The 115,343-nt window shown below is 66.8% G+C and carries 101 protein-coding genes, 2 tRNA genes, 1 other RNA gene and 1 riboswitch (1 of these 105 running past the window's edge); of the genes, 45 read left to right on the top strand and 59 right to left on the bottom strand.

Annotation, left to right across the window (positions count from 1 at the left end; all coding sequences use genetic code 11):
- From J2W68_RS06140 to J2W68_RS06125, 4 genes are all read left to right on the top strand, one after another.
- On the top strand, window positions 1-2,009 hold the 3' portion of the coding sequence (locus J2W68_RS06140) for a methyl-accepting chemotaxis protein (RefSeq protein ID WP_310233671.1). It extends 250 nt beyond the left edge of the window; only the last 2,009 of its 2,259 coding nucleotides appear in the window; the start codon falls outside the window, past its left edge; its stop codon occupies window positions 2,007-2,009.
- 90 nt (window positions 2,010-2,099) lie between these two features.
- Window positions 2,100-2,972, top strand: coding sequence for a CheR family methyltransferase (locus J2W68_RS06135; protein ID WP_310233670.1), 873 nt, complete (start codon window positions 2,100-2,102; stop codon window positions 2,970-2,972).
- A complete protein-coding gene (gene cheD, locus J2W68_RS06130) occupies window positions 2,969-3,568 on the top strand; it encodes a chemoreceptor glutamine deamidase CheD (protein ID WP_310233669.1) in 600 nt (199 codons plus the stop codon). Before J2W68_RS06135 ends, cheD begins: the two co-directional genes overlap by 4 nt.
- Window positions 3,565-4,626 carry a protein-glutamate methylesterase/protein-glutamine glutaminase gene (locus tag J2W68_RS06125; RefSeq protein ID WP_310233667.1) on the top strand — a complete coding sequence of 354 codons (1,062 nt, stop codon included), beginning with the start codon at window positions 3,565-3,567 and terminating at the stop codon, window positions 4,624-4,626. The genes cheD and J2W68_RS06125 overlap by 4 nt, the downstream gene beginning before the upstream one ends.
- 150 nt (window positions 4,627-4,776) lie before the next feature.
- Here the strand turns inward: J2W68_RS06125 and acnB are convergent, their stop codons facing one another.
- From acnB to J2W68_RS06110, 3 genes are read right to left on the bottom strand one after another with little or no spacing between them, the layout of a single operon-like run.
- Window positions 4,777-7,368, bottom strand: coding sequence for a bifunctional aconitate hydratase 2/2-methylisocitrate dehydratase (acnB, locus tag J2W68_RS06120; protein ID WP_310233666.1), 2,592 nt, complete (start codon window positions 7,366-7,368; stop codon window positions 4,777-4,779).
- Window positions 7,369-7,415: 47 nt separating this feature from the next.
- Window positions 7,416-7,817 carry a type II toxin-antitoxin system VapC family toxin gene (locus J2W68_RS06115; protein WP_310149344.1) on the bottom strand — a complete coding sequence of 134 codons (402 nt, stop codon included), beginning with the start codon at window positions 7,815-7,817 and terminating at the stop codon, window positions 7,416-7,418.
- Window positions 7,814-8,086 (bottom strand): AbrB/MazE/SpoVT family DNA-binding domain-containing protein, encoded by a 273-nt coding sequence (locus tag J2W68_RS06110; RefSeq protein WP_310233664.1) that lies wholly within the window; start codon window positions 8,084-8,086, stop codon window positions 7,814-7,816. The genes J2W68_RS06115 and J2W68_RS06110 overlap by 4 nt, the downstream gene beginning before the upstream one ends.
- Window positions 8,087-8,406: 320 nt before the next feature.
- Here J2W68_RS06110 and acnA point away from each other — a divergent pair, with 320 nt between their 5' ends.
- Window positions 8,407-11,172: an aconitate hydratase AcnA gene (acnA, locus tag J2W68_RS06105; RefSeq protein WP_310233662.1), complete on the top strand. Its 2,766-nt coding sequence runs from the start codon at window positions 8,407-8,409 to the stop codon at window positions 11,170-11,172.
- Between the two features lie 285 nt (window positions 11,173-11,457).
- Here the strand turns inward: acnA and J2W68_RS06100 are convergent, their stop codons facing one another.
- The 11 genes from J2W68_RS06100 to ndk all read right to left on the bottom strand — a co-directional run bounded on the left by J2W68_RS06100 (window position 11,458) and on the right by ndk (window position 22,642).
- Entirely contained in the window at window positions 11,458-12,495 is a 1,038-nt protein-coding gene (locus tag J2W68_RS06100; protein ID WP_310233661.1) for a DUF2272 domain-containing protein, read from the bottom strand.
- 82 nt (window positions 12,496-12,577) lie between these two features.
- Window positions 12,578-13,708 carry a molybdopterin-synthase adenylyltransferase MoeB gene (gene moeB, locus J2W68_RS06095; RefSeq protein ID WP_310233660.1) on the bottom strand — a complete coding sequence of 377 codons (1,131 nt, stop codon included), beginning with the start codon at window positions 13,706-13,708 and terminating at the stop codon, window positions 12,578-12,580.
- Window positions 13,709-14,118: 410 nt separating this feature from the next.
- Window positions 14,119-15,351 carry a molybdopterin molybdotransferase MoeA gene (locus J2W68_RS06090; RefSeq protein ID WP_310233658.1) on the bottom strand — a complete coding sequence of 411 codons (1,233 nt, stop codon included), beginning with the start codon at window positions 15,349-15,351 and terminating at the stop codon, window positions 14,119-14,121.
- The gene (gene mobA, locus J2W68_RS06085) at window positions 15,344-15,931 is read right to left on the bottom strand and encodes a molybdenum cofactor guanylyltransferase (RefSeq protein ID WP_310233657.1); all 588 of its coding nucleotides are present in this window, start codon (window positions 15,929-15,931) and stop codon (window positions 15,344-15,346) included. The genes J2W68_RS06090 and mobA overlap by 8 nt, the downstream gene beginning before the upstream one ends.
- Window positions 15,928-17,340 (bottom strand): ribosome biogenesis GTPase Der, encoded by a 1,413-nt coding sequence (der, locus tag J2W68_RS06080; protein ID WP_310233656.1) that lies wholly within the window; start codon window positions 17,338-17,340, stop codon window positions 15,928-15,930. The genes mobA and der overlap by 4 nt, the downstream gene beginning before the upstream one ends.
- Window positions 17,341-17,451: 111 nt before the next feature.
- Window positions 17,452-18,672, bottom strand: coding sequence for an outer membrane protein assembly factor BamB (gene bamB / locus J2W68_RS06075; RefSeq protein ID WP_310233654.1), 1,221 nt, complete (start codon window positions 18,670-18,672; stop codon window positions 17,452-17,454).
- A complete protein-coding gene (locus J2W68_RS06070; RefSeq protein WP_310233653.1) occupies window positions 18,672-19,304 on the bottom strand; it encodes a YfgM family protein in 633 nt (210 codons plus the stop codon). Before J2W68_RS06070 ends, bamB begins: the two co-directional genes overlap by 1 nt.
- A 105-nt stretch (window positions 19,305-19,409) precedes the next feature.
- A complete protein-coding gene (locus J2W68_RS06065; protein WP_430539678.1) occupies window positions 19,410-20,216 on the bottom strand; it encodes a helix-turn-helix domain-containing protein in 807 nt (268 codons plus the stop codon).
- Window positions 20,217-20,233: 17 nt separating this feature from the next.
- The gene (gene pilW, locus J2W68_RS06060; protein ID WP_310233647.1) at window positions 20,234-21,046 is read right to left on the bottom strand and encodes a type IV pilus biogenesis/stability protein PilW; all 813 of its coding nucleotides are present in this window, start codon (window positions 21,044-21,046) and stop codon (window positions 20,234-20,236) included.
- Entirely contained in the window at window positions 21,033-22,139 is a 1,107-nt protein-coding gene (rlmN, locus tag J2W68_RS06055; protein WP_310233897.1) for a 23S rRNA (adenine(2503)-C(2))-methyltransferase RlmN, read from the bottom strand. Before rlmN ends, pilW begins: the two co-directional genes overlap by 14 nt.
- Window positions 22,140-22,216: 77 nt before the next feature.
- Window positions 22,217-22,642, bottom strand: coding sequence for a nucleoside-diphosphate kinase (gene ndk / locus J2W68_RS06050; protein ID WP_133392641.1), 426 nt, complete (start codon window positions 22,640-22,642; stop codon window positions 22,217-22,219).
- 218 nt (window positions 22,643-22,860) lie between these two features.
- Here ndk and J2W68_RS06045 point away from each other — a divergent pair, with 218 nt between their 5' ends.
- The 3 genes from J2W68_RS06045 (at window position 22,861) to J2W68_RS06035 (ending at window position 27,270) form a co-directional block, all read left to right on the top strand.
- Window positions 22,861-23,481: a TetR/AcrR family transcriptional regulator gene (locus J2W68_RS06045; RefSeq protein WP_310233645.1), complete on the top strand. Its 621-nt coding sequence runs from the start codon at window positions 22,861-22,863 to the stop codon at window positions 23,479-23,481.
- Window positions 23,482-23,532: 51 nt separating this feature from the next.
- Window positions 23,533-25,905 carry a 3-hydroxyacyl-CoA dehydrogenase/enoyl-CoA hydratase family protein gene (locus J2W68_RS06040; RefSeq protein ID WP_310233642.1) on the top strand — a complete coding sequence of 791 codons (2,373 nt, stop codon included), beginning with the start codon at window positions 23,533-23,535 and terminating at the stop codon, window positions 25,903-25,905.
- Between the two features lie 159 nt (window positions 25,906-26,064).
- On the top strand, window positions 26,065-27,270 hold the full coding sequence (locus J2W68_RS06035; RefSeq protein ID WP_310233639.1) for an acetyl-CoA C-acyltransferase: 1,206 nt from the start codon (window positions 26,065-26,067) through the stop codon (window positions 27,268-27,270).
- Window positions 27,271-27,421: 151 nt separating this feature from the next.
- Here the strand turns inward: J2W68_RS06035 and J2W68_RS06030 are convergent, their stop codons facing one another.
- The 3 genes from J2W68_RS06030 to J2W68_RS06020 form a co-directional block, all read right to left on the bottom strand.
- Window positions 27,422-28,099 (bottom strand): OmpA family protein, encoded by a 678-nt coding sequence (locus J2W68_RS06030; RefSeq protein ID WP_310233637.1) that lies wholly within the window; start codon window positions 28,097-28,099, stop codon window positions 27,422-27,424.
- A gap of 146 nt (window positions 28,100-28,245) precedes the next feature.
- Window positions 28,246-29,724 carry a WS/DGAT/MGAT family O-acyltransferase gene (locus J2W68_RS06025; protein WP_310233635.1) on the bottom strand — a complete coding sequence of 493 codons (1,479 nt, stop codon included), beginning with the start codon at window positions 29,722-29,724 and terminating at the stop codon, window positions 28,246-28,248.
- A gap of 197 nt (window positions 29,725-29,921) precedes the next feature.
- On the bottom strand, window positions 29,922-31,337 hold the full coding sequence (locus J2W68_RS06020) for a cryptochrome/photolyase family protein (protein ID WP_310233634.1): 1,416 nt from the start codon (window positions 31,335-31,337) through the stop codon (window positions 29,922-29,924).
- Window positions 31,338-31,534: 197 nt separating this feature from the next.
- Here J2W68_RS06020 and J2W68_RS06015 point away from each other — a divergent pair, with 197 nt between their 5' ends.
- Window positions 31,535-31,975, top strand: coding sequence for a SufE family protein (locus tag J2W68_RS06015; RefSeq protein ID WP_310233632.1), 441 nt, complete (start codon window positions 31,535-31,537; stop codon window positions 31,973-31,975).
- Window positions 31,972-33,240: an MFS transporter gene (locus J2W68_RS06010; RefSeq protein ID WP_310233630.1), complete on the top strand. Its 1,269-nt coding sequence runs from the start codon at window positions 31,972-31,974 to the stop codon at window positions 33,238-33,240. The genes J2W68_RS06015 and J2W68_RS06010 overlap by 4 nt, the downstream gene beginning before the upstream one ends.
- A 172-nt stretch (window positions 33,241-33,412) precedes the next feature.
- Here the strand turns inward: J2W68_RS06010 and dksA are convergent, their stop codons facing one another.
- Window positions 33,413-34,402, bottom strand: coding sequence for an RNA polymerase-binding protein DksA (dksA, locus tag J2W68_RS06005; protein ID WP_310233628.1), 990 nt, complete (start codon window positions 34,400-34,402; stop codon window positions 33,413-33,415).
- Window positions 34,403-34,514: 112 nt separating this feature from the next.
- Here dksA and yidD point away from each other — a divergent pair, with 112 nt between their 5' ends.
- The 5 genes from yidD to J2W68_RS05980 all read left to right on the top strand — a co-directional run bounded on the left by yidD (window position 34,515) and on the right by J2W68_RS05980 (window position 40,941).
- A complete protein-coding gene (gene yidD, locus J2W68_RS06000) occupies window positions 34,515-34,751 on the top strand; it encodes a membrane protein insertion efficiency factor YidD (RefSeq protein ID WP_310233627.1) in 237 nt (78 codons plus the stop codon).
- A complete protein-coding gene (locus tag J2W68_RS05995) occupies window positions 34,748-36,097 on the top strand; it encodes a dihydroorotase (protein WP_310233626.1) in 1,350 nt (449 codons plus the stop codon). Before yidD ends, J2W68_RS05995 begins: the two co-directional genes overlap by 4 nt.
- Before the next feature lie 78 nt (window positions 36,098-36,175).
- A complete protein-coding gene (locus tag J2W68_RS05990; protein WP_310233623.1) occupies window positions 36,176-37,009 on the top strand; it encodes a M23 family metallopeptidase in 834 nt (277 codons plus the stop codon).
- 1 nt (window position 37,010) lies between these two features.
- A complete protein-coding gene (locus J2W68_RS05985) occupies window positions 37,011-37,424 on the top strand; it encodes a hypothetical protein (RefSeq protein WP_310233621.1) in 414 nt (137 codons plus the stop codon).
- Between the two features lie 166 nt (window positions 37,425-37,590).
- Entirely contained in the window at window positions 37,591-40,941 is a 3,351-nt protein-coding gene (locus tag J2W68_RS05980; protein WP_310233619.1) for an autotransporter domain-containing protein, read from the top strand.
- A gap of 209 nt (window positions 40,942-41,150) precedes the next feature.
- Here the strand turns inward: J2W68_RS05980 and folE2 are convergent, their stop codons facing one another.
- The 7 genes from folE2 to efp all read right to left on the bottom strand — a co-directional run bounded on the left by folE2 (window position 41,151) and on the right by efp (window position 47,103).
- The gene (gene folE2, locus J2W68_RS05975) at window positions 41,151-42,065 is read right to left on the bottom strand and encodes a GTP cyclohydrolase FolE2 (protein ID WP_310233617.1); all 915 of its coding nucleotides are present in this window, start codon (window positions 42,063-42,065) and stop codon (window positions 41,151-41,153) included.
- A 138-nt stretch (window positions 42,066-42,203) separates the two neighbouring features.
- Complete coding sequence (locus J2W68_RS05970; protein WP_310233614.1) at window positions 42,204-42,878, bottom strand: hypothetical protein; 675 nt, start codon at window positions 42,876-42,878, stop codon at window positions 42,204-42,206.
- Window positions 42,875-43,561 carry a phosphoglycolate phosphatase gene (locus J2W68_RS05965; protein WP_310233612.1) on the bottom strand — a complete coding sequence of 229 codons (687 nt, stop codon included), beginning with the start codon at window positions 43,559-43,561 and terminating at the stop codon, window positions 42,875-42,877. The genes J2W68_RS05970 and J2W68_RS05965 overlap by 4 nt, the downstream gene beginning before the upstream one ends.
- Window positions 43,558-44,268, bottom strand: coding sequence for a bifunctional 2-polyprenyl-6-hydroxyphenol methylase/3-demethylubiquinol 3-O-methyltransferase UbiG (gene ubiG / locus J2W68_RS05960; protein ID WP_310233611.1), 711 nt, complete (start codon window positions 44,266-44,268; stop codon window positions 43,558-43,560). The genes J2W68_RS05965 and ubiG overlap by 4 nt, the downstream gene beginning before the upstream one ends.
- Before the next feature lie 10 nt (window positions 44,269-44,278).
- Window positions 44,279-45,622, bottom strand: coding sequence for a TRZ/ATZ family hydrolase (locus J2W68_RS05955; RefSeq protein WP_310233610.1), 1,344 nt, complete (start codon window positions 45,620-45,622; stop codon window positions 44,279-44,281).
- 2 nt (window positions 45,623-45,624) lie between these two features.
- The gene (locus J2W68_RS05950) at window positions 45,625-46,374 is read right to left on the bottom strand and encodes a hypothetical protein (RefSeq protein ID WP_310233608.1); all 750 of its coding nucleotides are present in this window, start codon (window positions 46,372-46,374) and stop codon (window positions 45,625-45,627) included.
- Between the two features lie 162 nt (window positions 46,375-46,536).
- Window positions 46,537-47,103 (bottom strand): elongation factor P, encoded by a 567-nt coding sequence (gene efp, locus J2W68_RS05945; protein WP_310233606.1) that lies wholly within the window; start codon window positions 47,101-47,103, stop codon window positions 46,537-46,539.
- 93 nt (window positions 47,104-47,196) lie between these two features.
- On the opposite strand from efp, the gene epmB reads away from it, so the two are divergent.
- Window positions 47,197-48,240, top strand: a complete 1,044-nt coding sequence (gene epmB / locus J2W68_RS05940) for an EF-P beta-lysylation protein EpmB (RefSeq protein ID WP_310233604.1) — start codon at window positions 47,197-47,199, stop codon at window positions 48,238-48,240.
- Between the two features lie 23 nt (window positions 48,241-48,263).
- On the top strand, window positions 48,264-50,345 hold the full coding sequence (locus tag J2W68_RS05935) for an EAL domain-containing response regulator (RefSeq protein WP_310233602.1): 2,082 nt from the start codon (window positions 48,264-48,266) through the stop codon (window positions 50,343-50,345).
- Window positions 50,346-50,371: 26 nt separating this feature from the next.
- Here the strand turns inward: J2W68_RS05935 and J2W68_RS05930 are convergent, their stop codons facing one another.
- Window positions 50,372-50,782, bottom strand: coding sequence for a nuclear transport factor 2 family protein (locus tag J2W68_RS05930; protein WP_310233600.1), 411 nt, complete (start codon window positions 50,780-50,782; stop codon window positions 50,372-50,374).
- A gap of 227 nt (window positions 50,783-51,009) precedes the next feature.
- On the opposite strand from J2W68_RS05930, the gene J2W68_RS05925 reads away from it, so the two are divergent.
- Window positions 51,010-52,689 (top strand): long-chain fatty acid--CoA ligase, encoded by a 1,680-nt coding sequence (locus J2W68_RS05925; RefSeq protein ID WP_310233598.1) that lies wholly within the window; start codon window positions 51,010-51,012, stop codon window positions 52,687-52,689.
- 169 nt (window positions 52,690-52,858) lie between these two features.
- Window positions 52,859-53,773 carry a crotonase/enoyl-CoA hydratase family protein gene (locus tag J2W68_RS05920; RefSeq protein WP_310233597.1) on the top strand — a complete coding sequence of 305 codons (915 nt, stop codon included), beginning with the start codon at window positions 52,859-52,861 and terminating at the stop codon, window positions 53,771-53,773.
- A gap of 21 nt (window positions 53,774-53,794) precedes the next feature.
- Here the strand turns inward: J2W68_RS05920 and J2W68_RS05915 are convergent, their stop codons facing one another.
- The 4 genes from J2W68_RS05915 to prfB all read right to left on the bottom strand — a co-directional run bounded on the left by J2W68_RS05915 (window position 53,795) and on the right by prfB (window position 59,930).
- Window positions 53,795-55,960 carry an ATP-binding protein gene (locus tag J2W68_RS05915; RefSeq protein ID WP_310233595.1) on the bottom strand — a complete coding sequence of 722 codons (2,166 nt, stop codon included), beginning with the start codon at window positions 55,958-55,960 and terminating at the stop codon, window positions 53,795-53,797.
- Window positions 55,961-55,970: 10 nt separating this feature from the next.
- Complete coding sequence (locus J2W68_RS05910; protein WP_310233592.1) at window positions 55,971-57,026, bottom strand: two-component system response regulator; 1,056 nt, start codon at window positions 57,024-57,026, stop codon at window positions 55,971-55,973.
- Window positions 57,027-57,188: 162 nt separating this feature from the next.
- Complete coding sequence (gene lysS / locus J2W68_RS05905; RefSeq protein ID WP_310233590.1) at window positions 57,189-58,709, bottom strand: lysine--tRNA ligase; 1,521 nt, start codon at window positions 58,707-58,709, stop codon at window positions 57,189-57,191.
- 92 nt (window positions 58,710-58,801) lie between these two features.
- Window positions 58,802-59,930 (bottom strand): peptide chain release factor 2 gene (gene prfB, locus J2W68_RS05900; protein ID WP_310233588.1). Its coding sequence is split into 2 segments (ribosomal slippage): window positions 58,802-59,854 and window positions 59,856-59,930, totalling 1,128 coding nucleotides; the frame shifts between segments, so codons are not numbered across the junction.
- A 461-nt stretch (window positions 59,931-60,391) separates the two neighbouring features.
- On the opposite strand from prfB, the gene J2W68_RS05895 reads away from it, so the two are divergent.
- Window positions 60,392-62,023 carry a diguanylate cyclase gene (locus tag J2W68_RS05895; RefSeq protein ID WP_310233585.1) on the top strand — a complete coding sequence of 544 codons (1,632 nt, stop codon included), beginning with the start codon at window positions 60,392-60,394 and terminating at the stop codon, window positions 62,021-62,023.
- 76 nt (window positions 62,024-62,099) lie between these two features.
- On the opposite strand, the gene J2W68_RS05890 is transcribed toward J2W68_RS05895, so the two are convergent.
- From J2W68_RS05890 to dapB, 8 genes are all read right to left on the bottom strand, one after another.
- Window positions 62,100-63,440 carry a hypothetical protein gene (locus J2W68_RS05890; protein ID WP_310233584.1) on the bottom strand — a complete coding sequence of 447 codons (1,341 nt, stop codon included), beginning with the start codon at window positions 63,438-63,440 and terminating at the stop codon, window positions 62,100-62,102.
- Window positions 63,441-63,558: 118 nt separating this feature from the next.
- Window positions 63,559-65,289, bottom strand: coding sequence for a single-stranded-DNA-specific exonuclease RecJ (gene recJ / locus J2W68_RS05885; RefSeq protein ID WP_310233583.1), 1,731 nt, complete (start codon window positions 65,287-65,289; stop codon window positions 63,559-63,561).
- Window positions 65,286-66,245, bottom strand: a complete 960-nt coding sequence (locus tag J2W68_RS05880; RefSeq protein WP_310233581.1) for a phosphoglycerate mutase — start codon at window positions 66,243-66,245, stop codon at window positions 65,286-65,288. The genes recJ and J2W68_RS05880 overlap by 4 nt, the downstream gene beginning before the upstream one ends.
- Window positions 66,246-66,249: 4 nt before the next feature.
- Window positions 66,250-66,714 carry a transcription elongation factor GreA gene (gene greA / locus J2W68_RS05875; RefSeq protein ID WP_310233895.1) on the bottom strand — a complete coding sequence of 155 codons (465 nt, stop codon included), beginning with the start codon at window positions 66,712-66,714 and terminating at the stop codon, window positions 66,250-66,252.
- A 25-nt stretch (window positions 66,715-66,739) separates the two neighbouring features.
- The gene (carB, locus tag J2W68_RS05870) at window positions 66,740-70,009 is read right to left on the bottom strand and encodes a carbamoyl-phosphate synthase large subunit (RefSeq protein WP_310233579.1); all 3,270 of its coding nucleotides are present in this window, start codon (window positions 70,007-70,009) and stop codon (window positions 66,740-66,742) included.
- A 132-nt stretch (window positions 70,010-70,141) separates the two neighbouring features.
- Window positions 70,142-70,846 carry a hypothetical protein gene (locus J2W68_RS05865; RefSeq protein WP_310233578.1) on the bottom strand — a complete coding sequence of 235 codons (705 nt, stop codon included), beginning with the start codon at window positions 70,844-70,846 and terminating at the stop codon, window positions 70,142-70,144.
- Window positions 70,843-71,967, bottom strand: a complete 1,125-nt coding sequence (gene carA, locus J2W68_RS05860) for a glutamine-hydrolyzing carbamoyl-phosphate synthase small subunit (RefSeq protein ID WP_310233577.1) — start codon at window positions 71,965-71,967, stop codon at window positions 70,843-70,845. Before carA ends, J2W68_RS05865 begins: the two co-directional genes overlap by 4 nt.
- 150 nt (window positions 71,968-72,117) lie before the next feature.
- On the bottom strand, window positions 72,118-72,843 hold the full coding sequence (dapB, locus tag J2W68_RS05855; RefSeq protein WP_310233576.1) for a 4-hydroxy-tetrahydrodipicolinate reductase: 726 nt from the start codon (window positions 72,841-72,843) through the stop codon (window positions 72,118-72,120).
- Between the two features lie 172 nt (window positions 72,844-73,015).
- Here dapB and J2W68_RS05850 point away from each other — a divergent pair, with 172 nt between their 5' ends.
- Window positions 73,016-73,777, top strand: coding sequence for a 3-oxoacyl-ACP reductase (locus J2W68_RS05850; protein ID WP_310233574.1), 762 nt, complete (start codon window positions 73,016-73,018; stop codon window positions 73,775-73,777).
- A gap of 1,218 nt (window positions 73,778-74,995) precedes the next feature.
- On the opposite strand, the gene dnaJ is transcribed toward J2W68_RS05850, so the two are convergent.
- From dnaJ to hrcA, 4 genes are all read right to left on the bottom strand, one after another.
- Entirely contained in the window at window positions 74,996-76,132 is a 1,137-nt protein-coding gene (gene dnaJ / locus J2W68_RS05845) for a molecular chaperone DnaJ (protein ID WP_310233571.1), read from the bottom strand.
- A gap of 121 nt (window positions 76,133-76,253) precedes the next feature.
- Window positions 76,254-78,170 (bottom strand): molecular chaperone DnaK, encoded by a 1,917-nt coding sequence (dnaK, locus tag J2W68_RS05840; RefSeq protein WP_310233570.1) that lies wholly within the window; start codon window positions 78,168-78,170, stop codon window positions 76,254-76,256.
- Between the two features lie 134 nt (window positions 78,171-78,304).
- Window positions 78,305-78,835, bottom strand: coding sequence for a nucleotide exchange factor GrpE (grpE, locus tag J2W68_RS05835; protein WP_310233568.1), 531 nt, complete (start codon window positions 78,833-78,835; stop codon window positions 78,305-78,307).
- A 64-nt stretch (window positions 78,836-78,899) separates the two neighbouring features.
- Entirely contained in the window at window positions 78,900-79,940 is a 1,041-nt protein-coding gene (hrcA, locus tag J2W68_RS05830; protein ID WP_310233566.1) for a heat-inducible transcriptional repressor HrcA, read from the bottom strand.
- 146 nt (window positions 79,941-80,086) lie between these two features.
- Here hrcA and recN point away from each other — a divergent pair, with 146 nt between their 5' ends.
- Window positions 80,087-81,754 carry a DNA repair protein RecN gene (gene recN / locus J2W68_RS05825; protein ID WP_310233564.1) on the top strand — a complete coding sequence of 556 codons (1,668 nt, stop codon included), beginning with the start codon at window positions 80,087-80,089 and terminating at the stop codon, window positions 81,752-81,754.
- A gap of 397 nt (window positions 81,755-82,151) precedes the next feature.
- Here recN and fur read toward each other — a convergent pair whose 3' ends face one another.
- Complete coding sequence (gene fur / locus J2W68_RS05820; protein WP_310233562.1) at window positions 82,152-82,556, bottom strand: ferric iron uptake transcriptional regulator; 405 nt, start codon at window positions 82,554-82,556, stop codon at window positions 82,152-82,154.
- A gap of 119 nt (window positions 82,557-82,675) precedes the next feature.
- Between fur and J2W68_RS05815 the strand changes: the two genes are divergently transcribed.
- On the top strand, window positions 82,676-83,062 hold the full coding sequence (locus J2W68_RS05815; protein ID WP_310233561.1) for an outer membrane protein assembly factor BamE: 387 nt from the start codon (window positions 82,676-82,678) through the stop codon (window positions 83,060-83,062).
- A gap of 21 nt (window positions 83,063-83,083) precedes the next feature.
- On the opposite strand, the gene J2W68_RS05810 is transcribed toward J2W68_RS05815, so the two are convergent.
- On the bottom strand, window positions 83,084-83,362 hold the full coding sequence (locus tag J2W68_RS05810) for an RnfH family protein (RefSeq protein WP_310233560.1): 279 nt from the start codon (window positions 83,360-83,362) through the stop codon (window positions 83,084-83,086).
- Window positions 83,359-83,793 (bottom strand): type II toxin-antitoxin system RatA family toxin, encoded by a 435-nt coding sequence (locus J2W68_RS05805; RefSeq protein WP_310233559.1) that lies wholly within the window; start codon window positions 83,791-83,793, stop codon window positions 83,359-83,361. Before J2W68_RS05805 ends, J2W68_RS05810 begins: the two co-directional genes overlap by 4 nt.
- 38 nt (window positions 83,794-83,831) lie before the next feature.
- Between J2W68_RS05805 and smpB the strand changes: the two genes are divergently transcribed.
- Window positions 83,832-84,332, top strand: a complete 501-nt coding sequence (smpB, locus tag J2W68_RS05800; protein ID WP_232135454.1) for an SsrA-binding protein SmpB — start codon at window positions 83,832-83,834, stop codon at window positions 84,330-84,332.
- 48 nt (window positions 84,333-84,380) lie between these two features.
- On the opposite strand, the gene J2W68_RS05795 is transcribed toward smpB, so the two are convergent.
- Window positions 84,381-86,585, bottom strand: a complete 2,205-nt coding sequence (locus J2W68_RS05795) for a CHASE domain-containing protein (protein WP_310233556.1) — start codon at window positions 86,583-86,585, stop codon at window positions 84,381-84,383.
- A gap of 69 nt (window positions 86,586-86,654) precedes the next feature.
- Window positions 86,655-87,008: a transfer-messenger RNA gene (gene ssrA, locus J2W68_RS05790) on the bottom strand.
- Between the two features lie 214 nt (window positions 87,009-87,222).
- Window positions 87,223-87,387: riboswitch (yybP-ykoY riboswitch) on the top strand.
- Between the two features lie 17 nt (window positions 87,388-87,404).
- On the opposite strand from ssrA, the gene mntP reads away from it, so the two are divergent.
- A complete protein-coding gene (gene mntP, locus J2W68_RS05785) occupies window positions 87,405-88,004 on the top strand; it encodes a manganese efflux pump MntP (RefSeq protein ID WP_310233553.1) in 600 nt (199 codons plus the stop codon).
- 74 nt (window positions 88,005-88,078) lie between these two features.
- Window positions 88,079-88,576 (top strand): hypothetical protein, encoded by a 498-nt coding sequence (locus J2W68_RS05780; RefSeq protein WP_310233552.1) that lies wholly within the window; start codon window positions 88,079-88,081, stop codon window positions 88,574-88,576.
- Between the two features lie 70 nt (window positions 88,577-88,646).
- Here the strand turns inward: J2W68_RS05780 and J2W68_RS05775 are convergent, their stop codons facing one another.
- From J2W68_RS05775 to serS, 5 genes are all read right to left on the bottom strand, one after another.
- Complete coding sequence (locus J2W68_RS05775; RefSeq protein ID WP_310233550.1) at window positions 88,647-88,895, bottom strand: hypothetical protein; 249 nt, start codon at window positions 88,893-88,895, stop codon at window positions 88,647-88,649.
- A 49-nt stretch (window positions 88,896-88,944) separates the two neighbouring features.
- Complete coding sequence (locus J2W68_RS05770) at window positions 88,945-89,178, bottom strand: hypothetical protein (protein WP_310233548.1); 234 nt, start codon at window positions 89,176-89,178, stop codon at window positions 88,945-88,947.
- Window positions 89,179-89,363: 185 nt separating this feature from the next.
- A tRNA-Ser gene (locus J2W68_RS05765) sits at window positions 89,364-89,453 on the bottom strand.
- A 93-nt stretch (window positions 89,454-89,546) separates the two neighbouring features.
- Window positions 89,547-90,548: a LysR family transcriptional regulator gene (locus J2W68_RS05760; protein WP_310233546.1), complete on the bottom strand. Its 1,002-nt coding sequence runs from the start codon at window positions 90,546-90,548 to the stop codon at window positions 89,547-89,549.
- Window positions 90,549-90,665: 117 nt separating this feature from the next.
- Complete coding sequence (serS, locus tag J2W68_RS05755) at window positions 90,666-91,943, bottom strand: serine--tRNA ligase (protein WP_310233542.1); 1,278 nt, start codon at window positions 91,941-91,943, stop codon at window positions 90,666-90,668.
- Between the two features lie 137 nt (window positions 91,944-92,080).
- Between serS and J2W68_RS05750 the strand changes: the two genes are divergently transcribed.
- On the top strand, window positions 92,081-92,755 hold the full coding sequence (locus J2W68_RS05750) for an energy transducer TonB (RefSeq protein ID WP_310233540.1): 675 nt from the start codon (window positions 92,081-92,083) through the stop codon (window positions 92,753-92,755).
- Between the two features lie 80 nt (window positions 92,756-92,835).
- Window positions 92,836-93,387 carry an energy transducer TonB gene (locus tag J2W68_RS05745; protein WP_310233538.1) on the top strand — a complete coding sequence of 184 codons (552 nt, stop codon included), beginning with the start codon at window positions 92,836-92,838 and terminating at the stop codon, window positions 93,385-93,387.
- Window positions 93,388-93,531: 144 nt separating this feature from the next.
- Here the strand turns inward: J2W68_RS05745 and aroA are convergent, their stop codons facing one another.
- Genes aroA through serC form a run of 3 tightly spaced genes read right to left on the bottom strand, consistent with a single transcriptional unit; the run spans window position 93,532 to window position 97,113 of the window.
- A complete protein-coding gene (gene aroA, locus J2W68_RS05740) occupies window positions 93,532-94,845 on the bottom strand; it encodes a 3-phosphoshikimate 1-carboxyvinyltransferase (RefSeq protein WP_310233537.1) in 1,314 nt (437 codons plus the stop codon).
- The gene (pheA, locus tag J2W68_RS05735) at window positions 94,842-96,020 is read right to left on the bottom strand and encodes a prephenate dehydratase (protein ID WP_310233536.1); all 1,179 of its coding nucleotides are present in this window, start codon (window positions 96,018-96,020) and stop codon (window positions 94,842-94,844) included. The genes aroA and pheA overlap by 4 nt, the downstream gene beginning before the upstream one ends.
- Window positions 96,013-97,113 carry a phosphoserine transaminase gene (serC, locus tag J2W68_RS05730; protein ID WP_310233535.1) on the bottom strand — a complete coding sequence of 367 codons (1,101 nt, stop codon included), beginning with the start codon at window positions 97,111-97,113 and terminating at the stop codon, window positions 96,013-96,015. The genes pheA and serC overlap by 8 nt, the downstream gene beginning before the upstream one ends.
- Window positions 97,114-97,245: 132 nt before the next feature.
- Between serC and msrP the strand changes: the two genes are divergently transcribed.
- On the top strand, window positions 97,246-98,214 hold the full coding sequence (msrP, locus tag J2W68_RS05725; protein WP_310233532.1) for a protein-methionine-sulfoxide reductase catalytic subunit MsrP: 969 nt from the start codon (window positions 97,246-97,248) through the stop codon (window positions 98,212-98,214).
- On the top strand, window positions 98,211-98,903 hold the full coding sequence (locus J2W68_RS05720) for a sulfite oxidase heme-binding subunit YedZ (protein WP_310233893.1): 693 nt from the start codon (window positions 98,211-98,213) through the stop codon (window positions 98,901-98,903). The genes msrP and J2W68_RS05720 overlap by 4 nt, the downstream gene beginning before the upstream one ends.
- Before the next feature lie 174 nt (window positions 98,904-99,077).
- Here the strand turns inward: J2W68_RS05720 and J2W68_RS05715 are convergent, their stop codons facing one another.
- Entirely contained in the window at window positions 99,078-99,881 is an 804-nt protein-coding gene (locus J2W68_RS05715) for an FHA domain-containing protein (protein ID WP_310233530.1), read from the bottom strand.
- A 104-nt stretch (window positions 99,882-99,985) separates the two neighbouring features.
- Between J2W68_RS05715 and J2W68_RS05710 the strand changes: the two genes are divergently transcribed.
- A complete protein-coding gene (locus tag J2W68_RS05710; RefSeq protein WP_310233528.1) occupies window positions 99,986-100,258 on the top strand; it encodes a polyhydroxyalkanoic acid system family protein in 273 nt (90 codons plus the stop codon).
- A 1-nt stretch (window position 100,259) separates the two neighbouring features.
- Here J2W68_RS05710 and J2W68_RS05705 read toward each other — a convergent pair whose 3' ends face one another.
- Window positions 100,260-100,979, bottom strand: a complete 720-nt coding sequence (locus J2W68_RS05705) for an FFLEELY motif protein (protein ID WP_310233527.1) — start codon at window positions 100,977-100,979, stop codon at window positions 100,260-100,262.
- Window positions 100,980-101,066: 87 nt separating this feature from the next.
- Here J2W68_RS05705 and J2W68_RS05700 point away from each other — a divergent pair, with 87 nt between their 5' ends.
- The 3 genes from J2W68_RS05700 to J2W68_RS05690 all read left to right on the top strand — a co-directional run bounded on the left by J2W68_RS05700 (window position 101,067) and on the right by J2W68_RS05690 (window position 104,077).
- Window positions 101,067-102,296 (top strand): patatin-like phospholipase family protein, encoded by a 1,230-nt coding sequence (locus J2W68_RS05700; protein ID WP_310233526.1) that lies wholly within the window; start codon window positions 101,067-101,069, stop codon window positions 102,294-102,296.
- 71 nt (window positions 102,297-102,367) lie between these two features.
- Window positions 102,368-102,955: a phasin family protein gene (locus J2W68_RS05695; protein ID WP_310233523.1), complete on the top strand. Its 588-nt coding sequence runs from the start codon at window positions 102,368-102,370 to the stop codon at window positions 102,953-102,955.
- Between the two features lie 204 nt (window positions 102,956-103,159).
- Window positions 103,160-104,077 carry a restriction endonuclease gene (locus J2W68_RS05690; RefSeq protein ID WP_310233522.1) on the top strand — a complete coding sequence of 306 codons (918 nt, stop codon included), beginning with the start codon at window positions 103,160-103,162 and terminating at the stop codon, window positions 104,075-104,077.
- Window positions 104,078-104,113: 36 nt separating this feature from the next.
- On the opposite strand, the gene J2W68_RS05685 is transcribed toward J2W68_RS05690, so the two are convergent.
- On the bottom strand, window positions 104,114-106,102 hold the full coding sequence (locus J2W68_RS05685; RefSeq protein ID WP_310233520.1) for an SDR family oxidoreductase: 1,989 nt from the start codon (window positions 106,100-106,102) through the stop codon (window positions 104,114-104,116).
- 141 nt (window positions 106,103-106,243) lie between these two features.
- Between J2W68_RS05685 and J2W68_RS05680 the strand changes: the two genes are divergently transcribed.
- From J2W68_RS05680 to J2W68_RS05645, 8 genes are all read left to right on the top strand, one after another.
- Entirely contained in the window at window positions 106,244-106,501 is a 258-nt protein-coding gene (locus J2W68_RS05680) for an acyl-CoA-binding protein (RefSeq protein WP_310233518.1), read from the top strand.
- Between the two features lie 11 nt (window positions 106,502-106,512).
- Window positions 106,513-107,139: a TetR/AcrR family transcriptional regulator gene (locus J2W68_RS05675; RefSeq protein WP_310233516.1), complete on the top strand. Its 627-nt coding sequence runs from the start codon at window positions 106,513-106,515 to the stop codon at window positions 107,137-107,139.
- Between the two features lie 31 nt (window positions 107,140-107,170).
- Window positions 107,171-108,022: a hypothetical protein gene (locus tag J2W68_RS05670; protein WP_310233514.1), complete on the top strand. Its 852-nt coding sequence runs from the start codon at window positions 107,171-107,173 to the stop codon at window positions 108,020-108,022.
- A gap of 372 nt (window positions 108,023-108,394) precedes the next feature.
- Window positions 108,395-108,469: transfer RNA gene (locus J2W68_RS05665), tRNA-Val, on the top strand.
- Window positions 108,470-108,674: 205 nt separating this feature from the next.
- Window positions 108,675-109,505 (top strand): transglutaminase family protein, encoded by an 831-nt coding sequence (locus tag J2W68_RS05660; RefSeq protein ID WP_310233511.1) that lies wholly within the window; start codon window positions 108,675-108,677, stop codon window positions 109,503-109,505.
- Window positions 109,506-109,523: 18 nt separating this feature from the next.
- Window positions 109,524-110,621, top strand: coding sequence for a zinc-binding metallopeptidase family protein (locus J2W68_RS05655; protein WP_310149124.1), 1,098 nt, complete (start codon window positions 109,524-109,526; stop codon window positions 110,619-110,621).
- 154 nt (window positions 110,622-110,775) lie between these two features.
- Window positions 110,776-111,426 (top strand): TenA family protein, encoded by a 651-nt coding sequence (locus tag J2W68_RS05650; RefSeq protein WP_310233509.1) that lies wholly within the window; start codon window positions 110,776-110,778, stop codon window positions 111,424-111,426.
- Window positions 111,426-112,100 carry a TenA family protein gene (locus tag J2W68_RS05645; protein WP_310233507.1) on the top strand — a complete coding sequence of 225 codons (675 nt, stop codon included), beginning with the start codon at window positions 111,426-111,428 and terminating at the stop codon, window positions 112,098-112,100. Before J2W68_RS05650 ends, J2W68_RS05645 begins: the two co-directional genes overlap by 1 nt.
- A gap of 332 nt (window positions 112,101-112,432) precedes the next feature.
- On the opposite strand, the gene J2W68_RS05640 is transcribed toward J2W68_RS05645, so the two are convergent.
- On the bottom strand, window positions 112,433-112,906 hold the full coding sequence (locus J2W68_RS05640) for an FKBP-type peptidyl-prolyl cis-trans isomerase (protein WP_310233504.1): 474 nt from the start codon (window positions 112,904-112,906) through the stop codon (window positions 112,433-112,435).
- Between the two features lie 214 nt (window positions 112,907-113,120).
- On the opposite strand from J2W68_RS05640, the gene J2W68_RS05635 reads away from it, so the two are divergent.
- From J2W68_RS05635 to J2W68_RS05625, 3 genes are all read left to right on the top strand, one after another.
- Window positions 113,121-113,609, top strand: coding sequence for a YaiI/YqxD family protein (locus tag J2W68_RS05635; protein WP_310233891.1), 489 nt, complete (start codon window positions 113,121-113,123; stop codon window positions 113,607-113,609).
- A gap of 103 nt (window positions 113,610-113,712) precedes the next feature.
- Entirely contained in the window at window positions 113,713-114,696 is a 984-nt protein-coding gene (rlmF, locus tag J2W68_RS05630; protein ID WP_310233502.1) for a 23S rRNA (adenine(1618)-N(6))-methyltransferase RlmF, read from the top strand.
- Between the two features lie 138 nt (window positions 114,697-114,834).
- On the top strand, window positions 114,835-115,179 hold the full coding sequence (locus J2W68_RS05625) for a hypothetical protein (RefSeq protein WP_310233498.1): 345 nt from the start codon (window positions 114,835-114,837) through the stop codon (window positions 115,177-115,179).
- Window positions 115,180-115,343 lie beyond the last annotated feature (164 nt).

Raw genomic sequence — 115,343 nt, 5'->3', positions numbered from 1 at the left:
AGCAAGCACTGTCCACCATCCGCGATGGCCGCCAGCGTTACCAGGACGCACGCGAGGGGCTCGAGGCCTATCCGGCCGACGATGCGGCGCGCAAGCTCCGCGCCGCGATCGACGGCCATCGTGAAACGGCGCGTGAAATCAACGACCAAGTCATAGCGCTTGCAGGCGAGAATAGAAACGAAGAGGCGCAGGCACTTCTCACCGAACGCGCCCGTCCGGCCATGCAGACCTGGCAACACGAGATCCAGGAGAACGTGGCGCTGCAGACGCAGCAGACCGAACAGTCCTATGTCCAGGCCACCCAGGCAATGAACCGCGGCCGGACCCTGTTTCTGGTGGTCGGTGCGTTGTCCGTAATCATCGGCATCCTGCTGGCCTTCGCCATCACGCGCAGCCTTACCCTGCCGCTGGCCCGCGCCACCCGCGTGGCCGAGGCCATCGCCGAGGGGCGTCTGGACAGCGACGTGCGTACCGTTGCACGCGACGAAACGGGTCGCCTGCTGAACGCGATGCAGCAGATGCAGACACAGCTGCAGCGTTTCTCCACGGAAACCTCGCAGATGATCGTGCTGCATGCCGACAAGGACATGACCCACCGCATGCCCGAGGATTTCCCCGGCGTGTACGGCGAGCTGAGCAAGGGCGTCAACACCATGATGTTCGAGCATCTGGACGCCATCGTCGATGCGATCGCGGTGCTCAACGAGTACGCCAACGGCGACCTGCGCCGCGATGCCCGGCGCTTGCCCGGCAGCCGCGCGGTCCTGCACCAATCGATGGATGCGGCCAAGTCCAGCCTGATGTCCATCAATACCGAGATCAAGCGTCTGGCAACGGCCGCCGCCGCAGGCGACTTCAGTGTGCGTGGCGACGAGCAACGCTTCCAGTACGACTTCCGTGTGATGGTCGAAGGCCTCAACCAGTTGATGACCACTGCCGATGGCAGCCTGCAATCGCTGTCCGTGGTGCTCAAGGCCATTGCCGAGGGCGATCTGACCGTCGGCATGGATGGCGACTTCCAGGGTGTATTCGCCCGGATGCGCGACGACGCCAACGCCACCGTCGCCCAGCTGCGGGACATCGTGGGCACCATCAAGAACGCCTCCGGCGCGATCAGCACGGCGTCGTCGGAGATCTCCTCCGGCAACAACGACCTGTCGCAGCGCACCGAGCAGCAGGCCGCGAACCTCGAAGAGACCGCAGCCTCGATGGAGGAACTCACTTCCACCGTGCGCCAGAACGCCGACCACGCGCGTCAGGCCAACCAGCTCGCCATCGGCGCGGCTTCTGTCGCCTCGCAAGGTGGCGAGGTGGTGAGCCAGGTCGTGACGACAATGGCCGACATCGAGCAATCCTCGCGCAAGATCGGCGACATCATTTCGGTCATCGACGGCATCGCTTTCCAGACCAACATCCTGGCGCTCAATGCCGCAGTCGAAGCGGCGCGCGCCGGTGAGCAGGGTCGCGGCTTCGCGGTCGTCGCCTCCGAAGTGCGCACGCTGGCCCAACGCAGCGCTGCAGCCGCCAAGGAGATCAAGGGCCTGATCGACGATTCCACCAGCAAGGTCTCAAGCGGCGCGTCGCTGGCCGGCCAGGCCGGCAAGACCATGGCCGAAATCGTGTCCTCGGTGCAGCGTGTCACCGACATCATGTCGGAGATCGCCGCGGCCTCGCAGGAACAGGCCTCGGGCATCGAGCAGGTCAACCAGACCATCACCCAGATGGACGAGACCACGCAGCAGAACGCCGCGCTGGTGGAGGAAGCCTCGGCTGCGGCGCGCTCGATGGAAGAACAGGCTGCGGCGCTGACCCAGACCGTCTCGGTGTTCCGCATCGACGCCACTCAGGCAGCCGTCCGCGCGGTTGCACCGCGCCCGCTCGCGGCAGTCAGCAAGTCGTCGCCGCCCGCTGCGGCCCCGGTCCGTCGCGCAACGGCATCGGCGCCGGCTCGCGTCACCGCATCGAAGCCGGCGCTCGCGGTCGCCGAGGCCGACTGGGCCGAGTTCTGAGCCCACTCGCGTCATCGCGCACCCGGACGGTCAATTTCCGGCCGTCCGGGTCGATAACTCAGTAGATCCCTTGTTCGAGACCCAGGTGACATGGCTGCCAACCTTCTGCCCCACTCGCCTGTCGGCAATCGCGATTTCGTGTTTTCGGAGCGCGATTTCCGCCGTGTCTGCCAACTGATCCACGACCGCGCCGGTATTGCCCTGGTCGACAGCAAGCGCGACATGGTCTACGGCCGTCTGTCGCGGCGCCTGCGCGCGCTCGGTCTGACCGAGTTCGGCACCTATCTCGACCAGCTCGAGCGCAACGTCGACGGCGAGGAGTGGCAGGCGTTCACCAACGCGCTGACCACCAACCTCACGGCGTTCTTCCGCGAGCCGCACCATTTCGAACATCTCCACGAACAGCTGGCCGCGTCCGGCGCATCGCCGCGCACACCGCTGGCGTTGTGGTCGTGCGCAGCCTCCACGGGCGAGGAGCCCTACTCCATCGCCATCACCGCCTGCGAGGCCTTCGGCACGATGACGCCGCCGGTGCGCATCCTTGCGACCGACATCGACACCCAGGTTCTGGCGACCGCGCAGCGCGGCGTGTATCCGGTCGAGCGCGTTGCCGGGCTGGATGCGGAACGTCGCCGCCGGTTCTTCCAGCGCGGCACCGGTCCCAACGAGGGTCACTGCCGGGTGCATCCTGCCCTTCAAGCGCTCATCGATTACCGCCCGCTCAACCTGCTAGCGCCGCGTTACGACATCAGCGGGCCGTTCGCGGCGGTGTTCTGTCGCAACGTGATGATCTATTTCGACAAACCCACCCAGCGCGGCATCCTGTCGCGCCTGGTGACCCACATGGACGCCAACAGCCTGCTGTACACCGGTCACTCGGAAAACTACCTGCATGCGGCCGACCTGATCCGACCCTGCGGCCGCACCCTGTACCGCCGGAACTTTGGAACGGAGGCGGCATGAGTCGCGCCGCGCTGCACGCGGACGATGTGCTGCGATACCGGGACCCGCAATTCAAAGTGCCGGCGGCCAAGCTGCTGCCCACGCAATACCTCGTGGTCGATGACGGCACCGCGCTGGTGACCGTGCTCGGCTCCTGCATCGCCGCCTGCGTCCGCGATCCGCTGCTGCAGCTGGGGGGCATGAACCACTTCATGCTGCCCGACGGCAACGTCGGCGACGGCGCGCCTGCACGCTACGGCAGCTATGCAATGGAATTGCTGATTAACGAACTGCTCAAGCGCGGCGCCAGTCGCCGTCGCCTGGAGGCCAAGGTGTTCGGTGGCGCGAATGTGCTCAAGGGATTCACCTCGAATCCGGTCGGCACGCGCAATGCCGAGTTCGTGCTCGCCTATCTCCAGGCCGAGCAGATCCCGGTGGTGGCCGAGGACCTGCGCGGCATCCATCCGCGCAAGGTCTGGTTCTTCCCCGACACCGGCAAGGTGATGGTCAACAAGCTGCCGCACGCACACGAGGCCGAGGTGGTCGCCGCCGAAACTGCCGTGCGTGCGCGCCTGTCGAAGACGCCGGTCAGTGGCGGCGTGGAGCTGTTCGAATGAGCCGTTGCCGCGTCCTTGTGGTCGACGATTCCGCCGTCGTCCGCCAGCTGCTCACCGAAATTCTGGACCAGGATCCGGATATCGAGGTCGTCGGCAGCGCCGCCGATCCGTTGCTCGCACGCGAGAAGATCAAGCGGCTCAACCCCGACGTGCTGACGCTGGACGTCGAAATGCCGCGCATGGATGGGCTGGCGTTCCTCGAACACCTGATGCGGCTGCGACCGATGCCCGTGGTGATGGTGTCCTCGCTGACCGAGCGCGGTGCCGACATCACCCTGCAGGCGCTGGCGCTGGGCGCTGTGGATTTCGTCACCAAACCCAAGCTCGACCTCGCCAACGGCCTGACCGAGTACGCCGAAGAGATCACCACCAAGGTCAAGGCCGCGGCGCGTGCGCGCGTGCGCCCGGCTGCAGCTGCGGCGGCGCCCCAGATCGTGCGCGCCGAGGCGCCACGCATCGTGGCTCCGGTGGCCACGCGCTACCGCACCACCGACAGGTTGATCGCGATCGGCGCATCCGCCGGCGGCACCGAAGCGATCCGCGTCGTGCTGGAACAGATGCCCGCCGATGCACCGGCGATCGTGCTGACCCAGCACATTCCCGCGAGTTTCAGCCGTCCGTTCACCGAGCGGCTGAACAAGCACTCGGCGATGCTGGTCCGCGAAGCGCGCGACGACGAGATGATCCTGCCCGGTCACGCCTACCTGCCACCCGGCGACCACCATCTGCGGGTCGTCCGTGATGGCGCCCGCTGGCGCTGCAAGCTGGACCCGGGCCCGCCGGTGAACCGTCATCGGCCCGCGGTCGACGTGCTGTTCCGCTCGGTCGCGCAGAACGCGGGTAGCAACGCCGTTGCCGCAATCCTGACCGGCATGGGCGACGACGGTGCGCGGGGTCTGCTGGAACTGCGTCAGGCCGGCGCTGCCACGCTGGTGCAGGACGAGGCCACCAGCGTGGTGTGGGGCATGCCGGGCGCCGCGGCGCGCCTGGGCGCGGCGCAGGAGATCCTGCCACTCGACGCCATCGCGGCCCGCCTGCTGGCGCTCGCTCGCGAGTAGCGCGTCGGCGGCGGATCGGCGCACCAGATCTGACGACGCGGCCATGGCGCGGAGCGCGCGTCCCACCATCCCGCAGGCACGCATCACCAAAGCGCAGATACGAAAAACCCGGCACACGGCCGGGTTTTTCGTGTCCGCAAACCGCTGCCGTCAGGCGGCGGTCTTTTCGCCCGCGTCCACGTACTCCGAAATCTGGTCGAAGTTCATGTAGCGGTAGATCTCGGTCGCCGACGCATCCAGCACGCCCACGTCGGCCATGTACTCGGCCTTGGTCGGAATGCGCCCCAGACGCGAGCAGATCGCGGCGAGTTCCGCCGAGCCCAGATACACGTTCGAGTTGCGGCCCAGGCGGTTCGGGAAGTTGCGGGTGGACGTGGAGAACACCGTCGCGCCTTCGCGCACCTGCGCTTGGTTGCCCATGCACAGCGAACAGCCCGGCATTTCCATGCGCGCACCGGCGGCGCCGAAGGTGCCGTAGTGGCCTTCCTTGGTCAGTTCGGCGGCGTCCATCTTGGTCGGCGGCGCGACCCAGAGCTTGGTCGGGATGTCGCGCTTGCCTTCGAGCAGCTTGGACGCTGCGCGGAAGTGACCGATGTTGGTCATGCACGAGCCGATGAAGACTTCGTCGATGACCGCGCCGGAGACTTCGGAGAGCGTCTTGACGTCATCCGGATCGTTCGGGCACGCGACGATCGGCTCGTGCACGTCGGCCAGGTCGATCTCGATGACCGCGGCGTAATCGGCATCGGCGTCGCCCTTGAGCAGCTGCGGATCGGCGAGCCAAGCCTCCATCTTTTCGATGCGGCGCTGGATCGACCGGGCGTCGGCGTAGCCTTCGCTGATCATCCACTTCAGCATCACGATGTTCGACGTGATGTATTCGATGATCGGCGCCTTGTCGAGATGCACCGTGCAGCCGGCCGCGGAACGCTCCGCCGAGGCGTCGGACAGTTCGAATGCCTGCTCGACCTTCAGATCCGGCAGGCCTTCGATCTCGAGGATGCGGCCGGAGAAGATGTTCTTCTTGCCCTGCTTGGCGACGGTCAGCAGACCGGCCTTGATCGCGTACAGCGGAATCGCGTTGACCAGATCGCGCAGGGTCACGCCGGGCTGCATCTTGCCCTTGAAGCGGACCAGCACCGACTCCGGCATGTCGAGCGGCATCACGCCGGTCGCGGCCGCGAACGCGACCAGGCCAGAGCCCGCCGGGAACGAGATGCCGATCGGGAAGCGCGTGTGCGAGTCGCCACCGGTGCCGACGGTGTCGGGCAGCAGCATGCGGTTGAGCCAGCTGTGGATGATGCCGTCACCCGGACGCAGCGAGATGCCGCCGCGCGTGGAGATGAACTCCGGCAGCGTGTGATGCGTCTTGACGTCGACCGGCTTCGGATACGCAGCGGTGTGGCAGAACGACTGCATCACGAGATCGGCGCTGAAGCCGAGGCAGGCGAGGTCCTTGAGTTCGTCGCGCGTCATCGGACCGGTCGTGTCCTGCGACCCCACCGAGGTCATGCGCGGCTCGCAATAGGTGCCCGGACGTACGCCCTGGCCTTCCGGCAGACCGATCGCACGGCCAACCATCTTCTGCGCCAGCGAAAAGCCCTTGCCGGTATTGACCGGCTGCTGCGGCAGGCGGAACAGTTCCAGCGTCGGCAGGCCCAGCGACTCACGCGCCTTGGCCGTCAGGCCACGGCCGACGATCAGCGGAATGCGGCCACCGGCGCGCACTTCGTCGAACAGCACTTCGGACTTGACCTGGAATTCGGCGATCACAGTGCCGTCCTTCAGCGCCTTGCCGTCGTAGGGACGCAGTTCGATCACGTCGCCCTGCTCCATCTGCGACACGTCGAGTTCGATCGGCAGCGCGCCGGCATCTTCCATCGTGTTGTAGAAGATCGGCGCGATCTTCGATCCCAGGCAGACGCCACCAAAGCGCTTGTTCGGAATGAACGGAATGTCCTCGCCGGTCCACCACAGCACGCTGTTGGTCGCCGACTTACGGCTCGATCCGGTACCGACCACGTCACCGACGTAGGCGACCAGATGGCCCTTGTCCTTGAGATCGCGGATGGCCTGGATCGGACCGCGCTTGCCGTCTTCTTCGGGTTCGAACGCTGCACCGTCGCGCGTGTTCTTCAGCATCGCCAGCGCGTGCAGCGGGATGTCCGGGCGCGTGGTCGCGTCGGGCGCCGGCGACAGGTCGTCGGTATTGGTCTCGCCCGGCACCTTGAACACCGTGAGCGTCATCGACTGCGGCACTTCCGGCTTGCTGGTGAACCACTCGGCATCGGCCCAGCTCTGAATCACGGCCTTGGCATTCGCGTTGCCGGCCTTGGACTTCTCCTCGACATCGTGGAACGCATCGAACACCAGCAGCGTGTGCTTGAGGGCTTCGGCGGCGATCGCGCCGACGTCCGCGTCGTCGAGCAGATCGACCAGCGGCTGCACGTTGTAGCCACCGAGCATCGTGCCCAGCAGCTCGGTGGCGCGCGCGCGGGTGATCAGCGCACTGCGTTCGGTGCCGAACGCGATCGCGGCCAGATACGAGGCCTTGACCTTGGCGGCGTCGTCGACGCCCGCGGGCACGCGGTGGGTCAGCAGGTCGAGCAGGAAGGCCTCTTCACCGGCCGGCGGATGCTTCAGCAGTTCGATGACGTCGGCGGTCTGCTGGGCGTCGAGCGGCAGCGGCGGGATGCCCAGCGCTTCGCGCTCGGCAACGTGGTGGCGGTAGGCTTCCAACATGCGGGCAACTCCAAAGTCTTGTTCGTGTAGTACCGGGAAAACCGGTCTCAGGCCGACGGTACGATCAGCTTGAGACCCTTGAAATATGTGCGGAAGAACGCGTCGTCGCGGGTGATCAGCCCATTGCACTGCAGCAGCGCATGCGCACCCACCAGGAAATCGCGCGAGGGGCGGCCGGCGATATCGCCGCGCTGCCAGGAACGTCGCTGCATCTCGCCGGCGCGCAATGCCGACTTGGCTTCGATCGCCGAAAAACGCACGCCCATGTCCTCGAGCACCGCCATCGTCTCTGCGCCGTCGTGCAGCGCGCCACAGATCTCGGCCAATGCGACATCGCAGACGACGACCGGGCCCGCGCTCAAGTGCTGACGCAGGCAGGCCTCGGCGGCGTCGGCTTGCGGGCCGTCGGCCAGTAGATCCACCAGCACGGGCGCGTCGACGGCGATCACCGGTCGGCGTCTCCATCCGCCGCGACATCGGTCTCGACGTCAGCAGCCGGCTGGCCACGCACCGCGCGCATCGCCGCGTCGGTGTCGTCGAAGCCTTCCAGTTTGAAACGGCCGCGGGCGCGCGAGACGGCGTCGTCGACGCTCTTGCGCAGCACGATGCGGCTGCCTTCCAGTTCAACCTTCAGGATCGTACCCTTGCTCAGGCCCAGCGCATCGCGCACGGCCTTGGGCAGGGTGATCTGGCCACGCTCGGCGACGGTGGCTTCCATGGCGGATTCCGGTTCGGTATGCGCAGATTATACATACCTGACTGCGCATACCCAAGCCGGGTACTAGGGATGGCACTCGCGCCGATGCGGTAGTGAAGCCGCGCGTGACGCCTGCCGTGCCGGCTCCTGCCGCACTCCCAGAACACGATGCATCCCGGCGCGAGCACAAATCCGCCACGTGGATCGGCCTACACTGCGCGGATCGATCCGCAGGCCGCCGATTCGTTCCGCCAATCGGCAGCCGTCGCATCGAACCCGTCCCCGCACGCTGTGACCGCCACGCGCCGTCATCGCCAGCACCCCGCGACAGGAGCCCACGAATGACCGATTCCTTTTCCACCCACGCCGAACTCGAAGTTGGCGGGCGCCGGCTGAAGTACGCCAGCCTGCCGGCGCTGGGCAAGCAGTTCGACATTGCCCGTCTGCCTTACTCGATGAAGATCCTGCTCGAGAACCTGCTGCGCCACGAGGACGGCGAGACCGTCGCCGCGCACCACATCGAGGCGGTGGCGAAGTGGGATCCGAAGGCCGAACCGGACACCGAGATCGCCTTCATGCCCGCGCGCGTGGTGCTGCAGGATTTCACCGGTGTGCCCTGCGTCGTCGATCTCGCCGCGATGCGTGACGCGGTCGTGCGTCTGGGTGGTCGCCCGGAACAGATCAATCCGCTGATCCCGTCGGAGCTGGTGATCGACCATTCGGTGCAGGTCGATGTGTTCGGTCGCCCGGATGCGCTGGATCTCAACGGCAAGATCGAGTTCCAGCGCAACAAGGAACGCTACGGCTTTCTGCGCTGGGGCCAGAAGGCGTTCGACAACTTCAAGGTGGTGCCGCCCAACACCGGCATCGTCCACCAGGTGAACCTCGAGCATCTCGCCCGCGTGGTGATGACCGCCGAGCGTGAGGACGGCTCGACCTGGGCATACCCGGACACGGTGTTCGGCACCGACTCGCATACCACGATGATCAACGGCATCGGTGTGCTCGGCTGGGGCGTGGGCGGTATCGAGGCCGAAGCCGCGATGCTCGGCCAGCCCTCGTCGATGCTGATTCCGCAGGTCGTCGGCTTCAAGCTCAAGGGCCGCATGCCGGAAGGCGCGACCGCGACCGATCTTGTGCTGACGGTCACCGAGACGCTGCGCAAGCACGGCGTGGTCGGCAAGTTCGTCGAGTTCTTCGGCGAGGGCCTGCAGCATTTGCCGCTGGCTGACCGCGCGACGATCGGCAACATGGCGCCCGAATACGGCGCGACCTGCGGCATCTTCCCGATCGACCAGGAATCGCTGAACTACCTGCGCCTGTCGGGCCGTAGCGAAGAGCAGATCGCGCTGGTCGAGGCATACGCGAAGGCGCAGCAGCTGTGGCACGAACCCGGCGCGCCCGAAGCCGAGTACAGCAGCGTGCTGGAACTCGACATGGGCGACGTGCGTCCGTCGCTGGCCGGCCCGAAGCGTCCGCAGGATCGCGTGCTGCTGGAAAATGTGCAGCAGAACTTCCGCGACAACGTCGGCCCGCTGATCGCCAAGCGCAGCAAGGCCAGCAGCGAAGACCCGCAGGTCGACCGCTTCGAGAAGGAAGGCGGTGGGCAGCCGCAGGCCGAGCGCCTCGCCGCGCGTCCGGTGTCGCGCATCACGCTCGATGATGGCGAACACGAACTGACTGATGGCTCGGTGGTCATCGCTGCGATCACGTCCTGCACCAACACCTCCAACCCGGCGGTGATGCTCGGCGCCGGCCTGCTCGCGCGCAACGCCGCGGCCAAGGGCCTGAAGGCCGCGCCGTGGGTCAAGACCTCGCTCGGACCGGGCTCGCTGGTGGTCACCGACTACCTCGAGAAAGCCGGCGTGCTCGACGATCTGGAGAAGCTCGGCTTCTACGTCGTCGGCTATGGCTGCACGACCTGCATCGGTAACTCCGGCCCACTGCCGGACGCGGTGTCGAAGGGCATCGCCGAGAACGACCTGGCGGTGTCGGCGGTTCTTTCGGGCAATCGCAACTTCGAAGGCCGGATCCACGGCGAAGTGAAGATGAACTATCTCGCCTCGCCGCCGCTGGTCGTCGCCTACGCGATCGCCGGCACGGTGGATATCGACCTGACCCACGATCCGCTGGGCAAGGACGCGGACGGCAACCCGGTGTATCTGCGCGACATCTGGCCGACCAACCAGGAGATCGGCGACTTCATCGCCAAGACGATCGGGCCGGAAATGTTCGCCAAGAACTACGCCGACGTGTTCAAGGGCGACACGCGCTGGAACACGATCGAATCGCCCGACGGCGATCTCTACGCATGGGACGAGGCCTCGACCTACATCAAGAATCCGCCCTACTTCGATGGCATGACGATGGACGTTGGCAGCATCGACGACATCCACGGCGCGCGGATCATGGGCCTGTTCGGCGACTCGATCACGACCGACCACATCTCCCCGGCCGGCAACATCAAGGGCGACTCACCCGCGGGCCGCTTCCTGCAGGACCGCGGCGTGCAGCCGACCGACTTCAACAGCTACGGCTCGCGCCGCGGCAACGACGACGTCATGGTGCGCGGCACCTTCGCCAACATCCGCATCAAGAACCTGTTCTTCGGCGGCGAGGAAGGCGGCAACACGCTGTACTTCGGCGACGGTGAACCGGAGAAGCTGTCGATCTATGACGCCGCGCAAAAGTACAAGGCGGCCGGCGTGCCGCTGGTGGTGTTCGCCGGCAAGGAATACGGCACCGGTTCGTCGCGCGACTGGGCGGCCAAGGGCACCAACCTGCTGGGCGTGAAGGCCGTGATCGCCGAGAGCTTCGAGCGTATCCACCGCTCCAACCTCGTCGGCATGGGCGTGCTGCCGTGCAGCTTCCGCAACGGCGACAACGCACAGAGCCTCGGTCTGGACGGGTCGGAGACGGTCGAACTGACCGGTCTTGAGAACGGCAAGTCGAAGACCGCGCAGATCGTCGCCACACGCGCGGATGGCACGGAGATCCGCTTCGAGGTCGACGTGCTGCTGCTGACGCCGAAGGAAGTCGAGTACTTCCGCCACGGCGGTCTGCTGCATTACGTGCTGCGTCAGTTGGCGGCGAAGAAAGCCGCCTGACTCCGGATCGGGCGGAAGCCCGGCCCGCCGTAGCACGGCGGGCGTTCGCCCGGCGCGCGAAGCGATGCTTCGCAAGCGCGCCCGGCTTACCCACAGTGGCGGTCTGCTGCATTACGTGCTGAGGCAGTTGGCGGCAAAGAAGTCAGCCTGATCGGAATAGGAAAGGCCCGCAGATGCGGGCCTTCCTTTTTCTGTAGGAGCGCGCTTGCGCGCGAAAAACGTCGCCGGGAAAGCCCCTTCGCGCGCGAGCGCGCTCCTACAGGGCTTCATCTGGAAGCGGAAGCCTCACACCCCCGGACACCGAGGCAAGCCATCGCCCACACTGCACTCCACACAGCACGGTGCGGTCTGCGGACGCGGCGTCGACTGACCCGGCTGCAGCACATCCGGCCCGACCGGCATCGGCGCTGGCGCCACATACAGTCCGGGCGACGGCGACAGCGCAGCCAGTTCGTTGGCCGGCCGCAACTGCAACAGCACCGCCCAGTCCTGCCGGTTCGCATTGCAGGCCTCCGGCGCGTCGGGGCTGCACGGTGGGTCGTCGAGACTGCGCTGGGCCAGTGCGGCGAACTGCCCGCCCGCGGTCAACGGCATGAGCCGCATCGTGACGCCATCGAGCACATTGCCGCCGACCAGTTGCGCCTGTCCGCTCTCGACGCCGACCACGATGTCGCAATGCATGCCCAGCCCGCCATCCTCGCTGCTGAGCAAGTTGGCCAGGCCCGAGAAGCCGAACACACGGTTCGCGGCGCGCACGTAGCACAGCATGTCGCCGCGCGCGGGGCGCGAGGTCATCGGATCGGCGACGCGATAGGCGTTGGTTTCCGGGCTGCGATAGGCATTGCGCACGTAGTCGACGTGGCTTGGCGACCCACTGAAGCCCGGCAGCGTCGCGCGTCGCGCGACCCAGGACACGAACGCCGCCGACCACGGCACGTCGACCAGAAAACTGCGGCAGGCCGACGACGGCTGCTGGCTCGTCGGCGCGAACATGCAGTCGTAGGCGCCCGGGCGATGCTGGAGTTGCGACAGCTGATCCGCGCCGCGCCAGTAACCGGCGACGCGTCGCCAGGCCTGTTCGCCATTGGTCAGCAATGCGGTCTCGGCCTCGCGCACGGTCGAGCCGGCGTAGCGGCCCTCGACGTCGATGAAAGGCCGATGCCACAGCAGATGTTCTTCGCACGCGGCGGCGGCGAGCCGGGTCGCCGGATCGGGCGATGCGACCTGCGCGCGCAACAACGGGCAGGGATCGGCCGCCAGCGCGGTCAGCGGCGCGGACAGCAGCAGGCAGGCGAGCAGCAACAGGTGGCGCATCGATCGCATCGGGGGCATCCATTCCGCGCAGAACGCGCGGTCGGCGTCATCGTGCCCCAGTCGCACGTGAAGAGCGGGTCCGCTCGCGCGCTCAGCCCGCGCAGAACGCCGCGTAGTCGATGTAGCCGGGGAACGCGCGGCCCGGTGCGCAGACCGGACAGTCGGGATCGGGCGCCAGTCGCGTTTCGCGGAACTGCATGCGCAGCGCGTCGAATTGCAACAGACGACCAGCCAACGGCACGCCGATACCCAGCAACAGCTTCAGCGCTTCAGTCGCCTGCAGCAGGCCGATCACGCCCGGCAATACGCCGAGTACGCCGACTTCCGAGCAGTTCGGCGCAGCTTCCGCCGGCGGCGGTTCGGGAAACAGGCAGCGATAACAGGGGCATTCGCCGCGTCGGCGGCCGGCGTCGAAGACGCTGACCTGCCCGTCGAAGCGATGCACCGCGCCGTAGACCAGCACCACGCCGTGCAGCACGCAGGCATCGTTGAGCAGATAGCGCACCGGGAAGTTGTCGGCGCCGTCGAGCACCAGATCGACGCCATCGAGCAACCGATCGACGTTGTCGCTGGTCACGCGCTCGGCGACAGCTTCGATGCGCGTGCGCGGGTTGAGCGCGCCGAGCGTCGTTGCCGCCGACTGCACTTTGGGTTGGCCGATGCGGTCTTCCGCGTGCAGGATCTGGCGCTGCAGATTGCTGCGGTCGACCACATCGTCGTCCGCGATGCGCAGCGTGCCGACACCGGCCGCGGCGAGGTAGTACGCAGCCGGCGACCCGAGGCCACCCGCGCCGATGACCAGCACCGTCGCCTCGGCAAGTCGCTGCTGGCCGGCGAGGCCGATCTCGGGCAGTTTCAGATGCCGCGAGTAGCGCTCGTGGAAATCAAGATCGACGTCGCCGTCCGGCAGCACGGTGGGCAAGCCCTCGGCCTGCCAGGCGCTGGTGCCGCCGGCCACCGACACGATGTCGGTGTAACCGAGCGCGGCCAGCGTTTCCGCCGCCTGCAGGGAGCGGCGACCGCTCTGACAGATCAGCAGCAGCGGTGCCTGCAGGTCCGGCACATGGGCCAGCGGCGCGGCTTCGAGCACGGCGCGATCGATGCCGTCGGCGCCTTCGGCCATGCCCGTGAGCCGCTCGTGCGCGTCGCGCACATCGATCAGGCGCACGCCCTGCTGCTGGCGTTGCCGGGCCTGCGCCGGCGTGAGTTCCTGGATGGCCATGGCGCGATTATCGCGCGGAACGCAGCGGCCGCGCCTCGCTGGGCGCGCCTCGCGCGCGAGCGCGCTCCTACGAAAGGCCGCCCGTTCACCGGTGCGCCATTACGTGCGCTTCCAGCGCCGCCTTCGGGATGCGGAACGCGCGACTGCCGCCCCGGTTATCCCGAAACCCTGTAGGAGCGCGCTTGCGCGCGAATGGCATTATCGGGACAGCCTCATCGCGCGCGAGCGTGCTCCTACAAAGGCCGGCCGTTCACCGTTGCACCCTTACGTGCGCTTCCAGCGCCGCCTGCGGGATGCGAACGCGCGACTGCAGCGCCGGTCGTCCTGAGACCCTGTAGGAGCGCGCTTGCGCGCGAACGGCATTACCGGGACAGCCTCATCGTGCGCGAGCGCGCTCCTACAGAGCGGTGTCAATACGGCAGCACATCGACCGGCGTGCCCGTCGCGTACGCGCGCGGTCCCGCGTCGAGCACGATCAGCGCATCCGAATCCGCGGCGGCCTGCATGCGGTGCGAGCCGTCGGCCGGATTCGGTTCGACCCAGGAGATGCCGTCGTCATCGATCCACCAGCGGCCGCGCAGCAGTTCGAGACGTTCGTGTGTCTTGGTCCAGTCCGAGGCCAGCCGCGCACGTCGCAGCGCCCGCGGCGCCCTGCCCTGCAGGCCGTCGACCAGACGACGCCCGAGCGCAAGCCAGGTCGCGAGCACCGACACCGGATTGCCCGGCAGGCACAGGAACAGCGCCGGACCGAGCGTGTCGCCTTCGGCCAGCAGCAGCGGCATGCCGGGTTTCATCATCACCTTCCAGACCCGCACGCGGCCGCGGCGCTGCAGCAGTTCGGGCAACAGGTCCTTCTCGCCGGCCGACACGCCGCCGCAGGTCAGCACCAGATCGAAGGCTTCGCCGGCATGGCGCAGCGCCGAAGTCACCTGCGCTGCGTCGTCGGGCAGTGTCGGAAACGCGACTGGCTCGAGGCCTTCGGCGCGCAGCAGGCCCATCAGCTGGTCGCGGTTGGAGTTGTAGATCTGGCCCGGGCCGAGCGACATGCCGGGCTCGACGAGCTCGTCTCCGGTGGCGAATACCGCGACCGTCGGCCGCCGGACGACATCCAGCTGCGCAAGGCCCTGCGAAGCTGCGAGGCCGATGCGCGCCGGCGTCAGTGTGTCACCCGCGCGAAGCAACAGATCGCCGACGTCCGAATCCTCGCCGGCGCGGCGCACGTGCTGGCCCAGTCTCGGTGCGCCCTGCACGATGACATCGTCGCCATCGAGCGCGGTGTTCTCCTTCATCACCACCGTGTCAGCGCCAACCGGCAACGGCGCGCCGGTGGTAATGCGCACACAGCTGCCCGCTTCCACCGCCAGCGCGGTGTCGGGACCGGCGAACTGCTCACCGGTCAGGCGCAGGCGCGTCGGCGCACCATCCGTTGCGAGATCCGCGTGGCGCAGCGCGAAGCCGTCCATCGCCGAGTTGTCGAACGGCGGCTGCGGCAGGGTGGCGACGACATCGCGCGCCAGCACGTGGCCATGCGCGCGCGACAGCGAGACGGTCTGCGGCTGCAGGCGACGCTCGGCGGCGACGGTATCGACAATCGCGCAGGCCTGCGCGAACGGCACGCGGAACGGGAATGTGGGCTCAGTCATGAGTGACTCCGGCCCGGACCAGATCGTCGGGCGTGTTGAGGTTGCCGAAGCGGACCTGCGAGAAACGCAAAGTCCGCATGCCGAGTGCGCGCTGCAGACCGCGCACCGAGAAGTCGTCGCCGGTCAGCGCGTCAGCGGCCACCACGCGCAATGCCGCCACCGGCCACAGCGCGACCAGCGGCTGCAGACCATCGTCGTCCTCGGCGCTCGCGCCGGTGTCGCCGGCTCCATCGATCAATCGCGCCAGCACCGGTGCATCGACATGCAGCGCGTCCACCGGCAGCGTGAACAGCCACGGCGTCGTGGTCGCAACCGCGAGCGCGTCGAGACCTGACAGGGGGCCGGTATCCGGATGACGATCAGGGATCGCGTCGATGTCCGCGTCGGCGTACCGCGGCAGCTCGCGATTGGCGCTGACCAGTATGCGCGAGGCATGCGCGGCGAAACGTTCGCGGAGTCGTTCGACCTGCGGCACGCCTTCGCGCCGCAGCCAGGCCTTGTCCAGGCCGCCGAGCCGCGTCGCCCGACCGCCGGCCAGCAGGCCGACGGTCAGCGTGTCGCGGGACGGCGGCGGGATCACTTGCGCTTGACGTGCCGGATCAGTCGCTTCTTCTTCGCCAGCTGGCGATCGTTGAGCACGTTCTTCTTGTCCTTGTAGGGGTTGTCGCCCTCCCGGAACAGGAAGCGTACCGGCGTGCCGACCAGCTTGAAGCGCTTGCGGAAGAAGTTCTCCAGATAGCGCTTGTAGCTATCGGGCAACGTCCGCAGGCGATTGCCGTGGACGATGATCGTCGGCGGGTTCTCACCACCCGGATGCGCGTAACGCAGCTTCGGCGCGTGGCCGCGCACGACCGGCGGCGGATTGGTCTCGTAGGCGATCTCGAGTGCCTTGGTGACTTCCGAGGTGCCGAACTTGTAGTTGGCCGACGCATGCGCGCGGTGGATCGCCTGGAACAGTTCGCGCAGGCCCGAGCCGTGCTTGGCGCTGATGCGCACCGCTTCGGCCCAGGGCACGAATGCCAGCTTGCGCGACAGCAGCGCTTCGGTCTGCTCGCGCTGGTAGTCGGAAAGTCCGTCCCACTTGTTGACCGCGACGACGAGCGCGCGCCCCGAATCCAGCACCGCGCCGAGCACGCTCGCATCCTGGTCGGTCACGCCCTCGCTGGCGTCGATCATCACCACCGACACCTGCGAATGCTCAATCGCCTGCAGCGTCTTGATGATGGAGAACGTTTCGACCGCCTCGTCGACCTTCGACTTGCGGCGGATACCGGCCGTGTCGACCAGGCGGTACTTGCGACCGTCGCGTTCGAGATCGACCTCGATCGAATCGCGCGTGGTGCCGGCCACTTCTGAGGCGATCATCCGCTCCTCGCCGAGGATGCGGTTGACCAGCGTCGACTTGCCCACGTTCGGGCGGCCGACGAAGGTCACGCGTACGCGGTCGGGATCGCTGTCGAGCTGTTCGGACTGTCCTACTTCCGGCAGCTTTTCGAGGATCTCGTCGACCAGTTCGTCGATGCCGTGACGATGCGCCGACGAGATCGCGTGCGTGTCGGAGAAGCCATAGCGCGAGAAGTCGGCCTCGGCCGCGCGCGCATCCAGCCCGTCGGTCTTGTTGATGACCAGGAAGGTGGGTTTGTCGATCTTGCGCAGCCAGCGCAGGATCTCGTCGTCGAGCGCCGAGGCACCCTCGCGGCCATCGACGACGAACAGCACGAGATCGGCTTCGGCGGCGGCGGCGCGCGACTGCTTCGCGGTCGGGCCAGCCAGGCCTTCGCTCTCGAGATGCGTGTTCTCGCCGGCGATGCCGCCGGTGTCGACCAGCGCGAACGGCACGTCTGGGTTGAGCCGGCACACGCCGTAATGGCGGTCGCGGGTGACGCCCGGCTCATCATGGACGAGCGCGTCGCGGGTGCGGGTCAGCGCGTTGAACAGCGTCGATTTGCCGACATTGGGGCGGCCCACGAGGGCGACGAGGGGAAGCATGAGGCGGATTCCGTTCGAATGGGTCTTGCGTGTTGCGCGGATAGGCCCGGACGCACACGGCCCCGGGCAGGTGGACTGCCCGGGGCCGTCATTGTTGCACTTGCAGCTGAATTACTGGGCCAGGCGCCAGGCGGTCACGTCGCCATCGACGTTCTGGACCACCAGCACGCCGTCGGCGACGACCAGCGCACCGCGGATCGGATCGCGGCCAGCGCGCTCACGGGCAACGAATTCGCCGTCGTCGAGACGCATCCAGTGCAGGTAACCGTCGAGATCGCCAACCACGGCGTAGTCGCCCTGGATCGCCGCACCGGTCAGGTTGCGACGCGCGAGCGCCGGCTGCTGCCATGCGGCCGTGCCGCTGAATTTGTCGAGTGCCCAGACCGTGCCATTCGAGTCCGTGACGACCACGCGCTGCGGCGACAGGCCCGGACGGTTGGCACCGCCGTGCTCGCTGACCCACAACGGACGGCCGCTCGGGCCTTCCAGCGCCATCGTGCGATGGCGATAGCTGCTGGCGAACAGCACGGCCTCGTCGAGCACCGGAGTGCCGTCGACATCGGACATGCGTTCGAGTTCGGTGCGGCCGTCGGGCTGGGCCACGGCCTGCTCCCACAGCGTACGGCCGTCGGACAGCGACAACGCGGCGATGGTGCCGTCGTCATTGCCGACGAACACGAAACCCGGGCCGAGCACAGGCGCGTCGTTGCCACGTACGGTCAACGAGGGCATTTCCCGCACCCAGAACCAGCGGCGCTCGCCGCTGGCGACGTCGAACGCGGTGACGCGGCCATCATTGGAGCGCACCAGCACCACGCCCTGCCCGATCGCGGGCGCAGCGATGATCTCGTTGGAGACCTTGGCCGTCCAGCGCTCCGCGCCTGTTGCCGCATCGAGCGCCACCACTTCACCATCGAGGCTGCCGGCCACGACCAGACCCTCACCGACGCCAGGGCCGCCGCTCAGCCGCAGGTCCGAGTCATAGCGCCACACCGACGCGCCGGTCTGCAGATCGAACGCACGCACGCCGCCCTTGATCGCGGCGACGTAAACCCGGCCATCGGCCACGGCCGGCGACTGGCGCACGCCCAGACGACCTTCACCCTTGCCGGCATTCGCCGACCACAGGCGCGACACGCTCAGCGTCTCGGTGATGTCGGTCAGCGGCGCAGGTTCGGACAGCGCTTTCGCGTCGGCCTTTTCGCTGTTACCGAACCAGCCGCGCACGGTGCTGCAGCCGGTGACGGTCATCACGCAAAGCGCAATCGCCGCGATCCGCGTGAAACGGGCCGGCGCAAGGGAAGACGCGGCGCGCGCGATCTGGTCGGTCATCAGGATTCAACCTCGGGTTCGTCCGGCGTACCGCCGACTTCGGAAAGCTTGAGTTCGAGCAGGCCACGCTGTTGCGCGGCGCTGTCGAGCTGGCGCAGGGCCTGCGCGTAATCAGCGCGGGCCTGCTCGGTCTGGTTGAGAGCAAAATGCGCGTCACCGCGCGCTTCGAGCGACACGGGATCGTCGGCATCGGCGAGCAGCTTGATCGCGTCTTCGCCGCGACCGGCGTCGGTCAGCAGGCGCGCAAGACGCTGCTGCACCACCGCCGCAAGACCGGGCTCGGCGCCCTTGACCGCTTCGAGCGTCGCGATTGCAGCATGGCGATCGCCTTTGTCGACCTGCGCCTTGGCCAGCTGCAACGCCGCCAGTTCGCTGTACGCGGTATCGGGCAGCCCGGCCACCGTCTGGGAGGCCTTGTCGAATTCGCCGGAACGGATATCCAGCAACGCCGACTGATAGGCCGAATGCTGCTCGACGGCCTGCGAATGGGTGCGGTTCTTCCAGTACTGCCAGCCACCGATCAGTGCGGCGCCCACCACGAGGCCACCCACCAGTCCCAGACCGTTGTCGCGAAGCCAGGCCTTGACCCGCTCCCCCTGTTCGCGCTCGTCCAGCAACTCGTCAATCGCCATATGGTCTCTACGCCCGCTGTCGAAGGCGGGTCAAACGGATGAAAAGAAGATTCGCGGCACCACCCGCTGTTGCGGGTGTCCGGAGCCTGGCGCGGTCGCCCGGACCTACTCGGCAGCCGGCGCCAGCGCGCCGTCGGAGGATACCGTAAAGCGTGCCACGTTGGCCCGCTGGAACCGGGACAGATCCTGAACGTCCCCATCGCGTGAGACTTCGACGGCGTTGGCATTGCCGAGCTTGACGCGCGCGACCGTGCCCGCTTCGAAGCGGCGTTCCTGGCCGGCCTGCACCAGCGCCTGTTCGACCGCGACGCCGTCCGGGCCGATCACCTCGATCCAGCTGTCGCCGCTGAAACGCATCACCAGATCCGCGCTCGCCTGTGTTTCGAGATCGCCTGCAGGCGCTGCGGCGGGTGCGCGCTTGGGCAATGCGCCCAGCGACGCGGTGACCGGTGTCGGGCGCGCAGGACGCGTGTCGACGGGCGACTGGCTGCCATCGAGGCCCAACGACGCGGTTTCCACAGGCCTGCTGTTGTCGACATGGGAACGTGTTGCCACCCAGACCGGCACCGCAATCAGCGCCGTGATCACGACATACACCGCCCGGCCCATGGCCTTGTCGAGCATGCGCTGCATCGGCGGGGTGTAGGTGCGCGGCGTCAGTTCGGGCGGACGCACGCTTGCGTCGGATACCCCGTCAGCCAGCGATTCGGGCAGCTTCAGCAATCGCAGGTAGCTGCGCAGTTGGCCGCGTATGAACACCGGTGCGCCGAGGCGTGCCCAGTCTTCGGCCTCCAGCGCCTCGACAACCCGCAACTGCATGCGCAGGCGGGTGGCGACGTCGGCGATCGTCAGTCCGGTCTCCATGCGTGCCTCGCGCAGACGTTCTCCGACCCCAGGCGAAGACGCTGGCATGGTCTGGCTCGAAGAACTCATGGTGGACTGGTTTCCCTTGGCTGTAGGTTCGGTGCAGACGGAAATTCCGTTTGCAAGCGTCGCTGGTATCGGTCGGCGGCCCCTGTGTCGCCGAGCGCGGTTTCAATCTGCACCGCAAGTTGCAATGCTGCCGCAGTTACGGGGGCCGCGGCAAGCCGTCTCTGCGAAAAAGCCCGTGCATCGAAGTAACGGTGCTCGCCGACGAGGTATCGCACCATCGCGTCGAGTGCGACGAGATTCTCCGGATCGAGCTCCAGCGACGCCCGCAGGTCGCGCTCGACGCGCGCCGTATCGCCTGCGGTCATCGCACAGACGCCCGCATTGGCCAGTGCGCCGGAAGGATCTCCGTATGCAGGATCGCGCACTGCAGCGTCGAAGTAGACCAGCGCATCGGTCGCGCGACCATTGCGACACAACCAGGTGCCGTAGTTGTTGAGGTAGGCGCCCTGGTCCGGCGCGCGCTCGGTGGCGGCCTTGTAGTAGCCGCCGGCCTGCGCGCTGCGACCGCGTCGGTCTTCGATCACCGCGAGCAAAGTATTGGCGTCGGCTGCCGTGCCCTCGCCTTTCAGCGCATCGCGCGCGGCGCTGGCCGCTGCGTCGAAATTGCCGGCCGCGAACTCGCGGGATGCGATCGCCAATTGCTGGCGCGTCGCGTCATTACGTCGCGACTCGGCATTGCCCCGGATGTTGTAAGACGGCGGCTCCGGGCGATAGTCGCTCTTCGCGCTCGGCTTGATGAATGTAAGACGTGAGCAGCCGGCCACTGCCAGCAGGAGAACAATGCAGACGGCAGCTTCAGGCAGCCGCATCGACACCTGGACCGCCCTGCGCTTCGAGACGCTTGAGATGGTCGGCCTGGCGACGCGTGCGATCAGCCACCTGGCCCTTGAGCTGGCCGCAGGCTGCGTCGATGTCGTCGCCGCGGGTCCGGCGCACCGGTGCGATACGGCCCGATTCGTTGAGCAGCTTCTGGAACCGGCGGATCGTCGCATCGTCTGGGCGCGCGTAGCGCGTGCCCGGGAACGGGTTGAACGGAATCAGGTTGACCTTCGCCGCATCCTTCATCTGCAGACGATTGTCGAAATCGCGCATCAGCCGGGCCAGCTCACGCGCGTGCTGCGGCTGGTCGTTGACGTCCTTCATCAACGTGTACTCGAACGTGATCGAGTCGCCGCGTTTGCGCTGTGCATAGCGCGCGCAAGCTTCCATCAGCTCGGCGATCGGATATTTCTTGTTGAGCGGCACCAGTTCGGTGCGCAGCGCGTCGTTGGCTGCGTGCAGCGAAACCGCCAGCGACACATCGCTGACCTCGCCCAGCTTGTCGATCATCGGCACCATGCCGGCGGTCGAGAGCGTCACGCGCTTGTTCGCGAGACCATAGCCGAGGTCGTCGCGCATGATGCTCATCGCGCGGACCACGTTGTCGAAATTCATCAGCGGCTCGCCCATGCCCATCATCACGACATTGGTCAGGCGGCGCTGCTTGTGCGGCACGTTGCCCAGGTGCCTCGCCGCCACCCAGACCTGGCCGATGATCTCGGCGGTCGACAGGTTGCGGTTGAATCCCTGGGTTGCGGTGGAGCAGAACTGGCAATTGAGCGCGCAGCCCACCTGCGAAGACACGCATAACGTGCCGCGCGATTTGTCGGGGATGTAGACGGTCTCGATCGCATTCTTGCCGTCCATCGCCAGCAACCACTTGTGGGTGCCGTCGATGGAAGGCTTCTCGAACTGCACCTGCGGTACGCGGACTTCGGCATGCGCCTCGAGCTTGGCGCGCAGCGCCTTGCCCAGGTCGGTCATGTCGTTGAAGTCGGTGACGTAGCGGTGGTGGATCCACTTCATGATCTGGTGGGCACGGAAGCGCTTTTCGCCGAGGGTCTCGGCGAAAAAGCGCTCCATACCCTCGCGGTCGAGGTCGAGCAGGTTCTGCTTGGCGACGGTGGCGTCGATGGCAACCTCGGTCACGATGGCATCACTCAGCGGGAAACGACTTCGTCGTTCTTGAAGAAGTACGCGATCTCGGTCTGCGCATTCTCGACCGAATCCGAGCCGTGCGCGGCATTGGCGTCGATGGAGTCGGCGAAGTCGGCGCGGATCGTGCCCGGCGCAGCGTCCTTCGGGTTGGTGGCGCCCAGCAGGTCGCGGTGCGCGGCCACGGCGTTCTCGCCTTCCAGGGCCTGGATCATCACCGGGCCGGAGGTCATGAACTCGACCAGCGCGCCGAAGAACGGACGCTCCTTGTGCACGGCGTAGAAGCCTTCGGCTTCCTCACGGGTGAGCTGCTTGTACTTGGCCGCCACGATCTTGAGGCCCGCCTTTTCGAAGCGGGAATAGATCTCGCCGATGACATTCTTGGCAACGGCATCGGGCTTGACGATGGAAAGAGTGCGCTCGAGCGCCATCTGGTGTTCTCCGGTCTGGAATGGGGCCGTCCACTCCGGAACGGCCGAGTCTACATGGAAAAACCCGCGCCGAAACGCGGGTTTAGCCAACATGGCTGCGGCAATTCTAACGTATCCGCTGCAACTTCGCCGGTTGCGGGCAGGTCATCGGTCATTGACGCGTCAGCCGCCTGGCCCTCAGAATCCAAACAAGCGTTTGATCGAGGTGCACGTTCTGCGTGGCCAGCACTGTCCAGTTTTCCACCAAGGACAAGATCCTCGGCGCTGCCGAAGAACTGTTTGCGACCCACGGGTTCGCGGGCACATCGTTGCGCCAGGTGACCAGCCGGGCGGACGTGAACATCGCGGCGGTCAACTACCACTTCGGCAGCAAGGAGAACCTCGTCAACGAGGTGTTCCGCCGCCGGATGGATCAGATGAGCGCGCAGCGCCTCGCCCAGCTCAAGCGTGCACAGATCGAGGAGCCCGGCGAGATCGAACCGATCATCGCCGCTTTCGTCGAACCCGCGCTCGACATGGCCAGCGGACGCGCCGGCAGCGGCGCCTTCGTCCGGGTCATCGCCCGGGCTTACGTGGAGAAGAACGACGCCCTGCGCAAGTTCCTCTCCGAACAGTACGGTCATGTGCCCCGTGAATTCGCAGGCGCCTTGGCCGCCTGCCTGCCCGGCCTCGGCAAGGCCGAGCTCTATGGCCGTCTCGATTTCCTCGCCGGGGCCCTGACCTACGCCATGGCCGATTTCGGTCTGATCAAACGCCCGCCGGGCACCACCGAACATGCGCACCGCACCCGGATCGCCGGCGAGCTGATCCGCTTCGCCGCGGCCGGGTTCCGCGCCTGACCACCAGCCCGGCCCACGCCGGGCTTCTTTCGAAACAAAGGGATGGAGCAAATGTCTGAGAAACTGCTTGTACGTCGCGCCGCCGTTCTGGGTGCGGGTGTCATGGGCGCGCAGATCGCCGCGCACCTGACCAACGCCGGGATCGACACGGTCCTGTTCGACCTGCCGGCCAAGGAGGGCGACAAGGACGGCGTGGTACGCAAGGCACTCGCGAACCTGGCCAAGCTGAGCCCCGCCCCGCTGAGCAGCAAGTCGCTGGCCGAATCCATCGTCCCGGCGAACTACGAAACCGGCCTGGCCGAGCTCGAAAGCTGCGACCTGATCATCGAGGCGATTGCCGAAAAGATGGACTGGAAGCAGGATCTCTACCGCAAGATCGCTCCGCACGTGCCAGCACATGCGGTGCTGGCCAGCAATACCTCGGGCCTTGGAATCAATGCCTTGGCGGATGTTCTTCCCGAAGAACTGCGCCATCGTTTCTGCGGGGTGCATTTCTTCAACCCGCCGCGCTACATGCATCTGGCCGAACTGATCCCGGCGAAGACCACCGACAAGTCGGTGCTCGAAGGCCTCGAAGCCTTCCTGACCACACAGCTCGGCAAGGGCGTGGTCTACGCCAAGGACACGCCGAACTTCATCGGCAACCGGATCGGCGTGTTTTCGATCCTGTCGACGATCCATCACACCCAGGAATCGAATCTCGGCTTCGACGAGGTCGATGCGCTGACCGGTCCCCTGCTCGGCCGTCCGAAGTCGGCGACCTATCGCACCTCGGATGTCGTCGGTCTGGACACGATGTCGCACGTCATCAAGACGATGGCCGACACCTTGCCCGAGGATCCCTGGCACGAGTACTTCGCCTCGCCCAAGTGGCTGACCGCGCTGATCGACAAGGGCGCGCTGGGCCAGAAGACCGGCGCCGGCATCTTCCGCAAGGCCGGCAAGGACATCCTGGTCCTGGATCTGGAGAAGCAGGATTACCGCGCGTCCGACCGCAAGGCCGCCGACGAGGTCGTCGTGATCCTCAAGAGCAAGGACCCGGCCGAGCGCATGGCCCAGCTGCGCGCCAGCGAACACCCGCAGGCGCAATTCGTCTGGTCGATCCTGCGCGACCTGTTCCACTACAGCGCCGTGCACCTGGAAGACATCGCCGAAACCGCGCGCGACGTGGACCTGGCGATCCGCTGGGGCTACGGCTGGCAGCAGGGTCCGTTCGAACTGTGGCAGGCCGCGGGCTGGAAGCAGGTCGCCGACTGGATCGCCGAGGACATCGTCGCCGGCAAGACCATGAGCAGCGCGCCGCTGCCCGACTGGGTGTTCGACGGCCGCGAGGGTGTGCACGCCGCCGAAGGCAGCTACAGCCCGTCCAAGAACGCCAAGTTGCCGCGCTCGGCGCTGCCGGTGTATCGCCGCCAGCGCTTCCCCGATCCGCTGCTGGGCGAGCGCTTCGAGCAGGGTGAGACGGTGTACGAGAACGACGGCATCCGTCTGTGGACGGACGGCGACGACATCGGCGTGATCAGCTTCAAGACCAAGATGCACACGGTCTCCGACCACGTGCTCGACGGCATCCAGGAAGCGATCGGCATCGCCGAGCAGAAGTTCAAGGGCGTGGTGATCTGGCAGCCGAAGGAGCCCTTCTCCGCCGGTGCCGATCTGGCCGGTGCACTGGGCCTGCTGCAGGCAGGCAGGGTCGACGCGTTCGAGGCGATGGTCGAGAACTTCCAGAAGACCAGCCAGCGCATCAAGTATTCGCTGGTGCCCGTGGTCGCGGCCGTCCGCGGTCTGGCGCTGGGCGGTGGCTGCGAGTTCCAGATGCACAGCGCGCGCACCGTCGCGCATCTCGAAAGCTACATCGGCCTGGTCGAGGCCGGCGTCGGCCTGCTGCCGGCCGGTGGCGGCCTGAAGGAGCTGGCTGTGCGTGCGTCGGAAGCCGCGGGTCCGAATGGCGATGTGTTCGCCGAGTTGAAGAAGACCTTCGAAACGATCGCGATGGCCAAGGTGTCGAACTCGGCGGTCAATGCCAAGGAACTCGGCCTGCTGCGCAATGATGACATCGTGACCTTCAACGCATTCGAACTGCTGCACGTCGCGCGTCAGCAGGCATCGGCGCTGGCCGAAGCCGGCTATCGCCCGCCGCTGCCAGCGCGCGCGATTCGCGTTGCGGGCGACGTCGGCATCGCCACGTTCAAGATGCTGTTGGTCAACATGCTCGAAGGCCGTTTCGTCAGTGAGTACGACTACGAGATCGCCGAGCGCATCGCCACCGTGCTGTGCGGCGGCGACGTGGACCGCAACGCGGTCGTCGATGAGGACTGGCTGATCCGCCTGGAGCGCAAGCACTTCGTCGAACTGGCCCAGCAGGAAAAGACCCAGGCGCGCATCGGGCACATGCTCAAGACCGGCAAGCCGCTTCGGAACTGAGGTTCCGCGGGATTCGGAATTGGGGATTGGGGATTCGGAACAGCGGCCCCTTTCTCTTCATCACTACTTACCGCCGGAGGCGGGGCAAGGTTCGGACATCGGAGTTCGTTTTTCGAATCCCGAATCCCGACTCCCCAATCCCGGCGTTCGGAGAACGCAATGAGCAAGCAGATCCAGGACGCCTACATCGTCGCCGCCACCCGCACCCCGGTGGGCAAGGCGCCGAAGGGCGTGTTCCGCAACACCCGTCCCGACGACATGCTGGCGCACGTGCTCAAGGCCGTCGTCGCGCAGGCGCCGGGTATCGACGTCAACCGCATCGATGACGCCGTGATCGGCTGCGCGATGCCCGAGGGCGAGCAAGGCATGAACGTCGCGCGCATCGGCGTGCTGCTGGCCGGCCTGCCCGATACCGTCGCCGCGCAGACGGTCAACCGCTTCTGTTCGTCCGGCCTGCAGGCGCTGGCGCTGGCCGCCAACGAGATCCGCCTCGGCAATGCCGACCTGATGCTCGCCGGCGGCACCGAGTCGATGTCGATGGTGCCGATGATGGGCAACAAGGTCGCGCTGAGCCCGAGCGTGTTCAAGGACGACCACGTCGCGATCGCCTACGGCATGGGCATCACCGCCGAGAAGGTCGCCGAAGAATGGAAGGTCTCGCGCGAGGACCAGGACGCGTTCGCCCTCGCCTCGCACCAGAAGGCGATCGCCGCGATCGAGGCCGGCGAGTTCAAGGACGAGATCAGCCCTTACGAGATCGTCTCCCACCAGCCCGACCTCGCCGGCAATGCGGTGCGTCTGCGCAAGCTGCTGGTCGACACCGACGAGGGCCCGCGTCCGGATTCCTCGATCGAGGGCCTGGCGAAGCTGCGCCCGGTGTTCCGCAACGGCCAGTTCGGCGGTTCGGTGACGGCGGGCAACAGCTCGCAGATGAGCGATGGCGCGGTCGGCATTCTGCTCGCCTCCGGCCGCGCGGTGCAGGACTACGGTCTAAAGCCGCTGGCGCGTTTCGTCAGCTTCGCGGTCGCCGGCGTGCGCCCCGAAGTGATGGGCATCGGCCCGATCGCGGCGATTCCCAAAGCCTTGGCGCAGGCCGGGTTGACGCTCGACGACATCGACTGGATCGAGCTCAACGAAGCCTTCGCCGCGCAGGCGCTTGCGGTGATCCGCGACAGCAAGCTCGACCCGTCCAAGGTCAATCCGCTGGGCGGCGCGATCGCGCTGGGCCATCCGCTGGGCGCGACCGGTGCGATCCGCACCGCGACCATCGTCCACGGCATGCGCCGTCGCAAGAAGCGCTACGGCCTGGTGACGATGTGCATCGGTACAGGCATGGGCGCGGCGGGTGTGATCGAGGCGCTCTGAGGTCAGCGGTTGCCCGTAGGAGCGCGCTCGCGCGCGATGGGGCCCTCGGTGTCGAGCTGTCCCGGCAAAGCGTTTCGCGCGCAAGCGCGCTCCTACAGAACGAAAAAAGCCCCGGCACTGCCGGGGCTTTTTCGTTAGACGCTGGAGCTGATTACGACTGCAGCGGAATCACGCGGATCTCGACGCGGCGATTCAGCGCGCGGCCCTGATCGGTGCTGTTGTCGGCGATCGGACGCGTTTTGCCGAAGCCAACGATCTCGAAGCGCTGGCGCAGCAGGCCCTGGCCGATCAGGTAATTGCCCACCGAATCGGCGCGCTGCTGCGACAGACGCTGGTTGACGGCGTCGGAACCGACGCTGTCGGTATGGCCGGAGATCTCGACGATCGTCTGGTCGTATTCGGCCAGCGTGCGCGCGACATTGTTGAGGGCCGGATAGAACTGCGACTTGAGATCGGCCTTGCCGAAGTCGAAGGTCACCCCGTCGGGCAGGTTGAGCTTGATGACGTCACCGTCGCGGTCGACCTGGATGCCGGTGCCCTGGGTCTGGCGCCGCAGTTCTGCTTCCTGACGATCCTGATAGACACCAACCGCGCCGCCAGCAAGGCCACCAACGCCGGCACCGACCATTGCGCGCTGACGACGCTCGGTCGCGTCACCGCCGCTGAGCAGGCCAGCGACAGCGCCGATGCCCGCGCCGATCAGCGCGTTGTTGCGGGTGCGGTTCGGATCGTCCGGTGCATTCGTCTGGCCCGTGTAGGTGGCGCAGCTGGACAGCAGCAGCGTGCTGGCGAGCGCGGTGGTGAGGCCTGCAGTGGTGAGTCGGCGCATGATGTCGGTCTCCTGGTATGGCGCGGGCGGTGGTGCCCGGAACCCTCAAATTGGAGCCGAACTTAGCGTGTTCAGAATGCACAAGGGGTGACGGGCTGCACGCCCGGACGGACATCGTTCAGCGCCGATGCCCGCACGACGCCTCGTCAGCCGAGCATCGCATCTGCCGCCTCCGCATCCAGGGCCTGCGACCAGTCGCCCATCATCGCCAGATACAACAGCGCATCGAACTCGCGGCGGAAGTGCGCGATCACGGCGTCGGGATCCGGCACCAGCCGCGCATCGGCGACCAGCCCGAAATGCACACGATCGTTGTAGCTCAGGATCGACAGCCCGACGCCGATCGAACCGGTTTGCGGCACCCAGAACATCATCTCGCGCAAGGCGCAGCCGGCCAGATACAGCGGCTGCTGCGGGCCGGGCACATTAGTCGCTACGGCAGAGGCCTTGCGGCTGAAGAGATCGAGCGCGATGCCCTGCGCCGCCTGGGGCGCCATGCCCAACGCGGCCAGCAGACCGAACGCGACGATCGCCTGGCGAGAGCCCTTGAGCTCACGCATGCAACTCGCCACGCGTTCGAGCCTGCGCGCAGGGTTCGCTTCGCCAACCGGTAGATCCAGGAACACCAGCCCGAAATGATTGCCAAGCTTCTTTGCGTGCTCCAACGGCCGCAGATTGACCGGCACCGTCGCGCGCAGCGTCATCCCGTCCGGATCAGCGCCGCGTTCGCGCATGTAACCGCGCAGCGCACCGGCCGCCGCGGCCATCAGCACGTCATTGACGGTGCAGTCGAACGCTCGGCCGACGGCTTTGACTTCGTCCAGGCACAGCGGCTCGGCCCAGGCGACGCGCTTGCTGACGCCGAGTTCGCCGCGCAGCAGCGAGGGCGGATCGTCGGACAGCGACAGCGCGTACAGCAGTTCGCGGGCGATCTCCCCGCCCTCGCGCGCCAGCATGTTGGCCAGCGTCGGATCGCGATACATCGCCATGCCGCGGTCGATCACCTGCCCACCGAGTTTCCGGTAACGGGCCACCGCGCCGACGCGTCGCTCCACACCGGCGCCGTCGGCCTTGAGCCAGGCCTGTGTCAAGGTCTCCGTCGGCTGCGGGTGCCGCTCGGTATCGGTCAGCGACAGCAGCACCTGCACCAGTGCGATGCCGTCGGCGTAACAGTGATGGATGCGCGCGACCAGGGCGGAGCCCCCGGCATAGTCTTCGATCAGGTGGAACTGCCATCGCGGCTTGCCTGGATCGAGCGGCGTCGAGGCGAGTTCACCGGTGAAGGATTCCAGTGCGCGTTTGTCCTCGAGCGCGCTGCTGTCGCGTCCCGCGCCCGGCAAGGCCGCGCGCCGTACATGCCAGTCGAGATCGAAGTGCGCATCCTCGATCCAAGTGGCTCCGGTCGCAGCGTCGACGGCCTTCTGACGAAACCTCGCGTAGGCAAGGAAGCGTTCGTCGACCAGTCTGCGCAAGGCGTCTACCGACATCCGCTCGGTGAACACCAGTACGGCGGTGATCATCATCGGATTGGTCGCCCGCTCCATGCGCAGCCACGCGGTGTCGACCCGTGTCATCGGCTGCCGGCGCAGTCGCCTGCGGCGTGGTGGTGCGGTGGTTTCGGCCATCTCCCCTCCCAAGAAGTCAGCCGAGCGAGTGGATCATGCGGCAGCGGCAGGGTCAACGCGCGATCAGAAGCCGTTCGATGTCCGCCGCGGGCGCAGCCGGAAGCTCGAGGTGGTGCGCAGCGCATGGACACCACATACGCGGTCCGAGCACCGCACGCGTGCCGGCTGCCAAGCGCGGCGTGACGTTGAACCGCGCCTCAGCGCGAGGTCTGGTAAGCGGCCAGCGCGGCTTCGCGGCCTTTGGCCAGATCGACGATCGGTGTGGACGGGTAATCCGGCGCGACGGACTTCAATAGGTCGGGATCGGTCCACGGACTGAAACGCAACGGCACCGGCAGCCCGGCGAGTTCCGGCACCCAGCGCGCGATGTAACTGCCGTCGGGATCGAATTTCTGCGCCTGGGTGACCGGATTGAACACGCGGAAATACGGCGAGGCATCCGCGCCCGTGCCGCCGATCCATTGCCAGCCCAGCGTGTTGTTGGCCAGATCGGCATCGACCAGCGTGTCCCAGAACCAGTGCGCGCCTTCGCGCCAATGGATGCGCATGTGCTTGCACAGCCAGCTGCCGACGATCATGCGCACACGGTTGTGCATCCAGCCGACATGCCAGAGCTCGCGGAGGCCTGCATCGACGATCGGGACCCCCGTGCGCCCCTGCCGCCAGGCGTCGAGCGCCGCCGGTTCGAGGCGCGCCCATTGAAACCGCTTGAAACGCGGATTGAAGTCCTGCTCGGGCGTCTTCGGGAAATGGTGCAGCAGGTGATGGGCGAACTCGCGCCAGCCCAGTTCGCGTACGTAGGCGTCGATGTCGGGCGCTGTGGATGCGTTGCGCTCGGCCTCGAGCGCGGCGACCACACGCCAGGGGGCGATCTCGCCGAAATGCAGATGTGGCGACAGACGCGAGGTACCGGCCTGGTCGGGGCGATCGCGACTGGCGCGGTAGCCGCGCAGCGCACCGTCGATGAAGACATCCAGCGCTTCGTGCGCGCCTGCCTCGCCCGGTTCCCAGAACTCCCAGAATCCGGCGTCCCACTCCAGCATCGGCGCCAGGTGCAGATCGTCGAGTGCAATACCGGACGGCCCCTCGTCCACAGCGGGCAGCGTGCGCGGAGCGTCCCAGGTGTCAGGTAGATGCAGCTCGGTCAGCGCCTTGCGCCAGAACGGGGTGAACACCTTGTATGGCCCGCCTTGCCCGGTCTGCAACGACCAGGGCTCGAGCATCAGAGCGCCGTTGTGGCTCTCGGCGCGTACGCCCGACTCGCGCAGCGCGCGTTTGATTCCGGTGTCGCGCGCTTCGATCGCCGGGTCGTAGCGCCGGTTCCAGAACACGGCCTCGGCCTTGCAGGTATCGACCAGCGTTTCGAGGGTGGCGTGGGTCGGGCCGTGGAACAGGCGCAGGCGGCTGCCGCGCTTGCGCAGCTCGGCATCGAGAGCGGCCAACGAGCGGTGGCGCCATGCGTTCGAGGCCGCGCCCGGGGGCCATTCACCCTCTTCGTCGGGTGCGTGTATGTACACGCAGACAGGCGCGAGGCCTGCATCGAGTGAGGCGCGTAGGGCCGGGTTGTCATCGAGTCGCAGGTCGTTGCGGAACCAGACGATCGCGTTCGCCAAAGCGCTTCTCCCCCTCGCGCCGAATCGTGCGGCGGACATTCTCTGAATACGCGTGAGGATCGTGAGAAGCCGGTGCGCTTCAAACCACGACGCACGCAGGCCTGTGATCGCAGGCCAGTGCCTGCGGTCCCCTCGGATCGGATCGGTCACAATATCGGGCTTGCGACCGCATGTCCGCGTCTTATGAGCCCCATTCCATGGTGACCGCCACTTTTCCCGTTGACCCCAGCCCGGCCGACGCACAGCGCGCCATCGCCGAAGAATTCGCCTTCTTCGGCGACTGGTCCGAGCGTTACCAGTACCTGATCGATCTCGGCCGCAAGCTCCCCGAGTTTCCCGATGCGCTGAAGACCGAAGAGCACCGCCTGCATGGCTGCCAGTCGATGGTCTGGATCGTCGCTTCCGGCGACGCCGACCGTCTCGACTTTGCTGCCGCCAGCGATTCGGCGATCGTCTCGGGACTGATCTACCTGGCCCTGCGCGTGTATGGCGGCCGCAGCGCTCGTGAGATCGTCAACACCGATGCGGACTACATCGGCGACATCGGCCTGGCGAAACATCTTTCACCGACCCGCAACAACGGCCTGGCCGCACTGCTCGCCTTCATCCGCGACCGCGCGCAGCGCGCGCTGGCGTGAGCACCGCGCCACCGCCGGAGCCCGACGAACCAGGCTCCGGCGATTCCAGTCGCGCGGCGCCGCTGCGCAACCGCAACTTCCGGGCCCTGCTGGGCTACCGCATCTTCACGATCCTGTCCTATCAGATCGTCGCGGTCACAGCCGGCTGGCATATCTACGCCGAGACCGGCGATCCGTGGATGCTCGGCCTGATCGGCCTGGCCGAAGTGCTGCCGTACTTCTGCGTCGCGCCGTTCGCGGGCTATCTGGTCGATCATCTGCCGCGGCGCAAGCTCGGCATGGCCGCCGCCGCGGGCCTAGCGATCACGCCGCTGCTGCTGGCGCTGCTGACCTCGGGACTGATCGCCGGCAGCGTCTGGCTGCTGTATCTGCCGATCATGCTGACCGGCATGGTCCGTGCGTTTCTAGGACCGGTGTACAACGCGCTGTTCGCCCGCGTGCTGCCGCGGGACCAGTTCGTGCGCGGCGCGAGCTTGGGCAGCATCGTGTTCCAGAGCGCGCTGGTGCTCGGCCCTGCAATCGGCGGCCTGCTGATCAAGCCACTCGGCATTCCCGGCGTCTTCCTGTTGGCGTCGATCTTCGCACTTGTGGTGATCGTGTTCCTGGGGCGGATGGACGTCACCGAGCCTGCGCAGCAGTTGCAGCGCGAACCCGTCTTCGCCAGCATCGCCGAGGGCGCGCGCTTCGTGTTTGGCCACCAGATCCTGCTCGCCGCGCTAGCGCTGGACATGTTCGCTGTGCTGTTTGGCGGTGCGATCTCGCTGGCGCCGGCCTTCATCCACGACATCCTCGACTACGGCCCCGAAGGCCTCGGCATCCTGCGCAGCGCACCGGCGCTGGGCTCGGTGGCGATGGGCATCTGGCTGGCGCGCAATCCGATCCAGCGCAACGCGGGCCGCTTCCTGCTGGTCGCGGTTGCCGGCTTCGGCCTGTGCATGGTGGGCTTCGGCCTGTCGACGGCGTTCTGGCTGTCGGCGTTCTTCCTGTTGCTGTCGGGCATGTGCGACGGCGTGTCGGTCGTCATGCGCTCGACGATCATGCAGTTGTCGACACCGGACCACATGCGCGGCCGGGTGTCGTCGATCAATGGCCTCTTCGTCGGCTCGTCGAACGAGATCGGCGCGTTCTACATGGGCTCGATGGCGCGCCTGCTCGGCCTGGTGCCGGCGGTCGTGATCGGCGGCTTCGTGACGATGGGCGTGGTCGCGACCACTGCGTGGCGTGCGCCAAAGCTGCGTCGGCTGGATCTGCGGGAGCTGACGTAGAGCTGGGATTGGGGATTGGGGATTCGAAGACGCAACAGCGAGCACGAAAAAGCCCGCCATCGGCGGGCTTTTTCTTCATCGAGCTGACGGGTGACGGCGGTTCGCTCTTTCGAATCCCGAATCCCGGTTTTCAGCAGCCGAATGGCTGGTCATCCCCAATCACCACGCCCGATCAATCCCCCATCTGCTTCTGCATATGTTCCCAGCGTTCCTGCTCGTCGATCGTACGCTCGGCGGTCAGACGCGCTTCGAGACGGTCGAGACCGATCTCTTCGCCCGAATCCACGCTGTACCCGTACTCACCCTCGTCGACGCGCTTGAGCGTGCTGTCGATCTTGCCGATCAGCTTGCGGTAGCGGTCCCGAGTGCGCAGTTCGAGCGAGTTCTCGGTTTCGCGGGTCGCGCGTTCGGCTTCATCGCCGACATCGCGGACTTCGTCCTTGAGATTCTCGATCGTCTGCTTGGATTCTTCGACCAGATCCGCACGCCAGTTCTGCAGGCGCTGGCGGAAGTACTCGAGCTGCAACGCACTCATGTACTCCTCGTCGGCGCTGGGCTTGTAGCCCTGCGGAAGAATGGGACGACCTGTTTCTGCATCGGTCTTGTACTGCACGACCTTCACCTTTGTTCTTGGCGCCGGCTCTTGCTGGCGCGCAACGCCCGCGACGGCGACTTTGCCGACCGGACGTGGACGCTTCGTGGGAGTGGATGCCGGCACCGGCTTCGGCGCGGCGGCTTTCGCCGGAGCGGGAGCCTTCTTCGGGGCCTCCGTCTTCGGGGCGGCAGCGGACTTGTCGGCGATCGACTTGGCCGGTGCCACCTTCTTCGCGACGGGCTTGGTCGCCGCTGCGGGAGCAGCGGCCTTGGGCTTCGTCGCAGGCTGGGCGGCCGCGGCTTTCGCCGGGGCTGCCTTCGCCGTTTTCTGTACAGGCACGGGTTTGGCGGCCACCTTCGCCGGTGTTGCCTTGGCGGCAGGCTTGGGCGCAACCGACTTCTTCGCAGCCGGCTTGGCAGGCGAAGACTTGGCGACGGCCTTTTTGGGGGCGACAGCCTTCTTCGCTGCCGGTTTGGTGGCGGGGGCAGCCTTCTTCCCGACGGCTGCCTTCGCGGCGGGCTTTGCGGCCTTCTTGACGGCCTTCTTTGCGGGTTTCTTGACTGCCACGTGCTGCGTTCCTTGTCATTCCCTTGGGCGGGGAAGCGGCGTGTTATACCCTGCATGCCCCTGCAGCGGCAACCGTCCCGACCACCGTGTTCATCGCCCCCGCCGACCTGCCGTGATCGCGCGCCTGCTCATCTTCCTGCTGCGGGGCTACAAGCGCTTCATCAGCCCCCTGCTCGGCCCGCGCTGCCGCTTCCATCCCAGCTGCTCGTCGTACGCGATGGTGGCCATCGCCCGCTTCGGTGTACTGCGCGGTGGCTGGCTCGCCCTGCGCCGCCTGTCGCGCTGCCATCCCCTGCATCCGGGCGGAAACGACCCCGTGCCGATGCCGAACCTGGACTCCAAGCCATGACCTCGACCCTGATCCGCAACGCACGCCTCGTCAACGAAGGCCGCATCTTCGACGGCGACCTGCGCATTGCCGACGGCCGCATCGCCGCGATCGGCGGCGACCTCGCCGCCCGCGATGGCGACACCATCGTCGATGCCGCCGGCCGCTGGCTGCTGCCCGGCATGATCGACGACCAGGTGCACTTCCGTGAGCCGGGCATGGAACACAAGGCCGACATGGCGACCGAGTCGGCCGCGGCCGTTGCCGGCGGCCTGACCAGTTTCATGGACATGCCCAACACGAGCCCGCCGACGCTCAGCGCCGACGTGCTGCAGGACAAGTACGACCGCGCCGCCGGTCGCGCCCGCGCGAACTACGGCTTCTATATGGGCGCCAGCAACGACAACCTCGACCACGTGCGTCGCATCGACCCGCTGACCACGCCGGGCGTCAAGGTCTTCATGGGCGCATCGACCGGCAACATGCTCGTCGACGATCCAGAGACGCTCGACGGCATCTTCCGTGAGACCCCGGTGCCGATCATCACGCATTGCGAGGACACGCCGACGATCGACGCGATCCAGCGCGAATACGTGGCGAAGTACGGCGACGATATTCCGGCCGAATGTCACCCCGACATCCGCTCGCGCGAGGCCTGCATGAAGTCGACGCAGCTGGCGCTGTCGCTGGCGCGCCGCCACGACACCCGTCTGCATGTGCTGCACATTTCGACGGCCGACGAACTGGCGCTGTTCGAGCGCGGCCCGCTGGTCGATGCCGCCGGCAAGGTGCGCAAGCGCATCACCGCCGAGACCTGCATCCACTTCCTGCGCTTCGACCGCGCCGATTACGCGCGCCTGGGCCACAAGATCAAGTGCAACCCGGCGATCAAGGATGCGTCCGACCGCGAAGCGCTACTGCGCGCGCTGGCCGACGATGTCATCGACGTGCTCGCGACCGACCACGCGCCGCATCTGCTGAGCGAAAAGGAGAATCCGTACACGCGTGCGCCGAGCGGCCTTCCACTGGTGCAGTTCGCGCTCAGCGCGGCGCTGGAATGCGTGCACGAAAGTCATTTCGACATCACCCGCGTGGTGCAGAAGTTCGCACATGCGCCGGCCCAGCTGTTCGATGTCGCCGAACGCGGCTTCCTGCGCGAGGGTTACTTCGCCGATCTGGTGATGGTGGAGGACACGCCGTTCACCGTGACGCGCGAGCAGGTGCTGTCGAAGTGCGGCTGGTCGCCGTTCGAAGGCACGACCTTCCGTTCGCGCATCGCCTCGACGTGGGTCAACGGTCGTCTCGCATGGGACGGCACGCAGCTTGTCGGCGAAGCGGCCGGTCAACGCCTCGCGTTCGCACGCTGAGTCGTCTACGGGACACCGTGTCTTCATCGCCGGGTACGTAGCGTGCCCGACGCATTTTCTTCCTGCCCGGACTACCGCATGCCCCTGCTACCCCGTTTGCCGCTCGCGTGTCTCCTGATCGTTGCATTGCTTGTATACGGCGCGCCGCTGGCGGCCCAGGACATGGGCGATGTGCGGTTTCCGACACAGGTGCAACAAGGCAGCCTCGTCATCGGCAAGGTGCCGGCCGGCAGCCGTGTCCAGTATCGCGACCGCGCGCTGCGCGTCAGCGGCTACGGCACCCTCGTGCTCGGCGTCGGGCGGGACGAGACCGGACCCGTGCAGCTCGATATCACGCACCCCGACGGTAGCCAGCAGTCGGCATCGATCGCGATCACGCCACGTGACTGGCCCGTCGAGCGCGTCAACGGCGTGCCGCCGGCCACGGTCAATCCGCCGGCGGCGATCGCAGAACGCATCCGCCGCGAGCAGGCCCAGGTCACCGAGGCGCGCGTACGCGACGACGACCGTGTCGATTTCGGCAACGGCTTCATCCGTCCGGTCGAAGGCCGCATCAGCGGACGCTTCGGTCGCGCGCGTTCGTACAACGGCCAGCCGGGCTCGCCGCATTCGGGCATGGACATTGCCGCGCCGACCGGCGCACCGGTCAAGGCGCCGGCCGCTGGCATCGTCACCTTCGCCGGTCCCGATCTCTATCTGACGGGCGGCACGCTGCTGCTCGATCACGGGCATGGCGTGAGTTCGAACTTCCTGCATCTGTCGCGCATCGACGCGAAAGTGGGCGATCGCGTCGAACAGGGTCAGATCATCGGCGCCGTCGGCGCAACAGGCCGCGCCACAGGTCCGCATCTGCACTGGGGCATGAACTGGCTGGATGTACGGGTGGATCCGCAGCTCGTGCTCGAGCGCTGAGATGGATGCAGTGAGTGATGCCATAGGCACGCTGCCGGCATCGCGCCCCGCTTCGGCGCGATGGATGGGTGGGCTTCTGCTCATCGTCGCCACTGCAGGCTGCGCGGGTGCACAGCCGTTGGATTCGGAGCACATGCACAACAATTCGCCCATCCCTCAAAACGCGGCGGGTCGCGAAGTCCCCGCAAGCGCCGTTCGTGTGCCTGCAACGGTCGAGGCCTTCGCAATCCTGGAAGGACGCGCGCCGACGGGCAGCGTGGTTGAAACGCCGACGGGCAGCGTGACCGTCGGCGACGACGGGCGGTTTGCACTTCAGGCACCTGCGGAAGGTACATGGACGATCCATGTCCGGCGCCCGGCTCCACTGACGCCGCTTCGCTTCAATGTGGTCGTACATCGCAGCCCGCGCGACTGACATTGCTGCGTCGTGCGGTTAGGATCGATGAACGTCTGCTGATCAAATGCGGCGTTCATCACACACAGGGACAGTAAGTATGACTCCACGCAGTTCTTTCCTTTCCGCCCGGCCGCACCGTTTTGCGCGCACGCCACTTGCGCTGGCGATCACAGGCGGTCTCTTGATGTCCACGGCGTTCGCAAGCGCGAGTGCTTCTGAAGTTGCAGCGGACGACGCGGTCCGCACGGTCATCAGTGAAGCCTTCGAGGCGAAGCCGCAGTTGGCCGCTGTGCCCACGCGCCAGTTGGCCACCTCCCGGGATTTCAGCAAGACCTGGCGTCGCGCCGCGCCTGTTCCAGCGGCGCAGGGCGATACGCGCCAGCCCACAATTGCCGCCGTTGACCTGCCGGCGTCGCCTTCGGATCCGCAATCCTGGATCACCGAAGAGTTCCAGGCCGACTGGGGCCTGGAAGTCATCAACGCGCATCACGCGTATGCAAGGGGACTCAGTGGTGCGGGCGTACGCCTCGGCCTGCTCGATTCCGGTGCGGGCTTCGATCATCCCGAGTTCGCGGGCAAGGACCACCGCTCGATCACGATGGCCGATGTGCTCGAAGACGGCACCCTGTGCAGCAATACCAGCGCGATCGCCGGACCGGATGCCTGTTTCTATTCCGAAGGTGACCAGGTCGCGATCGACGGCGAGTATTACGACCCGGCACTGGCCGCGTTCTTCCCAAACCCGGTCAACGACTACCTCTGGGGCAACACGTTCTTCTCGTTCAACAGCCACGGCACACATGTCGCCGGCACCATCGCCGCCAACCGCGACGGCAGTGGCATGCACGGCGTGGCCTTCGGCGCTGACCTCAGCTCGGGCCGCCTGTTCAATGACAGCCTGACCCTCGTCGACCTGCCCTGCATCCTGTTGAACCAATGCACGACGTATGGGACATCGGCCGGCAGCACCGCTTTTGCCCAGATGTACGACCAGGCGATCGATCACGGCGTGCGCGCCATGAATCACAGCTGGGGCTACACCTATACCGCCTACACCCCGGAAGATGCGGCGTATTACCACGAACTGCTGATGGCGACGCCTTCGATTGCGGCGACGTTCGAGGAGATGGCCGATGCATCACGCCGCTCCGGCATGATCCAAGTGGTGGCCGCCGGCAACAGCGGCGTCAATGCCTCGCCTGAAGCCAGTCCGCAGGCAGCGGCGCCTGCCACCCTGCCGGCGATCTTTGCCGACATCGAGCAGTACTGGGTCAGCGTGGTGAATCTCAACGAGTCGGGTGTCCTGAGCGACCGCTCGATGAAGTGCGGCATCAGTGCACAGTGGTGCATTGCCGCCCCGGGCAGCTTCATCACCTCGACCGTGTTCGACAGCGAACTCGTCCAGGGCGACTGGTTCATCGATGACGCCGGCAACCTGCGCTATGAGTTCGACAACCGCGAGGGTCTGCCGGGCTTTGCCGATTACTCCGGCACGTCCATGGCTGCGCCCCACGTGACAGGCGCCCTCGGCCTGCTGTTCGAACGTTTCCCCTACCTGCAGGGCTACCAGGTCCGGGATGTGATGCTGACCACCGCCACCGACCTGGGCGAGGAAGGCGTCGACGAGATCTACGGATGGGGACTGCTGAACCTGGAAGCGGCCATTGAAGGCTACGGTTCCCTGCGGGTGGATACCGATGTGGTCATGGACCTGGCGGCCGGCGGACGCAAGGTCTGGGAAGGCGACGCCTGGGACATGTGGAGCAACGACATCGGGGGTCCGGGTCGCCTCGGTTTCCACTCAAATGTCGACGGCTGGCTGCGCCTCGATGGCGACAACAGCTTCAATGGCGCCAGCGTGACCGGCGGCACCCTCGAACTGCGCGGCCGCAACACCCTGACCGACGACGTTGTGGTGTCGGGCGGGCGCTTGCTGATCGATGCACAGGGCAGCCTGGTCGGTAGCGCACTCACCGTGCGGGGGGCGGACAATGGAACGACGGGCGGCATGGCGATCATCAACGGCAGCGTGACCGGCGCGCCCACGCGCGTCGAAGCCGGCGGCCTGCTCGGCGGGAGCGGCACCCTCGGCGACACCTGGGTGGCGGGCACCATCGCACCGGGCAACTCGATCGGCACGCTCACCATCGACGGGGATTACACCCATGCCGCGGGCGCAACCCTGGTCGCCGAAATGCAGCCACCGGGTCAGTCGGATCTGCTCAAGGTGACCGGTTCGGCGACCCTGCTCGGCGGCACCCTGCTCGCGCGCCAGCTGCCGGGTACGTTCCTGCTCGGCCAGGAATACAGGATCCTCTCGGCAGCCGGGGGCATCACCGGCACATTCGACACTGTCGACACCGGTGCACTCTCGCCCTTCCTGTCGCTGTCGATGCTCTACGGCGCGAACGCGCTCGATGTCGGCGTGGTGCGTGGCGCAGCACTTTCGACTGCGGCCCAGAGCGACAACCAATGGGCAGTCGCCAACGCCGTCGACGCGCTCCCTGACAACCAGGGTCTGCTTGTTCCCATCACCCTTCTCAGTGCCGCTGCTGCGCCTCGCGCATTCGACCAGCTCTCGGGCGAGGTGCATGCGAGTGCACAGCAGGTGTTGCTCGACAGCGGACGCCTGGTCCGCGATGCCGCGCTCGCGCGCGCAGCTGCGGGCTCCGACGCCTTCGGCGGGCAGCGTGATGCCGACGCCAACACCGGCGCATGGTTGGAGGTACACCGCCAAGGCGGGCACATCGCGGACGATGGCAACGCCGCGCGTACGCAGCACAACGGCTCCGCGGCCCTGGTCGGCATCGACCGGCAGTTCGACGGCGGCTGGCGCGTGGGCGTGTTCGGCGGTGTCGGCAGCACCGATTTCGACGTGCGCAACCGCGCTTCGAAGGGCGAAGCCGACACGCGCCATGTCGGCATCTACGGCAGCCAGACCTGGAACGGGTTCGGCATTCGTGCCGGCTACACGCACGCCTGGCATGAACTCGACATCCAGCGCGACGTCAACTTCGCCGGCTTCGTCGACGGCGTGCACGGCCGTTACGATGCTGATGGCTGGCAGGCGTTCGCCGAGGTCGGCTATCGCCTCGGCGCCGGCGCCTGGGAGTTCGAGCCCTACCTGCAGTACGCCCATGTCGAGCTCGACACCGATGGCTTCACCGAGGATGGCGGCGCGGCTGCGTTGCGCGGACGCGATGCCAATGCGCGTGTCGACCTGGCCACGGCGGGCGTCCGGCTCGCGGTCAACCTCAGCGGCTCGGCCCAGGAGCAGAGCTGGCTGAGCCTGCGCGGCAACCTGGGTTACCGCTACGCAGGCGGCAACCAGGCGCAGGCTACGGAACTGTCCTTCGATGGCAACCAGTGGTATGGCGTGCGCAGCCCGGTCATCCGGGACGAGGCCATGCTGGTCGAACTGGGTCTGGCAGCCCGGACGTCGGCCAACAGCATGCTGGAGCTTGGATACAGCGGCGCGCTGTCGGACGACGCGCGTGATCACGGCGCCAACGCAAGGTTCTCCCTGCAGTTCTGAGGATCCGGCTGCGTTTCAGACGAAGGGCGGCTCCGGCCGCCCTTCTTTTTGTCTGAAGCATCTACATCAGGACTGGCCGACGTACCCGCGCACAAACACCATGGGAGGAAACCCTCCTCGCATACGCGTGGAAACACCACGCACAAGGAACCGTGCGATCTGCAACGCAGCAGCCGCTTTGCCTGGGTGAGCGCTGAAGAAAACCGGACTTACGGTCCGCTCACCCGCGCGACCGCGTCATGCGCGTGCAGGCTTTCGAAATGCGAGACCTTGGCATCGAAACGCGCGACGCGCGGATCGGCCGAAAGCGCCGCAGCGACCCGGCGTGCGGCGTCTTCGCAGAACATCAGGTTCTCGGCATTGAGGCTGGCGAAGGCCTGTTCGTCCTCGCGCTTGACCGCGGTCTGCACCGGCGTGCCGAGCGCGTGTTCCAGCGCGTCGACGATCGCGAGGATCGGGAAAGTATCGACATCCGGCCCCAATGTCAGGCGCACATCGGCGAGGCTGCGCTGCGCGTGCGGGGTCGCGGCGAGACCGCGCGGCGATTCGAGCCAGTCGCGCACGGCATCGAAACTCGTGGCACCTGGGGTGAAGTCGGCGGCGAAACGCGCGGCGTTGAGCTGGCGCGACAATGCGGCCGATGCCGGACAGGTGCTCGAATACTCGACCGACAAAGACAGCGTGAGCGCCAGGCCATCAGGGCCGAGCACCGCATCGATCTCGACCGGGTAGGTCTTCCAGCCGCTATGCGCGCTGGCCAGCGCCGGACGGCGTAGCAGCTGACCGTAGCGCAGGGTCAGTTGCACGCGATCGGCGAGACCGCGCTGCGACTCGATGCAGTCGCGCAGCACGCGCGCGAGTGTCTCGCGATCCAGCACCTGGCTCGACAGCGCGTCCTGCAGATGCAGGTACAGGCGCGACATATGGATGCCACGCGCGTTTGGATCGATCAGGTTGACGCCGATGTCGGCCGAGGCCGGCACCGTGACCGCGCCGCCATCGGCATCCTCGATGCGCAGCGGCAATGCGATATTGCCCATGCCCACCCAGTCCAGCAGACGGGCGGCCTGGGCCTGGTCGCCGGCGACATCGGGAAGGCGGTCGGTACTTGGTACGGTGCTCAAGACGGGACTCGTGGCATGGGGCGGGAATGAGGCGACGGGCGCCGGTTCTCGGCGCCCGTCGTGGGTGGCCAGTCTAACGGCTCGTCCGCATCGACCCCCGAAACGCTGCGTTTCCGGAGCCCCCGGCGCTGCCGTTGTTCAGCGCGGGCGCGCAGCCCGCCAGCTCGACCACAGTACGCGCGGGCCAGGCACCGGCCGACTTTCGCCCTGCCGAGCCAACACCCGCAGACGGGCGGCGAGAATGGCATTCGCGATGCGCCGCGGCCGGGTGCCGCTTCCCTGCCCTGGCCAGCCGGCCAGCAGACGCGAAGCGAGCGCCTGATCCGCGCGCACGAAGGCCTGTATCGCCAGCAGGGGCGCAGCATCGATGCGGCCATCGCCGCTGTCGCGGCTGCCATCACCGAACAAACGCGATTCGCAGCCCGCGACCGCCAGCGCGAGGTCCTGCAGCTGCGCAAGATTGCGCGACACGTCGTCACCATGCTCCCGGGTCGCCGGCAACAGGCGCAGCGCCAATGCGAGCGTCTGCCAAGGTGCATCCACGCGTTGCAGCTGCGCGCCCAGTGGATGCCGGCGCGCGCCCTTGGCCCAGCCCTGCAGCTCGTCCTGCCACCACGCGAGTTTCGCGAGCCCCGGCGTGGCATCGGTGCCGGCCCAGGCCGCATCGCAGAGCTCGTCTAGCAGCGAGAACCAGGGCGCTGCGCGCTCGCGTTGCGCCGGCGCGACGAAGGCCATGCCGATGCGCCATTCCGGCCAACGGGCCTGCCATTTGCCGACGAAATCCTCGTCGCCCGATTGCATGGCTGCGCTCATCGTTGTGGCCAGCCTGCCGGGTCGACCAGGGCCTGCGCTGCGTCCAGCATCACGTCGCCCTGCCAGGCAACCGGATCGTCATCGTCCAGCCGGTAGCCCCACAACGCCACGACCGACGGCATGCCCGCCGAACGCGCGGCCGTGATGTCGCGCGCATCGTCACCGACATAGACGCAGTCCGCCGGGGCGATGCCGATCGACTCCGCAGCGCGCAGCAGCGGTAGCGGATGCGGCTTGCGTTCGGCTAGGGTGTCGCCGCCGATCAGCACCGCGCAGCGGTCCTGCCAGCCGAGCTGCGGCAGGATCTGCGCCGCCAGGTATTCCGGCTTGTTGGTGACGATGCCCCACGGCGTGCCGGCTGCTTCAAGCGCAGCCAGCATCGGTTCGACACCGTCGAACAGCACGCTGTGGCGGCCGAGCTCTTCGGCGTAGACCGCAAGAAACTCCGGCACCAGCGCGGTCACGCCTTCGGCATCCAGCTCTGGGAACGCGACCGACGCCATCGCCTGTGCGCCACGCGACACCACGGGTCGGATATCGGTCAGCGCCAACGCTGGGCGATCACGGCTGGCGCGCATCCGGTTGACGGTCGCGAGCATGTCGGGCGCGCTGTCGAGCAGCGTGCCGTCGAGATCGAACAGCGCGCCGGCCGGGAACCGGGCGGCAGGACTCGAATCGCTCACTGCGGTTTCCGCGCCCAGGCCAGGTAGTTCACGTCGGTGCGCGGAATCAGCCGCGCGCCGTTGCGCCAGGGCGCGTACATCAGGCCGGTGACATCCTGGAGTTCAAGCCCGGCTTCGCGCAGCCAGCCGCCGAGTTCCGACGGCTTGATGAAGGCCGCGTACTGGTGGGTGCCCCGCGGCAGCAGGCGCGCCACGTATTCGGCGCCGACGATCGCCAGCGCGAACGCGGCCGGCGTGCGGTTGAGCGTGGACACGAACAGCGAGCCGCCCGGCTTGAGCAGGGTGGCGCAGGCTTTCAGGACCGCGGCCGGGTCCGGCACATGCTCGAGCATTTCCATGCAGGTCACCGCATCGAAGCTGCCCGGCTGTTCGACGGCGAGCGATTCGACCGACTGCACGCGGTAATCGACCTGCACGCCGCTTTCCAGCCCGTGCAGCTTCGCGACCTTGACCAGATCCTCGGCCAGATCGATCGCGGTCACGCGCGCACTGCGCTGCGCCATCGCCTCGCTGAGCAGGCCGCCACCGCAGCCCACATCGAGAATGCGCGCATCGTCGAGCCGGGCACGCTCGCGCACATAGTCCAGTCGCACCGGGTTGAGCGCATGCAGCGCCTTTTGCGGGCCGTCGGCATCCCACCAGCGGTTGGCGAGCGCGCCGAACTTGTCGAGTTCAGCCTGATGGAAGTTGTCGCGTGCTGCGGTCATTGCGGTGTCCTCATGCGCCGTTGCGCAACGTGGCGATGCGCGCGCGCCATTGACGCGCGTTCGCGGTGATGGCGTCGAGATCGAAACCGACCAGGGTGCGCGACTGCAGCTTGGGCTGGCCGGCGATCCACACATCGCCAACCTGGTGGCGGCCGGTCGCGTAGACCAGTTGCGAGACCACGTGGTGCAGCGGCTGGGTCTCGATCGGCGAGAGATCGACGCAGATCAGGTCGGCCTGCTTGCCCGGCTCGATCGACCCGATGCGATCGCCGAAGCCCACCGCCTTCGCGCCACCGAGCGTCGCCGCGCGCAGCGCGGTGAACGCGTCGAAGCCGGCGGCATCGTTCGCGACCGCCTTGGCCAGGATCGCCGCGGTGCGGGTCTCGCCGAACATGTCGAGATCGTTGTTGCTGGCCACGCCGTCGGTACCGATCGCGATATTGACGCCCGCGCGCTCCAGCGCGCACGCCGGGCAGAAGCCAGACGCCAGCTTGAGATTGGATTCGGGGCAATGCACCACACTGACGCCGCGCTCGGCGCACAGGTGGATCTCGGCGTCGGTCAGCTGGGTCATGTGCACCGCGATCAGGCGGTCGTTGACCAGACCGAGGCGATCGAGACGCGCGATCGGCCGTTGTCCGTGCTCGTCGATCGACTGCTGCACTTCCTGCGCGGTCTCGTGCAGATGCAGATGCACCGGCAGATCCAGCTGGTCGGCGAGCATGCGCACGCGCTCGAAGTTCGCGTCGTTGACCGTGTACGGCGCATGCGGTGCAAATGCCATCGAGATCAGCGGATCGTCGCGCCACTGGTCGTGGACTTCGCCGGCGCGCTCGAAATATTCATCGTCGCTCGACGCCCACGCGGTCGGAAAATCGATGACCGGCAGGCCGACACGCGCGCGGAAGCCGTGACGCTTGTAAACCGCGGCCTGCACGTCGGGGAAGAAATAGTTCTCGTTGACGCAGGTGGTGCCGCCGCGAATCATTTCGGCCAGCGCCAGAGTGACGCCGTCGGCGACGAACTCGGGGCCGATCACCGCGCCTTCGATCGGCCAGATGTGCTCCTGCAGCCAGACCTTGAGCGGCAGATCGTCGGCGATGCCGCGCAGCAGCGTCATCGGGTTGTGGGTGTGCGCGTTGACCAGCCCCGGCAGCAGCGCCGACTGCGGACGCGAGACCGTTTCCGTCGGGGCGAAACGCTGCCGCGCCTCGGCGATCGGCAATACCGCCACGATGACGCCGCGATGGACCGCGACCGCGTGGTCGTCGAGCACCACCGCGTGTGGTTCGACCGGCACCACGTGCGCGGCCTCGATCAGCAGGTCGATGGATTGCGGGGCGGCGTCATGCATCTTCATTTGTCCTCGGGGGCCTGGGTCCAGAAGAACCCGTTTTCCAGCGCGTCCACGTCGTAGCGGCTACCGTCGTAACGCACGACCCGGCTGGCACGGCGTCGCACCGTCGTCTCGTCCTCGCTGGTGGCGGCGCTCTCGATACGCGCTACATCGGCGGTGACCCGCAGATCGGCAAAGCCGTTGTGCGCGCTCTGCTCCACGCCGATCGTGAACGCCGCTTCCTCGGTCACCAGACGCTTACCCTGGGACCAGCTGCAGGGCTCACCTTCCACACGAGCCCAGAAATCCATGTGCGACGTGAACACCGGTCTCAACGCACGCCCCTCGCGCACGTACAGCGTGAGTTCGTCATTGAAACGGCCGTCCGGACAACTCGGACCCGGCGCCGAACTGCGGAGCATGACGCCGAACGCACGCACGCCCGTGGCGAGGTCATAACGCGCGGTGTCCAGAAGCAGCCCGTTCTCCGCCAGCGCAAACACCGCATCCTCGGCGAGATCGGTCTCGTGCACCGCGAGAATGTTGGCCTCCTGCGCACCGAGCACCGCGATCACAAGACGCAGCACGCGCTCGTTTTCATCGGAGGCGGGCAATGGATAGGCGACCGCCGCCAGGGCGAGCGAGTCGTCGTAAGGCCAGACCTTGCACGCCTCGGCCACCAGCGGGACGTCATCGCCCGCCGGGAGCAACGACGCCTGGGTCAATGCGTACAGGGTCTGCAGCGGACAGGCGTCCTTCGCCAATGCCATTCCCGGCGCACCCACAGCCGCGAGCACCAGTGCGCCTGCCGCGAGGCATCTGCGCAATCGCGTCGTGGTGCCGTCAACCTCCCGCACGGGCACTGGGTCTCCGCCTGCGCGGGGATGACTGATCCGCGACACGAGCCGCTTCGCGATTTCGCTGCAGATCAATCACTTCACCCGGCTGACGTACTCGCCCGAGCGGGTGTCGACCTTGATGACTTCTTCCTGGCCGACGAACAGCGGCACGCGGACCACGGCGCCGGTTTCCAGCGTCGCCGGCTTGCCGCCGCCGCCGGAGGTGTCGCCGCGCACGCCCGGATCGGTCTCGGTGATCTGCAGTTCGACGAAGTTCGGCGGCGTGACCTGGATCGGCGTGCCGTTCCACAGCGTCACCACGCACTCTTCCTCGCCCTTGAGCCACTTCTCCGCGCCGGCCATGCCGGCCTTGTCGGCCTGCACCTGCTCGAAGGATTCCGGGTTCATAAAGTGCCAGTACTCGCCATCGCTGTAGAGGTACTGCATGTCGGTGTCCATGACATCGGCCGCTTCCAGCGAGTCGGTCGCCTTCATCGTCAGCTCGACGACGCGGCCCGACTTGATGTTGCGGTATTTGATGCGGGTGAAGGCCTGGCCCTTGCCCGGCTTGACGTACTCGGTCTCGGTGATCACGCAAGGATCGTTATTGACCAGGATCTTCAGTCCGTTCTTGACGTCGTTCAAGCCATAACTGGCCATCGTCTGCTCCTGCTGGGCCGGACTCGCCGGCGGCTACACTATGGGGTTTACCGGCCGCGACCCACGCGGACGGCTCTACGGATTCAATCGCACATGATACCCGCAGCCCCCCTCACGATGCAGCCGCGGCGCTGGCAACAGGCTTGGCGCGAGGCCGTCCGGGACCCGCTCGAACTGCTGGACCTGCTGGGCCTGGGCAATATCGCGCTGGGCGTGTCAGCCGAAGCCGCCGCACAGTTCCCGTTGCGGGTGCCGCGCAGTTTCGTCGCCCGCATGCGCCACGGCGACCCCCACGACCCGCTGCTGCGCCAGGTGCTGCCGCTCGATGACGAAATGCGCCCTGTACCCGGCTTCGGCCTGGACGCGGTCGGCGACGCTGCCGCCAAGGCCGGCCACGGGGTGATCCACAAGTACGAGGGGCGCGCGTTGCTGGTGACGACGGGCAGCTGCGCGGTGCATTGCCGATACTGCTTCCGCAGGCATTTTCCCTATGCCGAGGAAACCGCAGCCGCGAACGGCTGGCGCGAGGCGGTCGCCGCGATCCGGGCCGACCCGAGCATCGAAGAAGTGCTGCTGTCGGGCGGCGATCCGCTGTCGCTGGCCACGCCGAAGCTCGCTGAACTCACCGATGCCCTGCGCGCGATCCCGCATGTGCGTCGTCTACGCATCCACACCCGCTTGCCGATCGTTCTGCCCGAACGCGTCGACGCTGAACTGCTCGACTGGCTGGCGGCGCTGCCCTGGCCGGTCGCGATCGTGGTCCACGCCAATCACGCCAACGAGTTCGATGCCGAGGTCGATACGGCCATGCGCGCCCTGCGCGACGCCGGCGCGATGCTCCTGAACCAGGCGGTGCTGCTACGCGGCGTCAACGATACTGTCGACACGCTGACCGCGCTGGCCGAGCGTGGCTTCGCCGCCGGCGTGCTGCCCTACTACCTGCACCAGCTTGACCGAGTCGCGGGCGCGGCGCATTTCGAGGTTGACGATGCCACCGCGCTTGCGCTGCACGCCGCGCTCGTTGCCCGCCAGTCCGGATATCTGGTCCCGCGTCTTGTGCGCGAGGTCGCAGGTGACGCGTCCAAGCGTGCGATGACCGCCTCCGGCGATGGACGAATTCCCCCCTCCGTGGCATAAGGCGGTCTGCCCTGGAGACCCGAATGTCGACACGAGCCGACACCGCGCTGCGCCTTCTGATCGTCGACGACCGTGTCGAGGACGCCGAAGCGCTAGCCAGTGGGTTGCGCAATGCCGGCATCGCGGTGCGTCCGCTGCGGCCAGAATCCGACGATGATCTGGGCCGCATCATCGGCAGCCAGTCGCCTGATGTGGTCATCGCCGCGCGCAACTCGCAGATGCTGCCCTTCGCCCAGGTGATGCAGCGCGTCGCCGACAGCGGGCGGGATCTGCCAGTGGTCGCGCTGGTCGACACCCTGGTGGAAGCGGATTATCTCGATGCCATCCAGTCCGGTGCACGCGCAGTCGCCTTGCGCCATGCGCCGCAGCAGGTGCTTGCCTGCGTGCGCGAGGCCTGGGCCGATCGCGACGCGCGGCGTGGCTTGCGGCGCCTGGAAGCGCGCGTGCGCGAGACCGAGCGTCGCTGCGATGCGCTGATCGATTCCTCACGCGACCCGATCGCCTACATCCACGAGGGCATGCACATCCGTGCGAACGCCGCGTACCTGGAGATGTTCGGCTACGACAGCTTCGAGGATGTCGAAGGCATCTCGCTGCTCGACATGGTCGCGCCGCAGCACGTGGAATCGTTCAAGGCACTGCTGAAATCGCTGAGCAAGGGAGAGCCGCCCCCGCCGCGACACGAAATCGAAGCACGCGATATCAGCGGCAATGCGTTTCCGGCCTCGATGGAGTTCACCACTGCGCAGTACGAAGGCGAGCCCTGCCTGCAGGTGGTGTTCCGTCGCCGGGAGGAACTCGATGCCGACCTCGTGCTCGAACTCGAAGAACTGCGCAACCGCGACCAGGTCACCGGGCTGCTAAACCGCCCGGCCTTCCTGCGCGCGATCGAAGACGCCGTCGATGACGCGGCGCAGTCGGACGGCCAGTACGGCTTTCTGATGCTCGAGCCCGACCATCACCAGCATCTGCTGGCGGACATCGGCCTCGATCACGCCGACGACCTGCTGGCGGCGGTGGCCGAGCATCTGCAGACCCTGATCGACGCCGACGCAACCGTGGCCCGCTACGCCGGCCACACGCTCGCGATCCTGTTGCGCGGGCACGACTACCACGCGACCAATGCGACCGCCGAACGCCTCCGCGCGGGTTTTGCCGACCACGTCTTCGAGGTCGGCGAACGCTCCAGCGTGATCACCGTCAGCATCGGCGGGGTGCAAGTCGGCGAGAAGATCGCCAATGTCGCCCAGGTGCTGGCCCGCGCGACCAAGGCGATGGAATCGGCGTCGGGCACCGGCGGCAACCGCTGCGAAGTGTTCGACCCCAGCGCGGTCGATCGCATCGAGGAAGAACGCATCCAGGCCTGGGTGGCACGCCTGCGCGGCGCGCTGGACAACGATGGTTTCGTGCTGCATTACCAGCCGGTCATCAATCTGCAGGGCGACAATGCGGCGGTTTACGACGTCCTGCTGCGGCTCGATGGGGGCGACGGTGAACTGATCGCGCCCGGCACGTTCCTGCAGATCGCCGAAGACAATGACATGCTCGGCGAGATCGACCGCCATGTCGCCGCGCGGGCGATCGCGGCGATCGGCCAGCGTCTACGCGCCGGCCATCCGACAACGCTGCTGGTCAAGATCAGCCAGGCCTCGCTGGACGGCGATGCGTTCGCGGATTTCATCGGCGCACAGCTGGCCGAGCACCAGGTGCCTGGCGAGTACCTGGTGCTGCAGCTGCCCGAGGCCAAGGTGTTCACCCACCTCAAAGCGACCCAGGCCTTCGCGGCGCGGATCGCACGTTTCGACGGCCGTTTCGCGCTCGAGCAGTTCGGCGTCGGTCTCGATTCCTTCCAGTTGCTGAGCCATCTGCAGCCGCATCTGCTCAAGCTCGACCGCAGCTTCACCGACGACCTGCCGAACAACAGCGAGAACCAGGCGCGTATCGGCGAAATCGCAGGGCGCGCGCGCCAGATCGGCATCCGGACGATCGCCGAGTTCGTGCAGGACGCGGCCAGCATGTCGATCCTGTTCGGCGCCGACATCGACTATGTGCAGGGCAACTTCCTGGCCGCCGCCAGCCCCGGCATGCAGTACGACTTCGAGTGATAAGGGCATAGCACGGGCGCCGCAGGTCACTCCAGGATCGGCGTCCACTTCAGGCTGGTGATGCGCCAGACGCCGTCGCGCAGCCGCCAGCCGCTTTCGATTCGCCATGCCTGCGCGCTGTCGGGCAGCAAAGCAATGCCTTCGCCGCCGGTCAGCGCGGCGCGCGTGCGCACCGTGGCACGATCCTCGCCCTGCAGCGCGACATCGACCGGTCCGGTCAGCACACCGATGCGCTGATGCCGCAGCATCATCGCCGCCGCCATCTGCCGAGCCCCGCGTCGGTCCATGTTCTGCGGGCCGATGAAATCCTCATCGAGTACATCCGCGACATCCGATGCGCTGCGTTGTTCGATGGCCGATTGCAGGGCGGCGACCTGCGCACGGATCGCGTCCTCTGGCGCCTCACGCCTGCACCCGGCCAAAGCAACCGCGCACATCAGTGCGACCGCAAATCCGCGGCACGTCCATCCTGCTGCCACGCTTGTTATACGCATGCTCCCATCCCCGTGCTTCGTCCAGCGAATGCGTGCCGATCGGCGCGCAACCTGCGCGATTTACGCCGCATCGCGCCTTGCCTCCCCCTAGAGCCTATGCTCCAATCGAGCGAATTGCACAGGCACGATCACCAGTTCGAGTGACGGCCTTCAATCAGGGAGAGGATTGCATGACCGATCAACGCCCGTGGCTGGCGAACTATCCCGCAGGCGTGCCTGCGGAAATCGATCCCGGGCAGTACAGCTCGGTGCCAGCGGTTCTCGACGAGGCTATCGCGAAGTTCCGCGATCGTCCCGCGTTCTCGAACATGGGACGGACGATCACCTACGGCGAACTGGACGCGCGCAGTCGCGATTTCGCCGGCTATCTGCTCGGCGAACTCAAGCTCAAGAAGGGTGATCGCGTTGCGATCATGATGCCCAACTGCCTGCAGTATCCGATCGCGACTTTCGGCATCCTGCGTGCGGGACTGACGGTGGTGAACACCAACCCGATGTACACCCCGCGCGAGTTGCGTCATCAGCTGGTCGACTCCGGCGCTGCCGCGGTGCTGGTGATGGACAACTTCGGCAAGACCGTGCAGGACGTGCTGGCCGACACCCAGGTCAAGCAGGTCATCACCACGGGGCTGGGCGATCTGCTCGGTTTTCCGAAGGGCGCGATCGTCAATTTCGTGCTCAAGCACGTCAAGAAAATGGTGCCGGACTACGCGATCCGCGGCGCAGTCCGGTTCCGCGATGCGATCGCACTCGGCGCCAAGCACGAGCTGCCGAAGGTTTCGATCACGCACGAGGACATCGCGTTCCTGCAGTACACCGGAGGCACGACGGGCATCGCCAAGGGCGCGATGCTCACCCATCGCAACCTGGTGGCGAACATGCAGCAGGCTTCGGCCTGGATCGGACCACTGGCGCGAGAGGGCCAGGAAACGATCATCACGGCGCTGCCGCTGTATCACATCTTCGCGTTGACGGCGAACGGACTGGTCTTCATGCGTCTGGGCGCGAAGAACATCCTGATTACCAATCCGCGCGACATGCCGGGCTTCGTCAAGGAGCTCAAGCGCGAGCCCTTCACCGCGATCACCGGCGTCAACACGCTGTTCAACGGCCTGCTCAACACGCCCGGCTTCTCCGACATCGATTTCAGTCCGCTGCGGCTCACCCTCGGCGGCGGCATGGCGGTGCAGCGTTCGGTCGCCGAACGCTGGAAGCAGACCACCGGCGTCACGCTGGTCGAGGCCTATGGCCTGACCGAGACCTCGCCTGCCGCCTGCATCAATCCCATGGATCTGGCCGAGTACAACGGCGCGATCGGTCTCCCGGTCCCCTCGACGGAGGCCTGCGTCAAGGGCGAGGATGGCGCCCAGCTGCCAGCCGGTGAAGTGGGCGAACTGTGCATCCGCGGCCCGCAGGTGATGAAGGGCTACTGGCAGCGCCCCGGGGACACCGCCGAGGCGATCGATGCCGACGGCTGGCTGCATACCGGCGACATGGCGAAGATGGACGACAAGGGGTTCTTCTACATCGTCGACCGCAAGAAGGACATGATCCTGGTCTCGGGTTTCAACGTGTATCCGAACGAGATCGAAGACGTGATCGCGATGATGCCCGGCGTACTCGAAGTCGCCGCGATCGGCGTGCCCGACGACAAGTCAGGGGAAGCGGTGAAGGTCGTGATCGTCCGCAAGGATCCGTCGCTCACTGCCGAGCAGGTCAAGGCGCACGCCCGCGAACATCTGACCGGCTACAAGCATCCTCGTATCGTCGAGTTCCGCACCGAGTTGCCCAAGACCAATGTAGGCAAGATCCTGCGCCGCGAACTAAGGGACGAAGCACCAAAAATGTGACGTAGTTCCCAAATCAGAGTGACCGATTTGGCATTCAGCGTTTATGCCGTTGAAATCCTTGCCCTTTTCGCCCGATGCGCGCATAGAAGCCCGCATCGGGCGAAATCTTTTTCATCGGGACGCCTGTCGGGCGCCCGACCGGCAGGAAGTCCGCTCCAGGGGATCTTCAATGCACAACGTCGAGCTGCTGCACGGTGACGCAACCGCTGCACTGTCCACCATTCGTATCGAACATGACGCTTCCAATGACTCCCATTGGTGCTTCATGCATGCGCAGCAGGCGTTCTCCGATCCCACCTATCGGGCCTGTTTTTCCCCCGCGCTGCTGCGCGAACTGCGCTTGTTCGCACAGCAGACGATCGACCGGATCTCAAGCCGCGCCGAGGCAGAGCCGGGGCATGTTTCGCACATCGTGCTCGGCGCCGATAGCCACGTGTTCAACCTCGGCGGCGACCTCAAGCTGTTTGCTTCGTTGATCCGCGACCGCAACCGCGATGGCCTGCTGCGGTACGCGACCGAGTGCGTGGACAACATCCATCTGCTGCACACGCGCCTGCACCGCAATGCTCACACCGTGGCGCTGGTCGAGGGCGACGCACTCGGCGGCGGCTTCGAACTCGCCCTCGCCTGCCAGACCATCGTCGCCGAGCGCGGTGTGCAGATGGGCTTTCCTGAAGTGCTGTTCGGCCTGTTCCCCGGCATGGGTGCCTACTCGCTGCTGGCGCAGAAGGTCAGCTCCAGAGTCGCGGAACAGATGATGCTCAACGGCGTGATGTACAGCAGCGACGAACTCCACGCGATGGGTATCGTCGATGTGTTGGTACCGAAGGGGGAAGGCACGCGCGCGGTGCACGAGGTGATCCGTCAGAACCGCCGCATTGCGGCGGCGCGGCTGGCCCTGCACGAGGTCCGCGAAGGCGCACACCCGGTGACGCACGAGGAGCTGATGCGCATCACCCACATCTGGGTGGACACGGCGCTGCAGCTGGGCGAGCGTCAGCTGCGCACGATGGAACGTCTGGTGCGCGCGCAGCTGCGCCGGCCCGAAGCAGTGATCGAGGACAAGGCGGCCGACGTCGGCTGATCGCCGGGCGCAACGCCCGGGTCAGGCTTTCTCGGACCCGGGCCTGCCGGCACGCGGCAGATCGCCACGGTCGCGCAATGCCACGAGGGCCTGGTCGAGCTGCTGAACGAGCGTCTGCAGCAGACCTTTCCACTCTTTGAGCAGCTGTTCGGACCGCATGCCCATGCCGATCGATGCGGTGTCGGCCACCCGCACCGCCCCCATGTTGCCTGCCGCGCCCTTGAGCGCATGGCAGGCGTCGCGAGCGCCATCCCAGTTGGCGACGCGCGCTGCCTCCTCGAAATCGACGAGGCATTTGCGCGCATCGCGGCTGCACTCGCCGAGGAAGCGCTGCACGAACTGTTCGCCCAGCCCCATCTCGCGCAGTTCGTCGAGGATGAGCTGGGAAATCACACTGCCATCGCCACTGCCGCCGCGACCGACAGGCGTTGGCGCCGCCGGCACCACAGGCGCCACAGATGGAGCCGCGCCACCCAGGGCGATCTCGGCGAGCTTTTCGAGCATCCGCTCGATGACGATCGGTTTGGTCAGATAGGCCATCGCGCCGGCGCGCACGCAGGCCTCGCGCGCTTCGGCGGTGGCATCCGCCGTCAGTACGATGAACGGCGTACGGCGCCCGCTGCCCGCCTCCATGAAACGCGTCTGTCGAATGATGTCCAGGCCATCGGCGCCAGGCATGTGCAGGTCGGTGATCACCGCATCGAAGGTCTGGGCCTCGAGCGCCATCAACACCTCATCGCCGTCGTCGACGACGTGCGGACGGTGCCCTGCCTTTTCGAGCAGACGTCTCAGCACCATGCGGTTCGCCGGCTGGTCGTCGGCGACGAGAATGCGCATCGGCTCGACGCGCGCGCGGTGGCGCACGAACGGGTCGTCAAACGGAATGACGTTGCTGACCAGGCCCGGCGCTGCATCGTCACGTTCGACCACGCCGAGCGGAATCTCGATCCAGAAATGCGAGCCCTCGCCCAGTCGGCTTTCGACATGGATCTGCCCGCCCATCTGCTCGGTGAGGCCCTTGGCGATCGTCGTGCCCAAACCGGTGCCGCCGAAGCGGCGGCCGAGCCCCGTATCGACCTGCTCGAACGCATCGAAGATGCCGGCCAGCGCTTCCGCCGGCATGCCGATGCCGGTGTCGTGCACCGAGAAGCGCAGTTGCACGCGGGACGGGACCTGTTCGCCTGGGACTGCCTCAATCGACAGCGTCACCTTGCCTTGGTCGGTGAACTTGATCGCGTTCGACAGCAGATTCACCAGCACCTGGCGCAGCTGGTTGCTGTCGCCGTGCAGCAATGTCGGCACACCATCGGCGACCTTCGCCTCGAACTGCAGGCCCTTGGCATGCGCGCTCGGCATCAGCATCACCTGGATGCCGCGCACCAGTTCAGGCAGCGAGAAATCGGCATGGCTGCTGCGGAACTTGCCGGCCTCGATCTTGAAGATGTCGAGCACGTCGTCGACCAGTACCTGCAGCGCCTTCGCCGACGTCTGGATCACGTGCGCGCTGTCGCGCTGCTCGGCGGTCAACGGTGTGGTGACCAGCAGGTCCGACATACCGATGATGCCGTTGAGCGGCGTGCGGAATTCATGGCTCATATTGGCCAGAAAACGACTTTTCGCTTCGCTGGCGGCCTTGGCCGCACGCGTGGCCTCGGTAAGCGCACGCAGCAGCGAGCTCAGATACAGCGGCACCGCGACGAGGCCCACCAGCAGGCCGAGCGCGAGCGATAGATTCTGCTGCCAGTAAGGGGTGAGAGCGACCGCGGTGCCGAATGTCACCACGGCGAACCCGATTGCGGCATAGAGATAACGTGGACCGAAGCGCAGGCCGTTCCCGACGGTGACCCACATGATCACCACGTACAGCCAGGCCAGCAGATCGCCGAGCAGGAACAGGCCCACACCCATCAGGCTGTAATCGGCCACCATGCCCAGCACGCGCCGCGGGTGCGATACGCCCGGGCGCCATAACAGCCAGACGAAGATGCCCAGCGCGACCGCGTACTCGATGGCGAGATACGCCTCCGACAGCAACAGTTCGCGCGCAACTTCGGGCTTGCCGGCGACGAACAACTGCAGGTAGGCGTAGATGACGACCAGCATCACCAGCCGCACGGTGGCCTGGCCGTGCTCGCTGTCCTGACGAGCAGACAGACGCGCGCGCAGCCAGCCGAAGGCGGCGTTCATCGCAGCCGACTTACTGCAAGGGCCCGACGGGCCGTCCGCCGAACTGGGCGGAGATGTGCTGCAGGCGCGGCACGTTGGAGAGCATGGCCTCGACGCAGCGCGGATCGAAATGGCGCCCGCTGTTTTCGCCGATGTAGGCCAGCGCCTCCTCGATCGACCAGGCGCGCTTGTACGGGCGTTTGGACATCAGCGCATCGAACACATCGGCGATCGCCACGATGCGCGCCTCGAGCGGGATTTCCTCACCGACCAGACCGTCCGGGTAGCCGCTGCCGTCGTAACGTTCCTGGTGGCGCAGCGCGATCAGCGCACTGAGCTGGATGAAACGGTTCTGGCTGTTGCTCAGCAGTTCGTAGCCGATCTGCGGATGCTGGCGCATCTCTGCGGTCTCTTCGGCCGTCAGCGGGCCCGGCTTCATCAGGATGGCGTCGGGAATCGCGATCTTGCCGATGTCGTGCAAAGGCGCGGCGAGTTCGATCATCCGCACCTCGTCCTCGAACAGGCCCATCGCCTCGGCGACCATGCCGGCCACTGCGGCGACGCGTTCAAGATTGGCGCTGGTGCTGGCGTCGCGATACGCGATCGCACGCGCCAGCCGGGTCAGGGTCTCGCGTTCGCGCTCTTCGACCTCGTGCATGCTCTTGAGCAATCGCTGCTCCAGCGACAACGCCCGCTGCTTGACCGACTCGGACTGCTGGCGCAGCTGCAGCAGATTGCGACAACGCGCGCGCAACTCGCGCGGACGCACCGGCTTGACCAGGAAATCGATGACACCTGCTTCCAATGCGGCCTGGCGGATCGGTTCGTCACCGACCACGGTGACCAGCACGATCGGCACGTCGCGGTGCATCAGCGGGCGCCGGAACCGGCGCGCGAATTCGAGGCCGTCGACGACCGGCATGCGATAGTCGAGCAGCAGCAGGTCGGGACGGTGATCGTCGCACCAGCGCAGTGCGTTTTCCGGATCGCCGAAGTCGAAGACTTCGAGCTCGGGACTGATGTCCTCGAGGATGTGGCGCAGCATCGTCCTGGCGGACGTCTGATCGTCAACGATGACGATGTTCATGCGGCTGGCCTCCCTTTAGGCTTCCCTGATCCGCATCATCGCGGGCGATCTCCATTGGAAGCAAGTCCCGCGCCAGCATTCGGAAAATTCCTACACGCCAACGGAGCCGCATCTGATATCGGAGCCGTAAATGCGGGCGCCGTCGAACGGCAGCAATTGACCTCAGGCGTCGGTCTGCGGCCGCATGTATGGGAACAGCAGGACGTCGCGGATCGACGAGGAGCCGGTCAACAGCATGACCAGGCGATCAATGCCGATGCCCAGGCCACCGGTCGGCGGCAGGCCGACTTCGAGCGCGCGGATGTAGTCGGCGTCGTAGTGCATCGCCTCGTCGTCGCCGCTGTCGCGCGCGTCGACCTGGGCGCGGAAACGCGCGGCCTGGTCCTCGGGATCGTTGAGCTCGGAGAAGCCGTTGGCGATCTCCTTGCCGCCGATGAACAGCTCGAAGCGGTCGGTGATGCCCGCCTCGCTGTCGGACTCGCGCGCCAGCGGCGAGACCTCGACCGGATAATGGGTGATGAAGGTCGGCTGGATCAGACCGGTCTCGACGGTTTTTTCGAAGATCTCCAGCAGCAGCTTGCCCCAGCCGTAGCCGGCCTTCACGTGCACGCCCAGACGCGCACAATGCGCGGCCAGCGCGTCGCGGTCACGGCAGTCGGCGACGCTGACCTCGGGATTGAGTTCACGCACCGCTTCTTCGAGCTTCCAGCGGCGGAATGCGGGGCCGACGTCGATCGCGTTGCCGTCCCATTCCAGCGCCGTGGTGCCGACGGCCTGCGTCGCGACATCGCGGATCAGCGCTTCGGTGAGATCCATGACCTCTTCATAGGCCACGTAGGCCTCGTAGAGTTCGAGCATCGTGAACTCGGGGTTGTGCCGGGTCGACACGCCCTCGTTGCGGAAGTTGCGGTTGATCTCGTAGACACGCTCGAAGCCGCCGACGACGAGGCGCTTGAGGTAGAGCTCGGGCGCAACGCGCAGGAACAGATCGAGATCAAGCGCGTTGTGGTGCGTGGCAAACGGCTTGGCCGCGGCGCCGCCGGCGATGTAATGCATCATCGGCGTTTCGACTTCGAGGAAGTCGCGGGCGTCGAGCCACTGGCGGATCGCGGAGATGATCCGCGAACGCTTGACGAAGACCGCGCGTGCGTCGGGCGAGACGATCAAATCGACATAGCGCTGGCGATAGCGCTGCTCCACGTCGCTCAGGCCGTGCCACTTGTCCGGCAGCGGGCGCAGCGACTTGGTCAGCAGGCGCAGCGACGATGCCTTGACTGACAGCTCGCCGGTCTTGGTCCGCATCAGCGTGCCTTCGGCCGCAACGATGTCGCCGACATCCCAGCCCTTGAACGCGTCATAGCGTTCGCCGAGGGTCGCCGACTGCAGGAACAGCTGGATGCGGCCGCTGACGTCCTGGACCGTCGCGAACGCGGCCTTGCCCATGATCCGCTTGGCCATCAGACGGCCGGCCACGGCGACCTGCACACCCTCCGCTTCCAGCGCCTCACCGGTCCAGCGCTCGGCATCGCCGTGCGAGGCCTGCAGCGCGCCGGCCTCGTCGCGACGACGGAAGTCGTTCGGGAACGCCACACCCTGCCCGCGCAGCGCGGTCAGTTTGGCGCGGCGCTCGGCGATCAGGGCGTTCTCGTCGGCGGGCGTCTGCGGTGCGGGGGCGTCGGTCATGGGTGCGGTTCGTATGTGTGCGAAGAGGAATCACGCGCGACCGGCGTGCCGGTCGCGCTGTGCCGACGCGGCGCGTCGGCAGGAGGGGTCGATCAGACGGCGTCGGTACGTTTGGAACCCGCCGCCAGACCCGATTTCAGGCTCGCTTCGACGAACTCGTCGAGATCGCCGTCGAGCACCTTCTGCGTATCGCTGCGCTCCACGCCCGTGCGCAGATCCTTGATGCGGCTCTGGTCGAGCACATAGTTGCGGATCTGGCTGCCCCAGCCGATGTCGGATTTGGTCGCTTCCAGCGCGTCCTTCTCGACGTTGCGCTTCTGCACTTCCAGCTCGTAGAGCTTGGCGGCCAGCATCTTCATCGCGGTGTCGCGGTTCTGGTGCTGGCTGCGGCCGTTCTGGCAGGCGACGACGGTATTGGTCGGGATGTGGGTGATACGCACCGCCGATTCGGTCTTGTTGACGTGCTGACCGCCAGCGCCGGAGGAGCGATACACGTCGGTGCGCAGGTCGGCCGGATTGATGTCGATCTCGATGTTGTCGTCGACTTCCGGGGAGACGAACACCGAAGTGAAGCTGGTATGCCGGCGGTTGTCGGAATCGAACGGCGACTTGCGCACCAGACGATGCACGCCGATCTCGGTCTTCAGCCAACCGTAGGCGAACTCGCCTTCGACACGCACCGTCGCCGACTTGATGCCCGCGACTTCGCCACCTGACACTTCCATCAGTTCGGTCTTCCAGCCGCGGTTCTCGGCCCAGCGCAGATACATGCGCAGCATCATCTCGGCCCAGTCCTGGGCCTCGGTGCCACCGGCGCCGGCCTGGATGTCGACAAAGCAGTTTGCCGAGTCGAACTCACCGGAGAACATGCGCTGGAATTCGAGCTTGTCGACCTCGGCGGCGAACCCCTCGACGTCGTCGACGACCGCCTGCGCGGTGTCCTCGTCCTGTTCGGACTCGGCCAGTTCCAGCAGTTCGTTCGCGCCTTCCAGACCTTCGGTCAGATTGCGAATGCCGTTGACGGTCTTGTCGAGCGTCGAGCGCTCACGTCCCAGCGCCTGCGCGCGCTCGGGGTCGTTCCAGATGGTCGGGTCTTCGAGCTCGCGCTCGACTTCTTCCAGACGCTCGCGACGGGCGTCGTAGTCAAAGAAACCCCCTGAGCGCATCCAGCCGACCGCGAAGGTCGACGATGCGCTGGCGAACAGGATTGAGTTCAAGCATGGGATTGGGAACCGCGGAAAACCGGGGATTCTAACAAGTCCCCGGCCATGCCGCGCGCCGCACCGAGTCTGCTGAATGGCGAATCTGGTTAGACTCGCTGCTTGCCATCGGGGACCCTGGCAGGACCACGCGACCACATGAACACACGCGCAAGAGGGATGTTCTGCCTGGCCGCCGCTCTGGCGGCCGCGACGTTGGCCTGGGTCGCACCGGTTTCGGCGTTGACGCCGCCGACCACGGTGTCGGCCGCTGCCGACATCGACCGCTGCTTCGAGCTGCGACAGCGCGATCCGGCGGCCGCGCTGCAACTTGCCGATGCGGTACTCGCGCGCGGACCGATGGCGCACGACGAGGAGATCAAGCTGCAGAGTTGCCTCGGCCGCGCCGCGGCGTTGCTCGGTGACAGCGAGCGCGCGAGCGCGTCGGTCGATCGCGTCGAATCACTGCTGCTGGCGCATCCCATGCCGCCCGAGTTCCTGCTACGCGCGCTGTCCAATGCCGGATCGACCCTGCATAGCATCGGCTTGATCCCGCGCGCGCTGGATCTCTACGTCCGCGCGTACGAGGCGGCGCAACTCGACGAATCCGCCATCGCCCAGACCGTGATGCTGATCAACGTTGGCAGCATCTACAGCGAAGAACTCGAATCCTACGACGCCGCCGAGCAATTCTTCGAGCAGGCCGACGAGATCATCTCCCGCTCGGATCTCCCCGAAAAGCAGACGCTCCTGCTGCACTTGAACCGCGGCATGAACCACCTGCGTGCCGGCCGGGACCGCGACGCCCTGATCCACTTCGACGCCGCTGCGCAGTTGGGAGATGACGACGATTACACAGTGCGTCGGGCGCGCGCCGAGCGCGTCGCCGTGCAGGCCCGGCTCGCAGGGGGCGGAACCGCGTCCGCCATGGCCGAGCTGCAGCGTATCGTCGACCTCCAGGCCGCGTCCGGTGACCGGTCGGGCGCCGCCATCACCCGCTTGCGCATGTCCCGCCTCGCGCTCGATGACGGCGCGCCTGATGTGGCGCGCGCGCATGCAGAACATGCGATGGCGCTGGTCGGCACGACACGGCTGAGCCGGGAATACAGCGATGCGGTCCGGGCGAAGATCGCGGCCTTGCGCGCGGCCCGCAGGTTTGAAGAAGCGCTGGACGTGCAGGACACCCTGCTGCGGTCGGAGGTGCGCAACCTGCGCTCGCAGAACCTCGACAGTCTGGCCGGGTTGCAGGCGAAACTGCTGGACCAGGTGCGCGAGCGCGAAATCGTCGCGTTGCGTGAGGCGCGGCAGGTCGAAGCCTTGAACCTGATGCACACACGTTGGCTGCGCAATGCGGCCTTGATCTGCGCCATCGTGCTGGCGGTGCTCATGCTCGCGTTCTGGTGGTACCAGCGTCGGGTCAATCGGCGCCTGCATCACCTCGGCTCGACCGATGGACTCACCGGCCTTGAAAACCGCGGCGCCGCGATGCGCCGCCTGGGCGCCACCCCGCTCCCGGCGCGGCCTGCGCTGCGCAACGCGGTGTTCCTGATCGATGTCGACCACTTCAAGCAGTGCAACGACCGCTATGGGCATGCCACCGGTGACGCCATCCTGGTGCAGATCGCCGCGCGGCTTGCCGAATGCTGCCGCCCAGGCGATCTGGTGGCGCGCTGGGGTGGAGAAGAATTTGTAGTCGCCTGCCCCGGCATCGAATTGCGGGCCGCCACCGAGATCGCCGAGCGCCTCAGGAACGCGATCGGCAACGCACCGTTCGAGATCGACGAGGTGGGCGCAGTGCCGTTGTCGATCTCGCTCGGATTCGCCTGCTGGCCGTTTCTTCCGGGCGTTGGGGCGAGCCGCGGTGGCTGGCAGGATGCAGTCGACTTGGCCGACCGCGCGCTCTACGCGTCCAAACGCGGCGGGCGTGCGGCGTGGACCGGTCTGTGGGGAGGCGACGCCACCACGGACGCGACCATTGTGGGAATCCTGCGCGACCCGGAGGGCGCGATTGCATCGGGCGCCGCGGCTGCGTGCAGCAGCCGGGCGCAGATCCATTGGGGCGCCGGCGAAGCCGAGGTGGCGGCGGATCACGCCCCGGACCACGCACCGGCCTAATCGCGTCGATGCGTCGGCCGGTGCACCGGCCTGCCGACAGACCTGCGCCGCGTTGCGCGGCGCAGGTCGCTGGACCTCAGCGACGTTCGAGCGAGAGGCGGTAGCTGCCGCCGGCGCTGCCGTCGACAGACGAGGCTTCGACGACATAGCTGCCCGAGTCGAGCCGGTGTGCGATGCGCGCGTTCAACGCGTTACCGCCGTCGTCGTCGGTGGCCACCTCCTGGCCGTCGCGGCTCAGACGCAGATAGCTGTCGACATCGTCGGAATTCATCGCAATCACATATTCGCCGGCACTGCGCACGCTGAACGTCCAACGGTCGGTCATGCCGGGCAGCAGCGTCGCCTCGACCGGTCGCCCCGTCGCCAGCGCACCGCCGCCGACATTGTCCGGCGCTTCCGCTGCAGCCAACGCCAGCGTGTAGAGGCCGGCGCCTGCGGAGGCGGCGTCTGCGCGAAGCGTGTAGTCCCCCGGCTCGAGCAGCATCGAGATGCGCGAATTGAGCCCGTCGCCGCCATCGTCGTCGCTCTTGTCGATCCCGTTGCCGGTCAGGTGCATCGCCGGGTCGATCTCGTCGCTCTGCATGTCGATGCGCACCACGCGACGCGCCGGCAGCGAGAACGTATAGGCATGCGCGTTGCCGTCGTACAGACCGGTCACCGTGCTGCCGACATCCAGTGCACCGCCCTCCCGCAGGCCGCCTTCGGGCAGCGGACGCGCGGCGACGCGGAGCTGGTACATGCCGTTGATGCGATCGCTGCCGTAGCCTTCCGCCGTCAGCGTGTAGGTGCCCGGCGCGAGGCGTGCGCTGATGCGCGCATTGCTGCCGTCGCCGCCGTCGTCGTTGCTCAGGGCCACGCCCGGGCCGTCGAGCTTGAGCACCGAATCGAAATCGTCGGACATCATGTCGATCGTGTAGAAGCCGGCCTCGTCGATCTGCAGCGGCAGCTGGCGCTTGGCATCAGCCCAGTCGCTGATCGCCGCGCCCACGCGCAGCGTCTCGCCGTTGTAGGCCTCGATCGCGGTCGCCTGCAGCGTGAACGGACCATAGGCGCTGGCATCTGCGCCGCTCACGGCGATGGTGTAGCTGCCGGCGCGCTTGGCGCGCACGACCAGCGAGGCCGATTCCCTGTTCGGATTCGACGCCGCGACCAGATCACCGCCGAGGAACGCCGTGAGCTTGCCGCGCAGAGCGCCTTCGAGCTTGAACGATGCCACCTGCCCTTCGCGCAGATCGACGCGGTAGAGCTGGCTGCGCGAGCCGTCCTGGTGATTGAGACTGGACCGGCTGGTGATCTCGCCCCGGCGCTCGGCGCCCAGGGTCACGGATTCGGAGGCATCGCCCGGTGCTGCGTGCGCGGCAAGGGTCGGTGCCAAGGCCAGCGCCACGGCGAGGGCCAAGGTATGGACAGTCTTCAAGAACATCTCCCTGTACAGAAGTGGGCGGCGTTGCGGGGGCAACGACCGCGGGCATCCGCTTGCGCGGCGGCCTATTCTGCACCCGCATTCACAATTGCGCACGCATACGCCGGCGGCGTCAGAAGGCGCCGAGCGGCTCCCGATGTTCGATGACCAGTTGCACCGCGTCACCGCCGCGGTAGTCGTCCGGTGCCAGCCGGTAGACGATGCGCTCACGCGCCGCCGGGGCGATCTCGCGCCAACCGCCGAAATGGATCGCCGACAGCGGCTTCGGATGTCCGTCAAGCCGCAGCGTCAGCTTCAGATGCCGGGTGCCGACCACGCGCCAGTCGACGACCGCGAACTCGCCATCGAACTGCGGCTCGGGAAAGCCCTGCCCCCACGGCCCGGCATCGCGCAGATGCGCGGCATGCACGATGTCGAATTCCTCGCCGCGCAATGCACCATCGGTGAGGATCTCCGCGCGCAGCAACGCGGGGTCGAGCATCTGCTCGACCGTCGCACGGAACGCTTCGGTGAACGCTTCGAGGCAATTGCGCTGCAAGGTGAGTCCGGCCGCCATCGCGTGACCGCCGAAGCGTTCGATCAGGCCGGGATGCGCAACGTCCACCGCGGCGAGCACATCGCGGATGTGCAGGCCCGGAATCGACCGCGCCGAGCCGCGCAACTGGTCGCTGTCGGGTTCGGCGGGCGCGAATGCGATCACGGGGCGATGCAGCGCGTCCTTCATCTTCGATGCGACCAGGCCGACGACGCCCGGATGCCACTGCGCGTCGAACAGGCACACGCCGGCGCTGGCCGGATCGACCGGCGCGTGCCCGGCCACCGCTGCCTCCGCGTCGTCGAGCATCGACTGCTGCACCGCGCGGCGCTCGGCATTGATCTGGTGCAGCGTGTCGGCGAGATCGCGCGCATGCGCGCCGTCGTCGCTGAGCAGGCATTCGATGCCGATGGCCATGTCCTCGAGCCGGCCGGCGGCATTGATCCGCGGGCCGATCGCGAAGCCGATGTCGGCGGCGGTCAGGCGCGCGGCATCGCGGCCGGCGATCTCGATCAATGCGTTGAGACCGGCGCAGCCGCGACGCGCGCGCAGGCGACGCAGGCCCGCGGAGACGAGCGCACGGTTGTTCGCATCGAGCGTTACCAGATCGGCGACAGTGCCGACCGCGACAAGATCGAGCAGGCTGCCCAGATCCGCATCCGCGGCACGTGCATCCCCCTGCCCGCGCAGCCGCGCGCGCAGCGCCATCAGCACATAGAAAATCACGCCGACGCCGGCCAGCATCTTGCTCGGGAAGGTGTCGCCCGGCAGGTTCGGGTTGACGATCGCATCGGCCGGCGGAAGCTCGGTGCCCGGCAGATGATGATCGGTCACCAGCACGCGCCAGCCCAGCGCTTTCGCCGCGCGGATGCCGGCATGGCAGGCGATCCCGTGATCGACGGTCACCAGCAGCGACGGGGCCACTGGCACGAGCGATTCGACCAGCGCCGGCGACAGGCCGTAGCCGTGCGTGATGCGGTTGGGCACCGCATGCACGATGTCGCGCGCCCCGAGCATGCGCAGCCCGCGCACGGCGACTGCGCAGGCCGTCGCGCCGTCACAGTCGAAATCGCCGACGACAAGGATGCGTTCGCCGCTGGCGATGGCTTCGGCAAGCAGTTCTGTCGCGGCGTCGATGTTCGACAGCGCATCGGGCGGCAGCAGACCGGCGAGTTTCGGCTGCGCAGCATCGAGATCGTGCGCGCCACGCGCAGCGTAGATCCGCCGCAGCAGCGACGGCACGGTCGCCGGCCAGCCCTCGCCGACTGCGGCCTCGCGTCGGCGGATCCTTGGCGCCTGCGCGCTCATAGTGTCGCCGCCGGCGATGCGATGCGCGGGCGACGCCAGACGCGCAGACGATGCCAGCGACGCAGCGTCAGCACGTTCCCGTCCTCGTCATCGATGTGCAGCGTGCGCAATTGGCCGCGGGCCAATGCGGCGAGCGCGGGCTGCAGCCAATCGGTCTGCAACCGGCGCAGGTCACGATCACCGACCAGATCGAACAGCATCGCGGCGCCCGGCGCGGAGAAGGCCTGCGGCAACGGCGCAGCCTTCGTCGCGCTCGCGGCCAATGCACGCAAGGTGGGATCGTCGGTGTGCACCTGCGCATGCGCGCTCCGCGTGTGCACGCGCGCATCGGGCAGCGGGCCGCTACCCCAGAACCACAGTGCATTGACCGGCGTCTTGCCCGCCGCAACGCGGCGTGCGTTCCAGGGATGGTTGTGCAGGATGATCTGCGCCTCGGTCGCCAGCGCACGCCAACGACGCGCCGCGGCACTGTCGTCATCATGATCGGCGAGATCGGTGCCCAGCGCCTCGGACGGGTCCAGGAACTCGGGCACGGGACTCGCGCGCGGCACGCGCAGATACCAGCGCGCCGGATCGGGCGCGTCGAGGGCGAAGCCGGCATCGCCGAACACCGGCTGCAGCGCCGGCAGCAACGCATCGCAGTCTTCGCGTGTCAGGCCGAGCGTGTCGCCGTGCGCCATCAGCCGCACGCCGTTGATATCGGGCCGCAGCCACGCCGGATCGGCGCGCAGCCAGGCGCTGTCCGGGGTGTCGGCATCGCCCACGTCGACCTGGCGCGACAGGGCCGCGAGCGGCCAGGTGCCGCCTGGCAGTTCGATCTGTCTTGCCAGCTGCGCGCGACGACCGGATGCCACTGACGCGACATCCGCGCGCCCCAGCGTGCGCGACACGTCCTGCTGCCAGCGCTGCGCACCGAAGCGTGCGGCCGCGGGCAACAGGAAGGTGGCCGAGGTCATCGACTCAGCCGAGGTACTCGACACTGATGATGTCGTACTCGCGCGAGCCGCCGGGCGCGTCGATGCTGACGCTGTCGCCCTCGTGCTTGCCGATCATCGCGCGGGCCACGGGCGATGAAATCGCGATCAGACCTTTCTTGATGTCGGCTTCGAGGTCGCCGACGATCTGGTAGCGCTTCTCTTCATCGGTCTCGGTATCGGCGATGACGACTGTCGCGCCGAACACCACCTTGTCGCCGGCATTGAGCTTGGCGACGTCGATCAGGTCGGCATGCGACAGCTCACCTTCGAGCTGCTTGATGCGGCCTTCGATGAAGCTCTGCTGCTCGCGCGCGGCGTGGTACTCGGCGTTCTCCTTGAGATCGCCGTGTGCACGCGCTTCGGAGATCGCCTCGATCACCGCCGGACGCTTGACCGACTTCAGTTCTTCGAGCTCTTCGCGCAGGCGCTGGGCGCCGCGCATGGTCATGGGTGCGCGCATGGGCGTGCCTCCGTCAGTGTGTGGTGGTGGCTGCCGCGCTGCCTTTGAGCCGCGCGTGCAGTTCCTGCAGTGCCCAGACCGGGCCGGTGCCGCGGAATTCCAGAGAATGCAGCAGGGCCTTGGCGCCGGCAACGGTGGTCGAATACGTCACCCGGTGCTGCAGGGCCTCGCGACGGATCGAGAACGAGTCGGCGATCGCCTGCTTGCCCTCGGTCGTGTTGACGATATACGCGATCTCGCCGTTCTTGATCAGATCGACGACGTGCGGACGGCCTTCGACGACCTTGTTGATCTGCTCGCACGCGATGTCGTGCTCGCGCAGCCACTTGGCCGTGCCGGCGGTGGCGACGATGGTGTAGCCGCGCGCGATGATGTCGCGGGCGACGGGGAGCACACGCTTCTTGTCGGGATCGCGCACGGACACGAACACCTTGCCGCTGGTCGGCGGGGTCTTGATGCTCGCCGCCTCCTGCGCGCGTGCGAACGCGGCGCCGAAACTCTCGCCGACACCCATGACCTCACCAGTGGAGCGCATCTCCGGCCCGAGGATCGGATCGACGCCCTGGAACTTGGCGAACGGGAAGATCGCTTCCTTGACCGAGTAGTACGCGGGCACGATCTCGGTCGTCGCGCCCTGCTCGGCCAAGGTCTTGCCGGCCATACAGCGCGCCGCGATCTTGGCCAGCGGAATGCCGATCGCCTTGGAGACGAACGGCACGGTGCGCGAGGCACGCGGATTCACTTCCAGCAGGAAGATCGTATCCACGCCGTCATCGTCGGTCTGCACCGCGAACTGGGTGTTCATCAGGCCGATGACCTTGAGCTTGCGTGCCAGCGCGACAACCTGCTCGCGCAGGCGCGCCTGCACGTCACTCGACAGCGAATACGGCGGCAGCGAGCAGGAGGAATCGCCCGAATGCACGCCGGCTTCCTCGATGTGTTCCATGACGCCGCCGATCAGCACGTTGCCATCCTTGTCGGCAATCACGTCGATGTCGACCTCGACCGCATTGTCGAGGAAGCGGTCGAGCAGCACCGGCGAATCGTTCGACACCTTGACCGCGTCGCGCATGTAGCGCGCGAGGTCGTTGTCGGCGTGCACCACTTCCATCGCACGGCCGCCGAGCACGTAGCTCGGACGCACGACCAGCGGATAGCCGATCTCGCGCGCCAGCACCAGCGCCTCCTCGGGGTTGCGCGCGGTGCGGTTGGGCGGCTGTTTGAGGCCCAGCTCGTCGACCAGCTTCTGGAACCGCTCGCGGTCCTCGGCCAGATCGATCGAGTCCGGCGAGGTGCCGATGATCGGCACGCCGTTGGCTTCGAGCGCGCGCGCGAGCTTGAGCGGGGTCTGGCCGCCGTACTGCACGATCACGCCCTTGGGCTTCTCGACCTCGACGATCTCCAGCACGTCTTCGAGCGTCAGCGGCTCGAAGTACAGACGGTCGGAGGTGTCGTAATCGGTGGACACGGTTTCCGGGTTGCAGTTGACCATGATGGTCTCGTAGCCGTCGTCGCGCAGCGCGAGCGCGGCGTGCACGCAGCAGTAATCGAACTCGATGCCCTGGCCGATCCGGTTGGGACCGCCGCCGAGGATCATGATCTTGTCGCGGCCCGTCGGCTGCGCCTCGCACTCGTCCTCGTAGGTCGAGTACAGGTACGCGGTGTCGGTCGAGAATTCAGCCGCGCAGGAGTCGACACGTTTGTAGACCGGACGCACGCCGAACGCGCGGCGCAGTGCACGGATCGCCTGCTCGTCGGTGCCCAGCAGCTGCGACAAACGCGCGTCGGAAAAGCCCATGCGCTTGAGCGCACGCACGCGCGCCTTGTCGAGCGCATCGATGCCGGCAGCAGCCACTTCGCCCTCAGTCGTGATCAGCTCTTCGATCTGGTCGAGGAACCAGTGATCGACATACGACAGCGAATAGACGTCCTCGACCGACAGCCCGGCGCGGAACGCGTCTGCCAGGTAGAACAGCCGCTCTGGACCCGGCTCGCGCACTTCGCGGCGCAGCGTCGCCATATCGTCTTCGTCGTTGAGATCCAGGCCGGTGGGGTCGAAGCCGACCTTGCCGGTCTCGAGGCCGCGGAGCGCCTTCTGCATCGATTCCTGGAAGGTGCGTCCCATCGCCATGACCTCGCCGACCGACTTCATCTGCGTGGTCAGGCGGGCATCGGCCTGCGGGAACTTCTCGAACGCGAAGCGCGGAATCTTGGTGACCACGTAGTCGATCGCCGGCTCGAACGAGGCCGGGGTCTTGCCGCCGGTGATCTCGTTCTTGAGTTCGTCGAGCGTATAACCCACGGCAAGCTTGGCCGCGACCTTGGCGATCGGGAAACCGGTCGCCTTCGAGGCCAGCGCGGACGAGCGCGACACGCGCGGATTCATTTCGATGACGACCACGCGGCCGTCCTTCGGATTGATGCCGAACTGCACGTTCGAGCCGCCGGTGTCGACGCCGATCTTGCGCAGCACCGCGACCGACGCGTTGCGCAGGCGCTGGTATTCCTTGTCGGTCAGCGTCTGCGCCGGCGCGACGGTGATCGAGTCTCCGGTGTGCACGCCCATCGGATCGAGGTTCTCGATCGAGCAGACGATGATGCAGTTGTCCGCGGTGTCGCGGACCACTTCCATCTCGAATTCCTTCCAGCCCAGCACCGATTCCTCGACCAGCACTTCGGTCGTCGGCGACAGCTCGAGACCGCGGGTCACGATGTCGACCAGCTCTTCGCGGTTGTAGGCGATGCCGCCGCCTGAACCGCCGAGGGTAAAGCTCGGGCGGATGATCGTCGGATAGCCGACGCGCGTCTGGATGTCGATCGCTTCCTCGAGCGTGTGCGCCACTTCAGCGCGCGGGCATTCGAGATCGATCTCGCCCATCGCCACGCGGAACAGCTCGCGGTCTTCGGCCATGCGGATTGCTTCGCGCTTGGCGCCGATCAGCTCGACGTTGTACTTCTCGAGCACGCCGTGATCGGCGAGATCCAGCGCGCAGTTGAGCGCGGTCTGGCCGCCCATCGTCGGCAGCAGCGCGTCGGGCTTTTCCTTGGCGATGATCTTCTCGACCGTCTGCCAGTTGATCGGCTCGATGTAGACCGCGTCGGCCATGTCCGGGTCGGTCATGATCGTCGCCGGATTGCTGTTGACCAGCACAACGCGATAGCCCTCGTCGCGCAGCGCCTTGCACGCCTGCGCGCCGGAGTAGTCGAACTCGCAGGCCTGGCCGATGACGATCGGGCCGGCGCCGATGATGAGGATGGTCTGGATATCAGTGCGCTTGGGCATGATCTTCTCTTGCGTCAGTACGGCGTGGGGCGATCGCACGCGGTCGATCAGAAAGGAACCGGAACACGGGACGCGACGGGCGGCTGTCCGAGTCGGCTCCACAAGACTTGGAAATGGCGACGATGGGCGTGGTCACTTTTGAACCGCCTCGAGCTTCTTCGCAGCCGACGGCGTGTTGCCGCCGGACTGACCACCGAGCACGGACATCGAGATGTCGCAGGCCGTGAACGCATCACTGAGCATCGGAAGCAGAAACGTCGTGCCTACGGAATGGCCGAGTGCTTCGTTCCGGTCAATCCACGCGGTCAACGGAGGAAATCCCAACAACTCGCGTATGGGCCCGTACTGCGGATCACGGAGCAGGCGTTCCATTCCTTCGAAATGCTCGGGCGATACCTGCGCAAAAAACTCCTCTTCCGACGGGGCAGCGGCGCCCTGTGCCTCTGCCGTCAGACCTGACATCAGCATCTTCGAGAACAGGCGGGCACCATCGGTGTCGAGCAACCGCATGTCTTCCTGCATACGGGCACCGTAAATGCGCGCGTAGTTCCGCACCCGCGCCTGCACCTGGCGCTCGGCCTGCGCAGGCGTCATCTCGCGGCGCACGCAGGCCAACTGGTTCGCATCGACCATGCCCGGGCTGTCCTGGAACGGCCACCGCGGATCCATGCTGGCGATGGTGTCGAGCAGCAGTCCAAGCGGCAGGACGCCGCTGACGAGTTCACCCATCCGCTCGACCGCGGCTTCGTCGACATCGTCCTGGGCGCGCACGGCCCCACTGGCGAAGGGAAGCACCGCAACAAGCAGGGCAGACAGCAGAAGATGCGGCCGGATCAAGAAGCGCGCCCCATCAACGCCACGAACCGGTCGAACAGCGGCGCCACATCGTGCGGGCCGGGGCTCGCCTCAGGATGCCCCTGGAACGAAAACGCGGGCGCATCCGTGAGCTCGATGCCCTGGTTGGTGCCATCGAACAGCGAACGATGCGTCACGCGCACGTTGGCCGGCAGCGAGGCCTCGTCGACGGCGAAGCCGTGATTCTGCGAGGTGATCAGCACCTTGCCCGAGTCCAGATCCTGCACCGGGTGGTTCGCACCGTGGTGGCCATGCGGCATCTTCAGCGTCTTCGCGCCGGCGGCGAGCGCCAGCAGCTGGTGGCCGAGGCAGATGCCGAAGGTCGGCATCTTCTTCTCGATCAACACCCGGATCGCGTCGATCGCGTAATCGCAGGGCGCCGGATCGCCCGGGCCGTTGGACAGGAACACACCGTCGGGCTCGAGCGCGAGCACATCGGCGACAGGCGTCTGCGCCGGCACCACCGTCAACTCGCAACCGCGCTCGGCGAGCATGCGCAGGATATTGGTCTTCACGCCGTAGTCGTAGGCCACGACCTTGAACTTGGCAGGCGCGGTGACGAAGGCGTTGCTGTCGAGATCGAGCTGACCATCGGTCCAGCCGTAGTGCCCGGTGGTACTGACGACCTTCGCCAGATCCATGCCCTTCAGGCCCGGGAACTTGCGCGCGGCCTCCAGTGCCTGCTCGACATTCACCTCGCCCGCCATCACCGCACCGTTCATCGATCCGCGGTCGCGCAGCAGGCGCGTCAGCTTGCGGGTGTCGATCTCGGAAATCGCGACGATGCCGCGCGCGCGCAGCCATTCGGGGAGCGACACCTGGCTGCGCCAGCTGCTCGGGCGGCGTGGCACGTTACGCACGATCAGGCCTGCCGACCAGATCTTCGACGCTTCGTCGTCCTGGTCGGTGCAGCCGGTGTTGCCGATATGCGGATAGGTCAGCGTCACCAGCTGGCGCGCGTACGAGGGATCGCTCAGCACTTCCTGGTAGCCGGTCATCGCGGTGTTGAACACCACTTCGCCGACGGAAAGCCCGGGGGCGCCCACGGAAACGCCCTCGAATACGGTGCCGTCTTCAAGGACGAGGATTGCGGAATCTGTCACGAGGTCTTCGCCTACGTCAGGTTGCAGGAAACCGCCAGAGCGGTGGAAACCGGTCCGGAGGTTTGGGGTTCAGGCGAGCGAGAATTGTACCGATGCACCCCGCCCCGCGCCAGCGATGTGACGGATGCGTTCATTGGTGCACCGCTCAGATCAGGCGACGGCAGTACCCAACAGGTCCGCGATGGCGTATCGACGCGGCGATCGGCCGGCCAGGCGCGCCGCCACGTGCAGCGCGCCGCTGGCGAAGATGTCGCGGTTCGTCGCCCGATGCACCAGTTCGATGCGCTCGCCATGGCTGGTGAACTGCACCAGATGCTCACCGACGATGTCGCCGGCGCGGATCGATGCGTAGTGCGGGGTCAGGCCCTGCCCGGCCGCGGCTTCGCCCAGCGTCAGCGCGGTGCCGGATGGCGCGTCGAGCTTGCGCGTGTGGTGCGACTCGACAATGTCGCAATCCCAGCCGGGAAGCACCGCGGCTGCTCGCGCGACCAGATCCTGCAGCACCGCGACGCCGAGACTGAAGTTCGAGGCCCAGACGACCGGAATCTTCGCGGCTGCGGCATCAAGCGCGACGCGTTGGGTGTCGTCGAGGCCAGTCGTGCCCGATACCAGCCCCGCGCCACGCTTGATGCACAGCGCGAGCAGCGGATCGAAACCGCCCGGCAGGCTGAAATCGATGGCGACATCGAAGGTGGGCGCGCCTCCGAGCTCCGAGGCACCGAAGTACGGCACGCCGTCGATCACCCGCTGCTTCGGTGCCCGACCCGAGACCGCAGCGACGATGTGCAGATCCTCGCGTCCCGCCGCCAGCCGCAACAGCGCCTGGCCCATTCGACCGGACGCGCCATGCACGAGGATGCGTGGTCGTGCGCTCATGCCTGCGGCGCCGTTGAACGGACACGGGGCGCGCGATTCGGAATGACGGGCGGAGCAGGATGCAGTCGAAAGGTGTTCATGCCCGCATTCTAGCGGCGCGTCGGTCGACGGAAAGCGGTCGCGTCAGGATCGGCCGACGGTACGCTGGCAGGCCCTCATACCGAGACCCGCCATGCAGCTGTCCGAACAGATTGTCCTCGTCACCGGCGCCGGCCGCGGCCTCGGTCGCGAGATCGCCCTCGCCTTCGCCCGCGAAGGCGCACGCGTCGTCGTCAACTACCGTCGCAGCCGCGAGGCTGCCGAAGCGCTGGTTGCGCAGACCGGCGATCGTGCAATCGCGCTCCAGGCCGATGTCACCGACCGCGTCCAGATCGATGCGCTTTACGCCCAGGCGCGCGCGCACTTCGGCGCCGACATCACCACCGTCGTCAACAATGCGCTGGTCGATTTCGCATTCGACGGAGACGCACGCGCGAAGGCCGACACAATCGATTGGCCCGCATTTGCTGCGCAGTTCGAAGGCAGTGTGCGCGGCGCGCTGCACACCGTGCAGGCCGCACTGCCGGGCATGCGTGCGCAGCGTTTCGGCCGCGTGATCAATATCGGGACCAACCTGTTCCAGAACCCGGTGGTGCCCTATCACGACTACACCGCCGCGAAGGCCGCGTTGCTGTCGCTGACCCGCACCCTCGCCGGCGATCTCGGCCCGGACGGCATCACCGTCAACATGCTGTCCGGTGGACTGCTGCGCACGACGGATGCAAGCGCCGCGACGCCCGAGGCGGTCTTCGACTACATCGCCGCCAGTACGCCGCTGCGCACCGTGACCACGCCGGCCGAGTTCGCCGATGCGGTGCTGTTCTTCGCCTCGCCCTGGTCGCGCGCGGTGACCGGGCAGAACCTCGTCGTCGATGGCGGGCTCGTCCGCGACTGAGTGTTCCATCCGCGTCGATGCCGAGACAGCGATCGGTGCACCATCGCTGCGCGGCCGGCGCATGCTGCGCGTGTCAAGCGGCATGTCGAGGCGACTGCGACGCATTGGCCAAAGTATGATCAGTGCTTTGGCCCCGCACCGCAGGCGGTTTTTCGCCGCTTGTCCACAGACTTGTCAGCAAATCATCCACACGCGCTGTGGATGACGGACGCGCTAGACGGTCATCCAGCACCGGTCAAGCGCAGCCGCAGCGCCTACGCGTCCTGACAACGACACCGGTCACGGGCCCAACCGCCAGACAGCCGATGTGCGTGCGCGGGTCAAGTCTTGGGTTTGCGTACGCCCGAACGACTGGCAAAAAAACGCCAGCGAATCCATGAGTGGTGATGGCGCGGCGCGTGGGGCTTATCCACAACTTCATCGTCGGTGGATCCACATGCATTGTGGAGAACTCCGTCATTACTTGATGCGAGCGACCGGGTCAATCGCTGGTCAGACCCGAGGCCGTGCGCATCACGCGGATCCGAGCCCGGTTGCAGGCCGACAGCACGGGCTGACCCGCGCTGGCCAGCACTGGCAGCGCGAAGAAGTGCGAGCGGGCTCGCCTGTCATGGCGAGCAGCCGAAGGACTCGACAGATTGGGGGGCGCTCGCGTCGGGCCAAGCGGCCGTTTCTCGACACGATGACGCGCGGCGGCTGCGGTGTGGCTGCATACGACCTGCATCGATACGCGCGCAGGTCAAGTGTGGGATGAAGTCGTGAGTGTCGCGATGACCACAAAATCGCCACGGTTTGCAGCCCCTGATACGACGCCGTTCCACACGCTTATCCACACCTTGACCCACAGACCATCCACACCGCCTGTGGACAGCGTGGCGGCTATGCATATCTGGGGGCCGCGTCAAGCACTTTTCCGCGTTTTCGCCCCCGCAACCGCGTCACGGCGGGCATCGTGCAGACCGTCCATCGTCTGAGCATTGTGTGTCCCGCATCACGTTGGCGACAGCGTGACCAGTGCACACGCCCCCTGCACGAACACGGACTTGGAATGCTTATCCACAGGTTTGTCGACAGTTGATCCACACCCTCTGTGGATGAACGCGTTGGCCGCGCGACGGGGCCGGACCATGCCTCGCCGCCCCGACGCATCGCATCGAGCACCGCAAACGACAACGCCCGGCGCTGGGCCGGGCGTGTCGATCGAACAGATGTGCGCCTTCAGGACGTCATGCGATCCCAGAAACCCTTGACCCCGTCAATGAAGGTGCTCGACTTGGGCGAGTGCCTGTGCGCGTTCTCACGGGTAAAGGTGGTCTCGAACTGCGCCAGCAGTTCACGCTGTTCCTTGGTCAGATTGACCGGTGTCTCGACGACCACCTTGCAGTAGAGGTCACCCGGGCCGCGGCTGCGTACCGACTTGACGCCCTTGTCGCGCAGGCGGAAGACCTTGCCGGTCTGGGTCTCGGCCGGCACCCGGATCTCGGCTTCGCCGCCGAGGGTAGGCACACGGATGATGTCACCCAGCGCAGCCTGCGAAATGCGCACCGGCACTTCGCAGTGCAGGTCGTCGCCGTCACGCTCGAAGATCGCGTGCGGACGCACGCGCACCTCGACGTAGAGATCGCCGGACGGTGAGCCCGCCGGACCGGCCTCGCCCTCGCCCGCAAGCCGGATGCGGTCACCGGTGTCGACGCCCGCAGGCACCTTCACCGACAACACCTTCTCTTCCTCGACGCGTCCGGCGCCGTGGCAGGTCTTGCAGGGGTTGGCGATGATCTGGCCCTGACCGCCGCAATGCGGACATGCCTGCTGCATCGTGAAGATGCCGCGCTGCATGCGCACTTGGCCGCGGCCGGCGCAGGTCGAACAGGTTTCGCGCTTGCCGTCTTCCGAGCCACTGCCATCGCAATCATCACAACCGGCGAGCGTCGGCAACTCGACACGCTTCTCGACACCGGCCACCGCATCCTCGAGGTCGAGTTCCATCACGTAGCCGATGTCGGCGCCGCGACGCGGGCCCCCACGACCACCGCCACCTCCGAAGATGTTGCCGAAGATGTCGCCGAAGATGTCGCCCATGTCGGCGCCCCCGCCGAAACCAGGCCCGGCGTTGCTGCCGCCCATGCCGTGCTGGAATGCGGCATGGCCATGCTGGTCGTACATACGACGCTTGCCGCCGTCCGACAGCACCTCGTAGGCCTCCTTGCACTCCTTGAACGCGGCCTCGGCGCTGGCGTCGCCGGGGTTGCGATCCGGATGATGCTTCATCGCGCAGCGGCGATAGGCCTTCTTCAGTTCGTATTCGGTGGCCGTGCGCGTGACGCCCAGCACTTCGTAGTAATCGCGTTTGCTCATACGGCAGTGATTCGTGATTGGTGATTGGTGATTCGGAAAAGCGCGTCGAGTCCGCGATGACGTGCGAAAGAAACGGAGCCTGCGCTCCGCTTCTTCCAATCACGCATCAAGAATCCACCAATTACGCCTTCTTCTCGTCGTCCTTGACCTCGGTGAACTCGGCGTCCACCACGTCATCGGACTTCGGCGCATCGGCGCCTGGCGCAGCGTCGGCCTGGCCGGCGGCACCGGCGGCGGCGAAGAGCTGCTGCGCCACTTCCTCCAGCGCCTTCGACTTCGCTTCGATCTGACCCTTGTCGTCGCCCTTCATAGCGGTTTCCACTTCGGCGATCGCGCCTTCCGCGCGGCCGATCAGGTCGCCCGGAAGCTTGTCGCCGTTGTCCTTGATCGCGCTGCGGGTGGAGTGCACCAGCGCGTCGGCCTGGTTGCGCGCGCCGACGAGCTCCTGGAACTTCCTGTCGTCATCGCGATGCGCTTCGGCATCGGCGACCATCCGGGCGATCTCGTCGTCCGACAGGCCCGAACCGGCCTTGATCTCGACCTTCTGTTCCTTGTTGGTCTTCTTGTCCTTGGCGGACACATGCAGGATGCCGTTGGCATCGATGTCGAAAGACACCTCCACCTGCGGCATGCCGCGCGGCGCGGCGTCGATGCCGGTCAGGTCGAAACGGGCCAGAGACTTGTTGAAACGGGCCTGCTCGCGCTCGCCCTGCAACACATGCACGGTCACGGCCGACTGGTTGTCGTCGGCGGTGGAGAACGTCTGCGAGGCCTTGGTCGGAATCGTGGTGTTCTTCTCGATGATCTTGGTGAACACACCGCCCAGGGTCTCGATGCCGAGGCTCAGCGGGGTCACGTCGAGCAGCAGCACGTCCTTGACGTCACCGGCCAGCACGCCGCCCTGCACCGCCGCGCCGATCGCGACCGCCTCATCGGGGTTGACGTCCTTGCGCGGCTCCTTGCCAAAGAACTCCGCGACCGCCGCCTGCACCTTGGGCATGCGGGTCTGGCCACCGACGAGGATCACCTCGTTGATATCGGACGCGCGCAGGCCGGCATCGTTGAGCGCAGTGCGGCACGGCTCGATCGTCCGGCGCACCAGCTCCTCGACCAGCGACTCGAGCTTGGCGCGGGTGAGCTTGATGTTGAGGTGCTTCGGACCCGAGGCGTCTGCGGTGACGTACGGCAGGTTGACTTCGGTCTGCTGCGAGGAGGACAGCTCGATCTTCGCGCGCTCAGCCGCGTCCTTCAGACGCTGCAGGGCCAACGGATCCTTGCGCAGGTCGATGCCCTGGTCCTTGTTGAACTCCTCGACCAGGTAATCGATGACGCGTGCGTCGAAGTCTTCACCGCCGAGGAAGGTGTCGCCATTGGTGGCCAGCACTTCGAACTGCTTCTCGCCGTCGACTTCCGCGATCTCGATGATCGACACGTCGAAGGTACCGCCGCCGAGGTCGTAAACGGCAATCTTGCGGTCGCCGCCGGACTTGTCGAGGCCGTAGGCCAGCGCGGCCGCGGTCGGCTCGTTGATGATGCGCTTCACATCCAGGCCCGCGATCTTGCCCGCGTCCTTGGTCGCCTGGCGCTGGCTGTCGTTGAAGTACGCCGGGACGGTGATGACCGCCTCGGTGACCTTCTCGCCCAGATAATCCTCGGCGGTCTTCTTCATCTTCTCCAGAATGCGCGCGGAGACTTCCTGCGCCGACAGCTTCTTGCCGTCGCTGGTCGATACCCAGGCGTCGCCGTTGTCGTGCTCGAGAATCTTGTACGGCACCAGGCCGATGTCCTTCTGGACTTCGCCGTCGGTGAACTTGCGGCCGATCAGGCGCTTGACCGCGAAGAAGGTGTTGTGCGGGTTGGTCACCGCCTGGCGCTTGGCCGACGCGCCGACCAGCACCTCGCCGTCCTTGGTGTAGGCGACGATCGACGGCGTGGTGCGATCGCCCTCGCTGTTCTCGATGACCTTGGCCTTGCCGCCGTCCATGATCGCGACGCAGGAGTTCGTCGTGCCCAGGTCGATGCCGATGATCTTTGCCATTGCGGTGCTTCCTCTAGAAGATATGTGTCTGGGGGACGGCCGACGCCGTCGATGACCGTGATCTGGGGACACGCAACACAGCGTTCAAGCGGTGTGGCGTATCGGAATTGCGTCCGGGCGAGGCCCGGCGAGCGTCAGTCGGCCTTGGCGACGACGACCATGGCCGGCCGCAGCAGGCGCTCATTGAGCAGATAGCCCTTCTGGAACACCTGGGCCACCGCGCCCGGCGGCACGCCCGGCACCTCGACGATGCTCATCGCCTGGTGATGCTCGGGGTTGAAGGGGTCACCCGGTGCCGGCGCCAACGTGGCCAGACCGTTCGACTCGGTCGCGCGGGTCAGTTCGCGCAGGGTCAATTCGACGCCGCTGCGCAGCGGGTCGGTCTCGGAAGCATTGGCCAGACCGGCCTCCAGGGCATCGAACACGGGCACAAGCGCGGCCAGCAGGCGTTCGTTGGCGAAGCGGCGGGCGCTGTCGACCTCGCGGGCCAGGCGCTTGCGCTGGTTCTCGAGATCGGCGCGCTCCAGCAGGACCTGCGCGCGAAGCTGCTCGAGCTCGGCGCTTAGAAGTTCCACCTGCTCGGCGAGCTGCTGCTCGACCGAAACCTCGGCGGCCTCGTCTTCAGGAAGGTTCGGGGTCTGGGCATCGTGTTGGGGCTGGGTCATGTCCGGTTCCGGGGCGGGCGTCTGGCCGCCGACGGCACCAGCTATGGGGCCGTGTCCCCGCGATTCAAGGCTCGGGATGCAGCGCGGCGCCGAGCACACTCGCAGTCGCCTGCACCACTGGAATCACCCGCTCGTAGGCCATGCGCGTCGGCCCGATCACGCCCAGCACCCCCAGCGTGCGGCCTCCGACGCCGTAAGGCGCGGTGACCAGCGACATGCCTTCCAGCGGCGCCAGCCCCGTTTCCTCTCCGATGAAGATCCGCACGCCCGGCGCACGGATCGTGCGTTCGAGCAGCTGCAGGATCTCGCGCTTGCGGGCAAATGCGTCAAAGAGCTCGCGCAGGCGGTCGAGATCGGACAGGTCCTGCACTCCGATCAGACGGTTCTGGCCGGCCAGCAGCATGTCGTCGTCGCCGGGCACCAGTGCCTGTTCGGCCAGTTCCATCGTCTGCGACAGCAAGGCCTCCATCTCGTCGCGGGCGTGGCGCAGTTCCTCGACAAGTGCGGCGCGGATGTCTCCCAACGGGCGCCCGGCGAACTGCTGGTTGAGATAGTTGGCCACGCGTTCCAGCTCCGAGCTCTCGAAGCTGCGCCGGGTCTGGATGATGCGGTTCTGCACCTCGTGGTCGGCGAAGACGATGATCGCCATGACCCGCTGGCCGTCGAGCGGCACGAAGTCGATATGCCGGAACGCCAGCTGCTCACGTCGCGGCACCGACACCACACCGACGAAATGCGTCATCGCCGACACCAGCTCCGAGGCGCTGCCCAGCAGCGACTGCTGCCCGCCGCCGCCCAGTTCGCCGCGCAGACGCTCCATCTCCTGCGCGCGCAGCGGCTTGACCTGCAGCAGCGAGTCGACGAACACGCGATAGCCCTGCGCGGTCGGCACCCGGCCCGCCGAGGTGTGCGGCGAGGCCAGCAGGCCGGCTTCTTCCAGATCGGAGAGGATGTTGCGGATCGTCGCGGCACTGACATCGAGACCCGCATGGCGGGCTAGGGTCTGCGAGCCGACCGGGCCGCCGTCCTGGATATGCCGCGCGATCAGCGTACGCAGCAGCTGTCTGGCGCGCGGATCGAGCGGATGACGGGGATCGGACGACATGCGGGCGGTATACGGTGCGCCTACCTGTGATGCAAGCGCCACGTTCGCTTGCCGTGAGACGGGCGCACGTTATCTAGCGCATCGTCGAACGCCAATCCATACGCCGATCTACTCGCCCGCAGCCCGCCAAGGCACAATCCGCACCCATGCTGACCCATCTCGCCATCCGCAATTTCGCCGTCGCCAGCCAGTCGGATCTGGAGTTCGGCGCCGGCCTGACCGTCATCTCTGGCGAAACCGGCGCCGGCAAATCGCTGCTGGTCGACGCGCTGGGCTTCCTGTCGGGCCAGCGCGCCGACAGCGGGATCGTGCGCCATGGCGCCGAACGCGCCGAACTGCACGCCGAATTCGCCCTCGACGACGCCGCGTCCGCGTTGCGCTGGCTGCGCGAACACGAACTCGACGACGGAGACACCTGCCAGCTGCGCCGCACCTTGCGCGCGGACGGCGGCTCTCGCGCCTGGATCAACGGCCGACCGGCGACGATCACCCAGCTTGGCGATCTGGCCGGGCATCTGGTCGAGATCCACGGTCAACACGAGCACCAGGCCCTGCTCGCCCGCGGCAGCCAGCTCGCACTGCTGGATGCGCAGGCAGGCAACGGCACGTTGCTCGCCGAGGTGCGCGGCACTGCGCAGGCCTGGCGCGCGCTGCACGACGAGCGCGATGCACTGGTGGGGATCGGCGACGTGGCCGAGCGGCGCGACTGGTTGCGCCACCAGCTCGACGAACTCGAAGGCGAATCGCTCGCCGCCGACGCGGTGGCCGACCTCTTCGCCAGCCATCGCCGGCAGGCGAACGCGGCCGGCCTGATCCAGACCTGCGATGCGGCGCTCGAGCGCATGCGCGGCGACGACGCGCTGGGACTTCCGCAAGCGCTGCAGTCGCTGCGCCACGACCTGGCGCGGATGCGCAGCCACGAACCGCGGCTGGGCGAGGTCGACGCGATGCTCGACGCCGCTGCGATCCAACTCGACGAGGCCACGCTGCTGCTCGGCCAGATCCGCGACGATCTCGATATCGATCCCGAACAACTCGAGACGCTGGAGCAGCGTCTCGGCCGCCTGCACGAGCTTGCCCGCAAGCATCGGGTGACGCCGGAGGAACTGATCGACGTACAGACGCGCCTGGCCGGAGAACTCGACCAGCTCGACGGCGCCGGCGAACGTCTCAAGCAGCTCGACGGCGAGATCGAAGCCGCGATGGGCCGCTGGCGTACCGCCGCCGATCGCCTCGGCGCGGCACGCCGCAAGGCGGCCAAGGCGCTGTCGAGCGCAACCACTGCGCTGATCCATGAGCTCGGCATGGGCGGCGGTGTGTTCGAGGTGGCGATCGAACCTGTCGAGACGTCCCGGCCCGATCCGCAGGGCGCCGAGCGCGTGGAATTCATGGTGTCGGCCAACGCCGGCCAGCCACCGCGCCCGCTGCGCAAGGTTGCGTCGGGCGGCGAACTGTCACGCATCTCGCTGGCGATCGAAGTCGCTGCGCTGGGCCACGACGCGGTGCCGACAATGGTGTTCGACGAAGTGGATTCCGGCATCGGCGGCGCGGTCGCCGATATCGTCGGCCGCAAGCTGCGCGCACTGGGCGAGAGCCGTCAGGTGCTGTGCGTGACCCATCTGCCGCAGGTGGCTTCGAAGGGCCACACCCATTACCGCGTGCACAAATCCAGCACCGAAGGGGCGACCGAGAGCCGGGTCAGCCGCCTCGATACCAGTGAGCGCACTGAAGAGCTCGCGCGCATGCTCGGCGGCGTGGATGTCAGCAAGGAAGCACGTGCAGCGGCCCGCAAGCTGCTGCAGGGCATGGTCTGAGCCTGCGGACAGCCGCGTGGCCCGCTGCGCCTGCGGTCAGTTCAGCATCGAAGTCTCTGGCGCGCCGCTTCGCGTCGGCATCTGCAACTGCCTGGATTGCCAGCGCCGGACGGGCAGCGCGTTCGGCGTGCAGGCGCGGTTTCCACGCGCGCCCAGACGCACGCATGGCAGGCAAAGCGAATCAATCCGCGTCGCAGTCGACGGTGTTCCGCATAGTGGACGCAGAGCCGGACCTGATCGGGGTGCCTGCCGGAGCTTTCGCCGAGCCCGGATTCTCCGCGCCAAGCTTTCGTAATATGAAGACCGCATGCACGCCTGGCTGAAACTCACCGGAGCCAAGCAGCACACGCACTGACCACCGCGCTCGCGCCTAGCACTGCGGCCGGCTTCGGAAGCGTCAGCGCTTCTTGCGGACGTACAGCACCAGCGAGTGCTCTTCGAGGATGTAGCCGTACTGTTCGGCGATCTGCCGCTGCAGCTCTTCGATCTCGGCGCTCTCGAACTCGATGATCTTGCCGCTGTCCACGTCGACCATGTGGTCGTGATGGCCGCCGCGGTCGAGTTCATAGACGGCGTGACCGCCTTCGAAGTTGTGCTTGAGCACGAGGCCGGCGGCCTCGAATTGGGTCAACACACGGTAGACGGTGGCCAGACCGATCTCGTCGCCCTGCTCCAGCAACTGGCGATAGATGGCTTCGGCGGTCAGGTGCTGGCGCGGCGTGCGCTGCTCGAGCAGTTGCAGGATCCGCATCCGCGGATGGGTGACTTTCAGTCCGGCCTTGCGCAGGTCGAGCGATTCCATGGTGTCTCCGAATACAGGCAGGCATGCCACTGGGGGTTGAACGCCAGCTGCCTGGATCGCGGTTGCGGCGTGACGCGCAGTGTATCATCGGCCCGTCATTCCAGGCCGTCACCCACGACATGCACAAGCTTCTTCTCGTTCCGGTTCTCGCCCTCGCCACCAGCGGTTGCGGCCTGCTGTACAAGCAGCCGATCTACCAGGGCAACCTGATCGATGGTTCCTCGGTCGAGCAGTTGCAGGTCGGCATGGGCAAGGCGCAGGTCGAGGCACTGCTGGGGACGCCGTCGATCTCCGACCCCTTCCACCACCAGCGCTGGGACTACACCGCGTCGCAGCGCGTGGACCGCCGTGGTCGCACCGAGGTCAAGAATTTCACCGTGTTCTTCGAGAACGATCAGCTCGCACGCTGGGAAGGCGAATACTTCCCGAAGCGCGACGAAGAACTGGCTGCGGAGATGCGCAAGTTCGGCAACCTGCCGCGCGAAAAGGGCAACCAGCGCCGCTGATCCACTTGTTGGCCTGACGTTTCAGGTTTCGCCGCGGCTCGCCGCAGCGCGGCGGCGGCGAGCATCCTTCGGATCGATCTGCAGCGCCTCCAGCAGTTCCAGCCGGTCGCCCTCGCGCAGCACTGCCGCGGGCTGCACCCGCACACCGAATACTGCATACCCGGCAACCGCCTCGAGCGTGGTCGGCGCGGTCTGTCGCATCGCTTCGACCGCATCGGCGACGGTCGCTGCGTCATCCAACTGCAGCGTCCATTCGTCGTGACGTCCGGGCCAGGCCCGGACCACCCGCACCGCTTTCACGCAGCTGTCTCGTATTCGGCGACCCGCACGAAATCGTCGACCATGCGGTCGGCGAGACCTTTGAAGCCGATGGTGAGCGCCGGCAGCATCAGGCGGCTCTTGGGTTCGAATTCCATCAGCAGCGTGACCTTGCAGGCGCCGTCACCGAGCGCGGCGAAGCTCCAACGGCCATGCAGGGACTTGAATGGGCCGTCGCGCAGCTGCATGTCAATGGCGTCGGGCGGCGAGAGCGTGTTCTCGGTCGTGAACCACGTCCGCAGGGCGCCAAGACCCAGATCCAGACGCGCGACCATGCGCGATTCGGTTGCCTCCTGGATCTCCGCGGCATCGCACCAGGCGAAGCGGCGGGGATAGGCGGCGACATCGTTGACCAGCGCGTACATGCGCTCGGCGGGCTGCCCGACGAGGGCACTACGTTCAATCTTGGGCATGACTCGCCTGGGGGACCTGCTTCAGGGACAATGGACGGATGAGCAAGAAAAGCGGCAAGGACAAGGATAAGGCAAACAGCACCGGCACCATCGCGCTGAACAAGCGCGCGCGCCACGAGTACTACTTCGAAGACCGCTTCGAAGCAGGTCTGGCGCTGCAGGGCTGGGAGCTGAAGGCGATCCGCGCAGGCCGCGCGATCATCGGCGAAAGCTATGCGATGGTGCTGAACAACGAGTTGTTCCTGATCGGTGCGCAGATCACACCGCTCAGCCAGGCCTCGTCGCACGTGATCGCCGATCCGCATCGCACGCGCAAGCTGCTGCTGCACCGGCGCGAGATCGACACACTGATCGGCCGCGTGCAGCGCGACGGCTACACCGTGGTGCCTACTTCGCTGTACTGGAAAGGCAACAAGGTCAAGGCCGAGGTCGTGCTGGCGAAGGGCAAGCAGAGCCACGACAAGCGTGACGTCGCGCGTGATCGGGACTGGGCCCGAGACAAGCAGCGCGCGATGCGCGCGCACAACAAGAACGCCTGACGCCGTACCTGACGACACATTGCGTCGTCCGGTGCGAGCGATGCACCCTCAGCGGCGCTGCGCCACCAGGGCCAGCGTGAAGCGGAACGTCGCACCGCCATCGGGACGGCCGATCGCATCGATCGTGCCGCCATGGCGCTCGACGATGCGGCGCACCGAGGCCAGGCCCACGCCATGGCCCTTGAACTCGTCATCACGGTGCAGGCGCTGGAACGGCCGGAACAGCTTGCCGGCGTACTCGGCATTGAACCCTGCCCCGTTGTCGGCGACGTAGAACACCTCACCCGGCTCGACACCGAACTCGATCGTCGCGCGTGCCGTGTTGGCGGTGAACTTCCATGCATTGCCGAGCAGATTTTCGAGCAGGTTGCGCACCAGCGCGGGATCGCCCTCCGCACGCAGCCCGGGCGCGACCCGCACGGCGACATCACGACCCGGATCGGTCTGGCGCAGTTCGGACAGCACATCGCTGGCCATACGACTGAGGTCGAGCGGCGCGCGCTTGAACTCGCCTCGGCTGATCCGTGACATCTTCAGCAGCGCGTCGATCAGTTCGTCCATGCGCGCGGCGGCATTGCGCACCCGCGCAAGGTAATCCTGCCCCTGCGCATCAATGACTGCGTGATAACGCTCAGCGAGAATCCGGCCGAATCCGTCGATGCTGCGCAGCGGTGCACGCAGATCGTGCGAGACGATGTAGGCGAACGATTCGAGTTCGTGGTTGGCCTGGGTGAGCTCGCGCGTGCGCCGCTCGACGCGGGACTCGAGCGTCCGGTTGAGGGCATGTACCTGCGCTTCCGCGCGCAGACGTTCGGTCACGTCATCGACCTGCACCAGCCGCGCGACATCACTGCCATCGTCACCGGGCATCAGGGTCGAAGCGAGATGCACTTCGCGGAGATCGCCGTCGTGACGACGCAGACGGCGCGTGCTGCGGTGCACTCCCTCCCGCAGAGCTTCCATCTCGCGCGTGCGCGACACATCGTCGTGCCCGTCTGCGAAGTAGCCGCTGAACAACGTTCCGGTCAGTGCTGCCTGACTGACCCCCGCGATTTCCGCCATCGCCGGGTTGCTTTCGAGAATCGCGCCGTTGCGGTCGAGCAGCACCATGCCGATCGCCGAGTACTGCATGGCATTGCGAAAACGTTGTTCGCTGCGGCGGTAGGAATCGCTCAGCCGATGCGCGAGCGTCTCGGCGCGCGACTGGGTCTGCGCCAGCGTCATGACCATGGCAAACAGCAGGAGCGAGGCCACAACGCCGGTAATGAGGGTGGCCTGCAGTTCGCGCATGCCCGCCGACGTCAACGGGCCGATGTGCTGGAAGTCGTAGCGCCAGCTGCGGCCGTAGAGTTGCTGGGTCACGGTATGCAGCACACCCGCGCCTTCCGCCGTATCGCCATCGACCCAGTCATCTGATGCAAGCACTGGAATCTCGGCGCCGCCGGTGACATCGACGATCCGGAACGCCAGATTGTGCTCGACCGGAATCATCGACCGGTCGATGAACTCTGCAGTCCGGAACGGCGCATAGACCCAGCCGACCAGCGCGTTTCTGCGCCCGACCTGCGACGCCGGCAGACGCGCGGTGCGATACACCGCCGCAAACAGCAACACGCCCGCCTGTCCGTCTCGGCCCTGCTGCCGCAGGCGCACCGGTGCGCTGAACCGGACCTCGCCGCTGTCGCGGGCGGCGTCCATCGCTGCGCGACGCGTCGGATCGCTGTACTGGTCGTAGCCGATCGCAAGCCGGCTGGAGTCGATCTCTGGCTCGAAGTACAGAATTGCGCCGTAATGGGGGCGTACGCCGCGCGGCGTCAGCGTGAACAGGCCGTCGCCGGCTGCACGCTGGCGCAACTGCAATTCGGCCAACGACTTCGGATCGAGATACGCGACATATCCCAGGCCCATCATGCCGGGCAGCTGTCGGCGGACATCGAGACCGTCGACATAGCCGCGCCACTGTCTCGCAGTCGGCGTCTCCACGGCTGCGCTGTGCAAAGCCACGCCGCCACGCAGGCTGAGTTCGTATTGCAACAGACGCTGGCGGACCGCTTCCGCAAGCCGGTCGGCATCGGCGATGAAGCTCGCCTCGGCGAGCCGACGCTCGCGCTCGCTTGCACCGCGCGCATAGAGCGCGACCAGCAACAGCGACCCGAGCAGCACCAGACCCGCCAGCACATGACTGCGGCGAAGCCCCCAGCGGAACGGGTGACGTGTCGAGGGTTTGCGGGTGTGCGGCTGGGCTGCGGCCATCACGACAGCATAACGAGCCGGGCCGGATCGACCAAAAAAACCGGGCCCGAAGGCCCGGTTTTCAACAAATGGTGGAGGTGGCGGGAATCGAACCCGCGTCCGAAGGCACTCCATCCCCGGTACTACATGCTTAGCGCACCGTTAGATCTCGTCCTGTGGCAGCACGGTGTGCGAAGCGCACCCCAGGACCAGCCTGCTTTGGTTAAGCCGTGACTGACAGGCAGCCATCACAGCCGGTTCCGTGATAATGACCCTACATCTACGAGCACGGGCACAAGTAGGTTCGGGGCTTACGCCTTAAGCGGCGAGAGCGTAGTTGTCGTCGTTGGCAACTAAAAGTTTGCTACTGGATTAACGAGGAAAGTCGCCCCCTCGGCATGCACCAGGCAATTTCGCAACCCCCGTCGAAGCCTGGGCACCCCCGGGAGTCAGAAGTCGCTCTGACCCGAGCAGTATAGGGCCGATGCGGCGTATCTCAAGCGAGATGGCCGGGGCACGCACTCGCGGTTCACCAGACGACGCGTGTGTTCTGGGTTCTACCTCCTGCGTCACTAAACAACCGAGGCCGACAGCGGCCCGCGATCATGTCATCGGCTATACGTGTGCGTTGCCAGGAACGCGCTGCTAGCATGCGCGTCCCCTTGGGGAGTAGCCGGCTTCCGTATCGCGGAAGCGCCTGCATCAACACACTCGATCCTCTCGATCGTGGTGCAGGCAACCAGTCCAGGTTGGCGAGACCAGCGGTGTACCGGCGCAACAGTGGTTGGGCGCGCCGGTGTGCTGTGCATGGTCCATGCCCGACCCGAAGCAGTGTTACGCATGTCCCTACTATCGATCTTCCTGATCGGCTTCGCCATGTCCACAGATGCATTCGCTGCCGCCATCGGCAAAGGCGCGGCGATGCAACGCCCGCGCCTGACCGAGGCATTGCGCGCGGGCGCGATCTTCGGTGTCATCGAGGGGGTCACGCCGGTGATCGGCTGGGCACTCGGCCTCGCTGCGGCGGCGTATGTGACCGCTTGGGACCACTGGATCGCGTTCGTGCTGCTCGGCATTCTCGGCACGCGCATGGTCGTCGCAGGATTCAGGCGCGACGCACCTGAAGACGCTGGCGACGGCGCCGAAGGACGCCCGCACGGGTTCTGGAATCTCGCCGCGACCGGGTTTGCGACCAGCGTCGACGCGATGGCGGTCGGCGTGGGGCTGGCATTTCTCGAAGTCAATATCCTGCTGGTCGCGAGCGTTATCGGCATCTGCACGTTCGCCATGGTCACCAGCGGCATCATGCTCGGCCGCGCCCTCGGCGCGATCGTCGGCAAGCGTGCGGAAATCGTCGGCGGGCTGATCCTCATCGTGATCGGCAGCGTCATCCTCTACGAGCATCTGTCGGGCAAGGGCGGCGGCATCGGTATCGGCTGAACCCAAACGAGGTTCACGGTCGCCTGACAGACGCTGAATGAAGCTTGCCCAGCCAACCCGGCATGGAGCAGCCCATGAAAGTCCGTCGCGTCTACAGCACGTTTTCCCTGCCCGCCGCCGAGGCAGCCGTTCGAGGTGTCCGCGAAGCTGGGATCACCGAAGAGGACATCTCGCTCGTCGCGCGCGGCGATATTGAGCTCGACACGGTACCCGAGCACCAGAAAGAGGCACCGACCGATTTCAAGCATGCAGCCGTCCGGGGCGCCGGGATCGGGGGCGCGACAGGGCTGCTCGCAGGATTGGTCGCCGTTGCGGTGCCGCCGCTGGGCCTGACATTGGCCGGTGTCGCCCTGACGACGCTCGGTGGCGCTGCTGTCGGCACCTGGGCATCGTCGCTGGTCGGCGCGTCCCTGCCCGACCCAATCCGCCAGAAGTTCGAGAGCGAGATCGAAGCGGGACGCGTGCTGGTGGTCATCGATGGCGAAGGCGAGACGCTGGCGCGTGCCGAAGCTGCATTGCGCGATGCAGGCGCGACCCATCTGCCTTACGAAGATCCATCCGCCTTAAGCTGACGCGCGGATCAGGCGCTCGACGGGCTCTCAGAAACGCTTGCCCGTCCGGAAGCCGGGACCCTTGTCACGCTCACGCCGTCTCGCACGCCGCGCGCGCGATATGCTGACGCGCATTATCGACCCACACCACCGGCGCCTTGTCGGGCCGCAAAATCACCACGGCTTGGGCGAACCCGACATCGCCGCCGAATCCATCCTCCGAATTGACCTCCATGCAGACGATCTCGCCACCCTGCAGGGTTCGCTCATGGCGGAACTCGGCAGTCGATGGATTTCTCAGAAGGTCGAGCACAAGCGCGCGTGCGAGCAGGAATTCCATGTTCGCCTCCACTGCCATGGGTTCTGGTGAGGCTGTCATTCGAACCTGATCACGGGCTGCGGCTCGCAGGTGCGTGCCCTGCGTAGCGGGCGACGTGACAGCCCGGCTTTCCCTGGTGGTTCACGTCAGGTGCTGATGTTGGCTGCGCCGGCATTCCGGCCAGCGCTACTGCAGACACCACGTACGCCAAATCGCCAACCTCTTCGCCATGCCGCCTCTCGTTCCAGACTGCGCCGGCAGCGAGCGCGACCATCAAAACGAGCCCGAGAAACAACAGTTTCATGCGCTTTAATCGTGCTTCCCGAACTGCAGGTCGTTCTGATGGCATTCCGTTCCAGACGCAATATCGGATGCACTTGGCGCTGTTCCTCGACTTCGCGCCGCCCGGCAACATGGACTGAGCGCGCGCGCCACGTAGCGGCTTTCGCGGCGCGGTACTCGAGATCGAACACGGGATTGGAACTGGATTGGCGGAGAGAGTGGGATTCGAACCCACGGAAGGTTTGACCCTTCGGCGGTTTTCAAGACCGCTGCCTTAAACCACTCGGCCATCTCTCCGATGTGTCCCTGCCCACCATTCAGGCCGCCGGGCCGGCGAAACCAACTACCGCTTGGCGAGCCAACCGCTGCGTGTACGCGCAGTGTGGCGAGTCACGCCATTGTCGCACGCACTGCGGCGGTGGAGATACGCGGCGGCGGTACGGCGCCGGGCATCGGCTTCTTCTCGCAGTTGCGGCAGTCGAGGCTCGACGCCTCGATCAGCGGCGGCAGTTTTTCGGCCAGGAAGTCGATAAACACACGCACTGCCGGAAGCAGTCCGCGGCGCGAGGCAAACACGGCGTGGGCGATGCCCTGGGGCAGATGCCAGTCAGGCAGCACGACTTCGAGCTCGCCGTTGCGCACAGCTTCAGCGCACAGCGTCTCGGGCAGCATCGTGATGCCCAGACCCTGTTTGGCCAGCGCCATCAGCATCGGGAAATCGAAGCCCGCAACGCGTGGTTTGAGCTCGATGCGGCGTGTGGTGCCGTCGTTGGCCTGCAGGTCCCAGCGCTGCTTCACTTCGTCCTCGCCCATGCTCATCGTCGTGTGCTGGTCGAGTTCGTCCGGGTCCTTCGGACGGCCCATGCGGTCGAGGTAGCCCGGGCTTGCAACCAGCAGTTCCTGGATCTGGCCAAAGCTGCGCATCACCAGACTGCCGTCGTCGTCGAGCTTGGAGCGCACGCGCACCGCGACATCGAAGCCTTCGTTGATGACATCGACACGGCGGTTGCTGACGTGCAGTTGCACGCGCACCTGCGGATAGCGCGCGAGGAACTCGGGCAGCATCTTGGGAATGGACTGCTGGGCGATGCTCACCGGCACGCTGACACGTACCAGGCCGCGCGGCTCGGCGCTGAGGCGATCGACGACCTCGCGTGCAGCCGTGGCCTCGGCCAGCATCGACTGTGCATGGCGGAATACGCTCTGGCCGACATCGGTGACCGCGAAGCGGCGCGTCGAGCGTTGCAGCAGACGCACACCCAGCTCGGTTTCCAGCTGGCTGATACGACGGCTCAGGCGCGACTTCGGAATGCCGAGGGCACGCTCGGCAGCGGCGAAACCGCCGTGCTCGACCACCATCGCGAAGTAATAGAGATCATTGAGATCCTGCATGGGGCAGCCTCGCTATCGGAACAATGCGCGGTATCTCAGCACCTTTATCCTAATTTTGCAACAGACGCCACCTATCACTGCCATTCGTTCCAAATAGGACGATTCGACGTTTGGCGATCAGTCGATACGAGACAGCTCGCCCATATAGGGTCGAAGCACCTCAGGCACCTCGATCGAACCATCGGCCTGCTGGTAGTTCTCCATGACCGCGACCAGCGCCCGCCCGACCGCGACGCCCGAGCCGTTGAGCGTATGCAGCAGCGCCGGCTTGCCGTCGGCGACGCGCCAGCGGGCCTGCATGCGCCGCGCCTGGAAGTCACCGCAGTTCGAGCAAGAGGAAATCTCGCGGTAGGTGTTCTGCGACGGCAGCCAGACCTCCAGGTCATAGGTCCGCTGCGCGGTGAATCCCATGTCGCCGGCACACAACAGCATCCGGCGGTACGGCAGGCCCAGTTTCTCCAGCACGACCTCCGCGCATCGCGTCATGCGCTGGTGTTCGGCCTCACTGTCGTCGGGCGTCGTGACCGACACCATCTCGACCTTCTCGAACTGGTGCTGCCGGATCATGCCGCGCGTGTCGCGACCATGGCTGCCGGCCTCCGCGCGGAAGCACAAGGAATGTGCAGCCATGCGCAGCGGTAGGCGCTCGGCGTCGATGATCGAATCGCGCACGATATTGGTCAGTGAGACCTCGGATGTCGGAATGAGGTAGCGCGTCGCCTCATTGACCTCCAGCGCAAACAGATCTTCCTCGAACTTCGGCAACTGACCGGTGCCGAGCATGCTCTCGGGATTCACGATCAACGGCACGCTGGTTTCCTCGTAGCCGTGCGCATTGGTATGCAGGTCGAGCATGAACTGCGCGAGCGCGCGATGCAGGCGTGCGAGCTTGCCGCGCAATACGGTGAAACGTGCGCCGCTGAGCTTGGCCGCGGTCTCGGCATCGAGCCAGCCGTGCCGCTCGCCGAGCGCGACGTGGTCGCGGACCTCGAAGTCGAATGCGCGCGGCGTGCCCCAGCGCGACTGCTCGACGTTGTCGGACTCGTCGCGGCCTACCGGCACGCCGGCATCCGGCAGATTGGGCACGCCGAGCACGATCGCCTCGATGTCGGCCTGGATCTCGACCAGCCGCGCTTCGCTGGCCTTGAGTTCGTCGCCGAAGCCGGCGACTTCGGCCAGCAGCGGCGCGACGTCCTCGCCCTTGGCCTTGGCCTGGCCGATCGCCTTGCTGCGCGTATTGCGCAGGTTCTGCAGTTCCTGCGTGCGCATCTGGATCTGCTTGCGCTCGGCCTCCAGCGATTCGATCCGGGACACCGGCAGTTCGAACCCGCGGCTTTCGCGCAGGCGCGCGGCGGTATCGGTGACGTGCTGGCGCAGGAGGCTGGGATCGAGCATGGCGGGGCTTCGGCTTGGCGGTAACGGAATCGGCATTATCGCCCGGATTTCTGCATCACGTGCCTGATGCGTTCGCGCACCGGACAGCAAGCGCGAGGGTGTGTGCAAGAATGCGGCGCCACGTCGAGGAGCCCGCCATGTCCGCGTCTTCCGCGCCATTTTCCGTCCGCTTGCGCCGCACCTTGCGCGAGGCGATGCCGAGCGGGCGCGCGTGGTGGTTCGTCGCCGGCGGTTGTGTGGCAGGCGTGCTGTTGTTCGCGCTGCTGTGGCTGGCGCGCCCGTCGACGGACATCAGCGACGATGACCAAGACATGCCTGCAATGGTCGGCGACCGGGCAATGACGCCACTGCCCGCGCCACTGCCCGCTGCCGGCAATGCCGACCGGGGCTTCGACTACGCCAGTCCCCAGGACCCACGCACGCCGGTGCGCATCGACGCGCATGTGCCCCAGGCCGCAACGGCGCCCGCGCCCGTGGGCCCGCCGATGGAGCAGGTGCCTGCGCCGCCGGTCACGGCCGCGGCTGCCGATCTGCCGACCAGCGTGCCGCGCCCGGTCTCCACCCAGCAGCCCGAATACCCGCGTGCATCAATGCGGCGTGGCGAACGCGGCGAGGTGCTGTTGCTGGTCAAGGTCGGCGCGAATGGCCGCGTCGACGGGGTCGATGTCGTCAGCAGCAGTCAGCACCGTCGCCTCGATCGCGCAGCGATCTCCGCGGTGCGCCGCTGGCGTTTTGAGCCGGCCATACGCGATGGTCAGCCGGTCGCCGGCGAGCTGCGGATTCCGTTCTCCTTCGCGCCCGAAGGCGGCTGACCGCCACGCTTCCAGAGTGCACATCACGTCCACATCCCGCGTGGGACGCTCGCCGCACCCATTCAGGAAGGAGTGCGGCCATGAACGACCCGATGCAGCGACCCATCGATCCGCCCCCGCCGGAGCAGCCCCCCAAGGACCCACCGCGCAAGGGCTCGAGCCCGCTCGTCTGGATTCTTCTGCTCGTTGTACTCGTCGCACTCGGCTGGTATGCGCTGACCCAGCGCGGGACGACCGACACAGCCGAACTGCCGCCGACACCGGTCATCGACGATCCGGCCGCCCCGCCTGCCGAGCGCGAGCCCGCCACCCGCACGACACCGCGCGCCGACACGGCGCCCGCACGCCCGGCGGATCGCGAAGCACGTCCGCTCGCGCAGCCGGAAATCCCGTATCCACCTGCTGCCGCGCGCAGCCGCGAGGAAGGTTCGCTGATCCTGCTGGTGCAGGTGGATGCGAATGGCAATGCCACCGACGTGACCGTCGAGAAGCGCAGCGGCTCGCGTGATCTCGATCGCGCCGCGCAGCAGGCCGTGCGTGACTGGAAGTTCGAACCGGCGATCCAGGGTGGCAAGCCGACCGCGAGCACGGTCCGCGTGCCGATCGACTTCACGCTGCAGGATGCGGGCTGATCCATCCATCTTGAAGCGCGCTGAACGCAGAACGCCCGCATCTCCGGATGCGGGCGTTTCTGTTTGGATCTGCCGTTCTGTGGAAGCACGCGTGAGATGGGGACTCACACAAAAGCCCATCGCGCGCGAGCGCGCTCCTACGGGTCAGCCGGTGCGCAACGAGAAGCCGGCCGTCTCCGCCAGCTCGAGGAATCCCGGGAATGAGGTCGCGACGTTCGCGGTGTCGTCAATGACCACTTCGCCGCGTGACCGTTGGCCGGCAATCGCGAACGACATCGCGATGCGATGGTCGCCATGGCTATCGACGCGGCCGCCGCCGAAACCATCCGCGCGCCCGGTGATCGTCGCGCCATCCGGCGCTTCCTCGATGGCGACATCGAGCGCACGCAGGCCCGCGGCCATGGTCGCGATGCGGTCCGACTCCTTGACCCGCAACTCGTGCGCGCCGCTCACGCGGGTCACGCCCGTTGCGCAGGCCGCGGCGACGAACAGCGCCGGAAATTCGTCGATCATGTCCGGCACGTGCTGCTCGGGCACGTCGATACCGCGCAGCGGCGCGTAGCGCACGCGCAGGTCGGCCACTGGCTCACCGCCCTCCTCGCCCGCATCGGATTCGACGATGTCGGCGCCCATCAGGCGCAGCACGTGCAGCAGACCGGTGCGCCGCGGATTCATACCGACGCGGCGCAGCAGCAAGTCGGAACCCGGCACGAGGCTTGCCGCGACCAGGAAGAACGCGGCCGACGAGAAATCCGCCGGCACGCGGACGTCGGTCGGGCGCAGTCGATGCCCGCCGCGCAGGCGGGCGATTCCGGGCGCGAATTCAATCGGCCAGCCGAACGCGGCGAGCATGCGCTCGGTGTAGTCGCGCGTCGGACGGGCTTCGTGCACGACGGTCTCACCATCGGCGTACAGACCCGCGAGCAGCAGGCAGGACTTCACCTGTGCGCTGGCGAGCACGTTGTCGAAGTCGATGCCGGTCAGGGAGGTGCCACCATGCACCTGCAGCGGCGGGACGCCACCTTCGCCGGTGTCGATGCGCGCGCCCATCGTCGCCAGCGGCTCGGTGACACGGCGCATCGGCCGCTTCGACAGCGACGCATCACCTACCAGCGTGCTGTCGAAAGTCTGACCCGCGAGCAGGCCGGCGATCAGGCGCATGCCGGTGCCGGCATTGCCGCAGTCAAGCGGACCGTCGGCCGCGCGCAGGCCATCGATACCGACGCCGTGCACGATGCGCACACCAGGCGCCGGCGTTTCGATCGCCACGCCGAGGCGACGGAAGATCGCCTCGGTCGCGCGCGCGTCCTCGCCTTCAAGAAAGCCTTCGATGCGCGACGTGCCGTCGGCGAGCGCGGCCAGCATGATCGCGCGGTGCGAAACCGACTTGTCGCCCGGCACCCGCACTTCGCCCCGCAACGGCGCACCCGGTGCCGCGATCCACGATGCCTCGCTCACGGCACGGCGACCGGGTAGGAGCCAAGCACGCGCACCTCGCCAGCGAACGCGTCGATCTCGCCGAGCGCGTCCTTCAGCGGCGATTCGTCGACGTGGCCGTTGACCTCGATGAAGAACGCGTACTGCCACAGTGCACCATGTGCGGGCCGCGACTCGATGCGGTTCATGCTGATGTCGCGTCGCGCCAGCGGCTCGAGGATGCGGTACAGCGCGCCCGGCTGGTCGCGGATGAACACCATCAGCGAAGTGCGATCGTTGCCCGATGTCGGGAACGCGCCGCGGCCGATCACCAGGAAGCGCGTGGTGTTGTCGCTGCGGTCCTCGATCGGGCCGGCCAGCACCTGCATGCCGTAGACGTGCGCCGCGTTCTCGCCCGCGATCGCCGCGGCGTCGTCGGACTTCTTCGCCCGACGCACGGCTTCGGCATTGCTGACCACCGCGTGCTTTTCGACGCCCGGCAGGTTCTCGCGCAGCCACTGCTTGCACTGCGCCAGCGACAGGCCGTGCGAATAGACGCGCTCGATGTCCTCGATACGACCGGTGCGCGACAGCAGGTACTGGTGCACGCGCAGTTCCACTTCGCCGCAGATCTTCAGCGGCGAGGTCAGGAACATGTCGAGCGTCGACTGGATCGTGCCCTGCCCCGAGTTCTCCACCGGCACGACGCCGAAGTCGGCATTGCCGGCCGCCACCTCGTCGAACACTTCCTCGATGCTCGCCAGCGGCAGGCCCTTGGCCGAATGGCCGAACTGCTTGTGCACGGCCTGCTGCGAGAACGTGCCTTCTGGCCCGAGGTAGCCGATCTTCAGCGGTTCCTGCTGGGCGAGACACGCCGACATGATCTCGCGGAACAGACGCACGAGCTCGGTGTCCGACAGCGGACCGTCGTTGCGGTCGACCACGCGGCGCAGCACCTGCGCCTCGCGCTCGGGCCGGTAATAGTCGACGGCTGCAGCGAGCTTGCCCTTGGCCTTGCCGACCTGGCGCGCGAACTGCGCGCGCTCGGCGATCAGGGTCTGGATCTGATGGTCGATGCCGTCGATCTGCGCGCGCACCGCGTCGAGATCCGGCTTGGCGACACCTGCGGTGGCCGCGGCTTTCACCGCGTCGACCTTCGCAGCCGCCGGCTTCTTCGCCCGTGCGGCTACCGGGGTCTTCTTCTTCGAATCAACCATGGGTCTTCTGGAAATCCTGCATGTAGGCAACGAGGCTGCGCACACCGTCGACCGGCATCGCGTTGTAGATGGACGCGCGCATGCCGCCGAGCACGCGGTGGCCCTTGAGGCCGATCAGTCCCGCTTCGCGCGCGCCGTCGAGGAACGCGGCATTGCGGGCCTCGTCGGCAAGGAAGAACGGCACGTTCATGCGCGAGCGCACGGCGGTATCGATGTCGTTGCGGTAGAAGCCGCCGGACCCGTCGATCGCGCCGTAGAGCAGCGCTGCCTTCTCGTCACTGCGACGGTTGAATTCCACAGTGCCGCCTTCATCGAGCATCCAGCGGAACACGAGGCCGGCCACGTACCAGTTCCAGGTCGGCGGCGTGTTGAGCATTGAGTCGTTGGCAAGCTGCGAGCTGTAATTGAAGATGTCGGCGCGCGGCTGGCCGGCGCGCTCGAGCAGTTCCCGGCGCACGATGACGACCGAGATGCCGACCGGCCCGAGATTCTTCTGCGCGCCGGCGTAGATCACGCCGTAGCGGGAGATGTCGATCGGCTCGGACGCGATGCTGGAGCTGAAATCGGCGAACAACGGCACGTTGCCGGTATCGGGTGCGGGCTCGCCCCAGGCCGGGCGGTACTCGACGCCGTGGATGGTCTCGTTGGCGGTGATGTGCACATAGGCCGCGCCGGGCGTCAGCCGCCAGGATTCGCGCGCGGGAATCGTGCGGTAGCCGTCGGCCTCGCCGCTGGCGGCGATGTTCACTGAGACCGCCGGCGTAAGCTGCTTGAGTGCGGTCTTGCCCCAGTGGCCGGTGACGACGTAATCGACGGTGTCGCCCTGGCTCGCGAAGTTCAACGGCAAGAGCGCCTGTGCCGTCGTCGCGCCACCCGGAAGGAACAACACCGCATAGTCGTCGGGCACGCCGAGCAGCGTGCGAAGATCGGCTTCGGCGCGCGTGGCGACCTCCATGAACTCCGGTCCGCGGTGGCTCATCTCGACGATCGACGCGCCGGCACTTCCCCACTCCAGCATGTCCGCCTGCGCCTGTTTCAGCACGCTTTCAGGCAAGGCCGCCGGTCCCGGGGCAAAGTTGTACGCACGCGCCATTGAACACTCCACGGAACGGATTTCGGGGCCGGCAAGTATGCCGCAGCGCAACAGTTTGACGTGCATCCGATGGTTGCGCTGGCAACGTATGTCACTGGTCCACAACAGGCGCGTCGCGCCGAGGAGTCCCACATGTCATTGCGCGATGCGTTGCGGATCAGGGAGTCCGAAGTCACCGACGAAACCGTCTACCGAGACCGGCGGCGTCTGCTCGCGTTGATGGCCGCCGCGCCCGCGCTGTCGCTGGCGGGATGCGCCGACGCCGAGCCGCCGCCGGCATCGACCACGCCAATCACGCTCGCCCAGGCGCGCAGCGGGTTCCGCACCGACGAGCCCCTGACCCGCTTTGAAGACATCACCAGCTACAACAACTTCTACGAATTCGGCACCGGCAAGGGCGATCCGTCGAGCGCCGCGAAGACGCTGCGCACCTCGCCGTGGACAGTCGAAGTTGGCGGCGAATGTGCCAAGCCGGGTCGCGTGTCGTTCGAAGACCTGCTGCGCGGCGTCGCGAACGAGGAGCGCATCTACCGCCTGCGCTGCGTCGAGGGCTGGTCGATGGTGATTCCGTGGAGCGGCGTGCCGCTGGCTTCGGTGCTACGCAAGTTCGAACCGAACGCCAAGGCGAAGTACGTCGCCTTCACCACCCTCGCCGATCGCGAGCAGATGCCTGGCCTGCGCTTCCGTTCGATCAACTGGCCCTACCGCGAGGGCCTGCGTATCGACGAGGCCATGCATCCGCTCGCCTTCCTCGCCACCGGTCTGTACGGCAAGGCGTTGCCGCAGCAGAACGGTGCGCCACTGCGACTGGTCGTGCCGTGGAAGTACGGCTTCAAGAGCATCAAGTCGATCGTCGCGATCCGCTTCGTCGAACGCATGCCCAGCACCGCGTGGAACGATCTGCAGCCATCGGAGTACGGATTCTTCAGCAACGTCAATCCGGCGGTCGATCATCCGCGCTGGAGCCAGAAGACCGAGCGGCGCATCGCAGGCACCGTCAATCGTCTACGCGCCAACCGCATCGATACGCTGCCCTTCAACGGCTACGCCGACCAGGTGGCCTCGCTCTACGCGGGCATGGACCTGCGCAAGTGGTACTGAAGGCCGCACCCGCGCCACGCCCGGCCCGGCCGGCGACCCCGCCTGCGATCATTGGCGCCAAGACGCTGGTGCATCTGCTGTGTCTGGCGCCGCTGGCCTGGCTGGGCTGGCGCGTCTGGCAGGTACTGGGCGGCGCGAACGTCGATGTGCTCGGCGCCGAACCGGTGGTGGCGATTGAACACGAGCTCGGCATCGGCGCGCTGCGGCTGCTGCTGATCACGCTGGCCATCACCCCGCTGCGCCAGATCACCGGCTGGACCGCGACGCTGCGGTTCCGTCGCATGCTCGGGCTGTACGCATTCGTCTATGCGAGCCTGCATTTCGGGGTCTGGCTGGCGCTGGATCTGGTCGGCGATCTGTCCCAGGTCGCGACCGAGATCGCGCGCCGCCCGTTCATCACGGTGGGCTTTCTCGCGTGGCTGCTGCTGGTGCCGCTCGCGATCACGTCGACCAAGGGCTGGATGCGGCGGCTGGGGCGCAAGTGGGGCCAGCTGCACAAGGCGATCTACGCGATCGCGGCGCTCGCGGTGCTGCATTTCTGGTGGATTGTGAAATCCGACTGGCGCGAGCCTGCGCTGTACGCGGGAATTCTCGCGGCGCTGCTGGGCTGGCGGGTGTGGAAGGCGGCGCAGAAGCGGCGGTTGGCTTCGTCCGGTAATCCGCGCCGGAATTCAGGAATGCAGCGCTGATCAGTCGATCGGCGCCAAGTCGCTGGGCCCCGGTTTTCGCCGGGGCGACGTGACTGGGGCTGAAGACGCCGCGCACAGGACTTACTCAGAGATCAAAGGCGCCGTCGCCCCGGCGAAAGCCGGGGCCCAGCGACTTTCAGCGGGCAGACCCGAAGCGGATCACAAGAGAGCCAATCAAGCCGCCCCGAACAGCAACAACGCGCTGAGCAAGCCCGCGATCACCACCGCCGCCAGCAACAACCACGGCAGCGGCAGTCCGCCTCCGCGTGGCGCCGTGGATTCATCGACGAGCGCCTGCGGCTCGGGCGCGCGGTCGTAGCCGGCGCTGTGGCCGGCGCGCGCGGGCGCTTCGACGACGAAGCGATGGTGGGCGTCGAACACGACCTGGTCGCCAGCCTGCAGTACCGCGTCGCGCATCGGCTCGCCATTGACCACACTGCCGTCTGCGGAGCCCAGATCGGTCAGCCGCACCAGGCTACCGACGCGTTCCAGACGCGCATGACGATCGGCGAAACCCGGCTCGTCGATGCGGATGTCGGCTTCTGCGTGGCGGCCCACCAGACGCGGCCGGTCGAGCGTGAAACTGCGGCCGTGATACCGACCGCCGACACCGCGCAACACGACCCGGGGATCGGCATCGCCGCTGTCCGTGGCGTCGAAATCGTTCGCTGGCACGATCGTCGACACCGGCGTCGTCGACACCAGCCGAAGCTCGTGACCGTCCACGAAAATCGCATCGCCCGTACGCAGCATCGCCATGCGCCGTACCTGGCGGCCATTGACGTGCACGCCCTGCACGCCTTCGGCCACCGTCAGCCACACGCCGCGGCGATCGACGCAGAAGCGCACGCTCGGTTCAACGCTGTCGGAGACCGGGGTCAATACACCCCCGCGCCCACGGCCGATGCCGTGCACGCCGATGTCGAGCGGCAGTTCGGGTTCGTCGGGCGTGGGGAATCGCAGCTTGAGCGCAGTCATGCGGCGGCAATCTAGCACGGCGCCGCGCAGCTGCATGCCGTCACTTGGTCACTGCGCCCCGTCACCGCACAATGCGCGTCCAACGACAACCCGCGGAGCCTCGCATGGCTGGTATCGACATCACCCATCCCCACTCGCTGCCGCCGGCCAAGGCCCGCACCGCGGTCGAAGCCGTCGCGCAGAAGCTCTCCGAGCGCTTCGACATGAAGTACGGCTGGGACGGAGACACGCTGAACTTCAGCCGCTCGGGCGTCAACGGCGCGATCGCGCTGCTGCCGGAGAGCCTCCACGTCACCGCCAAGCTCGGCTTCCTGTTGTCGGCGATGCAGGGACCGATCGAGGCCGAGATCCGCCGGGTGCTGGCCGAGAAGTTCTGATCTAGTCGTCGAGTGCGTACGGCGCGGGGTGTCCGGCGAACAGTCGCCGCGACACCTCGCCCTCGTCGCGTTCGATCTCGGCGACGAACGCATCCGGGTTGCCCAGCGCTTCGAACGCGCCATAGCCGCGTTCCAGAAAGCCCTGCAGCTCGGTCAGGCCCGCGAGCCGGGCCGGACCGCGCGAGAACGCCAGCAGCGCCGACACGCCGCGCATCTTCAATGCCTTGCCGAAGCCGCGGCCCACGCGCCCGATCAGACGCACCTGGCGCCGGCGCAGACCCGCGCGGCCGACGTCCCGGTAGGCCTCGGCATACAGCGTGTCGTCGAGCTTGCGTCGCCGCGGCGCCAGGCGTTGCAGCGCCTCGACCATATGTAGATCGAGTGCCTGGCTCAGTGCACCGAGTTCAATGGCGTCCGAGACGGTCTCCAGCAAGCGCGCGGGCAACAGCCGTCGCATCGTCGGCAGGATCCGGGCGATGTCGGCATCTCGCCGGGTGAAGTCGCGATCGCCGTAGACATCGCCAAGGAAGAAGTTCGCCGCCGGCGCGCGCGTGGGGTCCTCGAGGAAATGGGCGAAGCTCACGCGAAGCCGCGCGGCCTGCCAGCGCCGCAGTTCGGTCAGCCAGTGCGAGCGGGCGCGCGGGTCGAAGTCCGGATCGTGCAGGGCCTGATGCCACGCCAGTCGTCGCGCGAGGCGGGCGGAAATGTCGGATGCCGTCATCGGCGCATCTTCGACGTTGAAGGCGTCTGGAGCAATCCTTCAACACCGGCTGGCTAGACTCGGGCGGACTGACCTCCAGGCCTCGCCATGCTGTCGTTGCATCCCGCCAGGCACCGTCGCAGACGCGCCTCGACCCGCGCACCGAAGATCGGCCTCGCCATCGCCGGTGGTGGCCCGATCGGCGCCATGTACGAACTCGGCGCGCTGCGGGCGCTGGACGAGGCGCTAGATGGCCTCGATCTGACCCGTCTCGACAGCTATGTGGGCATCAGCAGCGGCGCGTTCCTGGCGGCGGCTCTGGCCAACCGGCTCGACGTCGAAGAGATGTGCCGTGCCTTCATCACCGGTGACAGCGACGATCTGGCATTCCGCGCCGAGGACTTCCTGCGGCCCGCGTTCGGCGAGTACGCGCGCCGCATCGGCGGGTTGCCGCAGCTGGCGATGGACTGGAGCCGCGGCCTGCTGCCGGGCGCCCCCCGCACTGCGCTGTTCGGCGGCGTGGTGCCGACCGGCGTGTTCGACAACCGCGGCGTCGAGCGGTTTCTGGCCGACGTGTTCTCCAGGCGCGGCCGCAGCAACGACTTCCGTGCACTCGATGCGGCGCTGCACGTGGTTGCCGTCGACCTCGACAGCGGCGAGGCCGCGGTGTTCGGCGCCGGCGAGCTGGCCGACGTGCCGATCTCACGCGCGGTGCAGGCCAGTGCCGCCCTCCCCGGCCTGTATCCGCCGGTCCGCATCGACGGCCGCGACTACGTCGACGGCGCGCTGCGCCGGACGATGCATGCCTCGGTCCTGCTGGAGCGCGACATCGACCTGATGCTGGGGCTCAACCCACTGGTGCCCTATACCGATCGCCCGACCGGCGCTGCGCCACGCAGGCGCCGCAGCCGGCCCTTGACCGACGGCGGCTTGCCGGCGGTGCTGTCGCAGACCTTCCGCACGCTGCTGCAGTCACGCATGCAGGTGGGGCTGGCGAAATACGCCCAGCAGTATCCGGATGTCGACCAGCTGGTATTCGAGCCCGGCGACGGCGCATCGGAACTGTTCTTCCTCAATGCCTTCAGCTTCTCCACGCGGCACCGCGTATGTGCGCTCGGCTACCGGCAGACGCTGGACGATCTGCGCAATCGCGCGGCCGAACTCATACCGGTGCTGGGGGCACACGGCATCCGTCTACGCCCGGAAATCCTGGCCGACGGCGAGCGCACCCTGTTCGACGGCCTGCCGCCGCGGCGCACACGTCGCACCGAGACCACCGCGCGCCTGCATCGCGCACTCGACGATATCGAGCGCATGATCGACACGCCGCCGCGCTGAGCGTTGGCGTGAAAACTCCAGATCGCCGCACCAAACTGCGATCGCCCTGTCCACCACGTCCGGAGACACCGATGGCCACGTTCAAGAAAACCGCGAAGAAAGCCTCGAAGAAGTCCGCGCCGCGTTCCAGACCCGCCAAGGGCGATACCACGGGCGGCGAAGCACTGTCGAAGTCGATCAGTGAATCCGCGCAGCAGATCTGGCTGGCCGGCGTCGGCGCGTTCGGCCGCGCGCAGGCCGAAGGCACCCGCTTGTTCGACGGCCTGATGAAGGAAGGCGCGGGTCTGGAGAAGACCGCCCGCGCCTACGCCAATACGCGTGCGGGCACGGTGCGCGATGCCGTCGAAACCGGCGTCGGCCAGACCCGCGATCGCGCGGCCGATACCTGGGACCGGCTCGAGAAAGTGTTCGAGGACCGCGTGCAGCGCGCACTGGTCAAGCTCGGTGTGCCGGGCCGGGACGACGTGCAGTCGCTCAGCAAGCGCGTCGATGCGCTGACAGCGGCCTTGCAGGCCAAGAAGTCTGCGCCGGCGCGCAAGGCGGCCAAGACACCTGCGAAGAAGGCCACTGCGAAGAAGGCGGCACCGCGCAAGGCGGCGGCGAAGACGGCGAAAACGCCGGCCAAGCGTGCAGCGAAGAAGGCGGCGAACGCGGGCTGATCGCTGGGCCGGTCATTGGCCCGGCTTCGAAATTGCTGGCGCCCTGTCGCCTGACCTGTTGTCCCAGCGCTGATGGTTTGCCCCCACCCAACCCTCCCCCGCTTGCGGGGGAGGGCTTCGGCATCTGACCCTGTTCGATCTCAACGCTGATCGGGTCCTGCGCTCGGGTATCCTGCCGCCCAGCAAGCGGAGACGGGCACCGGTATGACCACGCAGTGGATCGCCGCAATCGGAGTGGCGATCGCCATCGGATGTGCGGTTTCGTTCTATTTCCTCACCTTCCAGCGCCGTCGCGACGAAGCGGCGGCCGGGATCGTCGCGCTGTCGGCCATCTCATGGCGCGGCTTCATCGGCATGGTGCTGCAGGCGCTGCGCCGACGCGGCTATGTGCAGGTGGTGGACCTGGAAGATGTGTCCGGCGACCGCGACTACATGCTCGAGCGTGATGGCGCGCGCTGGCTGCTGTCCTGCAAGCACGCATCGACCTATGTGCTGGGCCGCAACGCGGTGCAGGCACTGTCGAGCGAGGTGCTGCTCAAGAGCGCGGCCGGTGGCTTGCTGGTGACGCAGGGCAGGATCGACGCCGAGGCCCGCGGCGCGGCCGGCAAGCAGCGTATCGAACTGCTCGATGGTGCGACCCTGTGGCCGGAACTGCGCGATCTGATGCCGGCCGGCGAACTCGATGCGATCCGCGCACAGACCGGTGCCGCGGCACGCCAGCGTGTGCTGCTGGGCTGGCTGTTCGCGCTGCTGGCCGGCGTGGCGGTGTTTCTCGCGATGCCCGATGCACAGCCCGCACCCAGTGCGACCGCTGCGACGCCACCGCGCGAGACCGCGCCCGCCGCGCCGATCCGCATCGAAGCGCCACCGCACGCGCCGATTGAGACCCAGCGCAGTGATCTGTCACGCGCGCTCGGCACCCTGCCCGACGTCGACCGCGCGATCTGGGCGACCGGCTCGACGCTGCAGATCTTCGTCGCCCGTGTGGACGATCAGGCCACCGTCGATGCGATCTGTGCGCTGGTGCTGCGCCATCCCGACCTCACCTCGTCGCGCCTGCAGCTCACGCCGCCGGCCAGCAGCGGGCAGCAGACCCGCTTCCTGCAGTGCCGGAGCTTTTGAAGCGCCGGCACCTGCCGCGCCAGCGCCTCTCGAGCGTTACCAGTGCACGCCGCGCATCATCGCGGCAAAGGCGATCTGCTCCTGGCTCGGCGTCTCGTCGCGCAGCGCCGATCGGTCGCCTTTCGAGGCAGCCGAATCCGGGAACAGTTCGAACGCGGTGCTCATGACGATCTCATAGGCCTTCGGCGCGACCGCGTTGACCAGCGCCGCGAACACGCCCAGACGCGTGGTGATGCGGCTGGGCTTTTCGATGATCGCCTTGACCAGCAGACCGGCCGCCTCATCCGGGGTGAGTGTCGGCACGCTGTCGTACATCTTGGTCGGCGCAATCATCGGCGTGGCGACGAGCGGCATGTTGATCGTGGTGAAACTGATGCCCTTGCCCGACAGCTCGCCCTGCGCGCAGCGGCTGAACGCATCCAGCGCCGCCTTGGACGCCACGTACGCCGAGAAGCGCGGCGAGTTCGCCAGCACACCGATCGAACTGATGTTGATGACGTGGCCCTTGCGGCGCTTGGTCATCGACGGCATGAACCCCATGATCAGGCGCAGGCTGCCGAAGTAGTTGAGCTGCATGGTGCGTTCGAAATCGTGGAAGCGGTCGTAGCTGAGTTCGATCGAACGCCGGATGGAACGGCCGGCGTTGTTGATCAGGATGTCGACATGCCCGTGCTCGGTCCGCACCTGCTGCACCAGACGGTCGCAGTCGGCCAGATCAGCGAGGTCAGCCGTATAGGCGAACACCTTGCCGCCGGCGGCGCGCATCGCATCGCGCGCGGCAAACAGCTCGTCTTCGCGACGCGCGACGATCACCGTCACTGCGCCCGCCTCGGCCACGCGCTGCGCGGTCGCCAGGCCGATGCCCGACGAGCCACCGGTGATCACCACGACCTTGTTGCGCACCTTGCCCTTGAGCGTGCGGTCGATGAAGAGGTCCGGGTCGAGATGGCGCTCCCAGTAATCCCACAGCCGCCATGCGTAGTCCTCGAGCTTCGGCACTTCGATGCCACTGCCGCGCAGCGCGCGTTCGGCCTCGCGGTTGTCGAAGCGCGTGGGATAGGTGATGAACTTCATCACCTGCTTCGGAATGCGGAAATCGCGCAGCAGCATGCCGACGAATCTGCGCACCGGCGGCAATGCGCCCACCGCGCCGCGAATCGAAGGCGGCACGAACGCGAACATCCGCGCGTCGAGACGCATCGTCATCTCCGGCGCATGGCCGGCCCGACAGAACAGGTTCAACACCTCGCCCACGCGCAGCGGTTCTGGATCGGTGAGATGGAATGTGTGGCCATCGAGCCGCGGCTTGTGCGCGATGTGGTCCATCGCATCGGCGACGAAATCCACCGGCACGATGTTGATGCGCCCACCTTCCACGCCCAGCATCGGCATCCACGGCGGAAACACGTCGCGCAGTTTCTTGATCAAGGTGAAGAAGTAGTACGGTCCGTCGATCTTGTCGATCGCGCCGGTCTTCGAGTGACCGACCACCATCGCTGGCCGGTAGATGCGCCACTTGATCCGCGTCTCGCGGCGTACCAACCCCTCGGACTCGTGCTTGGTGCGCAGGTAGGGATCGTCGAGGCCCTCGGCTTCGGCATACATGTCCTCGCGGAAGATGCCGGGATACAGGCCCGCCGCTGCGATCGAACTTGTGTGGTGGAAGCACCCGGCTTCGAGTGCTGCGGCTAGATCGAGCGCGTGCCGGGTACCGTCGATGTTGGCGATGCGCTGCGCGTCCAGCGATGCGGCCAGGTCGTAGAGCGCGGCAAGGTGGAAGAAGTGCTTCACCTTGCCCTTGAGCACGCGCAACTGCGCGGCGGTGACGCCGCAACGCTCGGCGGTCATGTCGCCTTCGACCACGACGAGGCGTTTGGCGTCCCAGCCGAGATCGCGCACCAGCGCGTCGAACTTCTTGCGCGAATCCTTGCGGATCAACACATGGATCGTGCCCTTGCGCTTGAGTAGGTTGCCCACGAGATGACGCCCGATGAAGCCGGTCGCACCGGTCACGAAGTAAGCCATCGCATCCCTCCACGGCGCCACGGTGCCGGGCGTCGTTCCCGTGGCTACGGTGCCAGAGCCGCGGACGGCCCACAATCGACCGCGGTTGATTCGCCGCGACGACGATGCTGTGATGGCAACCGGCTCCCGGGAGGCTCCACGATGTCCGATGTGACGCAGGCATTCGAAGCAGCCGCGCAACGCGTGCAGGCACTCGACGCACGACCCGACAACGACACGCTGCTGCGGCTCTACGCGCTGTACAAGCAGGGCTCGGAAGGCGACGTGTGTGGACCGAAGCCGGGCTTCTTCGACTTCGTCGGTACGGCCAAGTACGAGGCCTGGGGCAAGCTCGCCGGCACGCAGCGGGATGCTGCTATGCAGCAGTACATCGCGCTGGTCGACACGTTGGCCGGCTGACCGGCGCGTCGATGGCACGCGATACCCGGCAACGGATCCTCGACTGCGCGCTCGCGATGTTCAACACCCAGGGCGAACCGCGGGTGACGACGAACCACATCGCCGACGAGCTCGACATCAGCCCGGGCAACCTCTACTACCACTTCCGCAACAAGGACGACATCATCGAGCACCTGTTCGCGGGCTACGAGGCCCGCATGGACGACGCACTCGTCGTGCCCGATGGACGCCTGCCGGAACTGGAGGACATCTGGCTGCAGTTGCACCTGGTGTTCGAGTGCATCTGGGACTACCGCTTCCTCTACCGCGACCTGCTCGAGATCCTCAGCCGCAACCGCCGTCTGCGTGTGCGTTTTTCGCGCATCCTGCGCCGCGCCAGTGAACGCGCGCATGCGGTGATCGCCGGCCTGGCCCGCGCAGGCATCCTGCGCGCATCCAATGCGGAGATCGACGCCGCAGCGACAAACTTGATCGTCGTTGCCACCTTCTGGCTCAACTACAGCGCCACGCGCGGCGACCGCGACGAGCAGGTCGCAATCCGCGAGGGCATCGTGCAGGTGATGATGCTGCTCTCTCCTGCGCTGCGCGATGCCGAGCGCGTGCACCTCAACGCGCTGGTCCAGGCCTACACCCACTGACGGCGCAGCCGCGCCAATTCGAGAGACCGCGATGGCCAAGTCCGCATGGGCGCCCTTCCCCTACCCGTCCGACGCATTCGAATATGCCGGCAACGCTTTGAAGAAAGCATGGCCGCGGCTGCATGCCGGCGACAGCGAACCGTTTCCCGATACGAAGCGCGCGCAGGCGCTGATCGACGCCGCCGGCAGGGCCGCACCGAAAGGCCTTGATGCCGCCGCGCTTGCGACGGCGCTGCAGGACGCCTGGCGCGCGTTCCATGCCGGCGACTTCAAGACCGCGTTCGACGCCGGCAGCGGGCTCGGGCCGGTCGGCGCGTCGGTCGCGGTCAAGGCGCTGGGGATTCACGCCACGCATCTGGTGACGTCGGAGGCCGAACAGCTCAAGCGCTACGAGCAGGCAGCAGCGTTGGCAGAGGCTGCGATCGCCGTCTTGCCCGATGAAGCGAACAGCCACTACAGCCGCGCATACGCGCTGGGCCGTTACAGCCAGGGCCTGAGCATCGCCAAGGCGCTGAAGCAGGGCATCGCCGGCAAGGTCCGCGATTCGCTGCACGCTGCACTCGAGCTCGCACCCAAGCATGCCGAAGCGCATACCGCGCTCGCCCTCTACCACGCCGAGATCATCGACAAGATCGGCGCGATGATCGGCGGCCTGACCTACGGCGCAAAGGCGGCCGAGGCCGAATCGCATATCGCGACCGCGCTCAAGCTCACCCCGCATTCCCCGATCGCCCATATCGAGCACGGCAACGTATTGATGCTGCTGCATGGCGAGAAGCAGGAGGCAGCTGCGGCGGCTGCGTACGAGAAGGCCGCCAGTCTGAAGCCCGCGGATGCGATGGAAGCGCTGGACGCAGCGTACGCGGCGGAGCAGATCGAGTGATGACTTGCATGGCCTGAGCGGACCTGTCTGATCAGTCAACGCACGCGAACGCGATATCACCGAAGCCGTCGCCCCGGCGCAAGCCGGGGCCCAGCGACTTCCGCTACGAACTCGACTGATGCAAGAGCGCGGACAGCCATTCGCTGCCCGGCCTCGGGCTGTTCTGAAACATTTCCGGCTGTCGCCGGGATTTTGAGATCACAAGCAAGGCAACGTCTGCGGCTTCTCCGCGCAAGCCGAACAGCCGCCCGCAACACCCGCTTGTCGCCAACCCGAATCACCCGTAGAATTCGCGTCCCGATCGCGCCACCCCTCGCGGGTCCAGCGCACAGGAGACGGTCCAGGCAGTTTGCCCGCCCCTCCCAATGATCCGGGCGGTTAGCTCAGCGGTAGAGCATTGCCTTCACACGGCAAGGGTCACAGGTTCAATCCCTGTACCGCCCACCAGACACCACGCGTGTGCGAAAGAGCCGGCCTGAGCGCCGGCTTTTTCGTACGTGCGTCGCTCCGATTTTCTGCCGTTCCAGCACGTCCGTCGTCGATGGGCGTGCTCCCCCTCGCTTCGTGGCCGCGCTGGTTGAACCGGCGCCCTCCACGTCCGCTGCACGAACCCGCGCCTACTTTGGCGCACCTCCAAGGAAGATCCCCCGCGATGCGTGTCCAGGCCGGCTGCGAACTCTCGATCGAAACCGATGCCGCCAGCCCGGTCATTGCCATGCTGCGGCCGCGCGAGGGTGCAGTGCGATGGCGCATCAATGACCGCTCGGGCTTCGAGCGCAGCCATGGCTTTGATGAACACGTCGACAGTTTCGGCAACCGCTGCCAGCGATTCGTGGTGCCGAAGGGGCTGACCCGCGTGCGGATCGATACCACCGTCGAGACCACGCCCGACATCCGGGTCGCGCCCGATGCGCCTGCGATCGATCCCGGCGCATTGCCGGCCGAGACCCTGCAGTTCCTGCTGCCCAGCCGCTACTGCCCGTCCGATCGCGGCGCGATGTGGGACCAGGCGCGCAGCGTGGTTGGTGATGCCGCACCGGGCTACGCCCAGGCCGAGGCGATCCGCCGCTGGATCGCCACGCATCTCGAGTACCGCTACGGCGTCAGCAACGCGAGCACGGATGCGCAGGACACCCTGGCGCACGGCGCCGGTGTCTGCCGCGATTTCGCGCACGTGGGCATCACCCTGTGTCGCGCGCTCGATATTCCCGCTCGCATGGTCGTGGGCTGGCTGCATGACCTCAAGCCGATGGACATGCATGCCTGGTTCGAAGCCTATCTCGGCGGCGCCTGGTACACCTTCGACGCCACCCAGTCCGCCCCGCGCGGCGGACGCGTGGTGATCGCGCATGGCCGCGACGCCGCCGACGTGGCGTTTCTGACCAGTTACCGGCCGCTGCGTACACTGTCGCTGCGCGTCTGGGCTGATCTCGAATCTTCCGCCGCTCTCACGTTCGACGATGATCTCGGCCACGCGGCCTGATCCCGGAGCGATCCTGCCATGCAACTGTTCAAATGCTCGCATTGCGAGCAGGTGCTGTATTTCGAGAACACCGCGTGCCTGCGCTGCGGCAAGACGCTGGGCTTCCTGCCGCAGACGCTGACGCTCGAAGCACTCGATCTCGATGCCGGCGAATGGATCACGCCCGCGCGGCCCGGGGCACGCTTCAAGTTTTGCCGCAACGCCACGCATTCGGCCTGCAACTGGCTGCTGCCCACCAGCGACCCGAGCGGCTACTGCCTCGCATGCCGGCACAACCGCACGATCCCCAATCTCGCCGATGCCGAGCGGCTGGCCGACTGGCAGAAGATCGAGGTCGCCAAGCGCCGCCTTTTCTACACGCTGCTGCGCCTGCAGCTGCCGACACCTGCACCCGGCAGCGGCGATCCGCGGCCGCTGTCGTTCGATTTCCTGGCCGACCCGAAAACCGGCCCCAAGGTCATGACCGGCCATGACAACGGCCACATCACGATCGCGCTCGCCGAGGCCGACGACGCCGCGCGCGAAGCGACGCGCATCGCGATGGGCGAGCTGTATCGCACGCTGCTCGGGCATTTCCGCCACGAGATCGGCCATTACTACTGGGACAGGCTGGTGCGTGACGCGGGCGAAGACGAACTCGCGCGCTGCCGTGCACTGTTCGGAGACGACCGCCGCAGCTACAGCGATGCGCTGCAGCTTTACTACGACCACGGTGCGCCCAACGACTGGCAGGCCGCGCACGTCAGCCCCTACGCGACGATGCATCCGTGGGAAGACTGGGCCGAGACCTGGGCGCATTACCTGCACATCATCGACACACTGGAGATGGCGTCGGCATTCGGTATCCGCATCGCGCCGGATGTGGCCGACGATCCTTTGATGGAAACCGATCTGTCGTTCGATCCGCACCGCGTCGCCGACATCCAGCGTCTGGTCGAGGCCTGGTTGCCGCTGACCTGGGCCATCAACAGCCTCAACCGCACGATGGGCCATCCGGATATCTATCCGTTCGTGATCGCGCCGCCCGTGGTCGAGAAAATGGCGTATATCCATGGCCTGATCCGGCGAGCGCGGCGCTCGGCTGCCGGCCGACCGGCACCGCCTGTCGCCTCCTGAGCGCGCATCATCCAAGACGTGACGCCGCCATCGCGCGCCACGCCTTGGACGCGGTCGCCACGCTGCACCACAATCACGCCTCGCCAGCGACACGCGGTATGCCGCAGCGCCCGCTGCCCTGCGCGCGTGTCGCGCCCTGCCCTGGAGTTGTCACATGACCCTGCGTTTCAGCGAATCCCTGCGCCAGTCCTGCGAGGCCACCTGGACCCGCGCCGTCGAACACCGCTTCGTACAGGAACTGGGCGAAGGCCGCATCGCCGACGAGGTGATGGCCGCCTATCTCATCCAGGACCACCGCTTCCTCGACAGCTTCCTGGTGCTGCTGGGCGCGGCGATCGCCAGCAGCGACCGCTTCGAATCGCGGTTGGTGCTCGGCCGTTTCGTCGGCATGGTCTGCGGCGAGGAGAACACCTACTTCCTGCGCGCGTTCGATGCGCTGGGCGTGGACACCGACACGCGCTCGCGCACGCCTGACACCGCGCCCACCGCAGGGTTCAAGGCAATCATGCGCGAGGCCGCGGAAACGCGGTCTTATGCCGCGGCGCTCGCCGTGCTCAACGTCGCCGAAGGCCTGTACCTCGACTGGGCGCAGCGTGTACCACGCCCGCTGCCGACGAATTTCGTCCACGCCGAGTGGGTCACGCTGCACGACAACCCGGTGTTCGTGGATTTCGTCGCGTTCCTGCAGGCCGAGCTCGACCGCGTGGGTCCGGGCGACGCGGCGCTTGCGCAGGATTTCTTCCAGCGCGCCGTGGATCTCGAACTCGCGTTCTTCGACGCGGCCTACGCGGACGGCGACGCCTGATGTCGCTGTTCGAACGCCTCAAGGCCGCCGCGCCCGCCGAGTGGCGCAGTTACGTCGATCACGCGTTCGTGCGCGGCATGGGCGACGGCACCCTGCCCGAGGCCGCATTCCGCACGTATCTGGTGCAGGACTACCTGTTCCTGATCCAGTTCGCGCGCGCCAATGCGCTGGCCGCCTACAAGAGCCGCACGCTCGCCGACCTGCGCGCCGCCAAGGACGGGCTGTCGGCAATCGTCGATGTCGAACTCGATCTGCACGTGCGGCTGTGCGAGCGCTGGGGTCTGTCGCCGGCCGACATCGAGGCCGCGCCCGAGCATCAGGCCACCGTTGCCTACACGCGCTTCGTGCTCGATTGCGGCATGTCCGGCGATCTGCTCGACCTGCATGTCGCACTCGCGCCGTGCGTGCTCGGCTATGCCGAGATCGGACGCGCACTGGCGCCGGACGGTGTCGATGCGCTCGATGGGCACCCGTATCGCGAATGGATCGGCGAGTACGCGGGCGATGCCTATCAGGCGGTCGCCGCGAATGCCTCGCGCCATCTCGATGATCTCGGCGCGCGCTATCTCGGCCCGGGACGCTTCGACGAACTCGCTGCGTTGTTCGGCAAGGCTTCGCGGCTGGAAGCCGATTTCTGGCAGATGGGGCTGGACGCCGCCGGGGCGCGCCGCTAGGGAAGGTCTGAACAATTCCGCTTTTGGCCGTCATTCCCGCGAAGGCGGGAATCCAGCGTCTTTGGTTTTCAAAGGCTTGAAGTCACTGGATCCCCGCCTTCGCGGGGATGACGGCAGTTATTCAGACCCTCCCTAGCTGAAAACCTAGCGCGTGCGTCCAGCGGGCCGCTCCGTGCAGGCGTCCATCGGGATCGATCCGCGACCGCCGACGACACACCGATGACAGGTTTCACACCACGCGATCACGCGCCGGGCGTCTGATGCGAAGCCGCTCCAGACAGGCGCCATGCGCATGCCCGGAGCGGATTTATCCCGCAGGGCGCCTCGCCTGGTCAGGCGGCCTGCTGGACGACCTGACCGACTTCCTTCTCTTCGGCGGTCGCGTCGCGTACGGCGACGATCTCGATCGCGAAATGCAGGGTCTTGCCCGCGAGCGGATGGTTGCCGTCGATCTTGACCTCGGTGTCGCCCACCTCGACCACGGTCACCAGCATCGGACCGGCACCGCCCTGGGCTTGGAACTGCATGCCGGGCTCGATCGTGTCGATGCCCTGGAATGCCTGGCGCGGCACCGCCTGGACCAGGCTGTCATTGCGCAGGCCGTAGCCCTCTTCGGGCTTCACGTCGACCTTGAGCGCATCGCCGGCCTTGTGGCCTTCCAGCGCGTTTTCCAGACCCGGGACGATGTTGCCGCCACCGTGGAAATACGGCAACGGATTGCCTTCGGCCGACTTGTCGATGACGTTGCCGTCGTCGTCGGTGAGGGTGTAGTGGAACGTGGCGACGCGCGCAGCGGCGATCTCCATGGACGAACTCCTTGGATGCAGTGAAACGAAGGGGAAATGCTGCAGAAGGCACCGGTAGAACGCACGGTGCAGCAGCGATGTCACGCGACTCACGATACCGGTGGCGACCGATCGGTGCAAACCTGCGGCCTTGCGCGTTCGACGCCCGTACACTTCGAAAGCGCGCGGAAATGGCTGGAATTCCCGCGCATCCGCCTCGACCCGCTGGATGACGATGCACGCAGACGACACCGACACCGACACACCGCCACAAATATGGGTCGATGCTGATGCCTGCCCCGTGGTGATCCGCGACATCCTGTTCCGCGCCGCCGAACGCGCGCAGGTCCACGTGACCTTTGTCGCCAACCAGTGGCTGCGCACGCCGGGTTCGCGCTACCTCCGGGCATTGCAGGTCTCCGGTGGCTACGACGTCGCCGACGATGCGATCGCCGAGCGTGCGCGTCCAGGCGATCTCGTCGTCACCCAGGATATTCCGCTGGCCGCGCGCGTGGTCGAACGCGGCGCCGATGCGATCGATCCGCGTGGGCAACGTTTCACCCCCGACAACATCGCCGAGCGCCTGTCGATGCGGAATTTCATGGACGAACTGCGCGGCGGCGGCGTGCAGACCGGCGGACCCGCTGCCCTGCATGCGCGTGACCGGCAGGCGTTCGCCAGCCGGCTGGACCAGTGGATCGCCGCGCGCAAAGGCGGGAGATGACGCGACGCATTGTCGTCGTGGCGCATCAGGAGATCACGAGGCACCACACTTCGAGGCACGCGCCTCTTCACTGCACGGCGCCCATGCGGTCCACAATAGCGGCATGTCACGTTCCCAGTCCCCGACCGAACCGCAGCTGATGCATCCGCGCAACCGCCACCAGGGTCGATATGACCTCAAGCGGCTCTCCCGGGTCACGCCTGCTCTGCAGCCTTTTCTCGTGCGCACGCCTGCGGGCGACACCAGCGTGGATTTCTCCAATCCGCGCGCGGTGCGCTTTCTCAACCAGGCGCTGCTGAAGGCCGATTACGGCATTCAACACTGGGAAATTCCAGAGTCGTACCTGTGCCCACCGGTGCCGGGCCGCGCAGACTATGTCCATGGGCTTGCCGACCTGCTCGCAGGTGACCGCGACGGCGACATCCCGCGTGGCGATGACGTGCGACTGTTCGATCTCGGCACCGGTGCGAACGTGATCTACCCGCTGCTCGGACACACCGAGTACGGCTGGCACTTTGTCGGCTCCGACATCGACGAGACGGCGCTGCGCATTGCGGATTCGATCGTGCGCGCCAACCAGCTCGGCAGCGCGATCGAAGTACGCCCACAGACGCTGCGCGGCCATCTGTTCCATGGTGTCCTGCGCCCGGGGGATCGATACGCCGCCACGCTGTGCAACCCGCCGTTCCATGCGTCGGCGGCCGAAGCCAATCGGAGCGGCCGCGACAAGCGCCGCAATCTGGCGGCGCGCTCGGACGGGCCGCCGCGCGCCTCGCGCAAGCTGCCGCTGAACTTCAGTGGCCGCGACGGCGAGCTCTGGTGCCAGGGCGGCGAAGCGCGGTTCGTGCGCAAGATGATCCGCGAGAGCGTGGATTTCGGATCACAGGTGCTGTGGTTCAGCAGTCTGATCTCGAAGTCGGCGCATCTGCCGGGCCTGCGTGCCGAACTGCGCAAGGCCGGTGCGGTGGACGTGCGCGAGGTCGCAATGGCGCAGGGCAACAAGCAAAGCCGGTTCCTGGCCTGGAGCTTCCAGGGGAATGACGCCCGCCGTGGCTGGTGGCTGCACGCCCCAGACCGGCAGAGCTGACCGACGGCGAAGCACGGCAACTCCTGACTCGCGCGCCGGGCGCCGCCCGGCCTTACGCAGCGGAGATCGCACATACGCTGGTGCTCCCGCTTCAGGAGGACCGGATCGATGGCCTTTCGCCTACGTGCATGCGCACTGGTGCTGGCGGCCGCCGCGCTGATGCCCGGTCACGGGCGTGCCCAGGATCAGACCGGTGAACAGAATCTGCTGTGGCGCGCGGGCGATCCCTTCGTGTTCTGCCGCCACGGCATGCGGCACAGCCCGCGCGCGTGGTTTCCGATCCCTGACTACGCGACATCGACGCCGGCCATCACCCCGGGCTATTGCCCGGGCCCCACGCCTTACTGCGGCGGACAGCTGACCGGATGGAGCCTCGATGAAATTGGGGCCTGGTGGACCTACCTTCGCATCTGCCCGCAAGCCGAACGCTCGGGGCGCTGGGAAGACGTTGGCGATGGCACACAGGCACCATTTTCGCATTGACATGCCAGGCCCGCAGCGGCGCGCCGCGCATTCGCAGAGCCCCCTGATCATCGTCTCCTCCGTCAGGGACTAAGGTTTCCCCACGTTTTCATGGCGTCAGCGCCATCTGATCGAGGACTTCTGGCGGCAGTGATCGCATGCGCTCCAGCCATCTGGAGACAGGC

Source organism: Luteimonas terrae, assembly GCF_031457535.1.
Classification (GTDB): domain Bacteria; phylum Pseudomonadota; class Gammaproteobacteria; order Xanthomonadales; family Xanthomonadaceae; genus Luteimonas; species Luteimonas terrae_A.
This window is presented reverse-complemented; position numbering and strand designations above follow the sequence as displayed.

Coding starts and splice junctions, on each gene's coding strand:
- J2W68_RS05915 (WP_310233595.1), bottom strand. CDS start 55,960: ATGAACGCCGCCTTCGGCTGGCTGCGCGCGCGTCTGTCTGCTCGTCAG.
- J2W68_RS05635 (WP_310233891.1), top strand. CDS start 113,121: ATGCACGCAGACGACACCGACACCGACACACCGCCACAAATATGGGTC.
- hrcA (WP_310233566.1), bottom strand. CDS start 79,940: ATGTCGTCCGATCCCCGTCATCCGCTCGATCCGCGCGCCAGACAGCTG.
- J2W68_RS05745 (WP_310233538.1), top strand. CDS start 92,836: ATGAACGACCCGATGCAGCGACCCATCGATCCGCCCCCGCCGGAGCAG.
- grpE (WP_310233568.1), bottom strand. CDS start 78,835: ATGACCCAGCCCCAACACGATGCCCAGACCCCGAACCTTCCTGAAGAC.
- ubiG (WP_310233611.1), bottom strand. CDS start 44,268: ATGACCGCAGCACGCGACAACTTCCATCAGGCTGAACTCGACAAGTTC.
- J2W68_RS05985 (WP_310233621.1), top strand. CDS start 37,011: ATGGATGCAGTGAGTGATGCCATAGGCACGCTGCCGGCATCGCGCCCC.
- dapB (WP_310233576.1), bottom strand. CDS start 72,843: ATGAGCGCACGACCACGCATCCTCGTGCATGGCGCGTCCGGTCGAATG.
- J2W68_RS05895 (WP_310233585.1), top strand. CDS start 60,392: ATGCCGCCCGAGTTCCTGCTACGCGCGCTGTCCAATGCCGGATCGACC.
- greA (WP_310233895.1), bottom strand. CDS start 66,714: ATGACCATGCGCGGCGCCCAGCGCCTGCGCGAAGAGCTCGAAGAACTG.
- J2W68_RS05670 (WP_310233514.1), top strand. CDS start 107,171: ATGGCCAAGTCCGCATGGGCGCCCTTCCCCTACCCGTCCGACGCATTC.
- J2W68_RS06090 (WP_310233658.1), bottom strand. CDS start 15,351: ATGACTGAGCCCACATTCCCGTTCCGCGTGCCGTTCGCGCAGGCCTGC.
- lysS (WP_310233590.1), bottom strand. CDS start 58,709: ATGACCGACGCCCCCGCACCGCAGACGCCCGCCGACGAGAACGCCCTG.
- J2W68_RS05640 (WP_310233504.1), bottom strand. CDS start 112,906: ATGGAGATCGCCGCTGCGCGCGTCGCCACGTTCCACTACACCCTCACC.
- J2W68_RS06015 (WP_310233632.1), top strand. CDS start 31,535: ATGGTGACCGCCACTTTTCCCGTTGACCCCAGCCCGGCCGACGCACAG.
- J2W68_RS06100 (WP_310233661.1), bottom strand. CDS start 12,495: ATGCGATCGATGCGCCACCTGTTGCTGCTCGCCTGCCTGCTGCTGTCC.
- der (WP_310233656.1), bottom strand. CDS start 17,340: ATGCTTCCCCTCGTCGCCCTCGTGGGCCGCCCCAATGTCGGCAAATCG.
- J2W68_RS06065 (WP_430539678.1), bottom strand. CDS start 20,216: ATGCCAGCGTCTTCGCCTGGGGTCGGAGAACGTCTGCGCGAGGCACGC.
- J2W68_RS05715 (WP_310233530.1), bottom strand. CDS start 99,881: ATGACTGCGCTCAAGCTGCGATTCCCCACGCCCGACGAACCCGAACTG.
- serS (WP_310233542.1), bottom strand. CDS start 91,943: ATGCTCGATCCCAGCCTCCTGCGCCAGCACGTCACCGATACCGCCGCG.
- dnaJ (WP_310233571.1), bottom strand. CDS start 76,132: ATGAGCAAACGCGATTACTACGAAGTGCTGGGCGTCACGCGCACGGCC.
- J2W68_RS06035 (WP_310233639.1), top strand. CDS start 26,065: ATGAGCAAGCAGATCCAGGACGCCTACATCGTCGCCGCCACCCGCACC.
- bamB (WP_310233654.1), bottom strand. CDS start 18,672: ATGACCGACCAGATCGCGCGCGCCGCGTCTTCCCTTGCGCCGGCCCGT.
- mntP (WP_310233553.1), top strand. CDS start 87,405: ATGTCCCTACTATCGATCTTCCTGATCGGCTTCGCCATGTCCACAGAT.
- J2W68_RS05655 (WP_310149124.1), top strand. CDS start 109,524: ATGCAACTGTTCAAATGCTCGCATTGCGAGCAGGTGCTGTATTTCGAG.
- J2W68_RS05955 (WP_310233610.1), bottom strand. CDS start 45,622: ATGCATGACGCCGCCCCGCAATCCATCGACCTGCTGATCGAGGCCGCG.
- J2W68_RS06125 (WP_310233667.1), top strand. CDS start 3,565: ATGAGCCGTTGCCGCGTCCTTGTGGTCGACGATTCCGCCGTCGTCCGC.
- recJ (WP_310233583.1), bottom strand. CDS start 65,289: ATGAGCGCGCAGGCGCCAAGGATCCGCCGACGCGAGGCCGCAGTCGGC.
- J2W68_RS05815 (WP_310233561.1), top strand. CDS start 82,676: ATGCACAAGCTTCTTCTCGTTCCGGTTCTCGCCCTCGCCACCAGCGGT.
- carB (WP_310233579.1), bottom strand. CDS start 70,009: ATGCCCAAGCGCACTGATATCCAGACCATCCTCATCATCGGCGCCGGC.
- moeB (WP_310233660.1), bottom strand. CDS start 13,708: ATGGCCATCCAGGAACTCACGCCGGCGCAGGCCCGGCAACGCCAGCAG.
- J2W68_RS05660 (WP_310233511.1), top strand. CDS start 108,675: ATGCGTGTCCAGGCCGGCTGCGAACTCTCGATCGAAACCGATGCCGCC.
- efp (WP_310233606.1), bottom strand. CDS start 47,103: ATGGCCAGTTATGGCTTGAACGACGTCAAGAACGGACTGAAGATCCTG.
- pheA (WP_310233536.1), bottom strand. CDS start 96,020: ATGGTTGATTCGAAGAAGAAGACCCCGGTAGCCGCACGGGCGAAGAAG.
- J2W68_RS05880 (WP_310233581.1), bottom strand. CDS start 66,245: ATGACCTCGGCCACCTTCCTGTTGCCCGCGGCCGCACGCTTCGGTGCG.
- serC (WP_310233535.1), bottom strand. CDS start 97,113: ATGGCGCGTGCGTACAACTTTGCCCCGGGACCGGCGGCCTTGCCTGAA.
- J2W68_RS05675 (WP_310233516.1), top strand. CDS start 106,513: ATGGCACGCGATACCCGGCAACGGATCCTCGACTGCGCGCTCGCGATG.
- J2W68_RS06030 (WP_310233637.1), bottom strand. CDS start 28,099: ATGCGCCGACTCACCACTGCAGGCCTCACCACCGCGCTCGCCAGCACG.
- dnaK (WP_310233570.1), bottom strand. CDS start 78,170: ATGGCAAAGATCATCGGCATCGACCTGGGCACGACGAACTCCTGCGTC.
- cheD (WP_310233669.1), top strand. CDS start 2,969: ATGAGTCGCGCCGCGCTGCACGCGGACGATGTGCTGCGATACCGGGAC.
- J2W68_RS06025 (WP_310233635.1), bottom strand. CDS start 29,724: ATGGCCGAAACCACCGCACCACCACGCCGCAGGCGACTGCGCCGGCAG.
- J2W68_RS05700 (WP_310233526.1), top strand. CDS start 101,067: ATGCTGTCGTTGCATCCCGCCAGGCACCGTCGCAGACGCGCCTCGACC.
- J2W68_RS05805 (WP_310233559.1), bottom strand. CDS start 83,793: ATGCCCAAGATTGAACGTAGTGCCCTCGTCGGGCAGCCCGCCGAGCGC.
- smpB (WP_232135454.1), top strand. CDS start 83,832: ATGAGCAAGAAAAGCGGCAAGGACAAGGATAAGGCAAACAGCACCGGC.
- msrP (WP_310233532.1), top strand. CDS start 97,246: ATGTCATTGCGCGATGCGTTGCGGATCAGGGAGTCCGAAGTCACCGAC.
- fur (WP_310233562.1), bottom strand. CDS start 82,556: ATGGAATCGCTCGACCTGCGCAAGGCCGGACTGAAAGTCACCCATCCG.
- J2W68_RS06040 (WP_310233642.1), top strand. CDS start 23,533: ATGTCTGAGAAACTGCTTGTACGTCGCGCCGCCGTTCTGGGTGCGGGT.
- J2W68_RS05645 (WP_310233507.1), top strand. CDS start 111,426: ATGTCGCTGTTCGAACGCCTCAAGGCCGCCGCGCCCGCCGAGTGGCGC.
- J2W68_RS05650 (WP_310233509.1), top strand. CDS start 110,776: ATGACCCTGCGTTTCAGCGAATCCCTGCGCCAGTCCTGCGAGGCCACC.
- J2W68_RS05770 (WP_310233548.1), bottom strand. CDS start 89,178: ATGAAACTGTTGTTTCTCGGGCTCGTTTTGATGGTCGCGCTCGCTGCC.
- rlmN (WP_310233897.1), bottom strand. CDS start 22,139: ATGGAGCGCTTTTTCGCCGAGACCCTCGGCGAAAAGCGCTTCCGTGCC.
- ndk (WP_133392641.1), bottom strand. CDS start 22,642: ATGGCGCTCGAGCGCACTCTTTCCATCGTCAAGCCCGATGCCGTTGCC.
- J2W68_RS05780 (WP_310233552.1), top strand. CDS start 88,079: ATGAAAGTCCGTCGCGTCTACAGCACGTTTTCCCTGCCCGCCGCCGAG.
- recN (WP_310233564.1), top strand. CDS start 80,087: ATGCTGACCCATCTCGCCATCCGCAATTTCGCCGTCGCCAGCCAGTCG.
- J2W68_RS06135 (WP_310233670.1), top strand. CDS start 2,100: ATGGCTGCCAACCTTCTGCCCCACTCGCCTGTCGGCAATCGCGATTTC.
- J2W68_RS05680 (WP_310233518.1), top strand. CDS start 106,244: ATGTCCGATGTGACGCAGGCATTCGAAGCAGCCGCGCAACGCGTGCAG.
- J2W68_RS05795 (WP_310233556.1), bottom strand. CDS start 86,585: ATGGCCGCAGCCCAGCCGCACACCCGCAAACCCTCGACACGTCACCCG.
- J2W68_RS05775 (WP_310233550.1), bottom strand. CDS start 88,895: ATGGAATTCCTGCTCGCACGCGCGCTTGTGCTCGACCTTCTGAGAAAT.
- J2W68_RS05910 (WP_310233592.1), bottom strand. CDS start 57,026: ATGAACATCGTCATCGTTGACGATCAGACGTCCGCCAGGACGATGCTG.
- J2W68_RS05685 (WP_310233520.1), bottom strand. CDS start 106,102: ATGGCTTACTTCGTGACCGGTGCGACCGGCTTCATCGGGCGTCATCTC.
- J2W68_RS05705 (WP_310233527.1), bottom strand. CDS start 100,979: ATGACGGCATCCGACATTTCCGCCCGCCTCGCGCGACGACTGGCGTGG.
- rlmF (WP_310233502.1), top strand. CDS start 113,713: ATGTCACGTTCCCAGTCCCCGACCGAACCGCAGCTGATGCATCCGCGC.
- J2W68_RS05950 (WP_310233608.1), bottom strand. CDS start 46,374: ATGGCATTGGCGAAGGACGCCTGTCCGCTGCAGACCCTGTACGCATTG.
- pilW (WP_310233647.1), bottom strand. CDS start 21,046: ATGCGGCTGCCTGAAGCTGCCGTCTGCATTGTTCTCCTGCTGGCAGTG.
- J2W68_RS05970 (WP_310233614.1), bottom strand. CDS start 42,878: ATGAGCGCAGCCATGCAATCGGGCGACGAGGATTTCGTCGGCAAATGG.
- J2W68_RS05925 (WP_310233598.1), top strand. CDS start 51,010: ATGACCGATCAACGCCCGTGGCTGGCGAACTATCCCGCAGGCGTGCCT.
- J2W68_RS05850 (WP_310233574.1), top strand. CDS start 73,016: ATGCAGCTGTCCGAACAGATTGTCCTCGTCACCGGCGCCGGCCGCGGC.
- epmB (WP_310233604.1), top strand. CDS start 47,197: ATGATACCCGCAGCCCCCCTCACGATGCAGCCGCGGCGCTGGCAACAG.
- J2W68_RS05710 (WP_310233528.1), top strand. CDS start 99,986: ATGGCTGGTATCGACATCACCCATCCCCACTCGCTGCCGCCGGCCAAG.
- J2W68_RS05920 (WP_310233597.1), top strand. CDS start 52,859: ATGCACAACGTCGAGCTGCTGCACGGTGACGCAACCGCTGCACTGTCC.
- J2W68_RS05935 (WP_310233602.1), top strand. CDS start 48,264: ATGTCGACACGAGCCGACACCGCGCTGCGCCTTCTGATCGTCGACGAC.
- acnB (WP_310233666.1), bottom strand. CDS start 7,368: ATGTTGGAAGCCTACCGCCACCACGTTGCCGAGCGCGAAGCGCTGGGC.
- J2W68_RS05990 (WP_310233623.1), top strand. CDS start 36,176: ATGCCCCTGCTACCCCGTTTGCCGCTCGCGTGTCTCCTGATCGTTGCA.
- acnA (WP_310233662.1), top strand. CDS start 8,407: ATGACCGATTCCTTTTCCACCCACGCCGAACTCGAAGTTGGCGGGCGC.
- J2W68_RS06070 (WP_310233653.1), bottom strand. CDS start 19,304: ATGGCGATTGACGAGTTGCTGGACGAGCGCGAACAGGGGGAGCGGGTC.
- J2W68_RS05750 (WP_310233540.1), top strand. CDS start 92,081: ATGTCCGCGTCTTCCGCGCCATTTTCCGTCCGCTTGCGCCGCACCTTG.
- J2W68_RS05980 (WP_310233619.1), top strand. CDS start 37,591: ATGTCCACGGCGTTCGCAAGCGCGAGTGCTTCTGAAGTTGCAGCGGAC.
- J2W68_RS05930 (WP_310233600.1), bottom strand. CDS start 50,782: ATGTGCGCGGTTGCTTTGGCCGGGTGCAGGCGTGAGGCGCCAGAGGAC.
- J2W68_RS05995 (WP_310233626.1), top strand. CDS start 34,748: ATGACCTCGACCCTGATCCGCAACGCACGCCTCGTCAACGAAGGCCGC.
- J2W68_RS05695 (WP_310233523.1), top strand. CDS start 102,368: ATGGCCACGTTCAAGAAAACCGCGAAGAAAGCCTCGAAGAAGTCCGCG.
- J2W68_RS05760 (WP_310233546.1), bottom strand. CDS start 90,548: ATGCAGGATCTCAATGATCTCTATTACTTCGCGATGGTGGTCGAGCAC.
- J2W68_RS05690 (WP_310233522.1), top strand. CDS start 103,160: ATGACCACGCAGTGGATCGCCGCAATCGGAGTGGCGATCGCCATCGGA.
- J2W68_RS06110 (WP_310233664.1), bottom strand. CDS start 8,086: ATGGAAGCCACCGTCGCCGAGCGTGGCCAGATCACCCTGCCCAAGGCC.